Source organism: Verrucosispora sp. WMMD703, from assembly GCF_049178935.1.
Classification (GTDB): Bacteria; Actinomycetota; Actinomycetes; order Mycobacteriales; family Micromonosporaceae; genus Micromonospora; species Micromonospora sediminimaris.
In genome coordinates this window covers 1-81,067 of sequence record NZ_JBMHMM010000002.1, presented here as the reverse complement: position 1 = coordinate 81,067, position 81,067 = coordinate 1, and the positions used below count along the sequence as shown (strand labels likewise).

Annotated in this window: 84 protein-coding genes and 1 pseudogene; 51 read left to right on the top strand and 34 right to left on the bottom strand. The window is 71.6% G+C overall.

Annotated features, from left to right (window positions below; all coding sequences use genetic code 11):
• Window positions 1–377: pseudogene (locus ACN26Z_RS00490) on the top strand (hypothetical protein); the annotation flags it as partial.
• Between the two features lie 122 nt (window positions 378–499).
• On the opposite strand, the gene ACN26Z_RS00485 reads toward ACN26Z_RS00490, so the two are convergent.
• The 3 genes from ACN26Z_RS00485 to ACN26Z_RS00475 are packed head-to-tail and all read right to left on the bottom strand — an operon-like array spanning window position 500 to window position 3,437.
• A complete protein-coding gene (locus ACN26Z_RS00485; RefSeq protein WP_091331348.1) occupies window positions 500–1,117 on the bottom strand; it encodes a methyltransferase family protein in 618 nt (205 codons plus the stop codon).
• Window positions 1,117–3,060: a heavy metal translocating P-type ATPase gene (locus ACN26Z_RS00480; protein WP_091331347.1), complete on the bottom strand. Its 1,944-nt coding sequence runs from the start codon at window positions 3,058–3,060 to the stop codon at window positions 1,117–1,119. The genes ACN26Z_RS00485 and ACN26Z_RS00480 overlap by 1 nt, the downstream gene beginning before the upstream one ends.
• Window positions 3,057–3,437, bottom strand: a complete 381-nt coding sequence (locus tag ACN26Z_RS00475; RefSeq protein WP_091331346.1) for an ArsR/SmtB family transcription factor — start codon at window positions 3,435–3,437, stop codon at window positions 3,057–3,059. Before ACN26Z_RS00475 ends, ACN26Z_RS00480 begins: the two co-directional genes overlap by 4 nt.
• A gap of 87 nt (window positions 3,438–3,524) precedes the next feature.
• Between ACN26Z_RS00475 and ACN26Z_RS00470 the strand changes: the two genes are divergently transcribed.
• The gene (locus ACN26Z_RS00470) at window positions 3,525–3,653 is read left to right on the top strand and encodes a hypothetical protein (protein ID WP_256092950.1); all 129 of its coding nucleotides are present in this window, start codon (window positions 3,525–3,527) and stop codon (window positions 3,651–3,653) included.
• Window positions 3,654–3,757: 104 nt separating this feature from the next.
• Window positions 3,758–3,958, top strand: a complete 201-nt coding sequence (locus tag ACN26Z_RS00465; protein ID WP_091331344.1) for a hypothetical protein — start codon at window positions 3,758–3,760, stop codon at window positions 3,956–3,958.
• A 24-nt stretch (window positions 3,959–3,982) separates the two neighbouring features.
• Here the strand turns inward: ACN26Z_RS00465 and ACN26Z_RS00460 are convergent, their stop codons facing one another.
• From ACN26Z_RS00460 to merA (ACN26Z_RS00450), 3 genes are all read right to left on the bottom strand, one after another.
• Window positions 3,983–4,537, bottom strand: coding sequence for an alkylmercury lyase family protein (locus ACN26Z_RS00460; protein WP_421459503.1), 555 nt, complete (start codon window positions 4,535–4,537; stop codon window positions 3,983–3,985).
• 109 nt (window positions 4,538–4,646) lie between these two features.
• Complete coding sequence (locus tag ACN26Z_RS00455; RefSeq protein WP_091331338.1) at window positions 4,647–4,919, bottom strand: hypothetical protein; 273 nt, start codon at window positions 4,917–4,919, stop codon at window positions 4,647–4,649.
• The gene (merA, locus tag ACN26Z_RS00450) at window positions 4,912–6,300 is read right to left on the bottom strand and encodes a mercury(II) reductase (RefSeq protein ID WP_091331336.1); all 1,389 of its coding nucleotides are present in this window, start codon (window positions 6,298–6,300) and stop codon (window positions 4,912–4,914) included. The genes ACN26Z_RS00455 and merA (ACN26Z_RS00450) overlap by 8 nt, the downstream gene beginning before the upstream one ends.
• 91 nt (window positions 6,301–6,391) lie before the next feature.
• Here merA (ACN26Z_RS00450) and ACN26Z_RS00445 point away from each other — a divergent pair, with 91 nt between their 5' ends.
• A complete protein-coding gene (locus ACN26Z_RS00445; RefSeq protein ID WP_091331334.1) occupies window positions 6,392–6,781 on the top strand; it encodes a heavy metal-responsive transcriptional regulator in 390 nt (129 codons plus the stop codon).
• A gap of 499 nt (window positions 6,782–7,280) precedes the next feature.
• Here ACN26Z_RS00445 and ACN26Z_RS00440 read toward each other — a convergent pair whose 3' ends face one another.
• From ACN26Z_RS00440 to ACN26Z_RS00405, 8 genes are all read right to left on the bottom strand, one after another.
• The gene (locus ACN26Z_RS00440; protein ID WP_421459502.1) at window positions 7,281–7,769 is read right to left on the bottom strand and encodes a DUF4913 domain-containing protein; all 489 of its coding nucleotides are present in this window, start codon (window positions 7,767–7,769) and stop codon (window positions 7,281–7,283) included.
• Window positions 7,766–9,544, bottom strand: a complete 1,779-nt coding sequence (locus ACN26Z_RS00435) for a type IV secretory system conjugative DNA transfer family protein (protein WP_421459501.1) — start codon at window positions 9,542–9,544, stop codon at window positions 7,766–7,768. The genes ACN26Z_RS00440 and ACN26Z_RS00435 overlap by 4 nt, the downstream gene beginning before the upstream one ends.
• Window positions 9,541–11,028, bottom strand: a complete 1,488-nt coding sequence (locus ACN26Z_RS00430; protein WP_421459500.1) for an ATP/GTP-binding protein — start codon at window positions 11,026–11,028, stop codon at window positions 9,541–9,543. The genes ACN26Z_RS00435 and ACN26Z_RS00430 overlap by 4 nt, the downstream gene beginning before the upstream one ends.
• Window positions 11,029–11,037: 9 nt before the next feature.
• Window positions 11,038–12,504: an SCO6880 family protein gene (locus tag ACN26Z_RS00425; RefSeq protein ID WP_421459555.1), complete on the bottom strand. Its 1,467-nt coding sequence runs from the start codon at window positions 12,502–12,504 to the stop codon at window positions 11,038–11,040.
• Window positions 12,501–13,655 (bottom strand): hypothetical protein, encoded by a 1,155-nt coding sequence (locus ACN26Z_RS00420; RefSeq protein ID WP_421459554.1) that lies wholly within the window; start codon window positions 13,653–13,655, stop codon window positions 12,501–12,503. Before ACN26Z_RS00420 ends, ACN26Z_RS00425 begins: the two co-directional genes overlap by 4 nt.
• Window positions 13,656–13,768: 113 nt before the next feature.
• A complete protein-coding gene (locus ACN26Z_RS00415; RefSeq protein WP_421459553.1) occupies window positions 13,769–14,512 on the bottom strand; it encodes a hypothetical protein in 744 nt (247 codons plus the stop codon).
• Window position 14,513: 1 nt separating this feature from the next.
• Window positions 14,514–14,816: a hypothetical protein gene (locus ACN26Z_RS00410; RefSeq protein ID WP_204025982.1), complete on the bottom strand. Its 303-nt coding sequence runs from the start codon at window positions 14,814–14,816 to the stop codon at window positions 14,514–14,516.
• Complete coding sequence (locus ACN26Z_RS00405; RefSeq protein ID WP_421459552.1) at window positions 14,813–15,364, bottom strand: hypothetical protein; 552 nt, start codon at window positions 15,362–15,364, stop codon at window positions 14,813–14,815. The genes ACN26Z_RS00410 and ACN26Z_RS00405 overlap by 4 nt, the downstream gene beginning before the upstream one ends.
• Before the next feature lie 167 nt (window positions 15,365–15,531).
• On the opposite strand from ACN26Z_RS00405, the gene ACN26Z_RS00400 reads away from it, so the two are divergent.
• Window positions 15,532–16,086 (top strand): hypothetical protein, encoded by a 555-nt coding sequence (locus ACN26Z_RS00400; protein ID WP_421459551.1) that lies wholly within the window; start codon window positions 15,532–15,534, stop codon window positions 16,084–16,086.
• A complete protein-coding gene (locus tag ACN26Z_RS00395; RefSeq protein ID WP_421459550.1) occupies window positions 16,083–17,219 on the top strand; it encodes a M23 family metallopeptidase in 1,137 nt (378 codons plus the stop codon). Before ACN26Z_RS00400 ends, ACN26Z_RS00395 begins: the two co-directional genes overlap by 4 nt.
• Before the next feature lie 62 nt (window positions 17,220–17,281).
• Here the strand turns inward: ACN26Z_RS00395 and ACN26Z_RS00390 are convergent, their stop codons facing one another.
• Window positions 17,282–17,620: a hypothetical protein gene (locus ACN26Z_RS00390; RefSeq protein WP_421459549.1), complete on the bottom strand. Its 339-nt coding sequence runs from the start codon at window positions 17,618–17,620 to the stop codon at window positions 17,282–17,284.
• Window positions 17,621–18,032: 412 nt separating this feature from the next.
• Here ACN26Z_RS00390 and ACN26Z_RS00385 point away from each other — a divergent pair, with 412 nt between their 5' ends.
• The 3 genes from ACN26Z_RS00385 to ACN26Z_RS00375 are packed head-to-tail and all read left to right on the top strand — an operon-like array spanning window position 18,033 to window position 21,035.
• Window positions 18,033–18,476, top strand: coding sequence for a plasmid mobilization protein (locus ACN26Z_RS00385; protein WP_421459548.1), 444 nt, complete (start codon window positions 18,033–18,035; stop codon window positions 18,474–18,476).
• Entirely contained in the window at window positions 18,476–19,981 is a 1,506-nt protein-coding gene (locus ACN26Z_RS00380; protein WP_421459547.1) for a relaxase/mobilization nuclease domain-containing protein, read from the top strand. Before ACN26Z_RS00385 ends, ACN26Z_RS00380 begins: the two co-directional genes overlap by 1 nt.
• A gap of 13 nt (window positions 19,982–19,994) precedes the next feature.
• Entirely contained in the window at window positions 19,995–21,035 is a 1,041-nt protein-coding gene (locus ACN26Z_RS00375; protein WP_421459546.1) for a hypothetical protein, read from the top strand.
• Between the two features lie 35 nt (window positions 21,036–21,070).
• Here the strand turns inward: ACN26Z_RS00375 and ACN26Z_RS00370 are convergent, their stop codons facing one another.
• Window positions 21,071–21,805 carry a tetratricopeptide repeat protein gene (locus ACN26Z_RS00370; protein WP_421459545.1) on the bottom strand — a complete coding sequence of 245 codons (735 nt, stop codon included), beginning with the start codon at window positions 21,803–21,805 and terminating at the stop codon, window positions 21,071–21,073.
• Window positions 21,798–22,718, bottom strand: a complete 921-nt coding sequence (locus ACN26Z_RS00365; RefSeq protein ID WP_421459544.1) for a hypothetical protein — start codon at window positions 22,716–22,718, stop codon at window positions 21,798–21,800. Before ACN26Z_RS00365 ends, ACN26Z_RS00370 begins: the two co-directional genes overlap by 8 nt.
• A 215-nt stretch (window positions 22,719–22,933) precedes the next feature.
• On the opposite strand from ACN26Z_RS00365, the gene ACN26Z_RS00360 reads away from it, so the two are divergent.
• Window positions 22,934–23,125, top strand: coding sequence for a hypothetical protein (locus ACN26Z_RS00360; RefSeq protein ID WP_421459543.1), 192 nt, complete (start codon window positions 22,934–22,936; stop codon window positions 23,123–23,125).
• 5 nt (window positions 23,126–23,130) lie between these two features.
• On the opposite strand, the gene ACN26Z_RS00355 is transcribed toward ACN26Z_RS00360, so the two are convergent.
• From ACN26Z_RS00355 to ACN26Z_RS00345, 3 genes are all read right to left on the bottom strand, one after another.
• Window positions 23,131–30,618 carry a helicase-related protein gene (locus tag ACN26Z_RS00355; RefSeq protein ID WP_421459542.1) on the bottom strand — a complete coding sequence of 2,496 codons (7,488 nt, stop codon included), beginning with the start codon at window positions 30,616–30,618 and terminating at the stop codon, window positions 23,131–23,133.
• A complete protein-coding gene (locus tag ACN26Z_RS00350; RefSeq protein WP_421459541.1) occupies window positions 30,618–30,803 on the bottom strand; it encodes a hypothetical protein in 186 nt (61 codons plus the stop codon). The genes ACN26Z_RS00355 and ACN26Z_RS00350 overlap by 1 nt, the downstream gene beginning before the upstream one ends.
• Window positions 30,804–31,258: 455 nt before the next feature.
• The gene (locus ACN26Z_RS00345) at window positions 31,259–31,531 is read right to left on the bottom strand and encodes a recombinase family protein (RefSeq protein WP_204026010.1); all 273 of its coding nucleotides are present in this window, start codon (window positions 31,529–31,531) and stop codon (window positions 31,259–31,261) included.
• A gap of 156 nt (window positions 31,532–31,687) precedes the next feature.
• Between ACN26Z_RS00345 and ACN26Z_RS00340 the strand changes: the two genes are divergently transcribed.
• From ACN26Z_RS00340 to ACN26Z_RS00320, 5 genes are all read left to right on the top strand, one after another.
• A complete protein-coding gene (locus ACN26Z_RS00340) occupies window positions 31,688–32,140 on the top strand; it encodes a hypothetical protein (RefSeq protein ID WP_421459540.1) in 453 nt (150 codons plus the stop codon).
• A gap of 79 nt (window positions 32,141–32,219) precedes the next feature.
• On the top strand, window positions 32,220–33,068 hold the full coding sequence (locus ACN26Z_RS00335) for a hypothetical protein (RefSeq protein ID WP_421459539.1): 849 nt from the start codon (window positions 32,220–32,222) through the stop codon (window positions 33,066–33,068).
• Window positions 33,069–33,156: 88 nt separating this feature from the next.
• Window positions 33,157–33,642 (top strand): hypothetical protein, encoded by a 486-nt coding sequence (locus ACN26Z_RS00330; protein WP_421459538.1) that lies wholly within the window; start codon window positions 33,157–33,159, stop codon window positions 33,640–33,642.
• A gap of 75 nt (window positions 33,643–33,717) precedes the next feature.
• Window positions 33,718–33,969 (top strand): hypothetical protein, encoded by a 252-nt coding sequence (locus ACN26Z_RS00325; protein WP_421459537.1) that lies wholly within the window; start codon window positions 33,718–33,720, stop codon window positions 33,967–33,969.
• Complete coding sequence (locus ACN26Z_RS00320) at window positions 33,966–34,385, top strand: hypothetical protein (protein WP_421459536.1); 420 nt, start codon at window positions 33,966–33,968, stop codon at window positions 34,383–34,385. Before ACN26Z_RS00325 ends, ACN26Z_RS00320 begins: the two co-directional genes overlap by 4 nt.
• Window positions 34,386–34,415: 30 nt before the next feature.
• Here ACN26Z_RS00320 and ACN26Z_RS00315 read toward each other — a convergent pair whose 3' ends face one another.
• Both ACN26Z_RS00315 and ACN26Z_RS00310 read right to left on the bottom strand, forming a co-directional pair.
• Entirely contained in the window at window positions 34,416–35,153 is a 738-nt protein-coding gene (locus tag ACN26Z_RS00315) for a PP2C family protein-serine/threonine phosphatase (RefSeq protein ID WP_421459557.1), read from the bottom strand.
• Window positions 35,154–35,161: 8 nt separating this feature from the next.
• Window positions 35,162–35,965: a GntR family transcriptional regulator gene (locus ACN26Z_RS00310; RefSeq protein WP_421459556.1), complete on the bottom strand. Its 804-nt coding sequence runs from the start codon at window positions 35,963–35,965 to the stop codon at window positions 35,162–35,164.
• 288 nt (window positions 35,966–36,253) lie between these two features.
• On the opposite strand from ACN26Z_RS00310, the gene ACN26Z_RS00305 reads away from it, so the two are divergent.
• The 14 genes from ACN26Z_RS00305 (at window position 36,254) to ACN26Z_RS00240 (ending at window position 50,622) form a co-directional block, all read left to right on the top strand.
• The gene (locus tag ACN26Z_RS00305; protein WP_421459535.1) at window positions 36,254–36,802 is read left to right on the top strand and encodes an RNA polymerase sigma factor; all 549 of its coding nucleotides are present in this window, start codon (window positions 36,254–36,256) and stop codon (window positions 36,800–36,802) included.
• Window positions 36,799–37,377, top strand: coding sequence for an Lsr2 family DNA-binding protein (locus tag ACN26Z_RS00300; protein ID WP_421459534.1), 579 nt, complete (start codon window positions 36,799–36,801; stop codon window positions 37,375–37,377). Before ACN26Z_RS00305 ends, ACN26Z_RS00300 begins: the two co-directional genes overlap by 4 nt.
• On the top strand, window positions 37,374–38,057 hold the full coding sequence (locus tag ACN26Z_RS00295; protein WP_421459533.1) for a GGDEF domain-containing protein: 684 nt from the start codon (window positions 37,374–37,376) through the stop codon (window positions 38,055–38,057). Before ACN26Z_RS00300 ends, ACN26Z_RS00295 begins: the two co-directional genes overlap by 4 nt.
• Complete coding sequence (locus tag ACN26Z_RS00290; protein WP_421459532.1) at window positions 38,054–38,575, top strand: hypothetical protein; 522 nt, start codon at window positions 38,054–38,056, stop codon at window positions 38,573–38,575. Before ACN26Z_RS00295 ends, ACN26Z_RS00290 begins: the two co-directional genes overlap by 4 nt.
• A complete protein-coding gene (locus ACN26Z_RS00285) occupies window positions 38,575–38,823 on the top strand; it encodes a hypothetical protein (RefSeq protein WP_421459531.1) in 249 nt (82 codons plus the stop codon). Before ACN26Z_RS00290 ends, ACN26Z_RS00285 begins: the two co-directional genes overlap by 1 nt.
• On the top strand, window positions 38,820–40,073 hold the full coding sequence (locus tag ACN26Z_RS00280; protein ID WP_421459530.1) for a hypothetical protein: 1,254 nt from the start codon (window positions 38,820–38,822) through the stop codon (window positions 40,071–40,073). Before ACN26Z_RS00285 ends, ACN26Z_RS00280 begins: the two co-directional genes overlap by 4 nt.
• A gap of 105 nt (window positions 40,074–40,178) precedes the next feature.
• Complete coding sequence (locus ACN26Z_RS00275) at window positions 40,179–40,634, top strand: hypothetical protein (RefSeq protein WP_421459529.1); 456 nt, start codon at window positions 40,179–40,181, stop codon at window positions 40,632–40,634.
• Between the two features lie 16 nt (window positions 40,635–40,650).
• On the top strand, window positions 40,651–41,094 hold the full coding sequence (locus ACN26Z_RS00270) for a hypothetical protein (protein WP_204026039.1): 444 nt from the start codon (window positions 40,651–40,653) through the stop codon (window positions 41,092–41,094).
• A complete protein-coding gene (locus tag ACN26Z_RS00265) occupies window positions 41,091–42,512 on the top strand; it encodes a hypothetical protein (protein ID WP_421459528.1) in 1,422 nt (473 codons plus the stop codon). The genes ACN26Z_RS00270 and ACN26Z_RS00265 overlap by 4 nt, the downstream gene beginning before the upstream one ends.
• A 93-nt stretch (window positions 42,513–42,605) precedes the next feature.
• A complete protein-coding gene (locus ACN26Z_RS00260) occupies window positions 42,606–44,543 on the top strand; it encodes a type IV secretory system conjugative DNA transfer family protein (protein WP_421459527.1) in 1,938 nt (645 codons plus the stop codon).
• Window positions 44,544–44,649: 106 nt separating this feature from the next.
• On the top strand, window positions 44,650–47,088 hold the full coding sequence (locus ACN26Z_RS00255; protein ID WP_421459526.1) for a DNA translocase FtsK: 2,439 nt from the start codon (window positions 44,650–44,652) through the stop codon (window positions 47,086–47,088).
• 84 nt (window positions 47,089–47,172) lie between these two features.
• The gene (locus ACN26Z_RS00250; protein WP_421459525.1) at window positions 47,173–47,916 is read left to right on the top strand and encodes a Pycsar system effector family protein; all 744 of its coding nucleotides are present in this window, start codon (window positions 47,173–47,175) and stop codon (window positions 47,914–47,916) included.
• 5 nt (window positions 47,917–47,921) lie between these two features.
• Window positions 47,922–48,176, top strand: a complete 255-nt coding sequence (locus ACN26Z_RS00245) for a hypothetical protein (protein WP_421459524.1) — start codon at window positions 47,922–47,924, stop codon at window positions 48,174–48,176.
• Between the two features lie 451 nt (window positions 48,177–48,627).
• On the top strand, window positions 48,628–50,622 hold the full coding sequence (locus tag ACN26Z_RS00240; protein ID WP_421459523.1) for a hypothetical protein: 1,995 nt from the start codon (window positions 48,628–48,630) through the stop codon (window positions 50,620–50,622).
• A gap of 57 nt (window positions 50,623–50,679) precedes the next feature.
• On the opposite strand, the gene ACN26Z_RS00235 is transcribed toward ACN26Z_RS00240, so the two are convergent.
• Window positions 50,680–51,483 (bottom strand): hypothetical protein, encoded by an 804-nt coding sequence (locus ACN26Z_RS00235; protein WP_421459522.1) that lies wholly within the window; start codon window positions 51,481–51,483, stop codon window positions 50,680–50,682.
• A gap of 2 nt (window positions 51,484–51,485) precedes the next feature.
• Complete coding sequence (locus tag ACN26Z_RS00230; protein ID WP_421459521.1) at window positions 51,486–52,523, bottom strand: ParA family protein; 1,038 nt, start codon at window positions 52,521–52,523, stop codon at window positions 51,486–51,488.
• Window positions 52,524–52,841: 318 nt separating this feature from the next.
• Here ACN26Z_RS00230 and ACN26Z_RS00225 point away from each other — a divergent pair, with 318 nt between their 5' ends.
• The 11 genes from ACN26Z_RS00225 to ACN26Z_RS00175 all read left to right on the top strand — a co-directional run bounded on the left by ACN26Z_RS00225 (window position 52,842) and on the right by ACN26Z_RS00175 (window position 63,288).
• The gene (locus ACN26Z_RS00225) at window positions 52,842–53,219 is read left to right on the top strand and encodes a hypothetical protein (protein WP_421459520.1); all 378 of its coding nucleotides are present in this window, start codon (window positions 52,842–52,844) and stop codon (window positions 53,217–53,219) included.
• Complete coding sequence (locus ACN26Z_RS00220; protein WP_421459519.1) at window positions 53,216–55,204, top strand: ParB/RepB/Spo0J family partition protein; 1,989 nt, start codon at window positions 53,216–53,218, stop codon at window positions 55,202–55,204. The genes ACN26Z_RS00225 and ACN26Z_RS00220 overlap by 4 nt, the downstream gene beginning before the upstream one ends.
• Window position 55,205: 1 nt before the next feature.
• Complete coding sequence (locus ACN26Z_RS00215) at window positions 55,206–56,063, top strand: DUF4326 domain-containing protein (RefSeq protein ID WP_421459518.1); 858 nt, start codon at window positions 55,206–55,208, stop codon at window positions 56,061–56,063.
• A gap of 36 nt (window positions 56,064–56,099) precedes the next feature.
• The gene (locus ACN26Z_RS00210) at window positions 56,100–57,080 is read left to right on the top strand and encodes an NUDIX domain-containing protein (RefSeq protein WP_421459517.1); all 981 of its coding nucleotides are present in this window, start codon (window positions 56,100–56,102) and stop codon (window positions 57,078–57,080) included.
• Between the two features lie 143 nt (window positions 57,081–57,223).
• Window positions 57,224–58,045 carry a hypothetical protein gene (locus tag ACN26Z_RS00205; protein ID WP_421459516.1) on the top strand — a complete coding sequence of 274 codons (822 nt, stop codon included), beginning with the start codon at window positions 57,224–57,226 and terminating at the stop codon, window positions 58,043–58,045.
• Window positions 58,046–58,143: 98 nt separating this feature from the next.
• Complete coding sequence (locus ACN26Z_RS00200) at window positions 58,144–58,710, top strand: hypothetical protein (RefSeq protein WP_421459515.1); 567 nt, start codon at window positions 58,144–58,146, stop codon at window positions 58,708–58,710.
• Window positions 58,707–59,078, top strand: a complete 372-nt coding sequence (locus ACN26Z_RS00195) for a hypothetical protein (RefSeq protein ID WP_421459514.1) — start codon at window positions 58,707–58,709, stop codon at window positions 59,076–59,078. Before ACN26Z_RS00200 ends, ACN26Z_RS00195 begins: the two co-directional genes overlap by 4 nt.
• Entirely contained in the window at window positions 59,075–60,718 is a 1,644-nt protein-coding gene (locus tag ACN26Z_RS00190) for an exonuclease domain-containing protein (RefSeq protein ID WP_421459513.1), read from the top strand. The genes ACN26Z_RS00195 and ACN26Z_RS00190 overlap by 4 nt, the downstream gene beginning before the upstream one ends.
• Window positions 60,715–61,062 (top strand): hypothetical protein, encoded by a 348-nt coding sequence (locus ACN26Z_RS00185; RefSeq protein WP_421459512.1) that lies wholly within the window; start codon window positions 60,715–60,717, stop codon window positions 61,060–61,062. Before ACN26Z_RS00190 ends, ACN26Z_RS00185 begins: the two co-directional genes overlap by 4 nt.
• A 76-nt stretch (window positions 61,063–61,138) precedes the next feature.
• A complete protein-coding gene (locus tag ACN26Z_RS00180) occupies window positions 61,139–62,224 on the top strand; it encodes a hypothetical protein (RefSeq protein WP_421459511.1) in 1,086 nt (361 codons plus the stop codon).
• Entirely contained in the window at window positions 62,221–63,288 is a 1,068-nt protein-coding gene (locus tag ACN26Z_RS00175) for a tyrosine-type recombinase/integrase (protein ID WP_421459510.1), read from the top strand. Before ACN26Z_RS00180 ends, ACN26Z_RS00175 begins: the two co-directional genes overlap by 4 nt.
• Window positions 63,289–63,313: 25 nt before the next feature.
• Here the strand turns inward: ACN26Z_RS00175 and ACN26Z_RS00170 are convergent, their stop codons facing one another.
• A complete protein-coding gene (locus tag ACN26Z_RS00170) occupies window positions 63,314–63,835 on the bottom strand; it encodes a hypothetical protein (RefSeq protein WP_421459509.1) in 522 nt (173 codons plus the stop codon).
• Window positions 63,836–63,936: 101 nt separating this feature from the next.
• On the opposite strand from ACN26Z_RS00170, the gene ACN26Z_RS00165 reads away from it, so the two are divergent.
• The 8 genes from ACN26Z_RS00165 to ACN26Z_RS00130 all read left to right on the top strand — a co-directional run bounded on the left by ACN26Z_RS00165 (window position 63,937) and on the right by ACN26Z_RS00130 (window position 70,254).
• Complete coding sequence (locus ACN26Z_RS00165; protein WP_421459508.1) at window positions 63,937–64,320, top strand: hypothetical protein; 384 nt, start codon at window positions 63,937–63,939, stop codon at window positions 64,318–64,320.
• Window positions 64,321–64,440: 120 nt separating this feature from the next.
• Complete coding sequence (locus tag ACN26Z_RS00160; protein WP_421459507.1) at window positions 64,441–64,737, top strand: hypothetical protein; 297 nt, start codon at window positions 64,441–64,443, stop codon at window positions 64,735–64,737.
• A gap of 7 nt (window positions 64,738–64,744) precedes the next feature.
• A complete protein-coding gene (locus ACN26Z_RS00155) occupies window positions 64,745–65,275 on the top strand; it encodes a hypothetical protein (protein WP_421459506.1) in 531 nt (176 codons plus the stop codon).
• A 320-nt stretch (window positions 65,276–65,595) separates the two neighbouring features.
• Window positions 65,596–65,730 carry a hypothetical protein gene (locus ACN26Z_RS00150; RefSeq protein WP_421459505.1) on the top strand — a complete coding sequence of 45 codons (135 nt, stop codon included), beginning with the start codon at window positions 65,596–65,598 and terminating at the stop codon, window positions 65,728–65,730.
• A gap of 227 nt (window positions 65,731–65,957) precedes the next feature.
• Window positions 65,958–66,308 (top strand): hypothetical protein, encoded by a 351-nt coding sequence (locus tag ACN26Z_RS00145; RefSeq protein ID WP_421459504.1) that lies wholly within the window; start codon window positions 65,958–65,960, stop codon window positions 66,306–66,308.
• A 165-nt stretch (window positions 66,309–66,473) separates the two neighbouring features.
• Window positions 66,474–67,562, top strand: coding sequence for a tyrosine-type recombinase/integrase (locus ACN26Z_RS00140; RefSeq protein ID WP_256092951.1), 1,089 nt, complete (start codon window positions 66,474–66,476; stop codon window positions 67,560–67,562).
• Window positions 67,562–67,888, top strand: a complete 327-nt coding sequence (locus ACN26Z_RS00135; protein ID WP_400324887.1) for a helix-turn-helix domain-containing protein — start codon at window positions 67,562–67,564, stop codon at window positions 67,886–67,888. Before ACN26Z_RS00140 ends, ACN26Z_RS00135 begins: the two co-directional genes overlap by 1 nt.
• On the top strand, window positions 67,885–70,254 hold the full coding sequence (locus ACN26Z_RS00130; protein WP_091331350.1) for a hypothetical protein: 2,370 nt from the start codon (window positions 67,885–67,887) through the stop codon (window positions 70,252–70,254). Before ACN26Z_RS00135 ends, ACN26Z_RS00130 begins: the two co-directional genes overlap by 4 nt.
• 122 nt (window positions 70,255–70,376) lie before the next feature.
• On the opposite strand, the gene ACN26Z_RS00125 is transcribed toward ACN26Z_RS00130, so the two are convergent.
• The 3 genes from ACN26Z_RS00125 to ACN26Z_RS00115 are packed head-to-tail and all read right to left on the bottom strand — an operon-like array spanning window position 70,377 to window position 73,314.
• A complete protein-coding gene (locus tag ACN26Z_RS00125) occupies window positions 70,377–70,994 on the bottom strand; it encodes a methyltransferase family protein (RefSeq protein ID WP_091331348.1) in 618 nt (205 codons plus the stop codon).
• A complete protein-coding gene (locus ACN26Z_RS00120) occupies window positions 70,994–72,937 on the bottom strand; it encodes a heavy metal translocating P-type ATPase (RefSeq protein WP_091331347.1) in 1,944 nt (647 codons plus the stop codon). Before ACN26Z_RS00120 ends, ACN26Z_RS00125 begins: the two co-directional genes overlap by 1 nt.
• Window positions 72,934–73,314 (bottom strand): ArsR/SmtB family transcription factor, encoded by a 381-nt coding sequence (locus ACN26Z_RS00115; protein WP_091331346.1) that lies wholly within the window; start codon window positions 73,312–73,314, stop codon window positions 72,934–72,936. The genes ACN26Z_RS00120 and ACN26Z_RS00115 overlap by 4 nt, the downstream gene beginning before the upstream one ends.
• Before the next feature lie 87 nt (window positions 73,315–73,401).
• Here ACN26Z_RS00115 and ACN26Z_RS00110 point away from each other — a divergent pair, with 87 nt between their 5' ends.
• Both ACN26Z_RS00110 and ACN26Z_RS00105 read left to right on the top strand, forming a co-directional pair.
• Window positions 73,402–73,530 (top strand): hypothetical protein, encoded by a 129-nt coding sequence (locus ACN26Z_RS00110; protein WP_256092950.1) that lies wholly within the window; start codon window positions 73,402–73,404, stop codon window positions 73,528–73,530.
• Window positions 73,531–73,634: 104 nt separating this feature from the next.
• A complete protein-coding gene (locus tag ACN26Z_RS00105; protein WP_091331344.1) occupies window positions 73,635–73,835 on the top strand; it encodes a hypothetical protein in 201 nt (66 codons plus the stop codon).
• Window positions 73,836–73,859: 24 nt separating this feature from the next.
• Here ACN26Z_RS00105 and ACN26Z_RS00100 read toward each other — a convergent pair whose 3' ends face one another.
• The 3 genes from ACN26Z_RS00100 to merA (ACN26Z_RS00090) form a co-directional block, all read right to left on the bottom strand.
• On the bottom strand, window positions 73,860–74,414 hold the full coding sequence (locus ACN26Z_RS00100) for an alkylmercury lyase family protein (protein WP_421459503.1): 555 nt from the start codon (window positions 74,412–74,414) through the stop codon (window positions 73,860–73,862).
• A 109-nt stretch (window positions 74,415–74,523) separates the two neighbouring features.
• Window positions 74,524–74,796: a hypothetical protein gene (locus tag ACN26Z_RS00095; protein WP_091331338.1), complete on the bottom strand. Its 273-nt coding sequence runs from the start codon at window positions 74,794–74,796 to the stop codon at window positions 74,524–74,526.
• Entirely contained in the window at window positions 74,789–76,177 is a 1,389-nt protein-coding gene (gene merA, locus ACN26Z_RS00090; protein ID WP_091331336.1) for a mercury(II) reductase, read from the bottom strand. Before merA (ACN26Z_RS00090) ends, ACN26Z_RS00095 begins: the two co-directional genes overlap by 8 nt.
• Before the next feature lie 91 nt (window positions 76,178–76,268).
• On the opposite strand from merA (ACN26Z_RS00090), the gene ACN26Z_RS00085 reads away from it, so the two are divergent.
• Window positions 76,269–76,658, top strand: a complete 390-nt coding sequence (locus tag ACN26Z_RS00085; RefSeq protein ID WP_091331334.1) for a heavy metal-responsive transcriptional regulator — start codon at window positions 76,269–76,271, stop codon at window positions 76,656–76,658.
• 499 nt (window positions 76,659–77,157) lie between these two features.
• Here the strand turns inward: ACN26Z_RS00085 and ACN26Z_RS00080 are convergent, their stop codons facing one another.
• Genes ACN26Z_RS00080 through ACN26Z_RS00070 form a run of 3 tightly spaced genes read right to left on the bottom strand, consistent with a single transcriptional unit; the run spans window position 77,158 to window position 80,905 of the window.
• Window positions 77,158–77,646 carry a DUF4913 domain-containing protein gene (locus ACN26Z_RS00080; RefSeq protein WP_421459502.1) on the bottom strand — a complete coding sequence of 163 codons (489 nt, stop codon included), beginning with the start codon at window positions 77,644–77,646 and terminating at the stop codon, window positions 77,158–77,160.
• The gene (locus tag ACN26Z_RS00075; RefSeq protein WP_421459501.1) at window positions 77,643–79,421 is read right to left on the bottom strand and encodes a type IV secretory system conjugative DNA transfer family protein; all 1,779 of its coding nucleotides are present in this window, start codon (window positions 79,419–79,421) and stop codon (window positions 77,643–77,645) included. The genes ACN26Z_RS00080 and ACN26Z_RS00075 overlap by 4 nt, the downstream gene beginning before the upstream one ends.
• Complete coding sequence (locus ACN26Z_RS00070) at window positions 79,418–80,905, bottom strand: ATP/GTP-binding protein (RefSeq protein ID WP_421459500.1); 1,488 nt, start codon at window positions 80,903–80,905, stop codon at window positions 79,418–79,420. The genes ACN26Z_RS00075 and ACN26Z_RS00070 overlap by 4 nt, the downstream gene beginning before the upstream one ends.
• Window positions 80,906–81,067 lie beyond the last annotated feature (162 nt).

The window sequence follows — 81,067 nt, the reverse complement described above, 5'->3', positions numbered from 1 at the left end:
TGGCCCTCGACTCCGTGCCGGTCCTGCTGCCGCCGACCCTCGCGCAGCTCGTCGACCAGCTCATCGCGCAACCACCACGCACGTTCGGTCTGCGCCCCACCGCGCAGGCCCAGGCCGCCTACCTCTTCCCGGGCAGACCGCCGACCCGCCCCATCGCGGCGGCCAGCCTCGGACACCGTCTACGCCAACACGGCATTCCCGTTGGCGCCGCCCGCAACAACGCCCTGATCGCCCTCGCGGCCGACCTGCCCGCACCCGTCATCACCGACCTGTTCGGCCTCACCCACAAGACCGCCGCCACCTGGAGCACCTACGCCCGAGCCGACTGGACCGCCTATCTCAACAGCCGACCCGACCCCGACGCCCCGCACCCATGACCGGTCCATCCCTCTGCTCGGGGCCGTAGGCTGCGGAAATGGACATCGCCTGCGACTGGGCCCGCCCGTAGCTTTCCGCGAAAGATCAACGATCAGTGGTTGATCGTGAGTGAGAGGCGCGCTCAGCGACGGGTCGGTGCTGGTCGGCGGCCGATTCCGGGCCAGAATCGGCCGACCCGGGCGGCGTAGTCGGCGTAGGCGGCGCCGTGGGTGCGGGCAAGGTAGGGCTCCTCGACGGCGCGGACCTGCAGCTGGATCGACGCGACCAGGACTGCGGTGGCGGCCAGGGCGATGGGGTTGGGCACCATCGCGGCAAGACCGGCGCTGGTGGCGGTCATGGCGGTGAAGATGGGGTTGCGGGCCAGGGCGAACGCGCCGCCGGTGACCAGGGCGGTGCGCTCGGCCGGGTCGACCCCGACGCGCCAGGAGGCGCCCATGCTCAGTTGCGCGGCGAGGGTGGCGGTCACGCCGGCGCCGACCAGGACCAGCCCAGCCACCCGCAGCCTGCTGTGGTCAAGAACGCTGACCGGGTCCATCCTGGCCAGGGCAGCAGCCGGACCGGCGAGGCCGAGCAGCAGCGCGGCGACGAACAGCAGTTTCGCCCACCAGCCCACCGACCCGGGCGGACCGGCATCCAGCCGCAGCCCTGTGTCGCCGGTTGCCTTCCACTGCGCGACGCTGCGCCACCCGAACGCCAGCCCGAGGCCGGTCAGGTACAACGCGACCGCGATCGCAGCCATCACCGTGCCCCTCCTGCAAACCCAGGCTGGGCGGCTGGCAGGGAGCGGGTGCGGCCGGCGCGTACGCCGTTGCCGATGACGACGATTTCGGCGAGTTCGTGGATCAGGACGACAGCGGCCAGGCCGAGGACGCCGAAGGTGGCCAGCGGGATAAGAACGGTGATCAGTCCAAGGGACAGGCCGACGTTCTGCAGCATGATGCGGCGGCTTCGGCGAGCGTGGGCAAGGGTTTGTGGCAGGTGCCGCAGGTCTTCGCCCATCAGCGCGACGTCGGCGGTTTCGATCGCGACGTCGGTCCCCATGGCGCCCATGGCGATGCCGACGTCGGCGGTGGCCAGGGCAGGGGCGTCGTTGACACCGTCACCGACCATCGCGGTCGGCCGCGCGGCGCGCATGGCCGTGATGATGCGGGACTTGTCCTCGGGTCGAAGGTCGGCGTGAACCTCGTCGATGCCGGCCTGGGCGGCGAGTGCGGTGGCGGTGCGGGTGTTGTCGCCGGTGAGCATCGCCACGGTGTATCCGTCGGCGTGGAGCCGGGCGACGACTTCGGCGGCTTCGGGTCGTAGTTCGTCGCGGACGGCGATGGCGCCGATCAGGGTGCCGTCGTGTTCGACGAGGACGGCGGTCGCGCCGGCTGTCTGCATGGCGGTGACGTGCTCGCCCAAGGGGCCGGGGTGGATCCAGCCGGGGCGGCCGAGCCGTGCCGGCCGGTCGTCGACGATGCCGGTCAGGCCGGCACCGGTGACGGCCTCGACGTCGGCGGCCGGGATGTGGTCGGGTGCGGCGGCGAGGATCGCCCGGGCCAGGGGGTGTTCGCTGCGTGATTCGAGTGCTGCGGCGACCCGAAGGACCTGGTCGCGGCTGGTCGTGTCGGTGGTGGCAACGTCAACGACGGTGGGTTCGTTGCGGGTCAGGGTGCCGGTCTTGTCCAGCGCGACCGCGCGGATCCGGCCCAACGCTTCGAGTGCGGCGCCGCCCTTGACCAGCGCGCCGATGCGGCTGGCGGCGCCGATCGCGGCGACGACGGTTACCGGCACGGAGATGGCCAGCGCGCACGGGGAAGCGGCGACGAGCACGACGAGGGCACGTTCGATCCAGGTACGTGGATCGCCGGCTAGAGCGCCGGCCACGGCGATGATCGCGGCGAGAATCATGATGCCGGGTACCAGCGGTTTGGCGATCCGGTCGGCGAGCCGCTGGGCGGCACCCTTGCGAGACTGCTCGGCCTCCACGATGCGCACGATCCGCGCCAGAGAGTTGTCGGACGCGGTAGCGGTCACCTGCACCTCAATGGCACCGGTGCCATTGATCGAACCGGCGTAGACGGCATCACCAGGATTCGCCTCAACCGGCACGGACTCACCGGTCAATGCGGACACGTCGAGCGCGGAACGGCCCGTGCGGATCACACCATCGGTCGCCAGGCGTTCACCGGGCCGCACGAGCAGCAGATCACCAACGCGCAACTGGGCGGGGTCGATGGTGACTTGCGCCCCTTCGCGAAGGACTGTCGCCTCAGCGGGTACGAGGTTGAGCAGCGCCCGCAGGCCGCGCCGAGTCCGGGCGACGGAGTACTCCTCCAAGCCTTCGCTGATGGAGTAGAGGAACGCCAGCATGGCGGCCTCGGTGACCTCGCCGAGCACCACCGCACCGACAGCGGCGATCGTCATCAAAGTGCCGACGCCGATCTTTCCCTTGGCCAGGCGTTTCAGGGTGTTCGGCACAAACGTCCACGCGCCGACCAGCAACGCAACAGTGTTGAGGCCGATGCCAACCGGGCGCGGGGCGTCGACCAGCCCGGCGATGAACCCGGCGAGCAGAAACACCCCGGCGACGGCAGCAGCCCGCAACTCGCTGACCTGCCACAGCCGCTCGGGCTCGCGCTCCTCCTCGGCACCTTCCACGCGGGGTTCGTCGTCTCCGCAGCCGCACGCGTCGCTCATCGCACAGCCTCCTCGTCGCCGATCCCGGTACCGTCAGGGCCGTAGTTGGGGCACAGCGCCACCGCATCGCCGGTGGCGGCCAGCAACTGCTCGGCGCTGGCGAGCAGATCGAGCAACTCAGGCCGGGCCAACGAGTACACCGACGCCCGGCCGACCGGCCGATAGTCGACCAGGCCACAGTCACGCAGACACGCCAGATGCTTCGACACCGTCGACTGAGCCAGACCCAGCTCGCCGGTCAGGTCCACCACCCGAGCCTGCCCCCGGGCCAGCCGCTGAACGATCCGCAGCCGGGTCGGATCGGCCAGAGACGCGAACAACGCCACCGCCGGACTCAACCCGGCCCGGTCACAGCCCTCCACACGATTCATCGCCATGCAGCGATACTAGCGCCATTAGGGAATGCATTACCGGCGGCGTGGTCCACGTCACCGCCCGCTCGGCAGTTGGCCCCGGACGCGCCCATGCTGGTCTTCCTGCCCGCGGTGTGGCCCCGGCAGCTGCGTACCTGGGTGCCGGACCGGGCCACCCGCTGTGAGACCTGGTACGAGCAGGACCCGAAGACGTACGAGGTGCTGAGGGCCCGTCCGTAGTTTCCGGACCAAAACAACGCTAAGAACTGGGGCATTGATCTCGGTCTGACGGACCCGTAGCCTCCCGTCCGTTTGGTGACGGTCGATGGCTGGGTGGTGGGTTCGTGGGTACGCGGGATGTGTTCTCTGAGGAGGAGCTGGCGCAGCTTCGGGCGTTCCCGGAGATCGGCCGGGTGGACCTGATTCGGCACTTCACGCTGACGGACGTGGACGAGGCGTTCGTGCGTGCTCGTTCGCCGGTTGCCGAATTGTTCCCTGTTGGGATCAAGGCGACGTCCGTCCCCGACCGGGCGGGTGTCCGTTGAGGGTTCCTCGTACAGAACCGGGGTTCAGGTCGGCTCGCGCATGAGGTCGCCGAAGATGAGCGCGCCAGCGCGGACGGCTTGGGGCATTGTGAGCACGACTCCGGACAGGTCGTGTCGGTGTTGGTAGGCCGTGGCGTGGTCGGTGTTGGTGAAGAAGTTGATGACTGGGCAGCAGCTTTGGGTGATTGGGCCGGTGCCGCGTGAGCCGACGAACACGACTGCCGTCTGAGGGTGCCAGATCCACTGTCCGGTCCGGCTGGTGGCGGTGATCGGTTCGCCGCTGTGCGGGTCGGTCGAGGTGATGTCGATGTCGCGGTTGAGCATCGCGGCGATGCCGAGTGCGTCGATTGCGCAGTTGGCGAAGGCCTGCGGCCCGCTGGCGATGCGGACCCGGTGCGGCGAGGCGCCGGCGGCGAAGGGCACCGCGCCGGTGACCACGGAGGTGTCCGGGTCGGTGAACACCAGCTCGGTGTGGCTGAGCTCGCGCAGGGTGTCGGGCAGGTCCACGCCGTGTGCGCGGGCCGAGTCGGCAAGCTGCGACGTCGGCGGTGGTGCGCCGGTGGTGGCGAAGCTGGCCAACACCCGCTAGTGCAGATCCCGTAGCGGGGCGGGCAGCGCGGCCCGGCGGGTGAGCAGGTTGTCGGGGGGCAGCCCGGCGCAGGACAGCATCGTGGCGAGGTCGCCGTCGCTATCGCTGCTGTTCATGGTGGCTCCGCTCGTTCGGGGCTGGTGGGCAGCCTTGGTGTCTGGGGCGGCGCCGGTGCCAGGCGATGACGACACCGATGGCCACGGCGAGGACCACGCCGGCGGTGCCGAGCAGCGCGGTGTTGCTGGTGGCCGCGCCGATGCCGGCGCCGATGCCGGCGAGGCCGCCGGTGAGCAGCAGTGCGTGCAGGGTGCAGCACACGGCCAGGGCGCCGGCGGCCCATACGGCGCTGCGGCGGGGGCGGCTGTCAGGCACAGCAGGAGGTCGGCAGTTCGTTGCGGAACGTCCCGGCGGTGATCCGCAGGCTTTCGGCCATCGTCAGGTAGGGCGCCCAGGTGTCGGCGATGTCGTCGACGGTCATCCCGGCTTTGATGGCGTAGGTGGCGGCCAGCATCATCTCTCCGGCGCCGTCGGCGAGGGCGTGGACGCCGAGCACCCGGCCGGTGTTCGCGTCCGCGACGACCTTGACCGCTCCGCGGGTGTCGCGGTTGACCAGCGCCCTGGGCACGTCGGCGAGGTCGAGGATGCGGCAGGCGCAGTCGTGCCCGGCGGCGAGGGCGTCGGCTTCGGTGAGCCCGGCCGAGGCCAGCTGCGGCCGGGTGAACACCACCGACGGCAGGCCGGTGTAGTCCAACCGGGCCGGGCGGGTGCCGTCGCCGGCGAGGGCGTTGACCGCCGCGACGCGGCCGGTGGCGGCGGCGACGTAGACGTACTGCGGTGCGCCGGTGACGTCGCCCGCGGCATACACCCGGGGGTTGGTGGTGCGCTGCGCGGCGTCGACAACCACGAACCCCCGCTCGTCGGTCTTCACGCCGGCGACGGCCAGGTCGAGGCCGTCGGTGCGGGCCCGCCGGCCAGTGGCCACCAGCAGCCGCTGCCCGCTCGCCCGCCGCCCGGACGCGGTGACGACCTCCACCCCGCCGGCAGCGCGCTGCACCTCGGTGGCGTGCTCTTCCAGCATGGTGATGCCGTCGTCGGCGAACACGGCGCGCAGCGCCTCGGCGAGTTCCGGTTCGGCCCTCGGCGCGAGCCGCCCGACCAGGGTGACCCGGGTGCCGAGGTGGGCGAACAACTGCGCCTGTTCCATGCCGACGTACCCGCCGCCGACCACTACCAGCGAGTCAGGCAGCTCGGACTGCTCCATCGCCGTGGTAGAGGTCAGGTAGTCCACCTCGCCGAGGCCGGGCAGATCAGGCCGGGCCGGTTCAGCACCGGTCGCGATCACGTAGGCGCGAGCACGCAGCGGCCGGTCGTCGATGGTGAGGGTGTCGCCATCGGTGAACCGGGCCTGCCCGGGCCGGACCTCGAAGCCGTAGGCGGCGGCGACGTCGCCGTACTTGGCCTGCCGTAGCCGACCCACCAGCTCGTCCTTCTGCCCGACGAGCGCGCGCAGGTCCACTCCGTCGGCGGAGGTGGGCGCCCCAGGAAACGGGTTGGACAGCGCAGCGTGCCGAGTGCCGGCCGCGGCCAGCAGCGTCTTCGACGGCACACAACCGACGTTCACGCACGTGCCACCCAGCACCGCCCGTTCGATGAGCACCACCCTCGCGCCGGCCTGCCGGGCCGCGATCGCGGCGGCCATCGCCGCCCCGCCGGAGCCCACCACCGCGAGATCGACGTCGTCGTTGTCCGCCATGAGCTGCCTTCCGCTGGTCATCGGGCCCTTACCGAGCTAAGACTGGACCTTCCAGTGCAGGGTAAGGTCAAGAGGCGGAAGGTGACCGGGATTGCGGATCGGTGAGCTCGCGGCGGTCACGGGCACCACGACCAAGACGCTGCGCTTCTACGAAGACATCGGCCTGCTGCGCCCCGCCGGGCGCACCGCAGCCGGGTACCGCCAGTACGGCGTGGAGGCGGTGGCGCGGCTGGACTTCATCCGCCGTGGCCGCGCCGCCGGACTGACCCTGGCGCAGATCCGCGAGGTCCTCGACGTCCGCGACCGGGGCCACGCCCCGTGCGCGCACGTCGAGGACCTGCTCGCCACGCGGCTGCGCGACCTCGACGCCCAGATCGCCGACCTGCAGGCGCTACGCGACACAGTCACGCAGCTGCACGACGCCGCCAGCACGCCCGACCCTGGCAGTTGCCATCCAGAGCAGGTCTGCCGCTACCTGTAACCCCACCCCCGCGAGAGGGGATCCGCCGTGACCGCCGCCCTGGTACCCGCCAGCCCCTAGGCCTCGCCGTAGTTTTCAGCGAGAAACAACTCCAGCGCAGGTCAGGGCGGCCTGCGCGAATGACTGGAGCCGGGATCGTCATCCGGTTTGACCAGCGCTGGAGTTGTTTTTGGTCCGGAAGCCGGTAGGCCCTGAGGGAGCAGACCGTGCGGGCCCCGAAGTCGGTCGTCGCCGACCGGTCGTACGTCGTCAACCGCGACACAACAACTCGCGACCTGCCAGCGTGGTTGGCTGCCCTGCTCATCCGGCCAACGACTGCAGCCTGCGGCCGTCGGCTCTGCTGCCGAATTCGGTTGAGGCGGCGAAGGGCGGCCCCGCGCTCATGATCAGCGAATAGCGCAGGAGTCGAATAGGTGCACTCCACCGGTGGTGGTGATCTCCGAGGCGCAGTAGCCACGCCGGTGGTCGAGGCGGCCCGGTCCGCAGTGATGCTGCGGAATCAAGTGCCGGTGGCGTCGGGAAGCTGCGCGAGCACCTCCGGCGGCGCCAGCTCGACCGGAAGCGGTCGAGGTTCGGTGTGCTTGGTCGGGTCGCACCGGCTGAACGGGCCGTACTCGGCGGCGAGCGCGGCGAGGTGGGGGTCGAGGTGGTCGCGCCACCAGATGCTCATGCCGGTCTGCGGGTCGCTGACCCGCAGGGTCTCCCATGCTCGCCAGAGCGCGTACAGACGGGAGATCGCTTCCGGGTGGGCCCACCAGCGCGGGCACCAGTTCAGCCCGGAGGTCGGTCCGCTGGCGAGGCGACGCTCCACGACGTGGGCGAGGTAGTCCCCGACGAACGCTTCGACGTTGCGGTAGACCGGCTCGTCACCGGCCGGCTTGGAAGTGGCCGGCGGCGGGTCGGCTTGGTGGTCGCCGGCCAGTTCGCCGAGTAGGGCGCTGAGGTCGGCGACCGGATCGGTGGCCGGTCCGGGGAGCGGGCTGGTCATGGTGCTGGCTCCGGCGGGGCGTCGGGGGTGAGGGTCCAGTCGGTGCGGCCGGTGGGATCCCAGCGGTCGATCGAGGCCCGGATAGCGGCGGCGTGAGGTCCGTCCTGCCATGGGGCGGTGCGGGCGAGGGCAGGTGGTGCTCCGGAGGCGTAGACGATCATCCGGCCGCGAGGTAGAGCGTGGAGGTCGGAGACGTCGAGGATGCGTTGGCGGCGGGTGGCGTGGGAGACCGAGCGTTGGCCCCAGCCGGATCCGCTGCTGCTGGTCGACCGGGTGGTGACGTCGTGCTCCCCGATGAGTTTGGAGAGTTCTTCGAGCCAGTCGGGGTCGGCGACGCCGCCGCCGTAGGTGCGGACGTTCGCGGCGGACCACAGCTTGCGCATGCCTTCGCGTCCCCACACGTCGACGCCTTGGGGGTAGGACTGCAGGATCGTGATGATGGGCAGGCCGTGGGAGCCGTAGTACGAGTACAGGTTGGGCAGTTGGCGTAGCCGGCAGATGTTCGCCGCTTCGTCGAGGATGCTCAGCAGCGGCGGGTCGAGGCGTCGGCCGGCCGAGGCGCGTGCCTGTAGCTCGCCAGCGCGCAGGACGGCGTCGGTGAGCGCGGCGACCAGGGGGGCGGGGGAGCCGGGCCCGCCTTGGGAGAGCAGGTACAGCACGTCGGTGGAGGTCACGAACGCGGCCGGGTCGAACGTGAGCACCCTGCCTCGGGTGGGTGGGGTGACCCAGCGGGTGACGGCCGGCTCGGTCAGGCACATGAGCATCTTCTGGGCACCGGCGTAGATGCCACCGCGGGTCTTGTCGGGCATGTTGACCACGCCGGACACCGCGTCAGCGGGTAGGTCGAAGCCGTGCTCGCGCAGCAGCATCGCCGGTTCGTCGTCCCGAGGGCTGACCGACCACCGGTAGGCGGCGAGGATGTCTCGCCCGGACACGGCGGCCGCGAGGAGCAGGTTCGCCACCAGCTCCTCGCTGGAGGGGTCGAAGAAGGCGTCGCGGCTGACGCCCGGCTCTCGTTCGGCGGCGGCGAAGTGCTCGGCGAGCCGCCGGGCGTCGGTGATGGTGGCCACGGCACGCAGCGGGTTCCACCACATGCCCTGCTCGGCGCCGAGAATGTGCTGCGGATCGAACACCCACACCGTGCCCCGGGCTGCGCGGATCTCACGGGTGGCGTCGACGATGTCGCCCTTGACGCTGGTGACCAGGGTCGGACCGGGTGCGGCGACGATGGCGGGGATGGCCCGGCTGGTGGTCTTGCCGGTACGCGGGCCCCAGATGTCGACGGCCATGTCCTCCCAGGACTGGCGCAGCGGCATCCCGCCGGCGACGGTGGTGCCGATGAGCACGCCGAGCTGGTCGGGGTCGGGCCGGTCGACGTCGGCGAGGCTGGGTCGCAGTCGCCGGCCGCTGTCGGCGACCCCCTTCGGGCCGAGGTGTGCCAGGTCGGCGCGGGTGGCCATGCGCCGGGCGGCCGAGTCGACCCGGGTCCGTCGCCGGCGGATCCACCGCCTGATCGCGACCACCGCCCCGATCAGCAGCAGCAGGATGGCGAGCTGGCCGACCGCGACGAGCGTGCACGCGGTGGTCCAGGTGATGTCTCCGCGCAGCACGGCGAGGGCGACCTGGATTGGGTGGCCGCCGGTGTAGCCGGGCGGTCGGGTCAGCACGACCGGTAGCCACACCGTGCCGGCGAGGACCAGGACCAGGGCGGCGAGCCCGCCCACGATCAGACCGGCGTCGTCGTGGCCACCGCGCGGTCCGGCGGGCCGGTTCACGTCATCGTCCAGCGGAAGTCGGTGTTGCCGAGCTGCTTCTCCACCTCGGTGGGCTCCAGGTGCACGGGGATTCCCGGCCTCGATCCGACCTTGATGAGGAAGTTCCCGCGCCCGACGGTTTCCCCGCCCTCCGTGGCCGTCCAGGACGGTGGTGCCGACCAGGACAGCACCTCCCGCCGTTCTGCCTGCGACAACGGCCGTACGCGGGCGACGGCGTCGAGTTCCTGTTCGGAACACGGACCGATCATGAGCACGGCGCTGCGTTCGGCGAAACCGCGGGCTTTGGCCCGGTCGTGTGCGGTGGGCAGCGCTTCCAGGTCGGCGAGGGAGTGGGTGATGAAGGCGGTGCCGGTGCCCTTCTGCCGGTTGAGGCGGGTGAGGCCGTCGGCGCGGTCGACCAGGCCGTGCCCGACCCGTAGCGCCCGCCACAGCTCGTCGAGCACGGTGAAGAACGTCCGGGCCGGGGCCAGGCCGAGGTCGGCCATCAGGTGCGCGGCCTCCACCTGGGCGAAGCCGTACGACCAGGTCGACAGCAGGGTCGCGGCGGTGCGCAGCTCGTCGGTGTCGTCGATGCCGGAGATGTCGACGCACACGGCCGGGGTGTCCAGGCGAATCGCGGTGGTGGTCTGCCCCTCGAAGGTGTCGCCGAGTGGGCCGTGCAGCAGGGCCAGCAAGGTGCGGTGCAGTGCGGCGGTGTCCTCCCGGAACCGGGGGAGATCTCCCTCTTCCTGCCAGAGGGTGACCGCGCGGACCTCGGCGGGCGCGTCGCGGATGACGGCCAGGACGTCGGAGAGCACTGGCTGGGTGTCGGTCTCGCGTTCGGCGAGGAAGCGCAGCGCGGCGGCCAGCACGGTGGTCTCGTCGGAGCTGACCGGGCCCCGGCGGACCAAGGTGGCGAGGGCGACCAACATGTTCAGGCGACGGTCGGTGACGGCCGCGCGGACGACGGCACCGGTGCGGTCGTCGACCCGGTCGAGGACCTGCCGCCACGGTCCGGCATCGAGGGGGTTGATCCGGTCCAGGCCCGGCCCCACGCGCAGCACCTGACCGCCCAGGGCGTGTACCAGTTCGGCGTAGTCGGGTTTGAGGTCGCCGAGGATCAGCGGGGTCACGCCCTGGGCGGTGAGGCCGAGGACCATCCGGCGGACGGCGGTGGACTTGCCCATTCCGGGCTCGCCCTCGATCCACACCGACGGGTTGTTGATCAACCTCGCTCTCGTGTACCAGGAGATCGGGTCGAAGCACACCGCGCTGCCGGTGTAGAGGTGCCGGCCGACGGGGACGCCGATCATCGGGGTTGAGGCGCCGGTGCCGAACGGGAACAGTCCGCACACCTGGACGGTGGTGCCCCGGTACTCCGTGGGTGGTTCGATCCAGGACCACCGGCCCCCGCCGGGCCCGGAGTAGCCGAGCCGGCCGGGCCGGCGTGCGGCTGGTCGACGCAGTGGCGGTTGCATGCTGTTGTCCCGGGTGCTGATGGTCATGCCGGTGTCCTAGAAGGGGATCGTGGCGTGGGTGGGCAGCACGACACCGGCGGGCAGGCCGGCGGCGAACCCGGCGGCCTGGCAGCCGTACATCGGCCGTAGCACCAGCCGGGCCTCACCGGCGCGGGCCCGGATGATGCCGGCGGCCTCGTCGAGCTGCTTCTCGTCGGCGACGGTGGCGGTGACCAGCACGGTGAACCGGACGACGCCGGCACCGGCGGCTTCCTCTTCTGCGGCTTGCTCGGCGGCGACGACGTCGGTCATGTCTCGGGCGCTGGGCCGATGCTTCTTGCTGGCCAGGAACCGGGCGTCGCGTTTGTCGGCCTCCACCAGCCGGGCTGCGTCGCCGGGGGAATAAGGCCGGTAGACCATGGTGACCCGCTTGCGCAGTAGTTGCGGATCGGGGTCGGTGAGCCGGGCGAACAGCCGCGAGTACACCACTCCCCGGGGTGCCTCGACCATGCACCAGGTCCGCGAGAACGCGGAGTCGTGCCGGTAGGAATCCCAGCTTTCCCGGGTGGCCACCGGCCCGGCCTGGGGCCAGTCCGGAGCCAACTGCGGATCCCGGGCGAGTTCCACGGCGACGGCCGGGTCGTAGGCGGCCCGCACCACGACGGCGAGGCTGCGCGCAGACAGCGGCGTGATTCCAGCGCCGGTCGCGCCGGTCAGACCGGCGTGCAGGTGCGGCAGTCGGGCGGCGACCTCCCGGCAGACGTCTTCGTGGGACATCGACCGGCCGGGCGGGGCGGTGTAGGTCAGCGAGACCCGAGTGTCGACCGTCGCGGAGCCGGCCGGCGACGACTCGACGACGTCGTTGAGCACTTGCAGGGCCAACGCTGGGGCGTCCGGCCGGGACGTGGCGGCGACCTCGGCGGCGAGTCGGGTGCCGGGATCCGGGGTGGTCTCGACGGTGACCTGCGCCTGCACCAGGTGCGGCTCGCGGGACAGCGCCGACAGCCAGGTGGCCAGGTGCGCCACGCGGGCGTCGATGACCGCCTGGTCGACGAGGTCCAACCCTTCCGGCGCGCAGCGCAGGGTGACGGTGTAGTGGCGGCTCTGCGGCACCACGACGACCGCGAGGAGGCCGGAGCGTCCGGTCTCCACCTCGTACACCTCGGAACGGGCCAGTACCCCGGGGAGCTGGTGGGCGGCGGTGGCCCGGGACGCGACCCCGGAGACGTAGATGTGATGACGGCGGGCCCGCGTCAGCCACCACGCCACCTTGGCGGTGATGACCTGGAATCCGGTACGGCCGTTGACCCGGATCGCCAGCGGGGCGAGGACCAGGACGCCGAGGATCGCCGTGAGCAGCGACGCGAGCGGGGAGACCGGCAGCATGGCGGCGGCGAGCACCATGACCAGGAACGCGGCGATGGTGCCGGCCGGGCCGAGGCCGAACAGTCCAGCGCCCCGGCCGAGTCGCCAGTTGCCGTAGGTGCGCTGCTCGGTCGGTCGGTCCCGTACTCCAATGCTCACGAACGATCACCGTCTACCGCGCCGGAGGCGGTACCACCGATCTTCCGCACGGTGGCCTGGCCTGCCTGTGTGGCGGCGACACCACCGGCCACGGCGAGCCCGGCCGGGCCGCCCGCTGCTGCGGCACCGGTACCCGCGCCCGCAGCGGCGGAGCTGGTGCCAGCACCTGTACCCGCCGCCGTGCCGGCAGCGGCAGTGCCCCCGGTCGCAGCCGGGCCAGCGCTGCCGGCGGTGCCTGCGGTAGCGCCGCCGCCGGACGGGCGTGGTGACGGCGCTGACGGCGACGCGCCTCCGGGCCGACCGGTTCCGCCGCCCGTGTGGCCACCGGTTCCGCCGCCACCGGTTCCGCCGCTGTTGGACAACCGCACCGCTCCGGAGGCGACCTGCCCGGCCGCGGAGACCGCCGCCACACCAGCACCGCCGGCTGCGCCGCCGCTGGACAGCACGGATACCCCCGGAGCGATCAGCCGCAGCAGCGCCGGCAGCGCCACGATCGCCATGCAGAACATCACCAGACCGGTGAGCACGTCCGTGAGGGTCTGCCCATCACCGATGAGCCAGAACACCGCCGCGTAGATCGTCGCGGCGGCCGGCTTGTACAGCACCAGCGCGAGCAGCCACGTCAGGTACCGGTTGCGTACTGCCTGCCCGGATCCGGAGATGCCCGATGCGGCGGCCAGCGGCAGCAGGCCGGCCAGGAGGACGAGTCCGGCGTTGCGGGCCAGCAGCATCAGCAGCTGCACCATCGTGGCCAGGAACATCACCAGCGAGACCCCGATCACCATGATCGGAGTCATGCCGGTGGTGCTTGCGGCTGGAGCCAGCAGTAGCAACCGGTCGCCGAGGTCATCGTCGGCGGCGATGTCGAGGATCCAATTGGAGTAGGCGTCGCCGACCTGGATGAGTGTCTGCACTGCTGGCACACCCGCGCCAGTGATTACGACGAGGGCCACCAGGCCCTTGGCGATGGAACCGGCTTCCCGGCCGTTGCGCTCGATGGCCAGCCGGATCGCCCCGACCAGCAACGCGCCGACCGCGACCGCGGCGACCGCCCAGTTCGTGTGCGTGCGTAGCTCGGCCACCACCCCAGAGGTTTGGGAGATTCCTGGGGTGCCGACGTGCAGCCATCCGGCGACCAGGGTCTCCAGCATCTCGGCGGCAGCATCGGACGCCTCTACGGCTATCTCATCGAGAAAGCGGCCGGCGACGTTCTCAGCGACCCGGCCTGGAAGGCACAGCGGGTCGACGACGGGAATGCACGGCACTACCGCGGCCCCCACTCGATGACGCCGGAGAGGTTGTCGGTCATGCGGTTGACCGAGAGCCAGCTACCCCCGGGAGGTGCCTGCATCCGCCAGTCGCCGCCCCGCCAGAGCAGCGTCAGGGACAGGACGTGGTAGCGGGATGCGCTGGCGGCCGGGGCGCGGAGCACGAGCCCGATCACGGCGGTGTCGGGGGTGTACGACTGGTAGCTGAACCCGGCGATCTGGCTGAGGGAGCCCGGGTCTGCGGGTTCGCTGGCCACGGCGCGAAGTTCGGTGAGGAGCCGGTCCCGGTCGCCGCTGGGTACGAACTGTTGCTCGATGGTCGGTTCCCACCGCTGCCGACCGAGGGCGTGACTGGACCTCACCATGATCTGCGCGGCGGCGATCAACGCACCTTCGGGCGTGTGCGTGAAGCCGGAGGCGGTGGTGTCCGTGGTCTGCGTCGGGCCGGCCGTGTCGCTGACCGGCACGGCCATCGGGCCGACTAGTTCCCACCGCACCCCGGTTGGTGGTGTAGTCGGCACGACGGTGGGCAGGCCCTCCACCGGCATGCTGCTCGCCGAGGGCTGACTTGTCGGCGACGGTCCGTCGGTGATGTCGGCAGGGTCGTCGTCCGGCGCTAAGACGACGATCAGCAGCCCGGCCAGGAGGATGAGTGCCACCAGCACCGCGGCGGCGACGAAGCCGGGCCGGGTCCACGGTGGGCGCTCGGCGAAGTCCTGCGTACCGGGAGTGCGGGACACGTCAACTCCCGCTGTTGACCAGTGCGCCGACGATCGCGGACGCGCTGCCGATCAGGACACAGGCGCCGAATACCCAGCCCAACTGTGAGACGTTGGTGTCGTCTCCGCGGCGATGGGAGATGGCCATCTTCGCGGCGGTGTAGAGCATCCCGGCGACGCAGGCCGCAACGGCGAGCCAGGCGATCCACTGAAGGATGAGCAGGACACCGCTGCCGGCGACACCGGGCGGTGCGACGCCACCACCGGGATTAGGGACGGGCTCCAGCAGGATGCCTGCCTGCGTCAAGCCGTCGAGCAGGGTCATTGTCGTCCTCTCTGCTTCGCGTGCAGCGTGTGCCAGATCGTGGTGCGCAGCGCTTCGATGTCGGGTGGGGTGCCGATGTCGGTGGGCTCGTCGACAGCGAGCAGGTCGTCGATCCAGCCGACGCGCCAGATCTGCGGCGCCCAGCCGCTGAGCAGCCGCAGACGTTCGGTGGCGATACGTGGTGGACGCCGTGGTGACGCGGCGACGGCGACCACGCCGAGCAGCCAGGTCATCCGGGCAACCCCGGCGCGGCGGCGCCATTGCTCAACGGCACCGGTCGCCGACCAGGTGCCCGACGCCGACGCCCGGCACACGAGGACGACCTGGGCGCCAGGCATCGCCGGCGTGAGTGCCGGCCACGCCGCGCCGAAGTCGGCACCGAAGCCGACCAGCCGGGCGAGGGTGCTCGTGCCGGCTCCGCCATGGCAGCCGACCCACCACACAGGGGGCCATCCGGCCCGGTAGTGATTCTCGGGAATCGCGGCGAGGGGGAGCTGGAGGGCGGCGGTCGGGCGGGTGCGGCGTGCCGCGACTGTGCCGGCCTTCACCGCCTGGATCCGAGCACGGCCGCGCGGTTACCACTCGTCACTTGATGCCTCCCCCGCGTGTCAAGGTCACCGACGAGTACCTGACAGTAGCACCGTGTTTACGAATGGTCCTATGGTGATTGCTCCGTCAACACTGGACGCGATCGGAGCACCACGGGGGGCGTCACATGGCAAGGGCAGCGCCTGCTGTCACCGGCAAGGCACGGCTGCGCGGGATCTGTCCGGCGCTCATGGCGGCTCTGCTGGGCGTCGGGGGCTGCACCGGATCAGCCACGCCGGACGTGCCGGCGCCGGATCGCAGCGGCCCGGTGTACCCGACGCTCGGCGATGTCGCGGGGCTACCGACACCTGGTGAGTCCCCGGGCCGCGACGACCATGAAGGCGACGAGCTGACCGCGTCGCCGCCGTCAGCGGCACAGGCGTCACGGGTAGCGGCACGCTTCGCGCGGACCTGGGTGCGCTCGGACCTGCCGGCTGATCAATGGTTGCGGCAGGTCGCGGAGGTTTGCGACAAGGGCTTTGCCGAGCAGTTGCGGACGGTCGACCCGGCCCGGATTCCGGCGACCCGGGTGACCGGGCAACCAGTGACCACGAGACCACCAAAGGACGGCGTCGCAGAGTACGAGATCACCACAGACAGCGGCACCCTGACGGTCACGGTGGCGGCGCTGGGCGAGCGGTGGCTGGTAACCGGCAACGACTTCCGACGGGCGATCGGATGACCCGCAGACCGATCGCGTTGGCCGTGGCGGTGGTAGCGGTGGTGGTGCTGCTTTGCAGCGGCACGGTGGTGCTGCCGGTCATGATGTTCGGCCAGTCGCAAGCGGAAGCCGCATCGTGCGAGGTGACGTCATTACCCGACGGTGAAGCGCCCGACGTGGGCAAGTGGAGCGGCGCTCAGGTGGCCAACGCGACCGTGATCGTCACCGTGGGACGGGGTCGGCAGATACCCGCTCGCGGTTACGTGATCGCGCTGGCGACCGCGATGCAAGAGTCCACGCTGCGCAACCTCGCCAACTCAGGTGTGCCTGAGTCGTTGGCTCTGCCGCACGAGGGTGTGGGCAGCGATCACGACTCGGTCGGGCTGTTCCAGCAACGTCCCGGGTGGGGCAGCGTACGTGACCGGATGACGCCCAGCTACGCCGCGACGAAGTTCTACGAGGTCCTGGCGCGGGTCGACGGATGGGAGCGAATGCGGCTGACAGACGCCGCGCAAGCTGTGCAGCGCTCCGGCTACCCGGAGGAGTACCAGAAGTGGGAAGACGACGCCGAGCTGCTCGCCGCCGCGGTGCTCGGCGTGGCCGACATCCGCGACGTCGGTGGCGGCTCCCCGACGGCCCCCTGCGGCGTCGACGACCTCGGGCCGGTGCCAGTCGGACCGGGCGGATGGGTGCAGCCGCTGCACGCATTCGTCGGCAGCCCGTTCGGTCCCCGCGGTGGCCGGCTGCATGCCGGCGTGGACATGTCGAAGACTGATGTGCGGGGCGACGCGATCCGGGCCGCATCGGGCGGAGTGGTCGAGCAGGTCAAGTGCGACTGGTACACCACCTGCGACCGGGACGGGCACACCCGTGCCCGGGGCTGTGGCTGGTACGTCGACATTCGTCACCCGGGCAACATCGTCACCCGCTACTGCCACATGATCCAGCGACCCGAGGTGACCATCGGTGACATCGTGGCGGCTGGGACCGTGATCGGGTTCGTCGGTAACAGCGGCGGCAGCTCCGGCCCGCATCTGCACTTTGAGGTGCATGTCAACGTCCCGTCGGGCCCGTACAACGCCAACAGCAGCAACGCCGTTGACCCGGTGCCGTTCATGCGGGACCGGGGCGCTCCACTCGGTGCGCGACCATGAGCGCCGTCAGCGCGGCGGCCACCCCCGTAGGAGTGGCCGCCAGCGGGGCGAATCTGCCGCTGCTACCCCTGCCCACCGGTGTCGGCGTGCACGACTTGGTCGTCACGCTGCTGCTCACCAGAGGCCGAGGCTGGTCGGCGCGAACGGCGGCGCTTGACGGTGCTGGACTCCGGAGCGTCCAAGCCGAGCTTGGCCAGGTCGTCCGCCGTCCATCCGCCCTCTACCGCAGCGGCGTAGCGCTCGGCGTATCGGGCGTTGGCGGCACGCAGGGCCTCGGCCAGTTGGTCACGGTCGTGCCGAGCTGTGGCCGCCTCACCGACCAGGTTGGCGCGGTCGCGCAGCAGGCCAAGCGCCGCCTTCTCCGTCTCGGCGCGGGCGGCCTTGGCGCTCTGTTGGGCCATGGATTCCTCCCCCAGGATGTACCGCTCTGGTGTCTGTGGACGCCCACCATAACGGTCAAGATCGATCGGTGCGGTCCCGGTTTTCCACCCTTCCCCCCGGCCGGTGGGGGCGCCATCAGTACCAGCCAAGGGCGTCGACCAAGGTCAAGGGTGGGCCGTAGGCCCATCGCGCAGCGACGCGCAGCGCCCTTGACGTTGGGCGGCGACCGGCTACTCTCTCCGGCCCCCACGGGGTGGGCCCGTGATACGCACCGCCAGGTGCGTTCGGCGCAAACCCACACCCACGCATCGCGTACGCGATGCGCCTCCTTTGTCGGAGCAAGTTGGAATAAAAGTCTGACTTTTCGTCAGACGGGCCGCGATGCGGCCGGCAGAGACACGGCGGGCGACATCCGCCGGGAGGGTGGTCGACGTGGCTGATCCGGCGCAGGTCGGCGTGGTCCGGTTCGGCACGAGCCAGCGCCGGCGGCGTGCCCACAGCGACGATGATCCGCGCGTGCATCGGGTGACCGTGCGGTTGTCCGAGGCAGAGATGGCGGCGGTCGAGGCGAACGCGGCGGCGGCCCGGATGGCCACCTCAGCGTACCTGGCGGAAGCCGGATCAGCGCCGCTCGTGCCCGCTCCGGGCGGCCCGGACGGTGCTGCGAATACGGGCCCGCTGCTGGTCGAGTTGATGGGCGTGCACCGACAGGTACGAGGCGCGGCGTACAACCTCAATCAGGCGGTGGCACGGCTGCACTCCACCGGCGAGCCGGCCGGGGACCTAGCCGCGACGGCGGCGTACCTGGCGAGAGTGGCGGCGCGCGCCGACGAGCTGGTGACCGCGATCGCCGCCGCACAGACGGGCCGCCGCTGATGATCCCGAAGGTCACCTACGGCAGCCGGGTACGCGGTCTGCTGGAGTACCTGTGGGGGCCGGGCAAGGCCGAGGAACACATCAACCCGCACCTGGTCGCCGGTTACGACGACGTGGAGCTGCTTGCCCCCGAACGCCGCGAGCGCGCCGACGGCGGGTGGTCGCTGGAGGAGCTGGCGGCGCGGTTGGACGCGCCGCAGATCGCCGCCGGCGAGCGCGGGGTGCAGCAGTACGTGTGGCAGTGCTCGCTGAGCCTGCCCGCGCAGGAGGGACAGCTCGACGACGCGACCTGGGGTCGCATCGCGGGCCGGTTCGTGCAGGAGATGGGGTTCACCGGCGACGCGGAGCGGGCCGGGTGCCGGTGGATCGCGGTGCGGCACGGCCTGTCGGCCAAGGGCAACGACCACGTGCACCTGGTCGTCACCCTTGCCACCGAGGACGGGGCGCCGGTGTGGCTGCGGCAGGACAAGCGGCGCAGCCAGCAGGTTGCCGACCTCCTGGAGGACGAGTTCGGGCTGGGCAAGTGGACGCCTGGCCGGGCGGGGGCGACTAAGCGGCCGGAGCTGAACCGGCCGGAGGTCGATCGGGCCCGGCGCAGTGGCCAGGCGCCGGACCGGGAACTGCTGCGCCGCCAGGTCCGGGCGTCCCTGGCCGGGGCCGGCAGCGAAGCTGAGTGGGTCACGCGGATGAAGGGCGCGGGGCTGCTGGTCGCCGCGCGGACCTCGGCGAAGGACCCGAACCAGGTGGTCGGGTACGCCGTCGCGCTGCGGCCGGCGGGGGCAGGCAAGCCGATCTGGTACGCCGGGCGGAGTCTGGACGGCGACCTCAGTCTTCCCCAGATCCGCAAGCGGTGGCCCGAGACGGAGCGACCCTCGGCTGGCCAGTGGAAGGCGGCGGATTCTGCGGAATCGAATCTCCGTGGCGAGGACCGGATGGCGGTGTGGCGGTCGTCGGCTGCCGCGCTGGAGGCGATCAGCGGCCGGCTGGCCGGGGTGGCGCCCGACTCGCCGCAGTGGCCAGCGGTAGCGCGGGCCAGCGCCGAACTGCTGGCGCGGGTGGCGGCGGCCACCGAGCCGTCGGGACGGGGTCCGGTGAGCCGGGCCGCCGATGCCCTGGCCCGCGCGGCGGCACCGCCGCGTCGCGCGCCGGCACCGGCGGCGTCGTCGGTGGCTGGGGAGTTGGGTCGCGTGGCGGACGCGCTGCTGGTCGCCGGACACGCCCGCGACGGTGGTGAGGCGGCCGTCCTGCTCGCCGTGGTCGTTCAGGCAGCCCGGCTGGTCGTGGCGCTGGCCGAGCTGCGCGCCGCGCAGCAACAGGCCCACGCCGGCGGTGCGGCGGCGGCAGCAGCCGCGCATCTGATGCCCCTGCTTCAGTCGGGCACGGGGCTCGTCGACCAGGTGCATGCGCCGACCCAGGGCGGGCTGCCCCAGCGGCCGGTCCACCCCGTGCCGGGCCCGGTACGGCCCCGCATCGACCCGAGCGTCGGGCGGGATCCGCTGCGTTGAGGAGGACAAGGTAGTGCCCGACAACGAGATGGCCGAGATCCACCAGCGGGCTACCGCGGCGGTCACCGCCGCGATACAGGCCGCCGGGCAACTGGCGCAGGCGGCCATCGAGATCCGCATCGCCCAGCTGCAACGCGCCGCCCGAGCGAGCGAGGAACAGGCCCGCCGCATCCGGGCCCAGGTGCGCGGGGCACAGCAGGCCAGCGCGGCCGTGTGGCGCCCGGCGACCCGGCCGTCGTGGTGGCGGCAGGCGTCGGCCGAGGACATCGCGCGGGCCTGGCGGGCCAGCGCCGAATGGGCCGCCGTCGACCCGCGTGCCCAGGCCGCCCAGCGGCTCATTGTCGTGCGGCTCGCCGAACGCGGCGTCCACGTTCACCCGCAGACCGGTGCCCGGCCAGGAAACGAGGCGTGGCTGTCCGACCAGCTCGACCGCGCCGCCATGAATGATTCGGAGGCCCGGACCGAGGACAATGGCGATCGACGCCGCACCGTCCAGGAGCGTCAGGAGACGATGGCGGCGCACGTGCGGGAGGTGTGGACCGCCGACCGGGCGGGGCGGGTCATCGCCTCGGCGGCGTGGCCGGCCCTGGCCTACAAGCTCGACCAGTTAGATCGCGCCGGGCACGACGTGCGCGATCTGCTGCGGCAGGTGCCCGGCTTCGTCGACAAGGCTCACACGCCCGCCGCGTACGCGTTCCGGGTGGTCGATGACTACGTCGCGGACCAGGCGGCCGGAGAAGGAGCTGACCCTGATGCAGGCACCGAGGGAAGCAATTCGGCCACCATCGAGGGTGAGTGGCGTGAGGCTCGCGGTACCGCCCCGGGGGTTGTCGAGGGAAGCATGCAAGGCGAGCGTGCCGAAGCCGAGCGGGCTGTGGCGGGAGCTGACGAGCATGACGCCCGCGCCGCTCAGCTTGCGGCCCGCGCGTACCCGACGTCGACAAAATCCGCCGTCGCTAGTGCGTCGGCAAGCACCCCACCCTCTGACGCGACGGCACAGCACGACGTGACGAGATCCGGCAAGTTGAACCACGACACCCAGGTCACTCGCTGAGCCAGTCCAGCTTTCCGATACCGACGTGGGGCGCACTACTCGGAAGCTGGCCTGTTATCAGCCGAGGTTGCGCTTTCTTCAGCAGGACGATTGATAGTGCCGGCAGAGCGCTCTACGGTCTCTGCGGCCCGCTCGTACAGCGCCTGAGCAACCTCGTACCGTCTGTTCGCAACGAGACGGTCGTCGAGGTCACTTGAGAGATACATCTTCTCGCTCTCGGCGGCCCGTCGGTACAGCGCCTCAGCTTCTTCCTCCCGCTCCTGCAAGACGAGCAGGCTCGCGAGATTGAGCAAGGCACTTATATCACCACTTGCGGCGGCCCGTCGGTACAGCGCCTCAGCCTCTTCAACCCGCCCTTGTTCAACGAGCAGGTTAGCCAGGTTGATCTCGGCAGTATCGTCACCATATTCGGCGGCCCGCCGGTAAAGTCCCTCAGCATCCTCGTGCCGACCCCGTTCAAGCAGCCAGCTCGCAGCCATGTTGGCCACGACCGCATTCTCTGGGCTTGGCAATGCCTCGAATAGCAGGTCTTCGGCCTGTCCACGGTAGCCGAGTTGCCCAAAGCAATTGATCAAACCGATCACTGCTGCGGCTGCGTCAACCCGGGCAGTGGAATGCGCCAGTCGATTGCGGAGGTGGTTGATTTTTCGTGCTGCCTCGACGTGCGTGGCAGGGGTGCGCTGGCGCAGCCGGCGAGCGCCGGGCGTACCTAGGGAGGAGCGCCTTAGTAGCTGCTCGAAGTTCTCCAGGTCGCTGTCGTGCTCAGCCACGGGGCCCACCTCCCTGATGCGCCGTCTTCTCCTTCTTGCGCCACCGGTGCAACACGCCCTCGACCGCTCGGACGGAGGTCTCGCCCAGCAGCTCGACCATCTCCTCCTGGCTGTAGCCGTCCAAGGTGAGTGCCACAACCGCGGCGGTCCGAGCTTCGGCTCTGGTAAGGGCGTCACGGACTCGTTGGTTCCCGGCGGTGATGACCGCCGGGTCGTCGACATTGCTCTCCGCGGGTGTGACGAGCCTCGGGTCGCCATGATCCTGCAGGTGCCATCTCCGCCGCTGGGCCCGACGCGTACGCATCTGATTGGGGAACTCGTACAAGCAGGCGCCCATGAAGTAGGTGGCCAGGCTGGCACCGCCCTCGAACCGCCAGCCACCGCCGACGAGGGCGTTCTTACGGAATCGGGGCAGTGCCAGCGCGACGGTCATGATTGCCAGCTCCTCCCGGGCGTCGGAGTCACGGAACAGCTCCTCCAGCTCGGCCTCACTGGGGTTGAGGGAGAACCCGCGGGTCGCGCTCAGAGTGAAGACGTAGCCGGAGTGCATCCAGCCGCGGAGCACCGCCATCCCGTAGGCGGCGAGCTCGTCCTCGAAGCGCCGATACCGGGGACCGGTGAAGTCCCCGGCGGCGAGGTCCTCCAAGAGGAGCCGGTCGGCCTCTCGGCGCTGCAGGTTCTCCTGCAGCCGCCGGGTGTCCTCGGCGAAGGGCTTGTTCATGTTGGCGAGCACGTCCGTCAGCGGAACGGGCTGACCTAGGTGGAAATCGGCCCGGTCGGAAGGTTGTAGGGCAGCCGCGCGCGCCTCGCCCGCGGGCGTCCCGCCCGCCGCGCCGCCGCCGCCAACCACCACCATCGCCCTTTCGGTCGTCTCGCTTGTGCCGACCCCGGTGACGCATGGGGTCGGCTCCATCGCCGCTCGCGCCTGCGCACTCGCAAGCTCCCGCCCAGTCGCGACCGACGATGAAGACGACCCCTTGTAGGTGCGCCCGTGGCGGTCACCCCACGGACTTTCTCCAACTTTTTCTGTGAACCTTTTCCGCAGATCAAACCGGTCGTGCGCGTGGGGTATCCCCCCGATGTGGACCTACAGCCGGGCGTCGTTCACCACCTGAATCGGAGGTCTTCGTGACACCGTCGCCCCCCGGCCCGCTGCTGACCGTCCGTGCCGCCGTCGTGCTGCTCCTCGCACTCGTCGTCGGCGTGCTCGCCGGCGGACTGGCGTACCTGACCGACCATTCTGTCCCATCGGCTGTGCTCTGGGGCGGCGGTGCTGCCGGGGGGGCGTTGATGGTGTTCCACACCATCGTGGGGCGGTGAACCCCTCAGCGGCCGTGGTCGTGGTCGGCGGTCCGGTGGGCGGTGGTCGGGGCGGGCGAGATGGGCGCAGCGGCCGAGACACCTGTCGACGCTGCGCGGGGTGTGGGAAGGAACGCCTTGCCGGCGACCGAGGCCGCGTCGACCGTGGCAGAGGTGACAGGTTGGCGCTCCGTTGCCGCGATAGGCGTGAGCCTGTCCCAGACCAAGTTGGTCAAGCCCTCGCGGAACGCCTGATCGCCGTGGAGGTCGGCGAGGCGGACCATGTCAGCGGGGTCGTCGAGCTGGCTGATGGCGGTGGTCATTGCGGCGGCGAACGTCGCGCTGAAGGCGGTCTGGTCATGTGCGCGTGCGGCGGCCTGGACGGCGTCGACGCGCAGGGCCTGTTGAGTGCAGGCGTCGAGCAGCGCCCGATCCGCTGGCGTGGTGGCCGCGATGATGGCGGCCGGGGCAAGCGGGCTGATCGCCTCGGACTGGTCCGCTCGGTTGTCGTGCTGCGTCGACGGGCCCGCCGCCGAGGCTGGCGGGGGTGTGTCGCGGACTGCCTGGTGCACGGCCTGCCCGGCGGCGCTGTAGAGGGCTTGGCGCCAGGCCGGGTCGTCGCACTTGAGCATCACCGCGACGGCCATCTCCGTGTTGCCGGGGTCGGCGAGGGCGTGGGTGAGCGCCTTGTCGAACGGGGCGGTGAAGGTGGCCAGGTCGGTGGTGCGGGCCGCGTCCTGGACGGCGCCGCCGCCGGCGACGTGCTGCACGCGCCGGTCCAGCCATGCCTGTTCGTCGGGGGTCAGGCTGTCGCGTAGGTCTGTCGGCATCCAGTTGTCGACCCTGACGGGTACGGCGGGCGCGGCGGCCGACGGTGGTGGGGTGGTGTCGGCCATCAGGTCGATGACCGCGTTGATCGCGCGGAGCCGGCGGCGGGTGTCGAGCAGCTCGTCGCGGCGGGGAAACGGCTGGTCGAGCTGCTCGGTGGCCCGGGCGATCTCTTCGTGCTGACCGGCGATGCGGGCCTGCACAGTGGCCCGGGTGTTGTCCAGGTCGGTGAGCTGGTTCTCCAGGCGGCGGACGAGGCCGGTGGGGTCGCCCTCCACGGCGGAGGTGAGGCCGATGGTGGTGGAGGAGTCGGGGATTCCGTCGAATCGCAGGGCGACGAGCATGCCGTCGCGGCCGGACCAGAACACCGCGTCGACGCCGAAGCCGCCGAGCTGGGCGACGCCGGCGGCTTCGCGCCGGTCGGTGGAGGCGACGCCCTGCGCGGTGGCGGTCAGTGCGTGTTGCAGGGCCCGGCCGGCGTCGGCGCGTTTGGTGAACTGGTGCCCGGCGACGGTCATGGCGAACTTCTCGCCGCGGGTGTCCTGGCGGCGGGCAATGACGTCGTCGAGCACCTCGACGCAGCGGGTGTCCTTGGTGATCCACGCCTTAAGCTCGCCGACCTGGCGACGCAGCGCCGCCTGGGTGTTGTGGTGGGTCCGGTCGGCGCGTTCGAGGCGGGTGAGGTCCTGGGCGACCTGCTCGCGGTCCATCAGCAGCGGGTTGCCGGTGGCGATGGCCTTGATCTGGTGCGCTTGGAGGGTCTCGTCGCTGACGTCCTCGATCTCGCGGGCGGAGGTGCCGCGCATGATCTGGTCGATGAAGGTGCCCTTGCGGGCCACGGTCTGCCAGGAGAAGGCGTCGAAGCTGCCGGCGACGACGTAGCGGTAGATGTTGACCTCGGCGTTCTGGTTGCCCTGGCGAAGGATGCGTCCCTCGCGCTGGGTGACGTCGGCCGGGCGCCACGGGCAGTCGAGGTGGTGCAGGGCGACCGCGCGGGCCTGGACGTTGGTGCCGACGCCCATCTTGGCGGTCGAGCCGATGAGCACGGCGACGTCGCCGGAGCGGCAGGCGTTGAACAGGCTGGCCTTCTTGGCGTCGGTGTCGGCCTCGTGGATGTAGCGGATCTTCTCCCGGGGCATCCCGCGCTCGACGAGCAGGTCGGCCAGGGCGTCGTAGGCGTTCCAGCGTTCGGGGTTCGGGGTGGACTGGTCGCAGAAGACGATCTGAAGCGCACCCGGGGTGGGGTGCGGAACGGGGTCGGCCGCGTCGGGGTTAACCAGGTAGACGGTGTCGCGGGTGTCGCGCCAGATCGCCGCGATCCGATCCGCCGCGGCGTCGATCTTGCCGGGTGCGGTCTGCTGCTCGCCGATGAGCCGCAGGTCCAGGGAAGCGGCGCGTGCCTCGCCCGAGACCTTGAGCATGTTGTCTTCGCTGGGCTCGACCTGGCGGTTGCGGATCCGCTCGACGCGCTCGTCGAGGCCGGAGATGAACTCCTCCAGCTCCGGGGACGGGTCGAGGGTGACGATGTGTGGGGCGCGTTCGCCGTCGTCGCGCTGGGTTAACTGCGGGGTGGGCAGGGCCAGGTCCTCGGGTGTGCGGACGTCGCCGTAGGTGCGCATCATCAGCGACAGCTCGGGCACGTTGGCGTACTTGGCCAGCCGGGCGCGCATCTGGAAGCCCTGCCCGGTCGGGGACACCTCGATGGCGGTGACGACCTTGGCGAAGGTGGCCGCCCAGGTGTCGAAGTCCGTGGTGCCCGTGGCCTGCAGGAGGTCGGGACGGAGCTGGCGGGTCACCACGTACAGCTCCCGCACGCTGTTGGCGATCGGCGTGGCGGTGGCCCCGCACACCACCCGCTGGCCGCGCTGGCGGCGCAGGTAGGACAGCTTCATCCGGAAGTCCACCGCGCGGTCGGAGCCGTCGTTGCCGGCGTCGGGGATGGAGCTGGTGATGGTGTCGTTCTTCAGCTCGTGCAGCTCGTCGCGGTAGACGTAGTCGATGCCGGTCTGCTCGAATGTGACGCCCGGGTCGCGGGCCTTGTCGAGCTTCTCCTTGACCCGCTCTTCCTTGCGCAGCAGCGCCTTCTGCAGGCGCTTGACGCTGCTGGAGCGCTTGGCGTCCTCGCCGTTGGCGATGGCCTGCTCACCGGCGCGGACGATCTTGTCGCGCAGCTCCTGTAGCTCCTCGTCGAGGAAACGGCGCTGCTCGTCCGGGGACAGCGACAGCCGCTCGAAGAACGAGGCGGCCATGATGATCGCGTCCCAGTCGCCGGTGGCGCAGCGGGCGACGAACCGGCGGCGCCGGTCGGTGCTCATGTCGTCGCGACCTGCGGCCAGCAGCCGGGCACGGGGGTAGATCTGCAGGAACTCGCGGGTGAACTGCTCCAGCATGTGGTTGGGCACCACGATCGCCGGCTTGTTGACCAGGCCGAGGCGGCGCTGTTCCATCGCGGAGATGGCCATCACCGCGGTCTTGCCCGCGCCGACGGCGTGGAACAGCCCGACCGCCGGCTCGGCGACGATGCGGGCGACCGCCTCCACCTGGTGCGGGCGAGGAGTGAAGCCGACCGCGATGCCGGGCAGCGACCGGGTCACCCCGACGTAGCTGCGCGGCACGGTGGCGTTGAACATCTCGTTGTAGGTGGTGGCGACGTGCTCGGCGCGGTCCGGGTCCTCCCACACCCACGCGCCGAAGCGTTCCTCCAGCTCGATCGCCTTGGCCTGCGCGGCGGCGGTGGCCTCCACGTCGAGGGCGCGTTTGCCCTCCTCCACTTCCACGAACACCCGGATCGGGGTCTTGGTCAGCAGCCGCTGCGTCAGATCCGGGGCGGCCATCCCGGGGGTGCCCCAGGTCGAGCGGGCCAGGACGCCGGCGCGGGAGCCGCGGACCCGCCAGTCGGACCCGCCGACGTGCTCCACCCGCAGCCCTGGGTCGCGCAGCGTCTCCTGGAGGAACTGCTGGATGAGGGGTGCGGGCAGGAACGGGGCGCCGAACGCCGCGTCGATCTCCCCAGGGCCGAGGTCGCGGGGGATCACCCGTTGTAGGGCGCGCACGTTGGTCTCGAAGCGCGGGTCCGTCTCGGCGGCGGCCTGGGCGATGCGCAACTTCACGCGCACGTTGCCCGACAGGTACTCCGGGGCCTCCACGAGCCGGCCCGTGCCCGGGTCGTCGTAGACCAGGTCGCCGAGCGCGGCGCGGGCCTCCGGCTCGCTGACCCCGAGCAGCCGGGCAACCTCGGGCAGCCGCACGTCGCCGTGCGTGTCGACGCAGATGGCCAGGGCGTCGGCCGGGGTGTCCGCGCCGAGCTGCGGCGCCCGGGGCAGGATCACCCGGCGGGCGAAGATGTCGGCCTTGGTCGCGGTCTGGGTGGTGTCGTCGAAGTACTCCAGGGCGAACACCGTGGCGGCGTGCGGGTCAGTCTGCCGAAAGCGGCCCATCGGCGGGTTGATACGGGCCATCTTCGGCTCGCCCGTCTCCAGGTCGGTCCGCCCGGTGCGGCGCAGGGTGTAGCGGTTGAGTGGCCCGTGGACGGCCACGTAGGCGTCGTACCGGTCGTTCAGCTCGGCGCGCAGCGCCGCCGGTGACCCCGGCGCGGGCGGGCCGCCGTGCTCGTCGCCGTCGTCGACGGTGGCGGCCTCCGCCGACAGCAACGCGGTCACGGTGTCGCGCAGCCCGAGCAGCGCCCGCAGCTCATCGGCCTGGGTAGCGGGCACCTCGTGCGGCACCACCTGGCCGTCGGCGACGGTGGTGAAGGTGCCGTCGTCGCGGGCCTCGATGTGGCCCTCGGCGCGGTCGGTGGGTGCGAGCACCGCCAGCGGTTCGGCCGGCCGGTCGCCGTTGACGCGCGGCGTCATGGTCAGGCCCTCCCGGCGGGCCTCGTCGACGACGTCGCGCAGCACCCGGGCCAGAGCCTCGCTCGGGTCGCCGGCCGCGCGGACGATCAGCTCGCCGTCGCGGTTCATGCCCCGCCCGAGCGTCATCTCGCCGAGCACCCGCTCCGGCCGGTCGGCGAAGTACTCGTTGACCTGGTCGGCCTGCTCAGCGGCAGTGTCCAGGTCTAGGGGGCGGGTCTGCTCCCAGGTGATCGGCCCAGGCTCGCGGTCCGGCTCGCGGCGCCGCAGGATCAACAGGTCGGTGATGGCCTGGGTGCCGGCGGTGGCCTGGTGCGCTCCGGAGGGCAGGCGCACCGCGGCGACCAGGTCGGCCAACGCCGCCATCTCTCGCCGGGCGGCCGGGTTCGCCGAGTCCAGGGTGAAGCGGGAGGTGAGCACCACGACCAGGCCACCGGGCCGGGTCAGATGCAGGCTCTTGATGATGAAGTGGTTGTGGATGCTGTGCCGGCCCGGGTTGTGCCGCCGGTCGGTCAGCCGCACGTCGGCGTACGGCACGTTGCCCACCGCCAGGTCGAACGCGCCGGACGGGGCCCGGGTGTCGGCGAAGCTCTCGGTGCGGATCTCGGCGTGCGGGTACAGGGCGGCGGCGATACCGGCGGTTACCGGGTCCAGCTCCACGCCGACCATCCGTGCCTGCGGCGGGGCCAGGCCGATGAAGTTGCCCGACCCGCAGCCCGGTTCGAGGACCGTTCCGCCGTCGAAGCCCAGCTCCCGCACGGCGTCCCAGATCGCTTGCACGTACGCCGCGTCGGTGTAGTGGGCGTTGAGGGTGGTCAGCTCCGCCGCGGCGTACTCCTGCGGCGACAGCAGCTCCCGCAGCTCGGCGCGCTGCTGCGCGAAGCGGGCGTAGTCGGGGTGGTTGGTGCGGGACTCGAACACCCCCGGCACCGCGCCCCAGCTCGCCCACCGGGCGAGCACCGCCTGTTCCTGCCCTGTGGCAGGGCGGTCAGCGGCTTGCAGTTCCCGCAGGGTCCGCAGGGCGGCCAGGTTCGCGCGGAGCTTGGCCATCTCGCCAGCGGGCGCCAGGTCCTGCTGCCCGCTGGGGCGGAACGATTCCGCGGCATCACCCGCGACGGCGTCGGCATCCGCCGCGGTGGTCTGGTCCGGGCCGGTGTCGCTGGCCTCTTCGGCGGGGTCGGCTACCGGGCCGGGGTCTGCGGCTCGTCCTCGTCGTCTTCTTCCTCCGCGACCCGTTGCCACCACGGGTCGTTCGGGTCCTCCACCAGCGGCGTCCACGTCGGGCTGGCCGCCGGCGTTGTCGACCCGGCCGGTGTCTCGTCTGCCGCCTGCTCGGCGTTCGGGTCGATCAGGATCAGCTCGGGGAGGATCTCCTCCTCCGCCATCTGCTTCGCCGCGTTCAGCCGGCCGAGCTTGCCGAGGTATCCCTCGTCCGGCTGATCCGGACCGGCCAGTTCCTGCGTCCGCTGCTCGATCTGCTCCGCTGCCTGCTCCCCCAATGTCGAGAAGAAGCTGCTCGGGTCCTCGATGGTCGCGTACCGCTGGGGTAGGTATGTCCGCCAGTGCTTCTGGGCCTGCGCCCCGTAGTGGTTCATCCGTCTCCTCCGCGTCGGCCGGGCCGTCCTGGTCACCGTCGGTGGGCGGGTCGGTGGTCGCCTCTTCGCCCGTGTCGACCACCGGCGGCGCGTGGGCCGTGGCCGCGCCGTCCAGGACGGCCGGAGCGGGAGCCGGCACGTCGACCACGGATGTGGCCGGCTGCACTTCGCGGGCGGGCTCCGGGTCTAGGTGCCGGGCGACGTACGCCTCCAGGGCGGCGATGTCCACGCCGCTCGCGCCGACCTGGTAGCGCAGCAGCGACCGCGCCGAGCGGGCGACGCCGGAGCGGCCGGCGGGCGTCTGGTAGGTGCGTGCCGCCCACTCGACCCGGGCGGTGACCACGGCCTCCAGCAGCGGCCGCGCGCCGTCCTGCGGCCGGGGGCCGACCGCCCGCAACGCTCCTGGTGTCGTGGGGTGGGCCTGCACGGCGGGGGCAAGCAGGTGGTAGGCGCGCTCGGCCGCGCGGCGGCCGGCCTCGCCGGGGCCGATGGCCACGGTCACGCCCGCGGCGATGTCGGTCTGCTCGGTGAGCACCGCGACCTGTCCGGGCGTGAGCGTCGGCCCGCACGGTGCGACCACCACCGGGGCGTCCTCGGCGCCAGTCGCGGACCGCGCGATTGCCTCCAGCGCCGTGGCGGTCACCATCACCGGCCGTCCGGTCCGCTCCGGCTGCTCGGCGAGTCCGACCAGCGCGTTGGCCGGCCGGTGGATCGCGGTGGCCGGGCCGTGCAGCACCGCTGGCACCGACTCGTCAGCGCCGGGCGGTGCGTAGCCGACGAAGCTGACCACGGCGTGCGTCTGGGGATCGCGTACGCCGACCACGACCCGGTCCTGGAAGCGATCGACCAGCAGTCCGCCCCGGCCGGTCGACGCCAGCCCGGAGGCCAGAATCTCGGTGTCGGTGAAGCCGGCCCGGCGCAGCTCGTTGACCAGCGCCGTCGGGCGGCCCGGCGCGTACCCGACCGTCCACCGCCCGTCGACCGGAACACCTTGGGCTGCCAGCCACCGGGCCGGCGACGCGCCGTCAGGCTGATCGAGTTGGGCGCGGTAGAACTCGGCCGCCACACGCTGCGCGGCCAGCAGGCGTTGCCGCCGCCCGTCCGGCACCGCCGACAGCCGAGGTGGCCCGGTGACCTGCGCGGCCAGCGACCCGGCACGGTCCCGCAACGCGGCAGTCCGGTCGACCGAGGCCGCGACCCGCTCAACGACCTCCCGCGCCGGCTGGTGCGGTGCCGTCATCACGGCTGCCCGTCGTCGGGCTCGGTGGGGAGCAGCCCGCGCGCCCGCAACGACTCGAACAGGCGTTGATGGTGCTCCAGCACAGCGGTCAGGTCATCGATCTGCGATTGCAGCCCAGCGGCGACGGTGTCGGGCAGGCTCTCCGCGTCCGGCGCGGCCATCGGTACAGCGGCGTCGTCAGCCATCGCTCCCCCATGTGATCGCTTGATCACCACCCTAGTCAGGATGTCGAACGGGATCGACGCCCGCGTGACCGCCGGGCATTGCCGAAGCCCGATGCCACGGAATCACCGACAGGGGCAGCAAGTCAGCCCAGACGCGCGAACCGATACCGGGGTGCGCGCCGGCCGGGCTCTCCAATATCGACGCCTCCGGCGGGGCCTCACTCGGAGATCCGGCAGGGACCACAGGTGCCAGGTGGGTGAGTGGTCACCCAGGGGTGGGATCTCCCCGCGCCGGCCGCCCAAAGGGCTACCAGACCGGCTCTGGGACGGCCAGGCCAAGCCGCTTCGCGGTCGGCTTCGCCGGAGCCTGGCCGTCCCAGAGCCGGCCCGGTCGATCGGAGATCGGCCGACACGAGGAGATCCCACCCCCACCCCGGCGCCGCGCGCGGGCAAGCCCGCAACCCCTGACCGAGGACCTACGCCGACCCCTGTGCCGCGTCGTGTCGGTCGAGCAGGTACTTGACGCTGCTCTTGGCCCACTGCCCCTTCCCCGACGGGGTCGGGACCTGCTCAGCGTTCAACGCCGTGGCGATCGCGGCCAGCGACAGTCCCTCACCCCGCAGCTGCGCCGCCCGGGCGGCCGAGGGCGGCAACGGCGCCGGCGGCCGGCCCAATCGCACACCGCGGTCCCGGGCCGCCGCCATCCCCGCCGACACCTCGGGTCGGCGCCTCTCCGATTCGCTGCTCATGCCCCTCAGCGTACGGCAAAAAGGTACAGAAAAAGCCTCCGAGGGCAGCTTTTTCTATACCTTTTCCTGTACGATAAAGGAGCAAGGAACGGCCCGGCAGGTGCCGCAAACACCCAGCCGGGCCAGGAAGAACAGCCCTCCGTGAAAGGGAGTTCCATGTCCCAGCATACGGCCATTCCGGCCCGGGAGATCGACCACAACGACCAGTGCGTTGGCTGCGGTGCCGCCGCCTACGGCGTCAGTGCCGGTGACCCGTGCGAACCGCTGTGCCCGTTCGAGACCGGCGATTTCGGTCCGGCGGTCGTCCTGCGGGCCACCAACCGTCGAGTGCTCGACCACCCGGCCGGGGTCGGCTACGACATCGCCGGCGCGATCTTCGCCGCCGCCGTCGACCTGGTCGGCCGCGACCAGGCGCAGGCGCTCGCCGACGAGTCCCGGCAGGCGCTGGCTGACTACCTGGTCGGCCAGTGGGGGCCGAAGGCTCAAGCGATCCACAACCAGGTCGTCTACCGGCACGGCCTGTTTGCCCACCCCTACGAGATCGCGACCTCGCTGTACGGCGCGGCCGACCAGTACGACGGCAACGACCCCGACCCCGACGACTGCTGACACCCGGCCGGGGCCGGCCCCTGGTGGGCCGGCCCCGGCTCCCACCAACCCCCGTCAGCACATGGAAGGGATCGAGACCATGACCAGCAGCAACACCCGGCCTGCCCAGCTCGCACCGGTCCGCGTCGGCCGAGGCCGCGTCGTTCACCTCGGCAACCTGAGCAGCCTCACGGGCCCGGCCGGCGAGCCCCGCTACGTCCCCGGCTCGTGCGGGGCCGGCACCCGAGGCGACACCGTCTCGGTCGGTGCCGCCGTGACCGAGCCGATCGACTGCCGCACCTGCGCGCGCTCCAACCCGGTCCGCGTTGCCTGGATCAACGCCACGGTGATCGCGGCGACCAAGGAGCCGGTGACCCTGCCGCACACCGGCCTGACCGTTCCGCACACCCAGCTCCGGGTCGACGGGCCCATCCAGCTGGGCCCCGGCCGCGCGGAGCAGCACAGGCTGTACCTCGGCGACCGCTTCGTCGGCTGGATCACCACCCACCCGCACCACCCGCACCGCAGCGCTACCTACCGGACGAACTCCCTCGGGGGCAGGGAACTCGACGAGTACGCCCAGCAGTGCCGTCTGTTCACCGGGGAGCCCGCCACCGTCGCCGACGTCCTGGCCGAGCTGGTCCGCGAGCACAACACCGCGCTGGACATCGCTAAGCGAGTCGCCGCAGGCCATGCCCCGGTCCGGCTCATGGCGCACACACTCACCGGTGATGGTGAGCCCATCGGCCAGCCCTACCCGGTCTCCTACGCCGGCCTGACCTGCGTCGACCCATTGATGGCCGACAATCCGATCTGGCGCGGCGCGATCGCCTACGCCCTGCACCACGACCGGCCCGCCAGCACCGGCCAGCACTGGCAGCTCTGGACCAGCACCGGCTGGACCCGCCTGCCCGAGGTACTCGATCTCGCAGAAGACAGCGACGGCTGACCGGCCCTGCCCCGCGTCCCGGCCGCCCCGGTCCGGGACGCGGGGGCCGTGCCCGGCAGAACCCAGCCTCACCCCTTCTGGAGCGACCGTGACCATCACCCGCGACGCCCGCACCATCCTCGCCACCGCCACCGTGGCCACGTACCGCCCGCTGCTGGCCTGGGCCGTCGGGACCACCTCGTGCGGCCACGCCATCGACCCCCTGACCTACTGGCGAACCCGCGACGCCCGCCGGCTCGCCCCGGAGTACGCAGGGCAGACGCTGCCTGCCGGCCGGATGCTCCGACTCACCCGGGCCCGCATCGAGATCACCGACGGCAACCTCCACCGGCCGCTGCGGCTGAACTGGACCGACCTGGGTGCCGTTCTCGACAACGGCCGGATCACCGACGACCTGATCCGCCGCTGCGAGCAGGCCGTCATCGCCTGGCGCGACCACCCCGGCGGCTTCCGAGGCGCCGGCTGGTCCGACGTCGTCGACGCCTGCTCCCGAGCCGGACACGCGGTGTGGGCCGCGTGCCGGCCAGCCGACCCCGGCGAGCAGCTCGACCTGTTCGCCGACGTGGAGAGGTGAGAACGGTCAGCAGCAGCATCGGGCGATACCTCGCTGGTAGTACCGCCGGTGCTACCAGCGAGGTAGGCTCAGGCCATGACCGCGAAACGCTCCATCAGCGTCCCCGATGACGTCGCGCAGTGGCTCGACGGCCAGCCCAACGTCAGCGCCGCCATCACCGCGGCCGTCCGTGCACAGATGGCCGCCACGCAGCTCGACGAGGCGTTGCGTCGGGCGGGCATCGAGGTCACCGACGCCGGAAAGGCCCGCTGGCGCGACCGCCTCGCCACCCCCATCCCGGACGAGGCCCTGGCCGAGGGGCAGCGCCTGCTCGACGAGGCCGCGTGAGCGACGACCAGGTCGCCGTCGTCCTGGACGCCACCGCACTCGCCGCGTACGTCGACGGGCAGGTCGCCGTCGGTGAGCTGATCGCCGAGGTCGCCGACGAAGGCCGCACGGTCGGCGTGCCCGCCGCCTGCCTCGCCGCCGCCTATGCCGCCAGCAGCAGCGAGGTCAGCGCCGCCCTGCTCACCCTTCTGATCACCACCCCGACCGTCACCGTGCTACCTCTCGGCGCCGAACCCGGCGTCGACGACACCCGCCAGGTCGGCACTCTCGCCCGCGCCGCAGGCGGTGACATCGCCCTCGGGCACGCCGCCCGTACCGCCATCGCTCACCAGGCGCACCTAGCCACCACCGCGACCACGCCAGCTGCCGCCGTTCTGCCCGGCGGCTGGAGCATCCTCGACCTCAGCCAGGCGTGACCCGCGCCGGAGTGCGTGCACCTGCGCCCGCTAGGAGTTCGCTGGTGACCCCTCACGTACGTCTATGACGGCCACCGTCACGTTGTCTGGGCCGCCCTGGTCGAGCGCTGACGTGATGAGGTGCTCAACCGCTTCCTGCGCAGTCGCGGAGGTTGCCAGAACTGTGTGGAGACGATCGTGGGGCACGTACGAACTGAGCCCGTCGGAGCACAGCAGGAGCCGGTCGCCGGGTTTCAAGGTCAACAGGGTGATGTCCGGTGACCGGCCGTCTGGCCTGCCGTCCAGGAAGCGCGCCAACCTATCGGGAAGTCTGGGCACCGTCGCGGAGTCGGCGAGGAGACGCTTATAGACGTGGTCCTCGGTGATTTGCGTGGTCTGACCGCGTCGTGGTCCCTGCCTGTGGAGGAGGTAGGCCCGGGAGTCACCGAGATTGGCCAGGGCAGCAGTCGTACCTGCTCTGAGTATGGCGACCAGCGTGGTGCCCATGCCGGCTAGCCCCGGCTCAGCTGCGATTCGCTGCCGCAGCGCGTGGTTGGCCGCAGTGACCGCCTGTCCGAGCGTGGCGGACAGCGCATCTGACGCGACTACCTGGTCGTAGCGCCGTACTGCCTCGATGGCCGTGGAACTGGCGACATCGCCAGCGACGTGGCCTCCGAGCCCATCGGCGATCGCGACCAGGGACTGCCCCAGGTGGAGTTGATCCTCGTTGCGTCGCCGGACGAGCCCGATGTGGGAAGCGCCTGCTACCTCGACGCTCAGAGTCGACATCATCTATGTCACCCTTCCGCCACGTCGATGGGCTCGTCGGGCCACGGCTCCTGCGCCGACTCATCACGATGCAGGACGTGGATGGTCTCGACGCGATCGCTGGCGACGACGTACTCGGTTACCTCGACTGGCTCACCGTCACCACCCGAGGTGCCCACCCGGACGATCTCCAGCACTGGAAGGTTGGTCGGGATCTCCAACAGGGCTGCCTCCTGCTTGCTGGGCATACGTGCCCGGTGGATCTCCATCCAGGTGATCGGCCAGTGGCCGGCCATCTCCAACCGGTAAAGCCAGTCGCCGGGCCCTGGGGCTTGCGAGGCGACCCCAGGAACGTTGGCCACGCGAGGGTGGATCCAGGAGATGTTGATCTGAAACGGAACCTCGGATTCAGGGCCGGTGACCCGGAAACGCCGCAACACCTGGGCGCCCGGCTCGACCTTGAGCAGCTTGGCGATGCGCGGGTCGATCAGGGGCTCAACGGACGCGACAGGTGGGATGTGGTGTTTCCACACCTCCTGGCTGCTCGCCGAAGGAAAGGAGTACCCGGTCCCGGTGACGTTGCGTTTCACCAGGTTCCCCCGAGGACGGCGCGGACGGATCGTTCCGTAGCGCACGATGATTCCTCGGCCCTGGACAGCCCAGACGTAGCCCTCCGCCTCCAAGGCTGCGATGGCCCTGCCGACGGTGTCTCGGTTCGCCCCGTACTCGGCGGCGAAGTCGTCCAGTCGCGGCAGCTTGGCACCAGGCTCCCACTCGTTGGCCTCGATCCGATTGCGGATCTTGGCGGCAATGTCCAGGTAGCGCGAGTGCACAGCCACCGCATCTCCCCTTTCTAAAAGTCTTGGGACAATCGTTGACAGGGACCAACCTTAGCGTCAACATTGTCCCAAGATAAGTCGGCGGGCCTCAACGGATCGCACCCAATGGGAGCCCAAAGAAAGACCGTGCGGCGGATCGCACCCGCCGCACGGTCAATGCCCTGCGGATTTCCCCAGGGCGTCGGCATCTCTCACCTGAAGGAGCAACAGATGCCTGCAATGAGGGTACGTGCTGCCCGAAATCAGGGGGTAGCACCCCATCCCGGATCGATGCCTGGTGACGTGTCTGCGCTAGTGGCGCGGGCGCAAGCGGGTGACGTCGAGGCGTTCGGCGAGATCTACGGCCGGTACCGCGACCAGGTGCATCGGCAGGTGTACCGGCGGGTGCTGGACCCGGAGGCGGCCGAGGACCTGACCTCGGAGACGTTCACCCGAGCGCTGGCCAACATCGCCTCGTTCCGGTGGCGCGGTAGTGACTTCGGAGCGTGGTTGGCCACGATCGCCCGCAACCTGGTCATCAACTGGCAGCGGTCGCACCAGCGGCGTGAGCGGCCGGTCGCCGAGCTGCACGACGCCGCCCCGGTCGGCCGGGTACCGAGTCCCGAAGCGGACGCGGTGGCGAACCTGACCCGTGAGGCCCTGCTCGCCGGCATCGAGCAGCTCACCCCGGAACAGAAGCGGGTCGTTGCCCTGCGCTACTTCGGGGAGCTATCGATCGAGGAGACCGCTTCCAAGCTCGGCAAGACCCCGGGCGCGGTGAAGGGCCTCCAACACAAGGCCCTTAAGGCGCTGCGAGGGCTGCTGCCGGCGGCGGCGGTGATGCCGGCATGACCACCACGACGATGACGCCCAACGGCACCGACCGGGCCGCCGCCGTGCGGGCCGCCAACGGCCAGCCGGCCCCGGCACAGCGGATGCCGATGGGTATTCGGGTCACCAAAGGCCCCGGTGCCCCGGCGCCAACGCCGGCCGCACCGAGGGACACCGCGCCGACGGCCCCTCGCGGCGTGGAGGACCTGCTGCGGATGGCCGCCAGTAGTGATCTGGCGCGGACTCGGCACCTCGGCGCGAAGATCGCCGGACTGGTGAAGGACCTGGGCGCCCGGATTGAGGCGGAGCAGGCGCAGCGCCAGGAGCGGGATGCCGCCGAGGCGAAGCGCCGCGAGCTGGCCGAGGTCGAGGCGAAGTTGGCGAGCCAGCTCGCCGAGGTGCGGCAGAAGCTGCGTGGGACACGTGATTCCGCAGCATCACCGTCGCGTGGCGGCCGCCGGGAGGGCGCCGACCAGCGGGCCAAGATCCGCGCTTGGGCGGTCAACGCCGGCTTCGAGGTCGCCGAGCGGGGGCGGATCTCCCGCCAGGTCGTGGAGGCGTGGGCCACCGCGACCGGGGCGGAGGTGACCCGGTGAAGACGCTGACGAAGCTACTGCTTCCGACCGCCGCCCTGGTGTCGGTGGCCGGGCATGTTTGGGCTGCTCACGCGGTGTGGTCGCAGCGTACGCAACTGGCGCAGGCCCGCCGTGCGGCGTTGGTCGACCCGCTGACGGGCCTGGCGAATCGGGCCGGGCTGGCCGAGGCGTTGGCGGACCTGGCCGGGGAGCCCTACGACCTGGCGATCGTGGACCTGGACGGGTTCAAGCAGGTCAACGACACCTACGGCCACGACGCGGGTGACGCGGTGCTGGTCGAGGTCGCGGGTCGGTTGTCCGACGCGATCTACGAGGTCGACGGCTCAGTCGTGGCTCGGCTCGGCGGTGACGAGATGGTGATGGTCTGTCCGTCGCCGGCGCCGATCGCGCACCTCCTTGGGACCGAGGCGGTGCGGGCACTGGCCGCGCCGGTGACGCTGCCGGGCGGGCAGGAGTTGGCCGTACGGGCCAGCGTTGGCGCGGTGTCGGCGATGGTCGGCGACCAGCCGTCGCGGGTGTTGCGCGCGGCGGACCTGGCGCTCTACCGGGCCAAGGCCGGCGGTGGCGACCAGGTCGCCGAGTACAACCGGATCGCCGAACTGCCGGAGATCGAGACGCGGCCGGTCGTGCGGCTGCGGGAGCTGAGCGAGACGGCCCGCATGCTGGGGGGTGCGGCATGACGACCTCGACCGCGTTGGACATGGCCGTGGTGTTGGACTGCTACCGGGCCGACCTGCGTGACCTGACGGACGTCGAGCTGGAGCGTCGGGCCGAGAAGGTGGCGGCCCTGCCCGGCCAGCTCGCTGACGAGCTGCGGCACCTGATCGACGCCGAGTGGGAGTACCGGCTGGCCGTACGCCGCCCGACCACACCACCCCCGGCCCCGGTGCGGCTGAACCGTTCGCGGGTGGTCGCTGCCGCCGCCGGTGTGGTGATTACCGGAGCGGTCGGCGCCGGGGTTGCTGGCCGAGGGCTGGCCGAGCACGCCGACCAGGTGCCACAGGCCCTGCTCTACTCCCCGGCCGTCGCGGTCGGCCTGATCGCCGCGGTGGTCGGCGGTAGCCGGTTGGCGCGGTGGATCGACGACCACCGGCACCCCCTGGCCGTCGACGTCGACGAGGCCGACCTGAACCCGCTGGGCAGGCACCTGCTGGCCCAGGTTCGGGCCAGCCGGCAGGCCCGGGGCGAGGTGTCGTGATGGCAGGCCAACTCGTGGTCCGCGTGCACCTGGACTGGACCGACCCGGGTCACTACGACGCCAGCCGGGCGCTGCCCTGCCGGTGCTGCACCACCCCCACCAAGATGCGCGACAGCCAGGGCGCCGCCTGCCACCAGTCGTGCGCCGAAGACGAGATCGCCCGGGAACTGCTCGGCAGCGGACGGGCCCGGATCGCCGACGAGCGGGTGCCTGCTCCGGCTCAGAGGTTGCAGGAGGTGGCGCGGTGAGCGTCGACCAGGACGTGACATACCCGGCGGCGGGCTCGCAGTGGCGACCGCTGGACATGGGTGTGGACTACCAGCGGCGTGGTGATCTGCTCGTGCCGGCAGGTTTGCCGGTCGCGCCGGCGGCCGTCGAGGCACCGCCGGTCGCTGCGGAGCCGGCGGTACCCGCGCTGGTTCCGGTTCCGTTCGACGACTCGGACCCGGAGCTGGAGATCGAGGACCGGCCGGCTGAGGTGGCGCGCGGTGGCAAGGCCCGGTCGTCTGTCGAACTGCGTGAGCAACTCGCCGAGGCCCGCGCGTTGATCAACGTGCGGCGTGAGGACGAGCGTGAGCGCCGGGCGATGGACGTGGAGCACCGGGTCGGGCTCGCCTACGTCCAGGAGCGGGAGCGGACCGAGGCCCGGCAGCGCCGGGAGCGCGACCGTGAGGCGGCGGAGGCCGCCGAGCTGGCCGAGCTGTACCGGCGAGCGACCCGCTCGGGCGCGCGGGCGCGGATCCGGGCGGAGATCCAGGGGTCGGCGGAGATGCGGGCGTTGCGGGTCGCGAAGGTCCGCACCGTCGCCCTGGTGGCCGGCATTCCGGTGCTGGCGGCGTTCGCCGCCTGGTCGACCACCGGCGTCCAGGCCGGGGTGGCCCGGCTGCTGGACCTGAACACCGGCACGGCCTCTTGGTGGGCGGCGTGGGCGGTGGAGCCCGCACTGATCACCGTCGTCGCCTTGATCATCCTCGGCCGGGCCGTGCTGCGGTCCTCCGGCGGTGACGTCGACTGGAAGGCCGGGGTGGCCGAGTGGACCGCCCTCACGCTGTCGCTGGCGCTGAACATCGTCGGCGGCTGGCACGGCGGGTGGGAGGGGCTGCTGACCGCGCTGCCCCACTCGATCGGTCCGATCGGCTGCGCCGGGACGGCGTTCCTGATCGGTTTGTTCGACTCCTACGTCACCGCCGCCCAGCCCTGGAAAGACGCCCCGCGGCTGGCCGATCTGGACCTCACCCCACCGTCGGTCGACGTCCCGCCGGGCGGCATCAACCGGGGAAAACACCCCCTCGCGGCGACCGCGTCGACCGGACTGCCGGACGACGTCCGGAACCTCCTGGACGACGTCCAGGAGGCCATCAGGGTCGGCGCTCTGCCGAAGGACCCCTCTGGCTACGCGATCTACAAGCACGTCATGAACGGCCGTGGCGACAAGGCCCGCGCCTCGAAGGTGTCGTCCCTGGTTGCCGGCTGGCGACCCGAACTACGCGCGGTCTGACCCGCGCCCCCGACCGATCCGCCTGGGCGCGGCGCCACCACCGCGCCCAGGCCCGACCCGGACAGTCCCATGACCACTCATCACGCACGACCAGGAAGTGATCCGGTGAGCGCCCTACCCGCCGACGACAACTACCGACCGTCACCGATGCCGCGAGTTCCATTCCGGCGTGAGGCGGACGTCGTTTCCCTCGTTCCGCCCAGGCCAGAGGGCCAGCCGACCCCTCCCCTACCGGAACCCGATCGGGATGAAACCCCGCAGAACGACCAGCCCACTTCCAGCCCCAACTCCGGCACCAGAATTACTCTTAGTGACCTTCCGGGTGATTGGGAGAGCGTCACGGCGCTGTGGACCGGCTCCCCGGAGCCCCTGCGCGACCTGGTCGACCAGGCCGCCCGCGCCCGCAAAGACGAGGACGCTCAGGCGATCGCCATGGCGTGCTGGGCGGTGCTGGTGCTTATCCCCCGCGGGCTGCTGCACCTGGCCTCGTGGGTCCTGGCTCATCCCCTTCGGTCGCTGGCCGCCGCCGCAGTGGCCGCGATCTTCGTCGCAACCCTCTGAAAGGAGGCACCCGCCCATGTCCAGCGCAATGATTCTGCTCGCCGGCATCGTCTACATCGCCCTGTCGATCGCCTTCGCCTTCACCCCCCGCCTGAGGGTCGTGACCGGCCTGGTGGTCGGCGGGCTTCTCGCCGGGGCGGTCGTCAAGCAGGTCAACAAGTGGCTCGCCACTGGCATCGACAAGATCTCTGAGCCGGTCGGCGACTGGATCGGCCAAGACACCAAGGACGTGGCGGTGGCCATCCCCACCGCCATCGGACTTGGCCTGGCCATCGTCGTGATCGTCTTCCTGCGCCGAAAGGGCGGCGGCGGTAAGGCCGCCGGTAAGGGTGCCTTCGGCAAGGGCGGTGGCGGTGGCGGTGGCCGCGGCCACCTGGCGCATGCCGCGCTGGCCTGCGCGCTGCTGCTGCCGATCGTCATCGGTGGTCTCGGCGAGACGATCCGGAGCGTGGCTCAGTGATCTTCTTCGACATCCTCGTGTGGCTGGCGGTGGCGAAGTTCGCCGTGCTGCTGCTGGAGGACTCCGCCTACGCGGTGCGGGGCAAGCAGTCCCCGCGCCGCCAGGCCCGCGCCCGCCACCAGGCCGCCCAGCAGAAGACCGGGGACAGCACCACCGGTGCTCCGCCGGCCAGTGGTGGCCGGCGGTCGGGGGGCACCACGTTGGGGGCGGCGGACGGCTACCTCGCCGGGCTGATCGAGGACGCCACCGAGCGTGCTCGGGCCCGGCGTCGCCGCGCCGCCGCCCGCAAGCGCGGCGCCCAGGCCGTCGACGGCGTCGTGGTCGACGTCGACGAACAGGGCCGCTGGTACGCCGACTGCGACGTGTGTGGCTGGCACAGCCGCCCGTACCGGATCGAGGCCAACGCCCTCGGTGCCGGCCGGGAGCACACCCGCACCGAGCACCCTGACCAGTACACCGGACAGCCCGAGCCCACCAAGGCCACCGAGGGCGATTCCACGGAATCCCCCGCCCCCACTCTCGCCGACGTCACCGAGGAATCGGGCCGGCCGGCGCTGCGGGTGATTCCCGGCGGGGCACAGGGCACCCCGCCGGCGGGGCCGGCGGTGGACCCGAAGCCCGCCGACGCTTCACCGGTGGCGACGTCGGCCGCCGGGGACCGGCCGCCGGCACGTCCACAGATGAGGCACGAGCGCCTGGAGGCCGTCACCGCCGCCGTGGTACCGCCGCCAGCCCGCTACGGCTGGCGGTGCCCCCGCTGCGGCGCCCGGAAGGAGGGCCTCGCCTCGTTCGAGGCCGCCGAACTCGACGCCGTGGCGCACACCTGCGAGAGCCCGGCTTCGGCCGAGCCGGTGACGGACGCGGATCGGGAGCGGCTGCGCAGCGAGCTGTACGGCAAATGCGCGTACCGCACCGTCCGCGAAGGGTTCGCGGACCAGTGGTGCGAGAACCCGGTCGCCGAAGGCCCGTACTGCGGCGACCACCAGGACTCCGGCACTGCTGCCGGGGATGACCAGCACCACCCGACCGGCGTCCCGATGGCGCCGGACGGTTCGACCACCAGCACCAACGACAAGGAGTTGCACGTGAACCTCGAAGCCACTGGCCCGGAGGAGATCCGCGCCGCCTTCACCCAGGCCGCCGAGACCGCCGGAGAGCGGGCGGAAGAGATTGGCGGGATCGCGGGCGTGCTGACCGAGGCCGCCGACCGGTACGAGTCCCTAGAGATGGCGGGCTCCACCGTCGGGCACCTGCGCGACGCCGCGGAGCAGTTCGCCGCCGCGCAGGCCGCGCTGAACACCGCCCACGAGGAGCTGCAGGCCGCCCTGTCCGACTTCAACACCAAGGACGGCCAGGTCGCCGACGCCGTTACCGAGACGGGCGGCAACGTCGCCAGCAGGGAAGTCCTGGTCGGCTGACCAACTCCCACCCCGGGCCCCGGGGCGACCACCGCCCCGGGGCCCACAACCTCTCCCGAACCCCCGCCAGCTTCGACTCGAAGGAGACCAGCGATGTCGACCCGAACCGTCTCCGAGGTCCGCGCAGACCGCATGGCCGCGCTCGGCCGCATCCTGACCGCCCTGCTCGCCGCCGTCGCCTACGTAGTCGGGTGGCTGGTACGCCGCAGCTGGCGACGGCTGCTGCCGTTCTACTGGATCGCCGCCGAGCTGGCCGTGGCGTGGCTGGCCAGGCCCCTCGGTTTGTCGTGGCAGACCGTGGCGCTACTGACCCTGGCGATCGCCGCCACGGCTGCCGGCTGGCGGGCCCGCAGCCGCGCCGTACGGATGTGGCGGGCAGCGATCGCCGTGGTCCTCGGCACCGTCGCGGTGGCCACGGTCGCCGCCGGTGGCCCGGCCGCCATGGCCGCTCACCCCACCGCGACGATCTTCCTGCCGACCCTGTTCGGTGTGCTGCTCGGCTGGCCGTGGTGGCACCACTTGCGTAGCCGGCCGCCACAGGACGAGCCCACGCCGGCTCCGGTCACGGCCGGCGCGCCGGTGACGGTGGTCGACCCGCTGACCGACCAGTGGTCGCGGCGCTGGCGGACCGAGGTAGTCGGGCAGGGTGTCTGCGCGGGTACAGCCCTGGTTCAGGCTGTGAGCCCACGGCCCGGTGTCACCGAGGCCACCATCCGTCTAGCTCCCGGGCTGAAGCCCAGCGACGTGGCAAAGAAGGGCCCGGAGGTAGAGGTCGCCCTGGACCTCGATGAGGGTGCCGTCGGGTGGCGCTCCACCGGCAAGGCCGCGAAGTTGCAGGTCGTCATCGTCGAGGGCTCCTACATCGCTAACGGAGTGCCGTGGACCGGCACCACCTACGACAACGGCCGCTGCCAGCTCACCACCTTCACGGACGGTTCCCCGGGGCACTGGGTGTTCTCGCGGCCCGGCTTCGGTGTGGCTGGCGGCCTGGTCGTCGGTTCCTCCGGCTCGGGCAAGAGCCGGGCGTTGGGGGCGCTGATCGCGAACTTGCTCGACGGCCGGTGGCAGACCATCATCGGCGACCCGCAGAACGGGCAGTCCCTGCCCGACTGGAAGGACGCGGTCGAGTACCACGCCGGCACCGACGCCGTGATCCTGCTGATCCGCCGCGTGCACGCCGAGGTGATGCGCCGCTCCAAGCTGCTCGCCGACGCCGGCGTCAACGTCTTCGACGAGAACGACCCTAGGGTCAAGGCCCTCGGCCTGGGCCGCAAGATGGTGATCATCGACGAGTGTCAGTTGGTGCTGATCCAGAACAGCCCGATCGTGGTGCTCGCCGAGCAGATCGCCGAGACGATGCGCAAGACCGGCGTCGGGCTGATCCTGGCCACCCAGCTACCGCAGATGAAGTCGCTGGGTGGATCGGTGCGGCTGCGTGACGCCCTGGTCGGCGGCAACGCCCTGATTCTGCGACTGTCCAACCGAGGCTCGGGAACGGCGATCCTGCCCGACGGCTTCGTGGGCGATCCGTTCGCCATCCCCGCCGAGATCGACGGCCGGACCACCGCCGGCATGGGCTACCTGCGCCACACCCCTCGGGTCGGCATGTTGAGCCGCGTTCCCTTCCTCAACGAGGCCGAGGTCGCAGCCGCCAGCCCTCGCGTGCCGGTGCGCTGGAACGTGCCCGAGGTCGACCCGGACAGCCCGATCGTGCTGCCCGGTCACCGCGCGCCGGCCGCGAAGACCACAGCCGCCGCCGGTGGCAGCTCGGCAGGTGACCGGCTGCGCGCCGCGTTCGGGATCGGCCGCAAGAGCACCACCGTAGTGGTGGAACAGAGCGCGCCGCAGACCAGCGCCGAGTGGGTCCTGGCCTGCCTGCGACGCGGTCCCGCGTCGGCGCAGGCACTGCTGGACCGACCGGACTGCCCGGTCAACCAGGCCCAGCTCTACGCGCTGCTGGCCCGTCTCAAGGACTCCGGCCGCATCGTTGCCCCCGCCCAGCGCGGCGGGCCCTGGACCGTCTCGGCCTGACCGCCGCCGTGATGACCGGCCCTCTCGCGGTCCGGTCGTCGCGGTGGCCGCCAAGCCCAATCCCTGACCTGCCGTGCACCAACTGCCCGGACAAGGAGACCCGCCCATGGCCAACACCTCCCGCCGCCCCCGGCGTAAGACCGAGGCTGAGCTGGCCCGCCGCGCCGAGCTGGCCCGCCGCGCCGGTGAGGCCACCCAGGCCGCCTGGACCGGGACCGCACGCGGCGCCGGTCGGCTCGCCCGCCGCCTGCCCAGCCCGCACCGCACCCCGGGCGTCGACCAGCCCGGCCACGACACCGCCGGCCTGGTGCTGCTGCTGACCGGCCTGCTGGTCGCCGCCGCCGAGTGGACCAACCCCGCCGGCCTGCCCGGCCGGATCCTCGATGTGCCGGCCGCCGTCACCGGCGGCCTGTTCGGCGGGCTCGCCCCGCTCGCTCCGCTGCCGCTGCTGTGGCTCGCGGTGGAGGCCATGCGTCACCCCGCCGGCCGGCACACCGTCCGCATCCTTGCCCAGGCCGCCGGCGTCGTGCTGATCGCCGCCGGTGTGGGCGGACTGCTCGACCTGGTCTCCCCCGGTCTGGGTGGGCTGCTCGGCCGGGTCACCGGCGCTCTGGACGGGCCGCTGAGCGTGTGGGGTGCGGTGCCGCTGCTGGTCGGCCTCATCGCCGCCGGCCTCACCGCCGCCACCCGTATTACCCCGGTCGCGCTGGTGACCAGCCTCGCTACCGCCCGCCGCCGCAAGACAACCGCCGACGACTTGGACGACCTCGACCTGAACGACCTGGACGACCCCGACGGCCACCAGGAGCCGATCGACGCACCATCGGTGACCGTACCGGCGCCGATCCACCCGAGCCCGGTGGATTCCGTGGAATCGGCCCGGCCGGTGCCGGTGCAGCCGCCCCGGACGCGTACAGCGGACCCGGCGCCCGCGCCCATGGCGACGACGCCGGCGACGATCGGTGGCTACCAGCTTCCGCCGCTGGCTCTGCTCGCCGCCGGTGACCCGCCCCGTCGGCGTCCCGGAACAACCGACCCGGGACGGGTCGCGTTGCAGGGCGTGCTCGACGAGTTCAAGGTCGCCGCGAAGGTCACCGACGCGCACCGCGGACCGACTGTCACCCGCTACGAGATCACCCTCGGCCCAGGCGTGAAGGTCGAGAAGGTCACCGGCCTGGCCCGCAACTTCGCCTACACCGTCGGCCAGCCGGAGGTGCGGCTGCTGTCCCCGGTGCCGGGCAAGAGTGCCGTCGGGGTGGAGGTGCCCAACGCCGACCGGGAGGTGGTGACCCTCGGCGACGTGATCCGCTCGCGGGCTGCCCGCGACGGGCACCGGCTGCTCGTCGGCCTGGGCAAGGACATCGACGGCAAGGCGGTCACCGCGAACCTGGCCACCATGCCCCACGTCCTGATCGGTGGGGCCACCGGTGCCGGGAAGTCCGGCTGCCTCAACACGCTGCTCGTCAGCCTGTTGACCCGGGCGACGCCGGACGAGGTGCGGCTGCTGCTGATCGACCCGAAGCGGGTCGAGCTGACCGCCTACGCCGGCATTCCGCACCTGGTCACGCCGATCATCACCAACGCCCGCAAGGCCGCCGACGCCCTCGAATGGGTCGTGCGGGAGATGGACATGCGCTACGACGACATGGCCACCCACGGCGTGCGGCATGTCGACGAGTTCAACCGCCAGGTCCGCACCGGGCAGATCACCGCCCCGGCCGGCAGCGAGCGCACGCTGCGCCCGTATCCGTACCTGGTCGTTGTGGTCGACGAGCTGGCCGACCTGATGATGGTCGCCCCTCGCGACGTCGAGGACTCCATCGTGCGGATCACCCAGCTCGCCCGCGCCGCCGGCATCCACCTCGTGCTCGCCACCCAACGCCCCTCGGTCGACGTTGTCACCGGGCTGATCAAGGCCAACGTGCCGTCGCGGCTCGCGTTCGCCACCAGTTCCCTCACCGACTCCCGCGTCATCATCGACCAGCCTGGCGCCGAGAAGCTGCTCGGCAAGGGTGACGGTCTGTTCCTGCCGATGGGTGCCTCCACCCCGACCCGGATCCAGGGCGCCTGGGTGTCTGACGCCGAGGTCACCGCCGTTGTCGACCACTGGCGCCGCCAGGCCGATACCACCGTTCCGAGCAGCAGGGCGGCCAGCGCGCCGGTCGACGTGGCTGCGCCGACCGACACCACGACGACGGACACCAGCGTCATTGCTGACCTCAGCGCCGATGAGCGGGCGCTGCTGGCCGAGGCCGCCGAGCTGGTCGTGGCCAGCCAGTTCGGATCCACGTCGATGCTGCAACGCAAGCTGCGCATCGGCTTCGCCAAGGCCGGCCGGCTCATGGACACCCTGCACGAGCTGCGGGTGGTCGGCCCGTCCGAGGGCTCCAAGGCCCGCGATGTCCTCGTGACGGCCGACGAGCTGCCCGACCTGCTCGCCGCCCTCCGCGGCGACGACCAGTCGCCCACCGACCAGGGCGACCGCCCCAGCGCCATGACGGGTGCCCAGGTACTCCAGTTCCCGCGCAGCGGTATCCGCCGCTGACGCCGCGCGGGCGGCCCCACCGCCTTCCACAGCCAGGGGCCGCCCGCTACTCCCCCACCCACAAGAGCGAGAGGAGCACCAACCATGGTGCCTGACCCGGGTGACCCGGCCTACCTCGGCGCGGCCTACGCCACCAGCTACGACCCGCGCGGCCCGCAGGGACCGCGCCGCCACTTCACCATCCCCACCGCCGGTGCGTACGCGGTGCTGGTCGAGATCTCCCCCAGCCTCGCCGACAGCACCTCCCGCTGCACCGGCTGCGGCGCGACCGACCGCGACTTCTCCGAGCTGGAGATCCTTGCCCGCGCCGGAGCGCACGCGTCGGCGTGTGGCCGGGGCACTGTGACGGCGGGCCTGGACGCCGAGATCGCCACCGTGCGCGCCGAACTCGGCCGAATCGACCCCAAGGCCGGCGGCTACCTCCAGATGGCCGGGGTGCTGCTCGGCGCCGGCCTGGCCGTGCTCGGCGGCGCCGGAGCCAGCGGCCACCTGCCCCGCGCCGCACTGGCGGCCGGCGCGGTCACCGCCGCGGTGGTGCTGACCGCCGTGGTGCTGCTCCTGCTCGCCTCCCGGCCCCGCCTCGGCGGCGACTTCGGGTTCATTGCCTGGGCCGACGCCGACGACGCCCAAGCTGTGCTCACCCGGCTCGTTGCCGGCGACAGCGACCAGGTCGCGCAGATGACCACCCTGGCGCGGGCACGGGAGCTGTGGTGGCTGAGTCGCTCCGTGCGCGCCAAGTACGTTGCGATCAGCAAGGCGGTGCCTCTGCTGCTCACCGGGTACGCCGGAGCCGCCCTGACCGCCGCCCTCGCGATCGGCGCGTGGTGACCGCGATGAGCGAGCGACCCTTCGAGACCGTCGTGGCCGGCACGACCGACGAATACCGCCTGGACGTCGTTACCGACCCCGAGCCGGACACCCCGCAGGCCGTCGTCTACTTCACCGCCGTCGACGTCGACGCGGCCGGCGAGCAGGCTCGCAGCCTGCTCGCAGCAACCACCGGTCCAGACGACCGCTACGGCGAGCTGTACGCCCACGACGGCGACGGTGGCGCCGTGCACTGCGACACCATCCACCTGCCCGCGTGACTGTCCACCACACCGCGCACGGGCGGCCCGGCATCGCGGGCCGCCCGTCACCGCGCCAGCGCCGCGAAACCGTTGCTACACAACAGTGTCCGTCTTGTCACGGTATGTGTGTTATTCGATCCACAATCCACACAGGACTCTTTGGATCGGTGCGTGTTGGTACCCCTACGGCGACGCGAGTCGCCGTAAGATCCACGGGTTACAACCAGACTTTGATCTTGAGGGAGCGCCCGCGCTCAACCCCTAACTGCACAAAAAAGCCGAGCCCCAAACCCCATGTCGTTTGGCCGCGTCAAGGGTTTGAGGCTCACACAAGCTCGGAGGACACCATAGCACCCGCCTCCGGGCTGGGTGCAGTCTTGTCTCCGGGCACGTTTTCGGCGTGTCGTGGCGGCGTCTGCTCGCGCCCAGCCTTATCTCCCATGCCTGCGGCCCTGGTGACGGTGCCGCGATGACCATCGCACCGCAGCGGACGCTGCTGCCTGCGGACCGTGTGGTGGCGCTCGGGTACTGCCCCGACTGCTACGCCACGGGCACGGTCGCGCTCGTCGCGCCGGGTATGCGGCGTTGCCGGGCGCACCTGGTCGACCAGCGGTTGCTGGTGGAGACCACCAGCACCGGGCAGGCCCGGCTGGCCGCGCCAGCCGGTAGCCGACGCCGGCCGACGTACGTGACCGGTGTGCAGACGCCGTGCGTTTCCTGCGCGGCGGTGGGTCGGGACAAACAGGGCCTGCCGCGCGACGGCACCGGTTCGGATCCGCTGTGCATCCCGTGCTGGCGTAGTCGGACCGACCGGCAGGACACCGCGGACCGTCGCCGGCTGGTGGCCGAGCTGCGCGAGCGCCTGGACGTCGACGAGCCGTCCGGGTGCCCGGCGTGCGGTGAGCCCGAGCCGGTGCCGACGTGCTGGTTGTGTGGCTACTCGTGGCTGGCCGAGGCCCGCGCCGAACACGAGCACGCCCGGGCCCTAGAGGCCGCCGCCGTGGCCACGCGGTTCGCGCAGCTCGCCGAGATGACCGAGGCCCAGCAGCGCGTCGACGGGCTGACTGCCTGGATCAACCGGCTCACCGAGACGCTGACCGCGTTCCACGGTGGCGACAGTTGGGGACGTCCGGTGTGGCTGCTCGCGGACCTGCTCGCCCGCAACGCCTCCACCCGGACCAGCCGCCGTGGCCGCCGGTCCGCGCTGGGCATGGTATGCGGCGTGCTGGCCGTCGACAGCGACCGGCGGTCCGGCCGCCGGGCGATGCCCGGCCGGGCCGTCACGGCCGAGCTGGCCGGCTGCGGCGACAGCACCCGGCCGGTCACCGACGCCTGGCGCCGCGCGGAGGCCCTGGGCTGGTGCGTGCGGGTCGAGCAGGGCCGCCGGCTGACCTACGCCGAGCGGTGCGCCACCGGCCGCTCCCAGGCTCGCGCCGTCTTCGACATCGTGCCGCTGCACCACGGCGACCCGGCCGCTCAGGCCGCGCACATCCCGGCCGCCCTGGACCTCCTGGCCGACCTGCTTGACCACGCCCGGACCCTGCTGGCCGCCGCCCAGGAGCGCGTCGACGCCCTCGACGCCCGTGCCGGTGGCTGGGTCGACTACCGCGAGCAGGTTCGCCGCCAGCAGATGCGCCGTGCGGTCGCCGCTGTCCGCGATCAGGCCCGCCACCAGGCCACGAATTTCCGCACCCCCCACACGGTGTCTTCAGCTATGAGTGTTTACTCCTGCTTGTTTCGGGGTCTGCTGATCTCACCGTCGATCGCATTCAGACCGTCACACAGCCGGCAAAGCCGGAGGAAAGGCGGCGCTTCGCGCTCATCAACGAGAAGCGGAGTTGGTCGCGGCCCTGCCAGGTCACACGCTGTACAGCGCCCTAGGTTGGCTCAGACGCCCGGTAGCGCGTCACGGCCGTCTAGGCCACGTCCTGAGTGGTCCGGATGGGCGTACAACCTCGCACGGGCCGTTCAGGGCCGGTGGAAGTGGCTACGCTGCGCTCCCCTACCCCGGGTCGCGGCCACGCTGGGCGCCGCACTCGGTCCGGACTGGACGGCCGAGGCGCTTGACACCTGGGTCCGGCAGACCCGGACCCGTCCGCTGCTGGACGAGCCGAACAACCCCACGGCCTACCTGCGGGCCCTGCTCGACGAGGCGATGACCGGCCCGACCGATCCGCCGTACCCGACCCGTCGGCACGCCGAGCACCGCCGCGCCCTGGTCTTGGAGCAGCAAGAGCGTTGCAGGGCCGCCCGCGAAGCCCACCAGCACCACGACCGGGGTGCTGTGCCGCCCGGCCGACGGAGTGCGGCGGCGGCTCTGGCCGCCATCCGTGCCCGTACGCCGGGACACCTGCGGCGTGCCGAGCGCGCCGCCTTGCTCGACGCCGCGCCGCTCGCCGACTGCGCCTGGCCTGCAGTGGCCCAGCCTGGCGCCGGCCTTCCGCCTGGTCTCGACGGGTCCTAGCGAGCACGGCGGCAGCTACCGGGGTCAGGCCGACCCTGACCCCGGTAGCTGAGGGGGTTACGCCTTGGGTCGGCGTCCGCGCGGTCGGTCAGTTGGGAGGTGGGCGTCCAGGGCCGCCACTACCACCTCGGACCGAGTGATGCGACCGCCCAGAGAGCGAGGGCCAGCACCGAGCTGCTGCTGCACCCACCCGACCAGGGTGTCGATGACCTGGAGTTCGCCGGCCAGAGGCCGGATCGGCAACTGCACCCGGCGAACCTTGGCCGCCGCTGTGCGCCGCTGCGCGGAGGTGCGCCACGGAAACGGCTCGCTGGCGTCGGCGGCCGCCGGCCGGCGCGCGTCGGCGACCAAGCGGGGCAGCTCGGCCAGATGCGCGCGGAGCGCGTCCAGGACAAGCTCAGTGTTGCTGGTCGAGTTGCGCCGTGCTCGCTCGAACCGGGCCATCAGCGGCGCCGGAACGCTGAGGACCGTCGGGCTGACTACCAGCGCGGCGGGATCGTCCAGGTCCACCGACAGGTCCGGCATCCCGGTGACGCGGGCACGGCCCGTTGACGCCTCCTGCGACGGCGCGGACGCTACTGGCCCGGGAACGGCGGGAACAGCCTCGGCGCGGCCGGCGCCGGACACCGGCGGTTCCTCGGCGGCCGCAGGGGCCGCCTCAGCCCGGGGGCCAGGATCCGGGCTCGCCGATTCCGCGTCATCAGGCGTACGCGGGCTGGTCGCTGGCGCGGTCAGCGCCGATACCGCCGAGGTGCGATCAGCGCTGACCAGCCCTGCCAGGGAGGACCCACGGCCGCCGAAGCCGCGGAGCTTCGGCGCAGGCGGGGTGTAGGCGTCGTCGGTATTCTCCTGTTCGCTCATGTTCACCGCCCCAACTGGCTGAAGCGGGTAAAGACCTCGCCCGCGAGGTCTTCGTACTCCTGGGCGACCTTCCCGGCCTCGCTGCTGGGCACCGGCCGGCCCTTCGCGGTACCGGCGCGGACCTCCCACCACTTCGGACCCTCTACCTGCTCCAGCTCGTGCACGAGCTGGCCACGGTCGCGGCAGGCCTTGGCGACCGACGGCATGTAGCGGATGACGGAGTTGAACACTAAGGCATCGGTGCCGGCGGCCCGCAGGTCTTCCTCCAGCTCGCGGCGCACCTCCCGCCGCTGTCCCACCTCGTCGCCCTTACGGTTGACGCGGTACTGGAAGCCGAACATGGCCACGCCGAGCAGCTCCAGTTGCTCGTTGATCGTCAGCGCCCGACCGAACCGCTCGGCGACACCGGAGAGGCCCTGCCGGCTGGCCTGGTCGAAGGACACCGGCACCAGCGCGGCGCGGCTGGCGACCAAGACCAGGTCCTGCAGGTTGATCTCGCGCGGCGGGCAGTCGATGAGGATCCAGTCGTACTCGTCGGCGATCGTTGCCAGGACCTCCGCCAGAGCGAGACGGGCCTGGTGAGCGTGCCCCCGCGCCGTCTTTCCGAAGATCATGCCGTTGACCTCGTCCAAGGCCGACCCGCCGGGGATGACGTCCAGCCACGGACGAACGTCGCGCAGCCGGTGCGGTACCGCCCCCGCCTGCAAGGCCGTCATCAGGCCCTTACCGTCGTCGCCTACCTGCACGCCCTCCGGCAGCCGCCCGTCGACGGGGACGTCCTCCGGCTTGAGGTAACCGAGGTCCAGGCCGAGGTTGCCCTGCGGGTCGCAGTCCACCAAGAGCACCCGCCGCGGCGAGTTCGCCTGCTCCGCCGCCAGCGCCAGCAGACCTCCGAGGTTGGCGGTGACCGACGTCTTACCCTGGCCACCCTTGCCGTTGAGCACCGCCAGCACGCGGCCGAGGGACGGCCGTAGTCGCCGCGACAGCTCCATCGCCGCCGCGAGGTCGGGATCGGCGCCCACCATCTGCCCGAACGTCATCGGTCTGCCTTCTCTCATCCGCAGGTTGCGTCTTCGGCCGTGTGCCTATCACCCACGAGGTCCATCGCGCCAGGTGCCGCGCGCCGTCGCGCGCCGAAGATCACACCCTCGATGACCAGCAACATCACCCCACAACATGCGAGCGGTCGCGCAACCCAGCACGTGAGCGATCGTGCTCACCATGTGTCATGCGATAGAGGCCGCTATAGAGCGCGCAACAACGCTCATCACTTGACAAGCAATATTGTCAACGCCAGAGTGGATGGTGTGACAAAGCATGTTGTCCACCACAGTGGCCCAGCTATGACGAGAGAGGGGGTGAGCACCACAGCGCAGAAGAGTGCGCAAGACATCGATCACCAGAAGGTGAGGGACATCGTTGCCGATCTGGCGTCCCGTATTACGGACCAGACCGTGCAAGACAGTGCTGGTGCGCCTCAGGTGTCGACCTACCTGCGGCAACTAGCCGCTCTGGTTGCCATTCGCGCGGCGGCAGAGGAGCTGGCAAACACCGCCGCTGCCGAGGCTGCACGGTGCGGCGCCAACTACCCGACGATCGGTGAAGCAGCTGGCATGACGCGGCAAGCTGCGCGCGTCCGGTGGCCGGGTCTGGTCGACCGGTCGCGAACGGTCAAAAAACCCCGTCCGCTCAGCGCAGAGGTAGCGGACCCGAGGGCTGCTAATGAGGATGAATGACGGTGCTGAACAAGGACGATTTGTACGGCGAAGAGACCGCCGATTCCCAGGAATCAAGCCCGGCACGAGTCGCACCAATGCGGCCCGAGTCGGCAAAGCTATCCGACGTCATCACCCACCCGGCAAACCCGCGCAAGGTGCTGGGCGACCTAGGTGACCTGGAGGCGTCGATTCGGGAAGTCGGCGTCATTCAGCCGCCGGTTGTGCTCCCTGCCGGCCGAGTTGCCGCAGCGTGGCCGAAGCACGCCAAGGAGATGGCCGGCGCCAAGTGGGTGGTGCTGGTCGGTGCCCGCCGACGCACCGCAGCCGGCCGGGTCTACGGAGACGACCCGGATGCCACGCTGAACGTGCTGGTCCGCGAGGACGCCATCGCCGACGACCCGCTGGCGCAGTTGGACGTCATGACGGCGGAGAACGTGGCCCGGGCGCCGTTAAGCCCTGTCGAGGAAGCCCGCGCGTTCGCCGAGCAGGAAGCCGCCGGGCGGAAGCAGCGCGACATCGCGGCGAAGGTCGGCTGCTCGCAGTCGCACGTGTCGAAGCGGTTGAAGCTGCTCAAGCTGCCCGAGGCGATGCTGGCCGCGTTGGAGACCGGTCCGCGGACCGACGACGACCAGGGCGACGGGCAGGAACCGGCCCTGCAGATCAAGGACGCGCTCGCGTTCGTCGACGCCGCCGGAGGCGACCAGGAGCTGATGCTCGCTGCTTACCAGCTGCGCGACGACCGCCGGACCCACTGGACCGCCGCGAACCTGGTCAACGAGGTCCAGCGGATCCGCGAGCGCCAAGCGGCGATCGACGCGGCCAGCAAGGAGCTGGCCGCCGAGGGCACCCCGGTCATCGCCGACCCGGTCAAGCAGCTCGGCAACGACTACTGGCAGCGCCGCCTGACCGGCGCAAAGGCGATCGACGCCGCCCGCAAGGCCGGCGAGCTGGCCGCCGGCGTCGACTCATGGGGAGCGGTCACCTACTACTCGACCGGCCGCAAGCCCAAGGCCGCGGACAACCGTAGCCCCGCCGAGCAGCAGCGGATCACCGACGAGAGGGAACGCCGCAAGGCGATGACCGCCCGAGCCGAGGCCGCCGCGCTGCTGGCCGCCCGCACGCCGAAGCTGCCAAAGTCGGCGGGGGACATCATCGACGCCTGGCTCTGGGCACCCGGCAACGAGTGCGCCCAGCTCGCGCACCGGTGGCTCGTCGCCGCCGGCATCGGGCCCGACCCGGCCCTGCCCAACTACCGGTGGTGGGAGGACATCCGCAAGGCGGACTGGACCACCCGGGTGCAGGCCGCGCACGCCCTCGGAATCGCTCGCCGCGAGGTGCAGACCCGCGCCACCCACCGGTCCTGGAACGAGGGCGACAAGGCATGGCTGGACCGCCTTGTCGAGGAGGCCGGCTACACCCCGAGCGAGTGGGAGCAGGACCGCCTGGCCGCCATCGACCCACCGGACGGCGAGCCCACCGGCCAGGTCGACGGTGACGCCCCGAAGCGGGTCTCGCTGTCTTTCGACTCCGAGGACGCCTGCTGCTGGCTACTGCACTACGACCTGCGGGTCGATGAACCGGCCGCGTATGCCGAGCACCTCACCGACGCCGACGACATCGACGCCGCACAGGCGTGGGCCACCGAGCTGCTCGCCGAGCGGCACCGCATCGAGGTCACCGGCTGGGCCGTCGGGCAACCGCTGCCCGGCCGACCGGCGTATCTCGCGGTGCACGCCGGAGACCCCACCGCCACGGCGGCCGGGACCGGGCCGGTAAAGGAGTGGCGGTTGGTGCACGACCCGGTCGACGACGTCTGGCTCCTGCTGGCCGACGACAAGCCCCACGCCGACCACGACGCCCTAGCCGCCGCCGACGTCGACCAAGCGTGCACGTGGGCCACCGGCGTCCTCGCCGACGTCGGCGTCGTCGGACACGGGTGGACCGCCCGCGCCGACGGCAACGCGACGCTCGAGTACGTGGCCGACCTGACCGGGGAGTGCTGAGGTGGCCGATCACGGTTTCGGCTGGGAACAGCTACGCGAGATACCCATGCTCGACCTCGCACCCGGCGACACCTGGGTCCAACCGGCGATCGGGTCGACGTGGTCGGCAGGCCCGGACGGCCGCCTCGCCGGCTGGGACCACAGTTGGCACACTCGGCCGCCACGGGGCAGGGCTTGGACGGTTCTGAGCCGGGAAGGCGACGCCATCACCATCCGCAGCAACGAAGGGGCGCAGAAGACTGTCACGATCCCTCGTGACCGGAAGGCCGATGTGCTGCTCGTTGACCAGCTCGGGGATCAGCGCCGTGGCTGGACAGCCGGAACGGACGGCGCCGCACCCGGCTCCGGCACCGGTGTCGGTGTTGGAGCGATGATGGCGGCCGGAGAGGTGGGCTCGGACGCTGCCGCCCTGGCCTACACCGCGCGGCGGGTCCGAGTGCTCGGCGACCTGTACCACGGACGGATCCCGGCCGGAGCGGTCTACGTCGGCCGCGCCGCACCCGGCCTGCCGGCGAGCCGGTACGCCAACCCGCACCGCGTCGGCTTTTGCCGCCGCTGCGATCGAGAGCACGACCATGCTGACGCGGTGGCCGCGTACGCCGACCACCTTGACCGGCAACCGGACCTCCTGGCCGCCGCGCGAGAGGACCTGGCCGACGTCGACGTCGCGTGCTGGTGCCGCGAGAACGTGCTCCTCTGCCACGGCGAGGTGCTGCTGCGGGTCGCCGCCGGCGCCACGCCCCGCGCCGCCCTTGAGGCCGTACTCGGCGGAACCCCCGCCGCCCTCCCACTGTTCGCGCGGTCGGGGTCGTGCTGGAACACGACCCCGACCACTACCTCCGGAACCCGAAACCGCTGACCAGCAACCCCGAGACACCCGAAAGGCAGACCCATCATGACCGACCTCCGCACCTACACCGATCCCGACGTGTACCTGCGCGGCGTCGCCGAGGGCTGGGCCGACCCACAGACCGACCCCACCCGCATCGACTGGCCCACTCGGCAGTCCGCTGCCGCTATCCCTTTTCGGGTCGTCAACGGTCGGCCGGTCAACCCGAGCGAGCGCACCGGCATCCGCTACGGCCGCAACCAGCTAGGGCACTGGGGTGAGCAGCAGTGCGCCGACGCGCTCGTGGAGATCACGGACGCCGAAGGTCGCCGGTGGATCGTCATGATCGAGCGTGGCGATGGGTACGGCTGGGCGCTGCCCGGTGGTCACGTCGAGCCTGGCGAGACGCCCGCCACCGCCGCGTTCCGCGAGTTGGCCGAAGAGACCGGCATCCGGTTCGATCGGATGCTGGAACCCTACGAGCAGCATGATCCGCGCTACGTGCCCGACCCCCGCGCCTCCGACGAGGCGTGGATGGTCACCTACCTCGTGCACTTCGACATGTGGGACGGCTGGAAGACGCTGCCCAAGATTCCCGGAGCCGGCGGCGACGCCGTCGACGTCACATGGATCCGTGCCGACAGCTACACCGACCTGGCCCGATACCTGGCCACCACCCACCAGGGCATCGTCTTTCCCGCCCACCAGCAGATGCTCGCCGACTTCCTTGGCGGTCCGGAGTGGCCGACGCTGGAGATGGTGGCCACCATCGACGGCATCGCCCTGAGCGACATCGGCGAGAACGGCGACATCATCGCTCTAGGTCACCACGACCCGCGACGGATGCTCGCCGCGCTGCGCTGCTACGCCCGCGAGTCGTGGGGCGAGGTCCTGAAGCCGACGGCCCCGGCCGATCCCTTTGCGCAGATCCGGCACGAGTGGGTCGTCAACACTGGCGACGGGGCTGGTCCGGAGCAGTGGTGCCTGGAGCTGGCCGCGGCCGACGCCCCGGGCGCGTTCCCGGTGACCCGCTGGTACGAGAGCTGACGGATCCGGGGGGCGGATTCCGTGGAATCCGCCCCCCGGCCCGTCGTTCCTTCATTATGCCTTCATAACTGATCTTATCGAGGCACGAAAACGTCACCCCCGACCCGTACCGTCAGGCCCGTTACCAACCCCAGGAGGAACGTGTGAGCACCTACAGCAGCACCACCGATAAGACGGTGGACATGACGGCCGTCCGGCAGCTCGTTGACCGCGCGGTGCGCGCGGCGGTCCCGGCTGCCCAGATGACCACCCGCAAGATCCGGCCGGAGTCGGACTACGGCTTCCCCGAGCCGCGGCCCCTCGCCGGCCTGCAGGCCGCGCTGTCCGTGGCCCGCCTGGCGCAGGACCAGGCGTACACGTTCGCGAAGGGACTGCGCGGCGAGGGTTCCTCGTGGGACGAGATCGCCGACCTGCTGGAGATCGAGTGGTCCGAGGACTACGTGCGGCGGGAGCGGGCGTTCGAGTCGGTCGCCGGGCCGGTCTCCAAGAACGGCTACGACCGGTACGTGTTCTTCACCTGCGGCGGCCCCCGCGGCTGCGGCGAGAGCATCACCGACCGGGGTCCGTACAACGGCTACCCCTCCGACAACGAGGACGGCCACGCCGAGGGCTGCCGGCGGCTGGCCGCCGAGGTCGAGGCGTACCGGCGGGAGCAGGACGAGGCGGAGCGCCGCGACCAGGTGATGGATGAGGCGTTCCCGCTCGTGACCGACATCTTCGGCAAGGAGACCGTGCAGCGGGTCCGGTACGTGCAGTCGCACGGCGGCCGGTACCTGGGCTGGTCGACCAGCGAGACCCTCGCCGTCGCCCTGGTCCTGCGCGACGACGAGCAGCTCGCCGCGGTCGGGTACGCCAGCCACCAGGAGGCGATGCGGCGGATCGTGTCGGGCATGTCCACCCCGCCCCGCGATCCCGCCGGATGGCTGGCCACGGTCCGGGCCGCCGCGACCGGGCTGCGGGACTGACCGCCCGCAGACCGTGAGGGTTTGCGCGGGTCGGGACCACCCGTAATGGTCCCGACCCGCCACCTCCGATCATCCCCGACCTCAGGGAGGCGCCGCCCATGACCACCACCCGCGCCGGCCGGGCCCGAACCACGGCCGGCGACCCGGAGTTCACCGCCCTGATCGCCACCGTGGAGACCGTGCTGGCCGAGTGGACCGGCCCCGGGCCGGTCCGGCCGCACGGCGTGGCCCACCAGGACCCGCGCACCGGGCTGCTGACCTGGCACCTGCGCGGCCTGCCCGCCCAGCTCGACCACCTCCACGCCGCGCTGCGTGCCGCCGAGCCGGCCGAGGTCCGCCTCGCCCGCACCCTGGCCGCGATCGCCGCGCTCGACCCGTCCCGGCACGGGCACACCGGCCCGGACACCCCGCAGATCACCGCCGCCTACGCCGAACGTAACCGGCTGATCTGGACCGCCCTCGCGCTCGCCCACGAGGCCGGCGTCCCGGCCGGCGTCGGCCACGACCCGACCGACCCCCGCCCGGTCGTGGTCTACCTGGAACTGCCCACCGGCCAGGTGTCCTGGCACCTGCCCGCCCACCCGGCCGGCTGGGACGGGCACAGCACCGGCGAGAAGTACCAGCGGGTGGCCGCCTTCGCCGAGGCGATCGGCGCCCCGTCGTGAGCGCGGTCGACACCGACGACTGGATCGGCCGGCTGGAGCGGGAGCTCAAGGGGTCGCTGCCCGGGATGGTGCTGCTCGCCCTGGACGTCACCGACGACGGGGCCCTGGCGATCGGGATCCTGCGGGTGCCGTTCGACGCCCGGGGCGGCTGGCACGGGCCGCGGATGCTGCTGGCCATTCTGGCCGCCGCCGACGCTCGCGGCCTGGACGTGGTGTGCACCCCGACCGACTCGTACGGCTCCGACAGACGCCTTCTGGCGCGGGCGCTGAGCCGGGCCGGGTTCGTGCCCGTGCTCGACGACCCGTCCGGGCACACCATGCGCCGCCCGTCACCCTGCCCCCACCTGCGGAAGGACACGAGCTGGTGAGCGAGAACGACGTGGCGGCCGAGCCCGCCGCCGTGCCGAAGACCCGTGCCCGCAAGGAGCCGAAGCCCAAGCCGTCGCCGGTCGATCTCGGCCCGATCCAGGTGCTGCGGCACACCGGCCTGGCCGAGTGGCAGTGGGACGCCGGGACCACGGCCGAGCTGATCCCGGCCGCCGACTGCGGCGGCCGGTGGTCGGTCGCGGTGGCCGACCAGGTCGCCGCGCGGCGCGAGGAGATCGTGGCCGTCGTGGGCGATGAGGCCCCGATCGGCGGGCGCCGGGCCGCCGAGCGGCTGACCGCCCGCACCGGGTTGAGCGTGGAGAAGGAGGACGTGGAGGCCCTGGCCGACGCCGGCGCGCTGCGGGTGGTCGGCTGGTACAAGGAATGGCCGCTGTGGGACTGCCGGGCCCTCGACGCGGTCGACGTCGACCAGCTCGGCGCCGTGGTGGCCGAGCGGCAGGCGTGGATCGCCGCCAGCGTCAGCAAGTGGGACGCCCCGGCGTACCTCGGGTGGCGGCGCGACGAGTTCGAGCGGGTCGCCAAGGAACGCGCACTGTCCCTCGGCCGTCAGGACCGGTACGCCAAGGCCGACCTGGACGCGCTCGCCGGCGACGAAGACCTGGTCGAGCAGGTGCGCGTCGACCAGCTGCTCATGAGTCACCAGGCCGCGACGTTCCTGGAAATCCGGCCGACCGACTTCAAGTACCTTCTCGCTGCGGACCTGATCGCTCCGCGCCGGCACACCTCGGTGGAGGTCAGCCGCTACCGCGATGTCTCCGTGCCCCTGTACCGGGTCGGTGACCTGGAGGCGCTGCGCGAGCACCCGGGCATCGACTGGGAGGCCGTGCACGCGGTCAAGGCCGGGGAGCCGTCGCCGCTGCGGGAGCTGGCCCGCCGGCCGGTCGACCGGGCCGCCGTGGTCCGCCGATGGGTGGCCGAGCTGGGCGACCGGCACGGCATCGAGGTCTGGGCCTGGTTCCACCCCGGCGCCGGCCGGTGGGAGGTCGACTGGGAACGCGTCGACGGTGCCCCGACCGAGAAGGAAGTCCGCGAGGCGATCGCCGCGCACTCGTACCTACGTGAGCACCGGCGGGACATCGCGGTGGCCACCGAAGCGGGCGCGGCGATCCGCTGGGCCCGCGCCATGCGCGAGCCCGGCGCCGCGGTGATCCTCGACACCGAGACCACCGACCTGGCCGGCTACCTCGTGGAGGTCGCCGTGATCGACGCCTGCACCGGGGACACGCTGCTGGACACCCTCGTCGCCCCCGGCTGCGAGGTCGAGCCGGAAGCCCGGTGGGTGCACGGCATCACCGACGCCGAGCTGGCCGACGCACCAACCTTGGCCGAGGTGCTGCCCCGACTGCTGGAGGTCACCGCCGGCCGTACGGTGCTGGCCTACAACGCCGAGTTCGACCACGCCACCATCGCCCGCCACGCCGACCGCGACGGACTCGACCCGGCCCACCTCGACGACCTCGGCACCTGGTCATGCCTGATGGGCCGCCGCTCCGACTGGCAACTCGTACGCCGCTGGCTACCCCTCGGCGGCGGCCACCGGGCCCTCGGCGACTGCCAAACCGCCTACGAGCTGCTGTGCGCCATGACCGCACCCTCGCGCACCCCGAAGGCCCGCCGATGAGCGGCATCCAGGTCCGGATTCTCGCCGGCGACGTCGACCAGGCCGACGCCGCCGCGCTGGCCATCGGCCGCGTCCTCACCGTCACCCGGGAGAGCCCGCCCCGGCCGCGCCGCTCCGGTGACGGCGTCACCGTCTACCTCGACGTCGAACTGCCGCCGGTCGACGTCGACGCCGCGGACCGGGCGGACCCGGTCAACCGGTGCGGCCGGGCCGGCTGCGGCCAGTACGTGCCCCTCGACGAGGCCCAGGCGGTGCCGACCGTCGACGACGGCGGCGTCCGGTACGCCCGCTGGCACCCGGCATGCCTGCGCGCCGAGCAACGTGATCGAGGGCTGCGCCGGTGATCCACCTCTGCGGTCGAGCCGGACACCGCCGGCGGGCCACCACCCGCCCACGCCAACCGAAGGGAACCCGCCACCCATGAACCCCGCGACCGACACCGGGCGTGCCCGCTACGACGCCACCGATGTGCCGGCCCTGCGCCGAGGGCTGGCTGACTGGTACGGCAGCGCCCAGGGCGTGAACTTCTACCTGCAGGCCATCCAACTCGGCCGGCAGCCGATCCGGCCGCCCGGCCCGGCGGACAAGGTTGCACACCTGCTCGCCGGCGCGGAGACGACCCGGCTGCGCGACGGGGACCTGTGGTACGTCGACGAGGACCTGTGCGCGCTGCTCAACGCCGCGCACCCGTCCATGCCGGCGTTCGCGCCCCGCCCGCAGGACCTGCCGTCGAAGGTCGGCTTCGCGGTGTTCGCCGACCCGATCGCCGTCTACGCCGCCCAGGAGGCCCGCGACGATCAGATCGTTGAGCTGCTCGCCCGAAGTGGCGGGGAGAAGATGCGGCAGGCCAGCGAGCAGCTCTACGCCGGTCAGGCCCCGATCGTCGCGGTGTCGTGGTCACCGGCAACCAACCCGCACTGGCCGGCCGGCGGGCTGTGGATGTCCTTCTACGCCGCGTCCGGCCTGCACGAGCAGGACGTGTTCACCGACCCGAAGGTGCTGGCCCGAGCCCGGGGGTTACTGCCGCCGCTGACCGTCGACAACGAGGCGTGCCTGGCCTGGCGGCCCGACGGCTACCCCGTCGACGAGTTCCAGCTCCCCGGACCGGACGCACCGATGACGACGTTGAGCTGGGCGCGGCTGGTGTTCGCCGCGTTCCAGCTCGCCGCGCAGGTCAACCTCGCCGAGTCCGAGCAGCTGACCACGGCCCGACCGGAGCGCCGCCGGACCGAACGCGCCGGCCTGCCGCCCCGCGACGTGCGGGTCGCCCGGCTGCGCCGCGCCCTGAGCGCCGACCGAGACTCCGAGGCCGACCAGGGCGGCCGGGAGTGGCGGCACCGGTGGGTCGTGCGCGGCCACTGGCGCAAGCACTGGTACCCCAGCCTCAACGACCACCGGCCGCTATGGATCGCGCCGTACCTCAAGGGCCCGGCCGACGCGCCCCTCATTGGCGGCGACAAGGTCACCATCATCAACACCCCGCCCGCCCAGCGGGAGGGGCAGTGAGCATCGCCCTGTCCGGCGAGGTGCTGCCCGCCGTCCCGGCCCCCCACGGTGGGGCCCCCACCGTGGGGGGTGTCGCCGGCGACGGCCTGGAGGAGCTGCTGCGGGAGTGGCTGGTCTCCTACGCCTCGCCGCACACCCGGGACGCCTACCAGCGGGACCTGCGGCACTGGCTGACCTTCCTCGCCGTCTCCGGCGTCGACCCGCTCACCGAGGCCCGCCGGGTGCACACCCACGCCTGGCTCCGCGCCCAGGAAGCCACCGGCCGCGCCTCCGCGGCGACCCGGGCCCGCCGCCTCGCCGCCGTGTCGGCGTTCTACTCCTGGCTGATCGCCGAGGACCGCACCGACCGGGCCAACCCCGCCGCCATCAACCCCAAGCAGAAGCCGAAGACCGACCCGACCCGGCCGAGCACTCCCGGGCTGTCCCGCGCCCAGGCCGAGGCGCTACTCGCCGCCGCCGACGCCGACACCGGCCCCCAGGCCGCCCGCACCGCCGCGATCGTCGCCCTGCTGCTCTACGGCGGGCTGCGCGTGGGAGAGCTCGTCGGCGCCGACGTCGAGCAGCTCGGCTACAACCGCAACCACCGCGTCCTGCGGTTCACCGCCAAGGGCGGCGGCCCACACCTGGTCGCGCTGCCCGCCCCGGTCACCCGCCGCCTGGACGCCTACCTCGCCGGCCGGCCCGACCTTGCCGAGGCCCGGGTACCGGTGCCGGCCGGACAGGCCGGGGCCCGGCCGCGCCGGCCCCTGGTGGCCACGGCCAGCGGCGCCCGCGTCGACCGGGGCGCGGTGTGGCGGCTGCTGCGCCGCCTCGCCACCACGGCGAAGATCCCGGTGAAGATGAGCCCGCACGTGCTGCGCCACACCTGCGCCACCCTCGCCCGTGACGCCGGCGCCCGCCTGGAAGACGTCCAGGAGCAACTCGGGCACGCCGACGCCCGCACCACCCGCCGCTACGACCACGGCGGGCAGCGCCTCGACCGGGCGCCGGCCTACACCCTCGCCGCGTACCTCACCGCCGCAGGCGACGAGCATTCCGCGGAATCAGAAGAGGGAGACCGGTAGCCCCGGCCGGAGCTACGGTCCGGGTCTACTGCGTGGGTGGGAGCATCCCCGTGAGGCGATCATGACGCTGGACGACCTCCTGGACCGCGGACTGCAGCGTCTCCAGCTGGAGGCGGAAGTCCCGCTCGGTCATCCCGTACTGGTCTTGCTCAATCGCGGTCAGGTGCAGCGTGGTGACGGTGCTCGCCACGTGCGCGGCCTCCGCCGCGAGAGACAGGAACGGGTGGTCCGGCTGCCCGGAATCTTCCAGGAGCTGCCCCAGCTCCCTCCAGGTCCTGGTGAGCCGCATCGCGGTGAGAAGCAGGAACGGGGTGGGGTCCTGGGTCGAACCGCTCTGACCGATCTGACCCTGGAGGACGCCCATCCACTGGTCGTCGGTGGAGACGTGGTGCGAGATCGCCGTCTCGGTCGCGGCGAGCAATGCGCCCAGCAGGGTCGGCAGGTCCCTGTCCGTCACGGCGTGGGGCAGCGTAGGAGTCAAGCCGAGTGCGTCGAGGGCGTCGATCACGGCCTGAGAGGTGATGGGTCGTCGAGCTGGCTCGGTCACGCCGGGCAATCTACAGCTGCCCGCCGACATCTCTCATCACGGCGATCAGGATCAGCCCGGTCAGGGCGGACCTGACCCAGGCCCGATTCGTTGAGCAGGCCATGACGGATGTGCACCACCTGCGGGAGAACCCGGCGCGCTACTACGAGGTGCTGGGACGGGTCATGTCGGCTCTGCGCGAGACCGGGGCGCTCAACGGCGCCTCCCACCTCGACTGGTGGCCCGGCGCCGGCGGACGGACCTGGGAGATCGAGTGGCAGGAAGGCCCCTTCCCGGCCGAGGTCGCCGCGCGGCTGCTGGGGGCACCGGAGCCCAGTGTCGACGACGACCAGGGCGATGAGGCGGTACGCGGCCTGATCTCGCCCGGCCGGGGCGAGAACGAACGCGCGCACCTGGTCGTGCTCGGCGTGCCGGTGAACCTGCGCGCGATCGACCCGATCGGTACCAGCCAGGTCCGGGCAACCCTCACGCTCACGCGGGGGTAGCGAGTCCGGATCGCGGCGCTGACGCCGAGCCGCCCAGCTCGACCCCGACGGCTACCCGCCGATGCCGCTCTGACAATCGCGCACACTCGCGTGACGACCCGATGCCATAGGGTTGCCGGCATGGTCAATGTGGACGACGAGCTGGACCACCAGGGCATGGCGATCGAGCTGATCGACGCCTTCGCCGAGCACGACGCGACGGGCCTGGCTGCGCTGGACGCCGCTGGACGGGCAGCGCAGGTGCAGGCCCGGCAGGCGCTGTACGACTACGTTGACCGCATCTGGGAGGACGCCAAGGCACGCGGCCTGGACCCGGCGGTCCGGCCGGACTGGAACGTCGTGGCCGGGCTGCGGGACCTGACCAACGCGCTGGTCGAGCAGGCCAGGCAGGCGCGAGCCGACGCCGGCGAGGACTAAGCAGCCGATGGCCGAGACCGGCCCGCGTGACGCCGAGATCCGGGACCTGGTCGCCAGTACCGCGATGCTGGGCCGGGTGTCCGGGCGTGAGCTGTGGCGCGAGCTGCTTCTGCGGTTGACCGGAGGCCGGTGGCCGCGCCGGTCCGGCTGGCCCGTCGTGCCCCGGCTGGCCACACCGTGGCAGGACACCGTCTCGAACGAACGGATCGGCTGGCGGATGCGCGCGGCGAACCTACGCGCCCACGACCCCGACGACGCCTCCGTACGCGACGAGTTCGTGTTCGAGGTCGACTACCAGGTATGTCGCCGGTGCCGGATCGGCTGGGTCGAGCAGCCGCACACCCTGCCGGCCTACCGCCGCCGCGGCCTGGCCGCCGCCGGCCTCGCGGCGCTACGCAGGGAAAACCCCGGCTACACCTGGCACACGCTCGGCGGGCACATCGACGGCTCCCCGGCGTTCTGGGACACCATCGGCGTAGACGTCCCGGGCGGCTACCGGCCCCGCCGGGTGTGCGAGCACGTCACCGCCGGCGGCTGAACACCCATCACCCACCTCCCGCCCCGGGCCGGCCGATCCGGAGCATCATTGGCCTCCGCCGGATACGTCTCGAACAGATGTGCGCCGCCATCGGCGTGTCGAACCTGGACAGAGGCGGGGATGTGTCGGGCTTGTGGGATACCGTCATTCCTCGGCACTGCGGTTGTCACCAACCGTGAACCTCCTACCGTCCGGCACCGCTTCTCGGAGCGACCGCGGGGCTCCGAACCTCGGAGCCGGAGAGGAGGAACACGGTGCGACAACAGCCGGAGCAGGACCCTCCGCGGGTCACCTCGCGAACCGAGCGGGTGTGGCAGTTCGTGAGGCCTGCGCTGGAGCTGGCCGCCCTGATGGCGGCCTACAACCAGCGCGAGGGCCTCGCCGTGGCGGCGAAGGCCCTCGCGGTGCTGGGGCATACGACGGTGAACTGGTTCCTAGGCCGACGCCACCGGTGATGCCCGGGGCGGGGAGCGTCAGCTTCCCGCCCTTCTCTTTTACTACGTCATCCACCCTAAGACGTATCAGAGCTGATACAAGAACCTGCCGGTGTGTTGACTCAATCCGTTCCGCTGAAGAAGTTTCCGAGGATGCTCTCCACGTAGAGGATGCGGTACACCCCTGACATCGTGGAGAAGAACAGGGAGAACTCCCTGAAGTCTCGGGTGGCGGTAGCGTCCCCGGCATGAGCGTGGACTGGCGCCGACTGACACCGACATTGCGCGCCGGTGACTGGACCTGCCCCGACCATGGCCGGATCCGCCCCGCCGTCGGCGGGCCGGTGCCGACCTGCCCGCACTGCGACGTCGTCGCCCACCAGGTCCGCGTGACCCGCGACGGGCATCGCGAGTTCGTCGCTCCGGTACCACAGCGCTGTGTCGGGTCCGAGCAGCATCCCCTCAACACAGGCCGCTACCAGCTGAGCTGGACACCCTGCCCCTGCCCGCCGCCGCACACCCACCGCGGCCACCACACCTGGACGTGCCACTGCGGCGCCGCCACCCACCATCCACCGTTTTGTGCGGAATTGCATTAGATGCAACATAGGGCAGGGCGGTGATCTGAAGAGAATCGCAGGTCAGGCGGGTCTGTGGTGGGCGTTGCGACGTTACGAGTCTCGGCGTGTCCAGGACGTCTTGAGTAGCTGCAAGATTGATGCATCTGATACAACGTCGGGGTGCGGCGTGATGACCCTGGCTCGGTGAGCCTCGTGCTGGCGCCCAACGTTGTGCATCTGGATCCGGCGCCAGTGGTGTTCGAGGAGATGCTGCGGGGTTGGGCGGCTCAGCAGCGCAGCCGTTTCCTGGCCGAGGCGACGGTCACGCAGCGGCTGCGGTTGGCGCGGCGGCTGGCGGAGTTCTCGGGGCTGTATCCGTGGCAGTGGACGCCGGCCGAGGGGGAGGCGTTCATCTCCCACCTGCGTGGTGGCGACAGGCCATTGGCGTTGTCGACGGCCCGCGGCTACGAGGTGGACCTGCGGATGTTCTGCGAGTACCTGCTGGATGCCCGGTACGGCTGGGCCTCGTTGTGCGTCGAGCGGTTCGGCGTGGCACCGCAGCAGGTGTTTCACCAGGACAACTCCGTCGTTCACATCGAGGATTACGAGGGTGAGCCGGGACGGCGGCCGTTGACCTACGACGAGTTGCAGGCGTTGTTCGACGCGGCCGACGGCCGGGTCGCTGAGATCAGGTCGCGGGGTGTCAAGGGTGCGCTGGCCGCGTCGCGGGACGCGGCGATGCTGAAGCTGACGTACGCCTTCGGGCTGCGTCGGCGGGAGGTGGCGATGCTCGACCTGGTCGATGTGCGGTCGAATCCGAAGGCGCCGCAGTTCGGTCGGTGCGGGATGGTGATGGTGCGCTACGGCAAGGCGTCGCGGGGCGGGCCGCCACGGCGGCGCACGGTGCTGTTGGTGCCGGAGATGGATTGGGTGGTGCCGGTGGTGGAGCACTGGTTGCACGAGGTGCGTCCGGCGCTGGGGCCGGGCAAGCATCCGGCGCTGTGGGTGAGCGAGCGCCGGGGGCGAGTGTCGACGCGGTCGGTCAACGACGCGTTCGTCGCGGCGCGGGAGACCGCCGGGCTGGATCCGGCGCTGGATCCGCATTGCCTGCGTCATTCCTACGTCACGCATTTGATCGAGTTCGACTATCCGGTCAAGTTCGTGCAGGACCAGGTGGGGCACAAGTTCGCCAGCACCACCGCCATCTACACCGGGGTATCCAACGACTACCGCAACCAGCTGCTGCGACGCGTCATGCAAGACCGGCTCGGAGAGATGTGGGACGCGCAGTGATCAAGAAGATGGGGTACCGGTGGCACCTGCGGCAGTTGATGGCCGCCAGGGACATGTTCGCCACCACGGACCTGGTGCCGCTGCTGGCCGAGCGGGGTGTCACGCTGTCGCGGGAGCAGGTGTTCCGGCTGGTGACGCAGCCGCCGCAGCGGCTGTCGATGGACACGCTCGTTGCGTTGTGCGACATCCTCGGGTGCACGCCCAACGACCTGATCGAGCCGCAGGTGGCCAATCAGACGGTCCGCAAGGCGGCCGCCGGTGGTGGCAGGGTGGCGCCGGCCGCGCCGCCGCCACGGGCCACGATCCGCCGGCCCAGGCACGGGTGAGCCCGCGCCGTCGGCGCGTCCGTAACCGCTACGTCGGTGACCCCACCGAGGCGGCCCAGGAACGGCTGCTCGGCCACGTGGTCACGGTGATCGGCGCGCAGTTGTCCCGCGAGGCGGCACAGGCGCTGCTGGAGCGGGCGAACGCCTGGACGTTCATCCCGATGCGTCAGCTCGACCAGCACCTGACCGCCCGGCCGGACGCCCTCGCCGCGCCGGACCCGCACGCGCCGAGGGTGCTCCTGCGGCTGATCTACGCCCTGGTCGACGCCGGCCTCGGGCACGCGGTCACGCTGCCCAGCTGCGCCGGGTGCGGCCGATCACTGCCGGACCTGCAACGCGGCCGGCCGCACCCGGACGGGATCGGCCGATGCTGCCAGCCCTGCATGCTCAAAGCCGAGCAGATCATCTGCGCGCGGTGCGGGCGACCCGGCGACCGCGCCGCCCGCCGCGACGAGGGGGTGATCTGCCGGGCCTGCTACGGCACCGACCCGGCCCGGCAGCAGCAGTGCGCCGGCTGCGGCCGGCGCCGGCAACCGACGCGACGGACCCCTGACGGTCGACCGCTGTGTCAGGGCTGCGCGCCCCGCCCGGTCCACGTCTGCGTGACCTGCGCGCTGCCGTCGCCCGCGCACGCGATCACCGACGCCGGTTCCGTCTGTCGACGCTGCTACCGGGCGCCCGAGCGCCGATGTGGTGGCTGTGGCCGCCCGAGGCAGATCAAACGCCGCGCCGCCGGCGGCAGCCCGGATCTGTGCGCTGCCTGCGCCGAGTCGCCGGTGGCCGAATGTGGCGCCTGCGGCCGGTGGCGGCACTGCCAGCGCGGACCGGACGGCCTGCCGCGCTGTCCCGGCTGCCGACCGCGACCGCTGCGCGAGTGCGCGCTGTGTCGACGCCGCCGCACCACCCAGGCGCACTGGCCGCTGGGGCCGGTCTGCTCGACCTGCTACAGCGGAACGGTCAACAACCCCGGCCCCTGCGCCACCTGTGGCCAGGTCCGGGTCCTCGTTGGCCGCGACGCGCGAGCAACCGGCGTGTGCGGACCCTGCGCGATCCGCGACACCGGCCGCAACGGCATGCGTGCAAACCTGGACTACCTGTGCGCCTCGTGCGGGGAAGCCGGGGACCTCTACGCCGCGCGCCGATGCGCCCGGTGCGTGCTCACCGACCGTGTCACCGACCTCCTCGGCGACGACCACGGCACCATCGACCCCCAGCTACTTCCGTTCGCCGACGCGCTGGTCAACGCGGCCATCCCACGGCACGCCCTCGCCTGGCTGCGCCGCAGCGGCTCCGCCCGGCTGCTCGCCGAGCTGGCCGCGACCAGGGCGCCGGTCACCCACGAGGTGCTCGATGAACTCCTGCACACGCCGAAGGCGGGCGCGGTCGACTACCTGCGCAAACTGCTCGTGGCCACCAGCGTCCTGCCCGACCGGCTGGAGCCGCTGGCCCGGCTCGAACCGTGGCTCGACGCCCTGCTCGTCGACCAGCCAGCCGATCGCCAACGACTCGTCCGGCCCTTCGCCCAGTGGGTCGTCCTGCGCAAGGCCCGCCGCGCCGCCACCCGCGGCCGATACACCGCCAGCTCCGCCACCGCCGACCGCGAGGACATCCACCAGGCGCTGGCCCTGATGTCCTGGCTGGGCCAGCGCAACCTGACGATCGACGACCTCACCCAGCCGCGCCTGGACGAGTTCATGACCGACGGCCGAGCCCACCGACGCCGGGCGGTCCGGGCCTTCACCGCCTGGACCGCCGCGCGACGGATCACTCCGAACCTGGTCATCGCCCGCCGCCGCGACGACACGCCCTCCCGGTTCCTCGCCGAAGACCACCACCTGCACCTGCTGCGGCGGTGCCTCACCCCGGACGACCCGACGCCGGTCGACGTGAAGGTGGCCGGCGGTCTCATCCTGCTCTACGGCGTCCGGTTGCCGAAGATCCACGCGCTGACCACCGAGCGGCTGAGTCGAGACGACCGGGGAACCTACCTGGCCCTCGACTCCGTGCCGGTCCTGCTGCCGCCGACCCTCGCGCAGCTCGTCGACCAGCTCATCGCGCAACCACCACGCACGTTCGGTCTGCGCCCCACCGCGCAGGCCCAGGCCGCCTACCTCTTCCCGGGCAGACCGCCGACCCGCCCCATCGCGGCGGCCAGCCTCGGACACCGTCTACGCCAACACGGCATTCCCGTTGGCGCCGCCCGCAACAACGCCCTGATCGCCCTCGCGGCCGACCTGCCCGCACCCGTCATCACCGACCTGTTCGGCCTCACCCACAAGACCGCCGCCACCTGGAGCACCTACGCCCGAGCCGACTGGACCGCCTATCTCAACAGCCGACCCGACCCCGACGCCCCGCACCCATGACCGGTCCATCCCTCTGCTCGGGGCCGTAGGCTGCGGAAATGGACATCGCCTGCGACTGGGCCCGCCCGTAGCTTTCCGCGAAAGATCAACGATCAGTGGTTGATCGTGAGTGAGAGGCGCGCTCAGCGACGGGTCGGTGCTGGTCGGCGGCCGATTCCGGGCCAGAATCGGCCGACCCGGGCGGCGTAGTCGGCGTAGGCGGCGCCGTGGGTGCGGGCAAGGTAGGGCTCCTCGACGGCGCGGACCTGCAGCTGGATCGACGCGACCAGGACTGCGGTGGCGGCCAGGGCGATGGGGTTGGGCACCATCGCGGCAAGACCGGCGCTGGTGGCGGTCATGGCGGTGAAGATGGGGTTGCGGGCCAGGGCGAACGCGCCGCCGGTGACCAGGGCGGTGCGCTCGGCCGGGTCGACCCCGACGCGCCAGGAGGCGCCCATGCTCAGTTGCGCGGCGAGGGTGGCGGTCACGCCGGCGCCGACCAGGACCAGCCCAGCCACCCGCAGCCTGCTGTGGTCAAGAACGCTGACCGGGTCCATCCTGGCCAGGGCAGCAGCCGGACCGGCGAGGCCGAGCAGCAGCGCGGCGACGAACAGCAGTTTCGCCCACCAGCCCACCGACCCGGGCGGACCGGCATCCAGCCGCAGCCCTGTGTCGCCGGTTGCCTTCCACTGCGCGACGCTGCGCCACCCGAACGCCAGCCCGAGGCCGGTCAGGTACAACGCGACCGCGATCGCAGCCATCACCGTGCCCCTCCTGCAAACCCAGGCTGGGCGGCTGGCAGGGAGCGGGTGCGGCCGGCGCGTACGCCGTTGCCGATGACGACGATTTCGGCGAGTTCGTGGATCAGGACGACAGCGGCCAGGCCGAGGACGCCGAAGGTGGCCAGCGGGATAAGAACGGTGATCAGTCCAAGGGACAGGCCGACGTTCTGCAGCATGATGCGGCGGCTTCGGCGAGCGTGGGCAAGGGTTTGTGGCAGGTGCCGCAGGTCTTCGCCCATCAGCGCGACGTCGGCGGTTTCGATCGCGACGTCGGTCCCCATGGCGCCCATGGCGATGCCGACGTCGGCGGTGGCCAGGGCAGGGGCGTCGTTGACACCGTCACCGACCATCGCGGTCGGCCGCGCGGCGCGCATGGCCGTGATGATGCGGGACTTGTCCTCGGGTCGAAGGTCGGCGTGAACCTCGTCGATGCCGGCCTGGGCGGCGAGTGCGGTGGCGGTGCGGGTGTTGTCGCCGGTGAGCATCGCCACGGTGTATCCGTCGGCGTGGAGCCGGGCGACGACTTCGGCGGCTTCGGGTCGTAGTTCGTCGCGGACGGCGATGGCGCCGATCAGGGTGCCGTCGTGTTCGACGAGGACGGCGGTCGCGCCGGCTGTCTGCATGGCGGTGACGTGCTCGCCCAAGGGGCCGGGGTGGATCCAGCCGGGGCGGCCGAGCCGTGCCGGCCGGTCGTCGACGATGCCGGTCAGGCCGGCACCGGTGACGGCCTCGACGTCGGCGGCCGGGATGTGGTCGGGTGCGGCGGCGAGGATCGCCCGGGCCAGGGGGTGTTCGCTGCGTGATTCGAGTGCTGCGGCGACCCGAAGGACCTGGTCGCGGCTGGTCGTGTCGGTGGTGGCAACGTCAACGACGGTGGGTTCGTTGCGGGTCAGGGTGCCGGTCTTGTCCAGCGCGACCGCGCGGATCCGGCCCAACGCTTCGAGTGCGGCGCCGCCCTTGACCAGCGCGCCGATGCGGCTGGCGGCGCCGATCGCGGCGACGACGGTTACCGGCACGGAGATGGCCAGCGCGCACGGGGAAGCGGCGACGAGCACGACGAGGGCACGTTCGATCCAGGTACGTGGATCGCCGGCTAGAGCGCCGGCCACGGCGATGATCGCGGCGAGAATCATGATGCCGGGTACCAGCGGTTTGGCGATCCGGTCGGCGAGCCGCTGGGCGGCACCCTTGCGAGACTGCTCGGCCTCCACGATGCGCACGATCCGCGCCAGAGAGTTGTCGGACGCGGTAGCGGTCACCTGCACCTCAATGGCACCGGTGCCATTGATCGAACCGGCGTAGACGGCATCACCAGGATTCGCCTCAACCGGCACGGACTCACCGGTCAATGCGGACACGTCGAGCGCGGAACGGCCCGTGCGGATCACACCATCGGTCGCCAGGCGTTCACCGGGCCGCACGAGCAGCAGATCACCAACGCGCAACTGGGCGGGGTCGATGGTGACTTGCGCCCCTTCGCGAAGGACTGTCGCCTCAGCGGGTACGAGGTTGAGCAGCGCCCGCAGGCCGCGCCGAGTCCGGGCGACGGAGTACTCCTCCAAGCCTTCGCTGATGGAGTAGAGGAACGCCAGCATGGCGGCCTCGGTGACCTCGCCGAGCACCACCGCACCGACAGCGGCGATCGTCATCAAAGTGCCGACGCCGATCTTTCCCTTGGCCAGGCGTTTCAGGGTGTTCGGCACAAACGTCCACGCGCCGACCAGCAACGCAACAGTGTTGAGGCCGATGCCAACCGGGCGCGGGGCGTCGACCAGCCCGGCGATGAACCCGGCGAGCAGAAACACCCCGGCGACGGCAGCAGCCCGCAACTCGCTGACCTGCCACAGCCGCTCGGGCTCGCGCTCCTCCTCGGCACCTTCCACGCGGGGTTCGTCGTCTCCGCAGCCGCACGCGTCGCTCATCGCACAGCCTCCTCGTCGCCGATCCCGGTACCGTCAGGGCCGTAGTTGGGGCACAGCGCCACCGCATCGCCGGTGGCGGCCAGCAACTGCTCGGCGCTGGCGAGCAGATCGAGCAACTCAGGCCGGGCCAACGAGTACACCGACGCCCGGCCGACCGGCCGATAGTCGACCAGGCCACAGTCACGCAGACACGCCAGATGCTTCGACACCGTCGACTGAGCCAGACCCAGCTCGCCGGTCAGGTCCACCACCCGAGCCTGCCCCCGGGCCAGCCGCTGAACGATCCGCAGCCGGGTCGGATCGGCCAGAGACGCGAACAACGCCACCGCCGGACTCAACCCGGCCCGGTCACAGCCCTCCACACGATTCATCGCCATGCAGCGATACTAGCGCCATTAGGGAATGCATTACCGGCGGCGTGGTCCACGTCACCGCCCGCTCGGCAGTTGGCCCCGGACGCGCCCATGCTGGTCTTCCTGCCCGCGGTGTGGCCCCGGCAGCTGCGTACCTGGGTGCCGGACCGGGCCACCCGCTGTGAGACCTGGTACGAGCAGGACCCGAAGACGTACGAGGTGCTGAGGGCCCGTCCGTAGTTTCCGGACCAAAACAACGCTAAGAACTGGGGCATTGATCTCGGTCTGACGGACCCGTAGCCTCCCGTCCGTTTGGTGACGGTCGATGGCTGGGTGGTGGGTTCGTGGGTACGCGGGATGTGTTCTCTGAGGAGGAGCTGGCGCAGCTTCGGGCGTTCCCGGAGATCGGCCGGGTGGACCTGATTCGGCACTTCACGCTGACGGACGTGGACGAGGCGTTCGTGCGTGCTCGTTCGCCGGTTGCCGAATTGTTCCCTGTTGGGATCAAGGCGACGTCCGTCCCCGACCGGGCGGGTGTCCGTTGAGGGTTCCTCGTACAGAACCGGGGTTCAGGTCGGCTCGCGCATGAGGTCGCCGAAGATGAGCGCGCCAGCGCGGACGGCTTGGGGCATTGTGAGCACGACTCCGGACAGGTCGTGTCGGTGTTGGTAGGCCGTGGCGTGGTCGGTGTTGGTGAAGAAGTTGATGACTGGGCAGCAGCTTTGGGTGATTGGGCCGGTGCCGCGTGAGCCGACGAACACGACTGCCGTCTGAGGGTGCCAGATCCACTGTCCGGTCCGGCTGGTGGCGGTGATCGGTTCGCCGCTGTGCGGGTCGGTCGAGGTGATGTCGATGTCGCGGTTGAGCATCGCGGCGATGCCGAGTGCGTCGATTGCGCAGTTGGCGAAGGCCTGCGGCCCGCTGGCGATGCGGACCCGGTGCGGCGAGGCGCCGGCGGCGAAGGGCACCGCGCCGGTGACCACGGAGGTGTCCGGGTCGGTGAACACCAGCTCGGTGTGGCTGAGCTCGCGCAGGGTGTCGGGCAGGTCCACGCCGTGTGCGCGGGCCGAGTCGGCAAGCTGCGACGTCGGCGGTGGTGCGCCGGTGGTGGCGAAGCTGGCCAACACCCGCTAGTGCAGATCCCGTAGCGGGGCGGGCAGCGCGGCCCGGCGGGTGAGCAGGTTGTCGGGGGGCAGCCCGGCGCAGGACAGCATCGTGGCGAGGTCGCCGTCGCTATCGCTGCTGTTCATGGTGGCTCCGCTCGTTCGGGGCTGGTGGGCAGCCTTGGTGTCTGGGGCGGCGCCGGTGCCAGGCGATGACGACACCGATGGCCACGGCGAGGACCACGCCGGCGGTGCCGAGCAGCGCGGTGTTGCTGGTGGCCGCGCCGATGCCGGCGCCGATGCCGGCGAGGCCGCCGGTGAGCAGCAGTGCGTGCAGGGTGCAGCACACGGCCAGGGCGCCGGCGGCCCATACGGCGCTGCGGCGGGGGCGGCTGTCAGGCACAGCAGGAGGTCGGCAGTTCGTTGCGGAACGTCCCGGCGGTGATCCGCAGGCTTTCGGCCATCGTCAGGTAGGGCGCCCAGGTGTCGGCGATGTCGTCGACGGTCATCCCGGCTTTGATGGCGTAGGTGGCGGCCAGCATCATCTCTCCGGCGCCGTCGGCGAGGGCGTGGACGCCGAGCACCCGGCCGGTGTTCGCGTCCGCGACGACCTTGACCGCTCCGCGGGTGTCGCGGTTGACCAGCGCCCTGGGCACGTCGGCGAGGTCGAGGATGCGGCAGGCGCAGTCGTGCCCGGCGGCGAGGGCGTCGGCTTCGGTGAGCCCGGCCGAGGCCAGCTGCGGCCGGGTGAACACCACCGACGGCAGGCCGGTGTAGTCCAACCGGGCCGGGCGGGTGCCGTCGCCGGCGAGGGCGTTGACCGCCGCGACGCGGCCGGTGGCGGCGGCGACGTAGACGTACTGCGGTGCGCCGGTGACGTCGCCCGCGGCATACACCCGGGGGTTGGTGGTGCGCTGCGCGGCGTCGACAACCACGAACCCCCGCTCGTCGGTCTTCACGCCGGCGACGGCCAGGTCGAGGCCGTCGGTGCGGGCCCGCCGGCCAGTGGCCACCAGCAGCCGCTGCCCGCTCGCCCGCCGCCCGGACGCGGTGACGACCTCCACCCCGCCGGCAGCGCGCTGCACCTCGGTGGCGTGCTCTTCCAGCATGGTGATGCCGTCGTCGGCGAACACGGCGCGCAGCGCCTCGGCGAGTTCCGGTTCGGCCCTCGGCGCGAGCCGCCCGACCAGGGTGACCCGGGTGCCGAGGTGGGCGAACAACTGCGCCTGTTCCATGCCGACGTACCCGCCGCCGACCACTACCAGCGAGTCAGGCAGCTCGGACTGCTCCATCGCCGTGGTAGAGGTCAGGTAGTCCACCTCGCCGAGGCCGGGCAGATCAGGCCGGGCCGGTTCAGCACCGGTCGCGATCACGTAGGCGCGAGCACGCAGCGGCCGGTCGTCGATGGTGAGGGTGTCGCCATCGGTGAACCGGGCCTGCCCGGGCCGGACCTCGAAGCCGTAGGCGGCGGCGACGTCGCCGTACTTGGCCTGCCGTAGCCGACCCACCAGCTCGTCCTTCTGCCCGACGAGCGCGCGCAGGTCCACTCCGTCGGCGGAGGTGGGCGCCCCAGGAAACGGGTTGGACAGCGCAGCGTGCCGAGTGCCGGCCGCGGCCAGCAGCGTCTTCGACGGCACACAACCGACGTTCACGCACGTGCCACCCAGCACCGCCCGTTCGATGAGCACCACCCTCGCGCCGGCCTGCCGGGCCGCGATCGCGGCGGCCATCGCCGCCCCGCCGGAGCCCACCACCGCGAGATCGACGTCGTCGTTGTCCGCCATGAGCTGCCTTCCGCTGGTCATCGGGCCCTTACCGAGCTAAGACTGGACCTTCCAGTGCAGGGTAAGGTCAAGAGGCGGAAGGTGACCGGGATTGCGGATCGGTGAGCTCGCGGCGGTCACGGGCACCACGACCAAGACGCTGCGCTTCTACGAAGACATCGGCCTGCTGCGCCCCGCCGGGCGCACCGCAGCCGGGTACCGCCAGTACGGCGTGGAGGCGGTGGCGCGGCTGGACTTCATCCGCCGTGGCCGCGCCGCCGGACTGACCCTGGCGCAGATCCGCGAGGTCCTCGACGTCCGCGACCGGGGCCACGCCCCGTGCGCGCACGTCGAGGACCTGCTCGCCACGCGGCTGCGCGACCTCGACGCCCAGATCGCCGACCTGCAGGCGCTACGCGACACAGTCACGCAGCTGCACGACGCCGCCAGCACGCCCGACCCTGGCAGTTGCCATCCAGAGCAGGTCTGCCGCTACCTGTAACCCCACCCCCGCGAGAGGGGATCCGCCGTGACCGCCGCCCTGGTACCCGCCAGCCCCTAGGCCTCGCCGTAGTTTTCAGCGAGAAACAACTCCAGCGCAGGTCAGGGCGGCCTGCGCGAATGACTGGAGCCGGGATCGTCATCCGGTTTGACCAGCGCTGGAGTTGTTTTTGGTCCGGAAGCCGGTAGGCCCTGAGGGAGCAGACCGTGCGGGCCCCGAAGTCGGTCGTCGCCGACCGGTCGTACGTCGTCAACCGCGACACAACAACTCGCGACCTGCCAGCGTGGTTGGCTGCCCTGCTCATCCGGCCAACGACTGCAGCCTGCGGCCGTCGGCTCTGCTGCCGAATTCGGTTGAGGCGGCGAAGGGCGGCCCCGCGCTCATGATCAGCGAATAGCGCAGGAGTCGAATAGGTGCACTCCACCGGTGGTGGTGATCTCCGAGGCGCAGTAGCCACGCCGGTGGTCGAGGCGGCCCGGTCCGCAGTGATGCTGCGGAATCAAGTGCCGGTGGCGTCGGGAAGCTGCGCGAGCACCTCCGGCGGCGCCAGCTCGACCGGAAGCGGTCGAGGTTCGGTGTGCTTGGTCGGGTCGCACCGGCTGAACGGGCCGTACTCGGCGGCGAGCGCGGCGAGGTGGGGGTCGAGGTGGTCGCGCCACCAGATGCTCATGCCGGTCTGCGGGTCGCTGACCCGCAGGGTCTCCCATGCTCGCCAGAGCGCGTACAGACGGGAGATCGCTTCCGGGTGGGCCCACCAGCGCGGGCACCAGTTCAGCCCGGAGGTCGGTCCGCTGGCGAGGCGACGCTCCACGACGTGGGCGAGGTAGTCCCCGACGAACGCTTCGACGTTGCGGTAGACCGGCTCGTCACCGGCCGGCTTGGAAGTGGCCGGCGGCGGGTCGGCTTGGTGGTCGCCGGCCAGTTCGCCGAGTAGGGCGCTGAGGTCGGCGACCGGATCGGTGGCCGGTCCGGGGAGCGGGCTGGTCATGGTGCTGGCTCCGGCGGGGCGTCGGGGGTGAGGGTCCAGTCGGTGCGGCCGGTGGGATCCCAGCGGTCGATCGAGGCCCGGATAGCGGCGGCGTGAGGTCCGTCCTGCCATGGGGCGGTGCGGGCGAGGGCAGGTGGTGCTCCGGAGGCGTAGACGATCATCCGGCCGCGAGGTAGAGCGTGGAGGTCGGAGACGTCGAGGATGCGTTGGCGGCGGGTGGCGTGGGAGACCGAGCGTTGGCCCCAGCCGGATCCGCTGCTGCTGGTCGACCGGGTGGTGACGTCGTGCTCCCCGATGAGTTTGGAGAGTTCTTCGAGCCAGTCGGGGTCGGCGACGCCGCCGCCGTAGGTGCGGACGTTCGCGGCGGACCACAGCTTGCGCATGCCTTCGCGTCCCCACACGTCGACGCCTTGGGGGTAGGACTGCAGGATCGTGATGATGGGCAGGCCGTGGGAGCCGTAGTACGAGTACAGGTTGGGCAGTTGGCGTAGCCGGCAGATGTTCGCCGCTTCGTCGAGGATGCTCAGCAGCGGCGGGTCGAGGCGTCGGCCGGCCGAGGCGCGTGCCTGTAGCTCGCCAGCGCGCAGGACGGCGTCGGTGAGCGCGGCGACCAGGGGGGCGGGGGAGCCGGGCCCGCCTTGGGAGAGCAGGTACAGCACGTCGGTGGAGGTCACGAACGCGGCCGGGTCGAACGTGAGCACCCTGCCTCGGGTGGGTGGGGTGACCCAGCGGGTGACGGCCGGCTCGGTCAGGCACATGAGCATCTTCTGGGCACCGGCGTAGATGCCACCGCGGGTCTTGTCGGGCATGTTGACCACGCCGGACACCGCGTCAGCGGGTAGGTCGAAGCCGTGCTCGCGCAGCAGCATCGCCGGTTCGTCGTCCCGAGGGCTGACCGACCACCGGTAGGCGGCGAGGATGTCTCGCCCGGACACGGCGGCCGCGAGGAGCAGGTTCGCCACCAGCTCCTCGCTGGAGGGGTCGAAGAAGGCGTCGCGGCTGACGCCCGGCTCTCGTTCGGCGGCGGCGAAGTGCTCGGCGAGCCGCCGGGCGTCGGTGATGGTGGCCACGGCACGCAGCGGGTTCCACCACATGCCCTGCTCGGCGCCGAGAATGTGCTGCGGATCGAACACCCACACCGTGCCCCGGGCTGCGCGGATCTCACGGGTGGCGTCGACGATGTCGCCCTTGACGCTGGTGACCAGGGTCGGACCGGGTGCGGCGACGATGGCGGGGATGGCCCGGCTGGTGGTCTTGCCGGTACGCGGGCCCCAGATGTCGACGGCCATGTCCTCCCAGGACTGGCGCAGCGGCATCCCGCCGGCGACGGTGGTGCCGATGAGCACGCCGAGCTGGTCGGGGTCGGGCCGGTCGACGTCGGCGAGGCTGGGTCGCAGTCGCCGGCCGCTGTCGGCGACCCCCTTCGGGCCGAGGTGTGCCAGGTCGGCGCGGGTGGCCATGCGCCGGGCGGCCGAGTCGACCCGGGTCCGTCGCCGGCGGATCCACCGCCTGATCGCGACCACCGCCCCGATCAGCAGCAGCAGGATGGCGAGCTGGCCGACCGCGACGAGCGTGCACGCGGTGGTCCAGGTGATGTCTCCGCGCAGCACGGCGAGGGCGACCTGGATTGGGTGGCCGCCGGTGTAGCCGGGCGGTCGGGTCAGCACGACCGGTAGCCACACCGTGCCGGCGAGGACCAGGACCAGGGCGGCGAGCCCGCCCACGATCAGACCGGCGTCGTCGTGGCCACCGCGCGGTCCGGCGGGCCGGTTCACGTCATCGTCCAGCGGAAGTCGGTGTTGCCGAGCTGCTTCTCCACCTCGGTGGGCTCCAGGTGCACGGGGATTCCCGGCCTCGATCCGACCTTGATGAGGAAGTTCCCGCGCCCGACGGTTTCCCCGCCCTCCGTGGCCGTCCAGGACGGTGGTGCCGACCAGGACAGCACCTCCCGCCGTTCTGCCTGCGACAACGGCCGTACGCGGGCGACGGCGTCGAGTTCCTGTTCGGAACACGGACCGATCATGAGCACGGCGCTGCGTTCGGCGAAACCGCGGGCTTTGGCCCGGTCGTGTGCGGTGGGCAGCGCTTCCAGGTCGGCGAGGGAGTGGGTGATGAAGGCGGTGCCGGTGCCCTTCTGCCGGTTGAGGCGGGTGAGGCCGTCGGCGCGGTCGACCAGGCCGTGCCCGACCCGTAGCGCCCGCCACAGCTCGTCGAGCACGGTGAAGAACGTCCGGGCCGGGGCCAGGCCGAGGTCGGCCATCAGGTGCGCGGCCTCCACCTGGGCGAAGCCGTACGACCAGGTCGACAGCAGGGTCGCGGCGGTGCGCAGCTCGTCGGTGTCGTCGATGCCGGAGATGTCGACGCACACGGCCGGGGTGTCCAGGCGAATCGCGGTGGTGGTCTGCCCCTCGAAGGTGTCGCCGAGTGGGCCGTGCAGCAGGGCCAGCAAGGTGCGGTGCAGTGCGGCGGTGTCCTCCCGGAACCGGGGGAGATCTCCCTCTTCCTGCCAGAGGGTGACCGCGCGGACCTCGGCGGGCGCGTCGCGGATGACGGCCAGGACGTCGGAGAGCACTGGCTGGGTGTCGGTCTCGCGTTCGGCGAGGAAGCGCAGCGCGGCGGCCAGCACGGTGGTCTCGTCGGAGCTGACCGGGCCCCGGCGGACCAAGGTGGCGAGGGCGACCAACATGTTCAGGCGACGGTCGGTGACGGCCGCGCGGACGACGGCACCGGTGCGGTCGTCGACCCGGTCGAGGACCTGCCGCCACGGTCCGGCATCGAGGGGGTTGATCCGGTCCAGGCCCGGCCCCACGCGCAGCACCTGACCGCCCAGGGCGTGTACCAGTTCGGCGTAGTCGGGTTTGAGGTCGCCGAGGATCAGCGGGGTCACGCCCTGGGCGGTGAGGCCGAGGACCATCCGGCGGACGGCGGTGGACTTGCCCATTCCGGGCTCGCCCTCGATCCACACCGACGGGTTGTTGATCAACCTCGCTCTCGTGTACCAGGAGATCGGGTCGAAGCACACCGCGCTGCCGGTGTAGAGGTGCCGGCCGACGGGGACGCCGATCATCGGGGTTGAGGCGCCGGTGCCGAACGGGAACAGTCCGCACACCTGGACGGTGGTGCCCCGGTACTCCGTGGGTGGTTCGATCCAGGACCACCGGCCCCCGCCGGGCCCGGAGTAGCCGAGCCGGCCGGGCCGGCGTGCGGCTGGTCGACGCAGTGGCGGTTGCATGCTGTTGTCCCGGGTGCTGATGGTCATGCCGGTGTCCTAGAAGGGGATCGTGGCGTGGGTGGGCAGCACGACACCGGCGGGCAGGCCGGCGGCGAACCCGGCGGCCTGGCAGCCGTACATCGGCCGTAGCACCAGCCGGGCCTCACCGGCGCGGGCCCGGATGATGCCGGCGGCCTCGTCGAGCTGCTT

Coding starts and splice junctions, on each gene's coding strand:
- ACN26Z_RS00485 (WP_091331348.1), bottom strand. CDS start 1,117: ATGGCTGCGATCGCGGTCGCGTTGTACCTGACCGGCCTCGGGCTGGCG.
- ACN26Z_RS00335 (WP_421459539.1), top strand. CDS start 32,220: ATGACCAGCAGCAACACCCGGCCTGCCCAGCTCGCACCGGTCCGCGTC.
- ACN26Z_RS00070 (WP_421459500.1), bottom strand. CDS start 80,905: ATGACCATCAGCACCCGGGACAACAGCATGCAACCGCCACTGCGTCGA.
- ACN26Z_RS00290 (WP_421459532.1), top strand. CDS start 38,054: ATGACGACCTCGACCGCGTTGGACATGGCCGTGGTGTTGGACTGCTAC.
- ACN26Z_RS00165 (WP_421459508.1), top strand. CDS start 63,937: ATGACGGATGTGCACCACCTGCGGGAGAACCCGGCGCGCTACTACGAG.
- ACN26Z_RS00390 (WP_421459549.1), bottom strand. CDS start 17,620: ATGGCCCAACAGAGCGCCAAGGCCGCCCGCGCCGAGACGGAGAAGGCG.
- ACN26Z_RS00260 (WP_421459527.1), top strand. CDS start 42,606: ATGTCGACCCGAACCGTCTCCGAGGTCCGCGCAGACCGCATGGCCGCG.
- ACN26Z_RS00475 (WP_091331346.1), bottom strand. CDS start 3,437: ATGGCGATGAATCGTGTGGAGGGCTGTGACCGGGCCGGGTTGAGTCCG.
- ACN26Z_RS00430 (WP_421459500.1), bottom strand. CDS start 11,028: ATGACCATCAGCACCCGGGACAACAGCATGCAACCGCCACTGCGTCGA.
- ACN26Z_RS00145 (WP_421459504.1), top strand. CDS start 65,958: ATGAGCGTGGACTGGCGCCGACTGACACCGACATTGCGCGCCGGTGAC.
- ACN26Z_RS00250 (WP_421459525.1), top strand. CDS start 47,173: ATGGTGCCTGACCCGGGTGACCCGGCCTACCTCGGCGCGGCCTACGCC.
- ACN26Z_RS00270 (WP_204026039.1), top strand. CDS start 40,651: ATGTCCAGCGCAATGATTCTGCTCGCCGGCATCGTCTACATCGCCCTG.
- merA (WP_091331336.1), bottom strand. CDS start 6,300: ATGGCGGACAACGACGACGTCGATCTCGCGGTGGTGGGCTCCGGCGGG.
- ACN26Z_RS00440 (WP_421459502.1), bottom strand. CDS start 7,769: ATGACCAGCCCGCTCCCCGGACCGGCCACCGATCCGGTCGCCGACCTC.
- ACN26Z_RS00355 (WP_421459542.1), bottom strand. CDS start 30,618: ATGACGGCACCGCACCAGCCGGCGCGGGAGGTCGTTGAGCGGGTCGCG.
- ACN26Z_RS00400 (WP_421459551.1), top strand. CDS start 15,532: ATGGCAAGGGCAGCGCCTGCTGTCACCGGCAAGGCACGGCTGCGCGGG.
- ACN26Z_RS00160 (WP_421459507.1), top strand. CDS start 64,441: ATGGTCAATGTGGACGACGAGCTGGACCACCAGGGCATGGCGATCGAG.
- ACN26Z_RS00300 (WP_421459534.1), top strand. CDS start 36,799: ATGACCACCACGACGATGACGCCCAACGGCACCGACCGGGCCGCCGCC.
- ACN26Z_RS00350 (WP_421459541.1), bottom strand. CDS start 30,803: ATGGCTGACGACGCCGCTGTACCGATGGCCGCGCCGGACGCGGAGAGC.
- ACN26Z_RS00125 (WP_091331348.1), bottom strand. CDS start 70,994: ATGGCTGCGATCGCGGTCGCGTTGTACCTGACCGGCCTCGGGCTGGCG.
- ACN26Z_RS00410 (WP_204025982.1), bottom strand. CDS start 14,816: ATGACCCTGCTCGACGGCTTGACGCAGGCAGGCATCCTGCTGGAGCCC.
- ACN26Z_RS00180 (WP_421459511.1), top strand. CDS start 61,139: ATGAACCCCGCGACCGACACCGGGCGTGCCCGCTACGACGCCACCGAT.
- ACN26Z_RS00220 (WP_421459519.1), top strand. CDS start 53,216: ATGACGGTGCTGAACAAGGACGATTTGTACGGCGAAGAGACCGCCGAT.
- merA (WP_091331336.1), bottom strand. CDS start 76,177: ATGGCGGACAACGACGACGTCGATCTCGCGGTGGTGGGCTCCGGCGGG.
- ACN26Z_RS00420 (WP_421459554.1), bottom strand. CDS start 13,655: ATGCTGGAGACCCTGGTCGCCGGATGGCTGCACGTCGGCACCCCAGGA.
- ACN26Z_RS00345 (WP_204026010.1), bottom strand. CDS start 31,531: ATGAGCAGCGAATCGGAGAGGCGCCGACCCGAGGTGTCGGCGGGGATG.
- ACN26Z_RS00240 (WP_421459523.1), top strand. CDS start 48,628: ATGACCATCGCACCGCAGCGGACGCTGCTGCCTGCGGACCGTGTGGTG.
- ACN26Z_RS00245 (WP_421459524.1), top strand. CDS start 47,922: ATGAGCGAGCGACCCTTCGAGACCGTCGTGGCCGGCACGACCGACGAA.
- ACN26Z_RS00380 (WP_421459547.1), top strand. CDS start 18,476: ATGATCCCGAAGGTCACCTACGGCAGCCGGGTACGCGGTCTGCTGGAG.
- ACN26Z_RS00110 (WP_256092950.1), top strand. CDS start 73,402: ATGCTGGTCTTCCTGCCCGCGGTGTGGCCCCGGCAGCTGCGTACCTGG.
- ACN26Z_RS00235 (WP_421459522.1), bottom strand. CDS start 51,483: ATGAGCGAACAGGAGAATACCGACGACGCCTACACCCCGCCTGCGCCG.
- ACN26Z_RS00480 (WP_091331347.1), bottom strand. CDS start 3,060: ATGAGCGACGCGTGCGGCTGCGGAGACGACGAACCCCGCGTGGAAGGT.
- ACN26Z_RS00470 (WP_256092950.1), top strand. CDS start 3,525: ATGCTGGTCTTCCTGCCCGCGGTGTGGCCCCGGCAGCTGCGTACCTGG.
- ACN26Z_RS00080 (WP_421459502.1), bottom strand. CDS start 77,646: ATGACCAGCCCGCTCCCCGGACCGGCCACCGATCCGGTCGCCGACCTC.
- ACN26Z_RS00230 (WP_421459521.1), bottom strand. CDS start 52,523: ATGACGTTCGGGCAGATGGTGGGCGCCGATCCCGACCTCGCGGCGGCG.
- ACN26Z_RS00340 (WP_421459540.1), top strand. CDS start 31,688: ATGTCCCAGCATACGGCCATTCCGGCCCGGGAGATCGACCACAACGAC.
- ACN26Z_RS00315 (WP_421459557.1), bottom strand. CDS start 35,153: ATGTCGACTCTGAGCGTCGAGGTAGCAGGCGCTTCCCACATCGGGCTC.
- ACN26Z_RS00200 (WP_421459515.1), top strand. CDS start 58,144: ATGACCACCACCCGCGCCGGCCGGGCCCGAACCACGGCCGGCGACCCG.
- ACN26Z_RS00325 (WP_421459537.1), top strand. CDS start 33,718: ATGACCGCGAAACGCTCCATCAGCGTCCCCGATGACGTCGCGCAGTGG.
- ACN26Z_RS00285 (WP_421459531.1), top strand. CDS start 38,575: ATGGCAGGCCAACTCGTGGTCCGCGTGCACCTGGACTGGACCGACCCG.
- ACN26Z_RS00115 (WP_091331346.1), bottom strand. CDS start 73,314: ATGGCGATGAATCGTGTGGAGGGCTGTGACCGGGCCGGGTTGAGTCCG.
- ACN26Z_RS00210 (WP_421459517.1), top strand. CDS start 56,100: ATGACCGACCTCCGCACCTACACCGATCCCGACGTGTACCTGCGCGGC.
- ACN26Z_RS00185 (WP_421459512.1), top strand. CDS start 60,715: ATGAGCGGCATCCAGGTCCGGATTCTCGCCGGCGACGTCGACCAGGCC.
- ACN26Z_RS00365 (WP_421459544.1), bottom strand. CDS start 22,718: ATGGAGCCGACCCCATGCGTCACCGGGGTCGGCACAAGCGAGACGACC.
- ACN26Z_RS00155 (WP_421459506.1), top strand. CDS start 64,745: ATGGCCGAGACCGGCCCGCGTGACGCCGAGATCCGGGACCTGGTCGCC.
- ACN26Z_RS00255 (WP_421459526.1), top strand. CDS start 44,650: ATGGCCAACACCTCCCGCCGCCCCCGGCGTAAGACCGAGGCTGAGCTG.
- ACN26Z_RS00395 (WP_421459550.1), top strand. CDS start 16,083: ATGACCCGCAGACCGATCGCGTTGGCCGTGGCGGTGGTAGCGGTGGTG.
- ACN26Z_RS00120 (WP_091331347.1), bottom strand. CDS start 72,937: ATGAGCGACGCGTGCGGCTGCGGAGACGACGAACCCCGCGTGGAAGGT.